Source organism: Planctomycetaceae bacterium (assembly GCA_041398785.1).
Lineage (GTDB): Bacteria > Planctomycetota > Planctomycetia > Planctomycetales > Planctomycetaceae > JAWKUA01.
In genome coordinates this window covers 1-115343 of record JAWKUA010000010.1, presented here as the reverse complement: position 1 = coordinate 115343, position 115343 = coordinate 1, and the positions used below count along the sequence as shown (strand labels likewise).

Below are 115343 nucleotides of genomic sequence, written 5' to 3'. Positions count from 1 at the left end.
GTTCGGGGGAACTCGGGACGTTTCGTGACGTTTCGTTCGGAACCGGTTTTCTTTCTGCGGCATGTCCTTCTTCGACAGGAAACAATGCAGACGATTGACGAAACAAGACTGCAGACAGACGTGCAGTATCGCTACGAGTATCTGGCGGAGTTCATCGGCTTTGGTCCCGATGACGTCGCGCTGATTCAGGGATTCGCTCCACACATCGGTCCGCGAATCGCTGAACTGGTCGAGTTGACGTACCAGAAGCTGCTGGCCTACGACGCGACCGCTCGGCATTTCGTCCCCCGACAGCACGGTTACGACGGTGAGGTGCCAACGAACCTTGCCGACGTCACTTCGGAGCATCCGCAGATCAAGTTTCGCATGGATCACCTGAATCGGTATTTCATGCAACTGATCGGCCGGTCGTATGACGCAAAAATGGTGCAGTACCTGGACATGGTCGGCAGGATCCACACGCCCAAAGCCGGCAGCAAGCTGATCGACGTTCCGCTGGTCCAGATGAACGCACTGATCGGCATGTTGTCCGACATCATCCTGAAGGTGATTGCCGAATCACCGCTGGACAGCGCTACGGCACTGAAGACGCAGCGAGCATTCAACAAGCTGCTGTGGATCCAGAATGACATGGTGACGCGGCATTACTGTTCATCGGAAACGACCAGCGGCTCACCGGAAACAACAAACGGCTCAGGATCGTGACAGGCACGTTCCTGAGCCGCTGAATTGGAATTCCGAAATTGGCGACGGCGGTCGGCCGGGGCAAGCCTGCCGATGATCCGTGTAGACGCGCGGTTTCGCGTTACTTCTTGTGTTCCTTGTGGCACGCCGCACAGGAAGCCGTGACAGTCTTGAATGCGGCGTTGGCGGCTTCCAGATCCTTTGCTTCCGCGGCAGCCAGCAGCGCGGCGCTGCCTTCTCGCAGAGTCGTGCCGGCAGCCATGGCCCAGACGGCATCCGGGCAGCGACCGTCGTCCATCAGCGTGTAGCTCATTTCACTCAGGCAGGCCGCATGGCAGGCCGCCGCATCCCACGCCTCATCGTCCTTCGGTCCTTCCTTCAGCATGGCACCCAAGTCGCCGCAGTGCGGCTTGACGACGCCGCGCATCAGGTACTTGGTGGAGGCCGGACGTGTCTTGCCCGACTTCACCTGAGCGAATGCGTCTGTCACGGACGAACTCACAAGCCCACAGATGATCACAGCAAACAACACGGCAACAGCAACTTTCACAGACTTCATGGCACCCTGCTTTCTGAAAAAAGGATCCGGGAAACACAACACGACGGCGTCATCCGCTTGCCGGTCGCTGAACGGTCGGCCTGATCTCACCGGGCCACGGCGAAACGCGCCGAAACTCCGTCCGCAGGGATCATGTCGACACCGGCGGTGCTGTCAAGCCGCCGACGCATCGAAATTCACCAGGACTTCTCATGCGATTTCCCTGCCTCTGACGCCGTTGACAGCCCCCGATCGCACCTGTATTCTGGAGTTCAATATCTTGATATGAAGATATCAGGTATCCCGCCTCAAGACTCTGAACTTCCTGCCTGCGTCTCCGCCTGAACGCCAACCTCGCCGCGTTGCCTGATCGCAATGGGACGTGACTCCTGTCAACGGAGGAACCGGAACATGTTTGTCATCGTGTTGTTTGGACTGATGATTGCGGTCCTTGCCGCCATTGCCGTGTTCATCCTGGTGTTTATCGAGGTTGCGGCAGCGGGGCCCGGTGGTCTGCCGACAACCGGTACCGGTCGTCGGTTCGAAGCTGCCACACGTGTTCAACACGGAAGCCTGCCGCAGGAGGCGCCGGTCGTGACCGCCGATACCGGAACGTCCTCCGGTACTTTTTCAAACGCCGCAGAAACGTCGGTGGTGCGGCGTCAGGTGGAAGACATCCGTGATTCCCTGCACGATTACCGCGCGTCCGCATTTCGGATGAATGCGGCGGTGCTGTTTTCCCGCGACGCGAGGCATCTGCGAATTCTGGCGGTGCTGATCGTTGCCGCGGGAGCCGGAGCACTGTTCGTTCGCAGTCAGATTGTTCCGCCGGCATTCGGGGAACGAGGTCCCTATCGCGCCGCGGCGCTGGAAGAGAATGCTGCGTTCCCCAGCGTGCTGCAGGCCGACGCGAAGTGTCTGAGCTGCCATGCCGAAGTGCAGGAGGAACGTGCCGAGTCGCCGCACCAGGCCGTTTTGTGCATGCACTGCCACGGCAACGGCCGGCAGCACATGGCGGACGCCGCTCTGGCTGCCGAAGACCCCGACCATGCCATTCCCCCGGCGGAAGAATGGGACGGCGATTTTCTCACGAAGGCCGACCTGTTTATCACGCACGATCGAGCCACGTGCCTGTCGTGTCATATGTCCGTCGTGGGAATGCCATCGAATTTCCGCAGCATCAATGTCGCCGAACATCTGGAAGAACAGGGCGCTGAAGACATCGAAAGCAGCAGTGTGTGTTTCGAATGCCACACCGGCCACAGTCCCGGATTCTAGTGCGTCTGGAAGCAAGCCATGAACACGTCTTTAAACATCCTGAATAACGGGCCGGGCGATTGCTCATCCGGCGACTGCGCGTCTCATCACGGCGCCTGCGGAGGCTGCGGATCGGGGCAGACCGACCAGTCGCGTCGCGATTTTCTGAAACGAGCATCCACGATTGCCTTTGGCACGTTTTCGCTGACACTGCTTCCGGTCGCCCCGGAAAGTTCCCGCGGCACGCAGGTCTCGACACTCGCCGGCGGAACAGCGAAGAAGCAGGACGATGTTCTGTTCGGTTTTCTGGTGGACACCGAAAAGTGCGTCGGAACGGGGAAATGTCTGACGGCATGCCGTGCTGAGAACAATGTGCCGGAAGGTTATTCGCGAACCTGGGTTGAGCGATACGTGCATTTCAAGGACGGTCGCGTGCAGGTGGACCTGGTGCCGGAAACGGGATACGCCGGGTCAGGCATTCCGGAAATCGATCCGGCGGAAGTCGATCGGGCCTACTTCACTCCGAAACTGTGCAATCAGTGCGAGGACGCTCCGTGTAATCAGGTCTGTCCGGTGCATGCTTCGCTTACGTCACCGGAAGGTGTGGAGCTGGTGGACGCCGATCGGTGCATCGGCTGCGCGTACTGCGTTCAGGCGTGTCCTTACGGCATGCGGTTCATCAATCCGGACACCGGGAACGCGGACAAATGCACCTGGTGCTACCACCGGATCAAGCGAAACGAACAGCCGGCATGTGTCGAAGCATGTCCCGTGGGGGCTCGCGTCTTCGGAAGGCTGGATGACCCGGAAAGCGAAATCAGCAAGAAGCTGCGTCAGATTCCGACACGCGTTCTGAAGGAACATCTCGGCACTCATCCGAAGCTGCACTATGTCGGTCTGTCCGAGGAGGTGGTGTGATGGAAGGTTCATCGTTCGTGTTTCCGAATGACCTGCATGTTCCCTGGAGCATCATGATTGTGCTGTACCCGTACATCACCGGTCTGGTGGCGGGAGCCTTTGTGGTGTCATCGCTGTACCACGTGTTTCATCAGCATGTCTTGAAGCCGGTTGCCCGGCTGGCGCTCGTTACCGCATTGTGTTTCTGCAGCTTCGCGACGCTGCCGCTGTTGCTGCACCTGCATCATCCCGAACGTGCGTTCAACATCATGATTACGCCCAGTGCGACATCGGCGATGTCGGGCTTCGGCATCATTTACAGCTTCTACATGCTGTTGCTGGTCGTCGAAGTGTGGCTCGTGTTTCGTCCGGACATCGTCGCACGGGCTCAGACCGCGACGGGTCTGTCCGGCGTGTTCTATCGCGTCCTGTCACTGGGTGACCGCGAGATGACTGTCGGTTCGCGGGCCACGGACGAATGGCTGATCCGGCTGCTGTCGATCATCGGAATCCCGGCGGCCTGCGTGCTGCATGGTTACGTGGGATTTCTGTTTGGTGCGGTCAAGGCGAATCCGTGGTGGTCGACGGCTCTGATGCCGGTCATCTTCCTGGCGTCGGCCGTCGTGTCCGGGATCGCCGCGCTGATCGTTCTGTATCTGCTTCTGTGCCGCTATCGCGGCCAGGCAACGGATGCCCGATGCGTTCAGGCGCTTGCTCGGTATCTGTGGATTTCGCTGATTGTTGCTGTGTCGCTGGAAATGCTGGAACTCATCCACATGGCCTACGAAGCCGGCGCTGAATGGTCAGTGCTGGCAGCGCTGCTGACGGAGCGTCTGGCGTTTTCCTATGGCGTCGTTCAGCTTCTGATCGGTTCCGTTGTTCCGTTCGTGCTGCTGGCGATCGCCATGAGATCAGCTTCAAAGCCAGGGTCCGCAGCGACACTCAGTGGCGTCGCGTCCGTCCTGGTTCTGGTGCAGGTCTTTGCGATGCGATGGAATGTCGTGGTCGGCGGGCAACTGTTTTCAAAGAGTTTTCGCGGGTTCGTTGAATTCCCGCTGCACATCGGCGGTCGGGAAGGGCTGCTGGCGGCTGCGGCCGTGCTGGTTGCTCCGGTTCTGGTGCTGTTTTTTGTCAGCCGACTGCTTCCATTGTGGCCATCCAGGGACGTTTCAGCGCCGCACGCGGGCTGATGTGCCGGCGATGTTTTCAACGCGAATCCTGCTGCGGCACCGGGCACGGCTGCGTGGCTTGCCATGCGGTGATCGCCGCAGCACAAACGTTGCGACTTCGGATTCACCGAGTCGTCTTTTCTGACCAACCGCGGATCAACACCTGTCGCATAGTCGGATTTGGACGGTGAAGCGGGCGTTCTCACGCGTCGCCTCGCAGTTCGTTGTCGACTGATGACTTGCGCCGGAGTGGCGTTCGCGGCCATCAAGGGGGTATTTCACTGTGAAGCAGTCATGTCTGATCCTGTTGTCAATGGCGATCATCGCCTGCACGTATCGCAGCGCGGATGCGATCAGTCCGTTTAAGAAGGAGTTCGAAACGAAGTATGTCAAGTCCAGTGACAGCGACGACTTCAAAGCGGAATTCAAAAAGGGAAGCTGCAATGTGTGCCACGTTAAGGGAAAGAAGAAGGACTGGCTCAACGCGTATGGCCTGCAATTGGCGAAGCGGATTCCCGGTGAGGCAAAGGAGCGTCTGGATGTCGCCAAAGCCAGCGGTGAGGACGCTTTGAAGGCCGAAAACGAGGCGCTGCTGGAAGAAGTGAAGAAGGCGTTTAAGGAAGTTGAATCTGTGAAGTCGCCCGGCGGCGAAACCTTCGGCGCGATGTTTAAGGACAACAGAATCCCTGACGCCGAAGGAGCCCGATCGCTGTACGACCCCGAAGATGAAGCGAAAGAAGAATCGGAAGAATCCGACACGCAGTAGTCAGCCCGCGCTGGCCCGTGTGAAGTCGCGGTACACGATCTGAGGAACGGCGGCCGACGAAACTGCGGCAGTGGTCGTGTCGACCCGGCAATCGGGACAGGTTCGTCCGGCACCGGAACAACCGCTATTTTCTGCGTCGAATCACTGTGCTGTCTGAATGGCAGCACAGTGTTGTCCGTTGTTTTCCAGCCAGACCTGGTGACCGGTGCGATTCCGAAAATCTTTTTGAAAGAAATTTGACTGCCAAAAACCCTGACCTAATTTTGCGGTGTGAGGTGAATCCCGGAGCCGGCCGAAAGGCAGTTGACCGGGACACCGAACGGTCACACAACGGCGGAAACGCCGCAGACTGTGGGTCCCCCCTGCGTAAGCGGGGATTTTGTTTGGGTTGGCAGGCGATGTCGCCTGTCGCAACGTTGTGTTCCCGGAGACGGGATAAAACCTGAGGGGTTTTTGAAATGACGAAGTTCGCAAACAGCATCAAGAAGTTCATGGTTTCTGAAGACGGCCCGACTGCAGTTGAATACGCTGTCATGATGGCTCTGATCATCGTGGTTTGCCTCGCTGCAATCACCACGATTGGCAAGAACGCCAACAGCAAGTTCCAGCAGGTTGGCAACTACCTGACATAGTTTCCCGCGCCTTGGGGCGCAGGGACTACGGCAGACCGCGAAGGAGTGCGGCTCGATCGCGGACGGCAACGTCGAGCTGTCGAGTCCTGCCGAACGGAAATCCAGAGAGGGCCTGAACCTTGCGGTTCAGGCCCTTTTTGCTGCGCGCAGGCATCTCCGTGCGACGGCGAATGGTTGCCGGTCGAAACGGTTTGGTCGACGGGGATTGTTCGTACGAATCTCCGGAGTTTCCGCAACGCGACGAAGGGGACCAATCGGCGCAGGGTGTGAGTCAGGTCTCAATCGATTCAATTTGCCGGAATTTCTTGACCGGCCAAAAGTGTGACCTAGGTTTCAGGAGAACCACTAACAAGAGGATCACGCACATGCTGCCCTATTGGATCGAAATCAGTCCGGCCGACCTGCTGCAGGGAACTGCGGTATTCGGGATGGCTGTGATCATCTTCAGCATCCGGCTGTTGCTGCCGACGGGCCGCGCGTAGTCGGAACAGGGATCCGTTCCAATCGCTGAGCAGCAACGGACAGCGTTCTGTTCAGTGCCCTTTGCATCGAACGCACGTACAGGTATTTCCCTCGCTTTTGACACAGGACTTGAGACATGGACTGGAACGATATTCTCCTCAGCAACTGGCCGGTCAAACTGGTCTCCGCAATTCTGATTCTGGCCGCCTGGATTGACGGCCGGCAGCTTCGGGTTCCCAACTGGATCACGTTTCCGATGGTCCTGTCCGGACTGGTGTACTGCTCGTGGGTCGATGGACTCAGCGGTGCGGGAGCCAGCGTAGCGGGAATCGCCATGGGACTGGCCTGCCTGCTGCCGCTGTATTCCGTCGGAGGCATGGGAGCCGGCGACGTCAAGCTGATGGCCGGCATCGGAGCCTGGCTGGGATGGCAGATCACGCTTGAAGCGTTTGTCGTATCGGCCATCGTCGGAGCAGTCATGGCAATTGTCATGGTGGCCGTGAAAGGCACCTGGCAAAAGCACTACGAAAATTTCCTGACCATCCTTTCAGAATGGATGGTGATTCGGAATCCCTACGAACTGTCACGGATTGCCGCTGAACGCAAGCCCCGGATGGCACTGCTGCCGTACGGCATTCCGATCTGCATCGGATCGATCGGCTACTTCATGTATGCCGGTCTGATGTAGGCAAACCATTAGTGAAACACACGGAGTGGCTGTTGGGTTTTCCGATCGGGAAGTCCCTGTCGACCTTGCGGCCACAATTTTACAGGACACTTTGAGTTTGGCATTCCTGCCAGCATTGCTTGAAGCGGAGATTCCGTCTCTGCCGATGACAATGCTGATGGGGCATGGCTCGATCGTGCGGCTTTTGACTGCACTGCGAACAATGCAGGAACGGGAGGCGATCCCGCGAATCCTGCCGCAGTTCAGACAACGGAGTGCGACAGGCCGGGAGTCTCATTACCTATGAAAAGTCAGACGTTGATTCTGCTTGTCGTTGCGGCAAGCTGTGGTTTAGTGGCGATGCTGGGTGTTCAGCGAGTGCTGAACAGGAATGACTCGGGGGCCGTTGAGACAGTGCAGGTGCTGGTGGCAGCAACGCCGCTGTCACCGGGCGAGGCTCTGAACGAACTGAATACTCAGTTCATCAAGGTTGACCAAAGTGTCTGCCCGCCAGGCGCGGTCACAAGTCTGGATCAGATCAGCGAACGAGCGCTGAAGGTTCCGGCTGTTCCCGGCGACTGGATTTTGCAGGAAAAACTTGGAAATCCCGGTGAACTTGGCGCTTCGACGCAAATTCCCCCGGGAATGCGTGTCACCACGATTCAGGTGGACGCAACCACCAGTCACAGCGGAATGCTGCGACCGGGAAATCGTGTGGACGTGCTGCTGACATGGCAGGACGTTGACGCAACGGGAAACCGACGGCAGAAGGTGAAACCTCTGCTGGAATACGTTGAAGTGTTTGCCGTGGACGACAAGGTCTACGGTATCAATAAGGATGGGGGCGGTGCCGCCAAGACGATTTCCGTCCTGGTGACGCCTGAGCAGGCTTCGTTACTGCAGCTTGCTCGAAAGAAGGGGGAATTGTCCACGACGCTGCGGTCGAACGGCGACCTGGACGAGACCAACGTTGCGGAACTCTCCGAAGAGAATCTGGGCACCATCAGTGCCGAAACGCAGCGGGACGTCTCTGTACTGAATGTCCGTGAGGAAGCAGGTCCGGCGTTTCGTCTGCCGGATTCTGATTCGCTTCTGAATCAGCTGCAGAACGAATGGTCGCCCGCAATCGATCCGGATACGGAGCAGCCGTTCGCTTCGGGACCGGTTCAGGTCGCTGAAGTGGTACCGCCCCGCACATGGAAAATTGCGATCTATGAAAATGGTTCGCTGCGAATGGAAGAGGTCAATCTGGATTCTGACGAACCGGTGACCACGACCGACGAAGAAGAAGCAGCCGACGACGTGTACGAATCGGAAACGGAAGAAGCCCCGGAGGCTGAAGCCGGTTCCATCTGGGATCTTGAAAAGAAGCTGGACGGAGCACTGGAAGTCGATCTTGAGAAAGCGGCATCCGGTCTTCTGGACCTGCTGAAATAGACGGAAGAAATCACACTCTGGTTCCACCTCCACGCTGTAACGGAAAAGGGATTTCCGTTCAGCGTGGCGGTTGTTACCGGGACTGTGAAATGTGGATCGACCGAGTTACCAGGGATCGCGCGGAGCGCGTAAGTTGAAGCGGTAATTCCCGATCAGTGTGATCGCGATCAGTACTTCAACATTTTCCGGAGTGCATGGATGCCAACCCTGAAACACACCATTGGCGTATTCGCCTCTGCGATTTTACTGCTGTTGTCGTCGACCGATTGCTCCGCGCAGGCGACCGGTACCAGTCCCGTGTACCAGTTGCAGCCGGGCGACAACCAGATCGCAATCTACGAGCGATTCACGACCATCATCCAGCACTCCGCGAATATCAAGAGTGTGCTGGACTTTGATGCCGACGTCATCAAGATCGACGTCGTCCAGGGAAATCCCCAACAGGTTCGCGTCTACGCCCTCGCGACCGGCGTCACGACCGTGACGATCATGGATGAATACGACCAGTACTACAAAGTCGAAGTCCTGGTTCGCGGTGACGTGCGGCACCTGGAATCCTACCTGAAGCGGCGCTATCCGAATGATGCCGTGCAGGTCGAGGAAATCAAAGGCGCGGTCTTGCTGAGCGGCTTTGTTACGCAGCCCGATCACATCAACGAAATCGTGGCCGTCGCCGAACAGTTCTATCCGTCCGTGCTGAACCACATGCGAATCGGCGGTGTTCAGCAGGTGATGCTGAAGTGCAAGGTGCTGGAAGTTCAGCGATCCAAGATCCGTCGCTTCGGATTCAACTTTGACATCCTGAAGGACAGCAGCTACCTGGTCAGCACTCCCGGTCCGATTACGCCGGTCACCGGCCTGAACGTTACCAGCGCCGGACCGACACTGACTCTGGGTGGACTCGCCGACCCGACCCTGAGCTTCGGTTTCATCAATGCCAACAGTATTTTTGAAGGCTACCTGAAGGCCCTTCGCGAAGAAGGTCTACTGAAGATTCACGCGACGCCGATGCTGGTGACTCATAACGGCCAGCCGGCTCACCTGCTGAACGGCGGCGAAACTCCCGTGATCGTCCCGGCCGGCCTGGGAACAACGGCGATTCAGTTCAAGGAATTCGGTGTCGTGCTGGACGCTGTGCCGCACATTCTGGGCAATGGCCGTGTTCGGCAGCAAATCGAAGCGACTGTCAGCGAACGAGACTTCTCCAACGCTGTGACGGTCAACGGCGTGACGGTACCGGCCTTCACGACACGCACAGTCAGCACTCAGGTCGAAATGAACTTCGGCGAAACGCTGGTCATCGCCGGTCTGATCTCGCAGCGTGAAGACGCGGCGACGTCCAAGATTCCATTCGTGGGTGAACTGCCGTGGATCGGTTCGGCCTTCAGCCGGAAGCAGTACACCGAATCTGAAACGGAACTGATTATTCTGGTGACTCCTGAGTACGTCGCTCCCATGTCACCGGAAGAAGTGCCGCCGTACGGTCCTGGTCAGTTCACTGACGCTCCGACGGATCACGAATTGTTCTTCCATAACATGATCGAACTTCCGAAGTACGGTGACGACTGCCAGGGCTGCATCAACTGTCTGCAGAACGGAAGCTGCCCGCAGCACCCCAATGGCTGCCGCCCGGGAGCAGCCGCTGACTGTGTCCAGAAGACACCGTCCGGTTCAACCTTGATCCAGCCGGCAGCCAACACCGCGGCCAGCGGTACACCATCGACTGTTCGCCCTTCGGTCATGACACCGGCCAGCTTCTCCGGCAGCCAGTCGCCGACAGCAGGTCGCCAGTCGGGACAAGCTCAGCAGGGATTCGGATCATCCGGGCTGATCTCGCCAGTGATGCGATAGTACCTGTTTTCCGGAAAGGAAGGCCGGCGGTTGCTCCGGGAGCCGCCAGCCGGATTCTGTCACATCCCGAACGCACTGCTTGCTGATCGAAACCAACATGAAAAGCGTGCTGCGAATTGCGACAGTCGACCCGCAGGAAGACACACGGAACTCCCTGAAGACTCTGCTGCTGGGAATCGACACCGTCTGGCTCGAAGCCGAATGCTCCCGGTACGAGTTCTTCATGGACGTGATCCAGCAGACGCAGCCGGATCTGGCGCTTGTCAATGTCGATTCGTCGCCTGAAAAGGCTGTTCAGCTGATCTCCGAAGTCACCAGCAAAGCGCCGCATTGTGCCGTGCTGGTAGTCAGCAGGTCGCAGGAAGGCAGTCTGATTCTGCAGGTCATCCGCGCGGGTGCCCGGGAGTTTCTGAACCTGCCGCTGCAACTGGATGACTTCATCGCCGCGCTGGACAGAATTCGCGGAACGATGGGTGGCGGATCGGGCGAAGGCGGCGGCCGCGCGGGTCAGATCATCACGGTCGCGGGAGTCGGCGGTGGCGTCGGAAGTTCGGCGCTGGCTGTCAACATGGCCGCATCGCTGGCTCAGGATCCCGCCGCGTCACCGGTCATCATTGACCTGGATCTGACGCTGGGCGACGTGGACGTCTGGCTGGACATTATCCCGGACTACACACTTCGCGACGTGTCCGAAAACATCGGCCGGCTGGACTATGGACTGCTGAAGCGGTCGCTGACTCGTCACGACTGCGGCGTGTTCCTGCTGCCCCGACCGGTTGAAGTGGAAACTCAGGACCTGATCCGCACCGACGATCTGCGCCGCATTCTGGCGCTGCTGAAGGCGACGTTTTCTCACCTGATTATCGATGTCAGCAAGTCCTTCGGTCCGCTGGATGTATCCGCGATGGAAGTCAGTGATCGAGTTCTGCTGGTGACACAGCTCGACCTGACGTGCCTGCGCAACGTCGTGCGGATCATGCAGTACCTGGATCAGTTCAACGGACTGGACAAGAAGATTGAAATCATCGTCAATCGCATGGGGCTGGAAGACAGCGATATCAGTCTGAACAAGGCTCTGGAAACCATTGGGCGCGAAGTGTTCTGGCAGCTGCCTAACGACTACGCCACGATGGTCGGATCAAGAAACGCGGGCGTGCCGCTGTGCCAGTTCGCTCCGAAATCGCGATTGACCCGCAGCATCAACGACCTGGTGAGGCGACTTGGGGCAGACGATGACGACGCCGTGCCCGAAGTGGAACCAACCGCACGGAAGAAGGGCGGACTGTTCGGTCTGTTCTCCGGCAACAAATAGACGGCAGCAAAATCGTGACGGACGCAGCTCCGTCACGGTTCCTCACCCGGATTGTGTTCCACCACCAGAACGTTGGACGCCAGCTGTTCTACGGTTCGCCCCTCCAGTCCCTGTTCATCGGACCGCTGCCGCTCCATGTCGTCCGGTCCGGTGTGCTTCGGCAGTCGGCCGACATGACAAACCGGTTCGCCGGGGCTGACGCAGGGCAAAGTGGCCATGCCGATGATGACTCCGTCAAACGGTGCAACCAGCAGATTCTGTTCGCGTCCCAGCAGGTTTGTGTTAGTCGCGATGGCCTGGCCTTCACGAATGACTTCGCCCGGCTTGACGTGAAACTGCAGGAAGCCGCTGTTTTCCGCGCGGACCCATCTGGCGTCGCGAATCACGACCTGCCGTTCCGGCGCCGTGGGGACATGTTCGATCATTTTCAGATGGCCGAGCACATTGTGAATGCCGCGCAGTGCGGTTTCGACAATGGTCGGCTCCACTTTCCAGACCTCACCGCCTTCCAGAATGATGGAAGGCACGCCGACCGCCGTACACTCCCGGCGAAACGCGCCCTTCGGCCCCTTGCTGTGGACGATGACTTCGCTGCCGAACGCGCGAGCGAGTTCGGCGACCTCCGGAAGATCCATGTTTCCCCGCACGTTCGGATAGTTGGTGCGGCGAACGGCCGCCGTGTGCAGGTCGATCCCGTAGTCGCAGCGGGAAACAATTTCGTCGAAGATCACGCGAGCCATCCGGCTGGCCAGGCTGCCTCGTGACGAGCCCGGAAAGCAGCGATTCAGGTCACGCCGGTCCGGCAGATAGCGGGTGTGGCGGTCGAACGACAGCACGTTCAGCACCGGCACCAGAATCACAGCGCCGCGAATCAGTTTCAGCGACTCGTCCTGAATGAGGCTGCGAATGGTTCCGGTGCCGTTGATTTCGTCGCCGTGAATGGCGGCGGTGACGAACACGACTGGACCGTCCTCGACCGCTCGCTGCACGTGAATCGGAATATGCACCGTCATTCCGGAATAACTTTCCGAAACATCAAGCTTGATGTCGCGAGTTTCTCCAGGCGGGATGATCGTGTCTCTCCAGACGCCGACGTGCCGCGACTTGATTCTCCTGTTCATCTTCAATCAGTCCGCTTCCGTGATTCCTGTGGATTCCAGTTGGCGAACTTTCGGTCGTCGCCGCTTGGCCGTTTTGGGCGGGACCATGCCGCGCATCGAATCGAGCCGGCCAAAACACAGCAGCCGGTCGCCGCCTTCCAGAGTGCGCGACAGCTTGGGATTCGGAATCACCGTACTTCCCCGGTACAGCGTCAGAATGTTGATGTCGCGGTCGCGCAGACCGGATTCGCCAATCGGTTTGCCGACGAATTCCGATCCTTCCGGCACGCGAATCTCCGCGACCCCGTAACCCCGGCTGACAGTCAGCCTCTGCCGAATGTCGATTTCCGGAAACTCAACCTGTGCGGCGATGTAATCAACAATCACGCCGGCGATATCAAGCTTCGTACACGTTTCAATACCTTCCAGGCCGGGCGACGAATTCACTTCCATAATCTGAGGCCCGTCGCTGCCTTCCAGCATGTCAACGCCGGCGACTCGCAGCCCCATGATCTGAGCGGCGCGGACGGCCGTGTCGCGATATTCGTCGCTGAGTTCGACGGGTTCCGTGCGACCTCCGCGATGGACGTTGCTGCGGAATTCCGATCCCTGAGCGACGCGTCGCATGGCTGCCACAACCTGATCGCCGACGACGAACGCTCGCACGTCGCGGCCCTTGCTTTCTTCGACAAACTTCTGAACCAGTACGTTCTGGCGAGTGGTCTGCAGCGTTTCGATGATGGCCTCCGCGATCTTGACCGAATCCGCCAGGATGACGCCCACACCCTGCGTTCCTTCCAGCAGCTTGATGATGACAGGAGCCCCGCCGATGCGTTCGATGGCTGGCAGTATGTCCTTGCGATCTCGCACGAACGTGGTCGTCGGCATCCCGAGTCCGTGACGGCTGAGAATCTGCAGGCTGCGCAGCTTGTCGCGGGAATTGGAAATGCCGGCGGACGAGTTCGCCGTGAACACATCCATCTGCTCGAACTGACGAACAACGGCCGTACCGAAATACGTGATCGACGCTCCGATCCGCGGGACGACGGCGTCATAGTCGGACAGGTGCTGCGATCGAAAGTAAAGATCCGGCTGGCCTTCTTCCAGATCGATGGAGAACTTCAGAGTGTCCAGCACGCGAGCTTCATGTCCGCGACTGATGGCCGCCTCACGCAGCCGCCTGGTGCTGTAACACTTCGAACTTCGCGACAGGATCGCCAGCTTCATAAAGTCCTCAACTCATCTTTGTTCGGTTGGGTCGGCCGCCGAGATACGACTTCCCGGGGTCCACGACAAAGCGAGACCGGACGGCCTCGCGCCCCAGCAACATCCGGAATCCCATCGCGTCGCGGTTGGCCAGCGTCAGTTCAATCGGCCAGCGGACACCGTTCCATTCCACTTCCGTCACAATCACCGGACGCATCGAAACATGCCCGCTGGAACTGCGGATCTGCCGGCACTCCAGCACTCGGCATTCGGCGACAATCGTTTCCCTGGTACTGCGCTGCAGCGGATGCACCTGAAAACTGACGTAGTCCTCACCGTCCCGCGTGAACAGACGAATGCGAAACGCGTGCAGACACGACGACCTGGCCCCGGTGTCGATCTTCGCCTTGATCCGGGAAATGCCCAGTTCCGGAAGAGAAAGCCATTCACGCCAGCCGATCACTGATTTTTCAGGTTTGGCTCGTGTCCTGGCCATAGGCGATGAAGTCAGAGAGTAATGACTGCTGCCGCCGATATTGCCCCGGCGCCACAGCGGAACTGCGGAACGAACCGCAGTCGAAGATCATAGCGCAAAGGGACAAAATGCGAAATCGCGAATTGCCCCATCGGAATCCAGAGTTCCTCGCAGCGGACGCATTCGGCCGCTGCCTGGCGCCAATGTCGCGAACCGGCCAGCCAGAGTGACAGCCGGCCTGAAACACAGCCGGCCTGAAACACAGCAGGCCAAAGACACAACCGGCCAGAGACGCAGCCGGCCGGGAAGACTCGGCACTGACGCGACCGAGTTGGATTTCCTCAACTGTGCAGAACACTGCTACGAGAGGATTTCCGTCACGACGCGGGCTTCGGTCACTCCCGTAAGTTTTTCCTTCAGCCCGTTGCGTTCCAGGAACAGTTCTTCGTGGTGAAGTCCCAGCAGATGCAGCATCGTCGCATGCCAGTCGGCGACGCTGACGCGATCATGCACCGCCGCGAAGCCGAGTTCGTCGGTTTCACCGTGCACAGTACCGGCCCGGACTCCGCCGCCGGCCATCCAGGTGCAGAGTGCGTTTTTGTTGTGGTCACGGCCGGCGTTGCGCACATCCTTGTCGGGCGGTAACTGAGCGATCGGAAGGCGTCCCATTTCGCCGCCCCACATCACCAGCGTCGAGTCCAGCAGTCCTCGCTGATGAAGATCTTCCAGCAGAGCGGCCACGGGCTGATCCGTCCGCCGGCAGGCACCCTGCAGTCCGGAGATGATTGCCGAGTGGTTGTCCCAGATCTGCCCGTTGATGAACAACTGCACGAAGCGAACTCCGCGTTCAATCAGTCGGCGAGCGATCAGGCAGCGCCGACCGTAGGATTCCGTTTCCGGCTGATCGATGCCGTACCGCCGCTGCGTGTCCGCCGTTTCCTGCGACAGATCCAGAGCGTCCGACGCCGCCACCTGCATTCTGGCGGCCAGAGCATACGTCGATATGCGCGCGTCGAGCTGCGGCCGATGAGGGCGTTTCTGTTCATGAATACGGTCAAGCCGCCGGATCAGGTCTCGTTCGAACCTTGATATGGACTCCGGCTGGTCGAAGTCCGCTTTCAGATTCAGCACCGGCGAACCTGTTGCCCGGAACCGGGTTCCCTGGTGAACAGCCGGAAGAAATCCCGACTGCCAGTTGTCGATTCCGTTCACCGGCAGACCGAGCGGATCGTCGAGCACAACATACGCCGGAAAGTTCTGATTCTCCGTTCCCAGCCCGTAAGACACCCACGCGCCCAGTGATGGATGTCCGAGGAACTCGCTGCCGGAATGAATTTTGTACAACGCCGGTTCGTGCGTCAGATTTGTCGTGTGCATCGAACGGATCATGGCCAGCTTGTCGACGTGCCTGGCCAGATGCGGCATCGCCTCGGACATCCACATGCCGCACTGTCCGTGCTGAGCGAACCGGAACGCGCTTTTCATCAGTGCGCCGGCCTGTTCGGGAAACTCAACTTCCCCGGCAATCTTCTTGAAGTGTTCCTGCCCGTGGTGCCGGTCCAGCATCGGCTTCGGATCGAACAGATCCATCTGGCTGGGCCCGCCATTCATGAACAAATGAATGACGGCATTCGCGGACGGCCTGCGCTGCGGCACCGGCCATTGTTCCGCGGCCGGCACGGAATCGGATGCGTAAACGTCGCGGCCCAGCAGCCACGTCAGCGCGGCTCCGTGCAGTCCGGTTCCGACCGAATCGAAAAAGCTGCGTCGGGAGATGCTCCGGGTTTCAATCGACATAGATGAACTCCGCCAGATTGAACATGGCGTGGCACCACGTGACCAGAGCCTGCTGGTCCGTGCCCTGCATTCCCACTTTGCTGTTGCTGCTTTCGGCCCATTGCGTGGTGAGCTGTTCCAGTGCCTCTGCCGCCGCAGTGACTTCTTCTTCGGACGGGTACCTGCTGAACGCTCGACGATAAGCAACGGAAATCTGAGCCGCCCGGTCGTCTCCCGCTTCGGACCGAATCCGTTCGGCGAAGTGGCTGGCCAGTTGATGAATCATCCGGTTGTTCAGCAGATGCAGAGCCTGCGGCGCGACCAGCGACTCGCCTCGCTGAATGCAGTTCGGCCCCATTTGCGGATAGTCAAAATTCTCCAGCAGCGTTGGAATCTGCGTCCTGCGCTGCAGAACGTAGATGCTGCGCCGCCAGCCGTTTTCGGATTCGCGCGAAGTGACCAGCCCGTCGGCGCGAAGGTCGACGGGATCGGCCGGGCCATACGGCGTGTCGTTCAGTTTTCCGGACACAAACAGCAGCGTGTCTCGCAGAACTTCCGCTTCCAGCCTCCGCAGCGGCGCGCGGGAATACAGCAGCCCGTCCGGGTCACGCTGCGGGGATTCTCCGGTGACGGCGGAACTCTGCCGATACGTGTTCGACGTCACGATCAGCCGGTGCATGGCCTTGATGCTGAAGTTCTGCCGCACGAATTCGGTGGCGAGCCAGTCCAGCAGTTCGGGATGTGTCGGTGCAGCTCCCGCTCTGCCGAAGTTGCCAGGAGTCGTCACGATTCCCTGACCGAAGTGATGCTGCCAGATGCGATTGACCATCACGCGAGCTGTCAGCGGATGATCCGGTCGTGTCAGCCAGCGAGCAAACGCCAGCCGCCGCCCGGTCGACCGGCCGTCATTCCACGGGGGCCGAATGTCAAGCGGTGCGTCGTCACGTGACAGTACGGCGGGAACTCCGGGTTCCACGGGATGACCGGGCGTCAGATAGTTTCCCCGCATCAGGATGTATGACGGAGACGGTTCGCCTCGCGACCACAGAGCGCGAATGCGCGGTTCCGGCATTCGCTGGCTTTCGAGCTGCGTGATCTGCTGTTCGAGCTTCTTTTTCTGTTCGTCGAGGTCGGTCGCCGCGAGTTCCTTGCGGACTGCGTCGACCTTTTGCGTGATCGCCGCTTCATGCTGTTCAAAGGCGCGCCGTTCCGCGGTGGTGACGTACGGCAGCGTGCGCGGTCCCTGCGACTTCAGCCAGTCGTGTTCGTCGTAAGCGTCCTTGAAAATGGCCGTCAGCCGATAGTAATCCCGCTGTGGAATCGGATCGAACTTATGCGAATGGCAGCGGGCGCACTTCAGCGTCAGTCCCATGACAGCCGTGCCCAGAATGTCCATTTCGTCGGCGATTACTTCCAGCCGGTCCGGAACGAAGTTCGTGATGTTCGCAAACGTCCGGTCCGGAGCCGTGCGCAGGAAACCCGTCGCGACAAGGTTGTCGCAGATTTCGTCATCGATGATTTCCGCGTGTTCGTAGTCGGCCAGTTCATCACCGGCGATCTGCTCAAGCAGAAACCGCGAATACGGCTTGTCGGAATTGAATGAACGGATCACGTAGTCTCGATAGCGGTACATGTGCGGCCGCACGCGATCTTCGTTCTGAGCACCTTCGGAATCCGCGTAGCCGGCGATATCCAGCCAGTGGCGAGCCCAGCGTTCGCCGTACTGACGCGAATCCAGCAGCCGATCGACCTGCTTCTCCCACGCCAGCGGATCGTGATCGTTTACGAACGCATCGATGTCTTCCGGCAGTGGAGGCAGTCCCGTCAGGTCGAAGGTCACCCGGCGCAGCAAAGTCGTGCGATCAGCGTTCGGTGACAGCGTCAGGCCGTGTTGCTGCAGCTTCTGCAAAACAAACGCATCAATCGGGTTGGCCACGCGATCGGATGAAGCGACGTCGGGCACAGCCGGTCGTTCGGGAGGCTGGAACGACCAGAAGTTGCGGTCTTCGTCGGAAACGGATGCTTCGTGCGCCCAGGCTTCGCGGTCGGCAGCCGGATCGGATTCCGGAAGTCCGCGTTCGATCCACTTCGCCAGTCGGGCCAGTTCCAGAGCTTCCATCGGCTTGACACTGACGGAAACCAGTTGTCGGCGCGGCGGCATATCTTCGGCCAGGATTCGCTTGACGATCAGGCTTTCCGACGGCTGCCCCGGCACCGCAGCGGGTCCGGATTTGCCGCCTTTCAGGATGGATTGTTTCGTTCTCAGATCCAGATCGGCTTCCCGACGTCGACCGCCGTGGCAGGCAACGCAGCGCAGATGCAGCAGTGGAACAATGTCGTGCTGCGTGATCGCCGGTTCGCTGACGCGGGCGTTTCGAAATGACGCACCATCCGAAATCCAGCGCCGAATGGACTCCAACTGCGACATGTCCAGCGGCTCGTGAGGCTCCGGCGGCATCCGGCCCGATTCAATCATTTGAAACAACAGACTGTCGTCCGGCAGTCCAGGCTGAATGATGTGACCGGAATCGCCGCCGTTCAGAATCCCCGCGGCGGAACTGAGATCGACACCGGCTTCCTTCGCGTCGGCGTTGTGACATTCGACGCAATGGCCGGCAATGACGGCCTGCGCTTCGTCTTCGAAAGCAATGCCCTTCGCTGCAATCCCGGCGGCGACCGGGGAAGTGTCAGCAGGCGGAGTCTGAGCGCACGCCGGAGTCCAGGAAACCGCCGACAGAAGTCCGACCACCGCCAGGCACGTCAGGCATTTGCGTCGATTTTTCGAATCTTGATGTTCTTCCAGCGGCATTTGGCGCCCTTTGGCCAGCCTGTTCCGCCATGAACCTGAACGGCAATGCTGCCTTCCGTGCCCAGATCCCGGCGAATTTGTTCTTTGGCCTTGTTGTAGCCTTCATTGGTGGAGGTCGCACCATCAAATTCGCAGACTTTGACGCCGTTGATCCACGTTGTGATTTTCGGATCCGCGCCGACGCAGCGAACTTTGGCGGTGTTCCAGTCGGTGACGTTCCACGCTTTGAGCCATTCGGCGGGCAGACACGATGAGACCGCTCCGACGTCCGACGCGGACACTTCCTTCGCGGTCTGCAGGCCGACAAGCTTATCACCGTCGTATTTGCCGTTGATGTCGAAGCACCGCGTGTTGAATCCTCCCACACCTTCGCCGTACAGATGGCCGACATTTCCATTGTCGTGGTAGTCAACCATCACCTGCAGACACTGCCCCTTGTCGTTGGCGCGCAGGAACAGCCCGGAACACACGCCCCAATCCGGCTTCATGTCGATCAGCAGTTCAAAGTCGCCGAACTTTTGATCGGTCAGCAGGATTCCTCCGTTGCCGGAACCCGGCGGATCCTGCTCACCGGCAATCACTCCGTCTTCGACGGCCCAGTGACCACCGGTTCCGTGGCCGATACGTTCGGGATTCCTGTGCCAACCGTTCAGCGTCCTGCCGTCGAACAGCGATACCCAGCCGTCGTCGTCCTGCGCGGTAATCGACGCGAAGACGCCCGGAGCCAGACGTCCCGCCAAAGTCAGCGCGGCCGCCGCGGTTCCGGTTGTTCGAATGAACTGACGTCGAGTTTTCTGAAGCTGTGACATCGAATCGCCTTTCGTGAAAATCAAAACCACGCGTCTGACGCCGGCCCGCGGGACATTCACCGTGCGCCGGCGCTGACGAACCGCCTTCTCGTGCAACGGGTCACAACACGGATCGCCCACATTCGACGCTTTGGTACTGTGAAATTTATCCGGCTTCGTTGACGGAATCCACTGCCCTGCAACCGCTCCCCGAACAGACACGTGCGGCCGTAAACCTGATGGATTGCCGGCATCCCCCGCGCATGCTGGCGGACTTCCGGACAGGCGGCGATACTCCGGCGATTCCGTGTTCCAGGTTGTCCGCCGCGGCCCTTCGTCCACAGCCAAAGTCAGCACTCCATGAAGCGACTCTTTGCCGAAGCCATTGGTACATTCATTCTGGTCTTCGCTGGTACCGGAGCCGTCGTCGCCAACGATTCGCACGGCGGCACGATCGGCCATCCGGGAGTCGCGCTGACGTTCGGACTGGCGGTGATGTCGGTGATCTATGCGATCGGAAAATTTTCCGGAGCACACATCAATCCGGCCGTGACGATCGCCTTTTGCGCGGCGGGACGGTTTGAAGGACGGAAGGTCGTTCCCTACGTCATCAGTCAGTGTGTCGGGGCGATCGCGGCGAGTGCCGTGCTGCGGTTCTTCTACCCGGAACACTCCACTCTGGGCAGCACCCTGCCGGCCAACGGCGTTTCCGAAATGCATGCGTTCGTCTTCGAAGTGCTGCTGACTCTGATCCTGATGTTCGTCGTGCTGAATGTGTCGACGGGCGCCAGTGAAGTCGGCGTCATGGCGGGAGCTGCCATCGGTTCGGTTGTCGCCTTTGAAGCGATGTTCGCCGGCCCGATCTGCGGAGCGTCCATGAACCCCGCTCGATCACTTGGCCCCGCACTGCTGAGCGGAAATGTCAGCACTCTGTGGATCTACCTGCTGGCCCCTGTTGTCGGAGCACAGCTGGCGATCCCCTGCTTTCGATGTACGCAGGACGAATGACGGCCGCCATTTCGGTTCCGGCAACCTGACGGAACCCGCAGTGGCGTTGAGTTCGAACGCCGCTTGCAGGACGCCGTCGACTCAATTGCGCGGTGGCAGTCTGCGCAAGGCGGGACGGATTCACCGTCTGTTTGGGCGTCGTCAGAACGCCTAACCCGGATTATTCACGCGGTCAGAATTTCCTGACGCAAGTCGTCTGGGAGACGGTGGTCATGTCGAGTCGGCGAAATACACACGGCACGATGGGACTCCGATCCCGTCGCTGCATTTCGACGTGATCGGAATCCAATCGTACAGCCCCGTGAATAATCCGAGCCAACAAACCCTCCGAAGCTTTCGCAGGTGTTGTCAGGGGTTCTTATGCTGGCCGCGGCGGACGCCGGTACTTTTCGCTCTACTTACTCCCACGAGCCCGAATGTCTCATGCTGCCCCGCTCGCGGTATAGATTGAAATTCCGCACCCGTTTGGACGGCGCGCGACGTCAGGCTGACAACGCCGGCGGTGACGTCGATCGGACGCTTCAGACCGTAACTGACGGCTGCGGTTTCGGTTGTGGCCGATCGGAGGAAATGGCACAGGCTTCGCGATGTCTGCGGTCCATGTGTCCTTTCAACAGTTCCCTTGTCGACACCGTCACGATGCACCGCTGATGAGTCTCGGCACTCTTAGAGAAAGCAGTCCCATGAACGTTCGAATCCTGTCTCTGACCGCAATGTTTCTTGCTGCCGTTTGTTCGACCACAATCGCAGCCGACCACAGTGCTTCCGCCAACGAAGAAGTTCGGTCCGCCGGCCTGTTTGATTCGTATCCGGCGAATCCGGGTTATGCACCGGTACGACCGCTGTTCGATCGACCGGCATACACCGGCTACACACCGGCGACTCCGGTTCGCCCCGCCACCGGCAACTGTACTGGCGGAGTCTGCCCCAACAACGGACGCAGCAACCTTAACGGCTACGGAAGCGCATTCCGACCTTTGTTCCCGACAACGTATCGCGACGACCGCAGTGCCTACGGCCGGACGGACCTGTTCGGTTCACCGGCACGCCCGGCCGGAAATTGCGTCGGCGGAAACTGTGCTACGGGTAGCTGTGCGAATGGACGTTGCGGCACAGGAAACTGTGTTAACGGAAGTTGTGCCGGCGGAGCCTGTTCGCACGGAAATCATGCCGCCTGCCGTGACGGAAGTTGTGGCGCCTGTGCAAACGGCAGGTGCCTGCAGACCGGCTACAGCTTCGGCAGCGTGAATGGAACGGCGTGCCCCAACGGTCGGTGTCCGCAGACCGGGCTTGTCCCGATCAGTGTCACCGGCGGTGACTGCCCGAACGGTAACTGCAATCTTCGAACCTACCAGCCGGTCCGACCAGCGATTCCCGCCACACTGGCTCCCATCGGTTTCGGACTGTTCGGCCGCTACTAAGCCGCTGAGTGGCAGCGGTTCCTCTTTCTGAACGGTCAACCGCTGAGTCTTCCGAAAGCACCTCCCACCGGATTGCCAAGACGGCGTCTGGTGCTTTTCAGTCGTCAGTCGTCAGTCGTCAGTCGTCAGTCGTCAGTCGTCAGTTTGAGATTTGAGATCTGAAATTTGAAATCTGTGATTTGAAATTTGAGATTTGAAATCTGTGATCTGTGACTTGAAATCTCAAATCCCAAACCCGAAATCTGACCTTTTCAATTCCCGGCCTGCCATTCGTCAATCCCGAACACCGTCAGCGAACGTGCTCCGTGAGCTCCGATGACCAGCGATTGTTCGATGTCCGCAGTCTTGGACGGCCCGGAAATAAACGCCGCAAACGCGTACCGGCCGACATCGATCTGACCGTACGCTTCGTGCATGTTGTGGACGATTTTCGAACCGGGAATCACGATCGCGATGTGCTGCGGAATGAAGTACAGCACTCGATGTCTGACGCCTTCATCGGTGACCCAGACGGCTCCGTTTTCCGCCACGCCGAAGTGGCCCGGCAGGATGGCGAAGTCGACGTTTTCCAGGTCGTGAGGATCGTCGACCGCTGCTTCCTCAAACGTCGAATCCCCCAGCCCGGCGATGGCCGAAAAGCGGACCTTCGCCGACTGCCAGACATCCAGCTTCCGCAATTCCGCATCGGCCTCGGCAACCGTTGCGACACGGACGAATCGTCCGCCGACGGACTTCAGCACGCTGGCAAAGTGATCCGCCGGGTCGTCAAAACTCTGCCACGGGCCCGCATCGGCAAGATCCGGCAGCGGTGACGCCTGAGGCAGCGCGGAACGCAGCTTACGAAAAATGGCGCCGCGTGACGCGTCGGCGGATGTGTCATTGTTCACGGATGCGGCACTTTCTGACGACGACAGATGGAAGGCCGTCAACATAGCAACTTGCCCGCGCGTCTTGAATGCGGCGGCAGCCTGTTTGACGTAAGCCAGTGCGAATTCATGCACGTCAGCGCCGCGGGACTTCTCACGCGCGGCTGGTGCATTCACGCGAGGCTGGTGCCTGATGTGGCGATGAACCTGTGGACTCTGTCCGCGAAATCATCGGAGCTGCTGTCGACGCAGTGTGCCTGTTCGAATGACGTCAGCGGCTCGGCGTCGGCCAACTGGGCTTCCAGCACCTGGACGTCCGCTTCCGACGCGTCATGCTGGTGATGTTGGCGATATTCGACTCGCTTTCGAAGTTCGTCAGCGTCGGCGTCGCAGCGAATGATCAGAAACGGGACGTTCAGCAGACCGGCCAGCCGAGCGAACTCTTCGCGCTGGTGGCGCTGCAGGAACGTGGCGTCGACAACGACGGGAAAGCCGGCGTCGATCACCGTTCGGGCAAGTTCGGCCAGACGGTCGTAGGTTTCGGCTCTGGCATCGGCGGAGTACATCGTCGCCTTCTGTTCGGCGCGGGAATGTTCTTCCAGGGCCATTCCGTGCAGACGTTTTCGTTCCGTGTCGGAGCGAACGCGAATCAGGCCGGATTCATCGATGAGCTTCTGAGTCACCGTTGTCTTGCCGCTGCCGGACGGTCCGCTGGTGATCATCAGCGCGAGCGGACGGTTCCGTGTGAAGCGGCGGGCGAGTTCCAGGTAGCCTCGACAGTCGTTCGAAAGATGTCGCTGGTCCGATTGAGTCAGGTCCGGCTGGTGGATTCGAATGGCGTCGATTTTCGCTCGCACGGTGGCACGGTAGGCCGCGTAGAACGGCAGCACTTTCAGGCCGGCGTAGTCGCCCGTTCGTTCCAGCCAGCGATTCAGAAAACGTGCGGCGATCTCCGGACAGCCGCGGTCTTCGAAATCCATCACAGCGAAGGCAATATCGCAGATGATGTCGATTCGACGGAGGTCATCGTTGAAATCGATCGCGTCGAAGACTGTGACGCGGTCGTCCTGCAGAAACATGTTCCCCAGGTGCAGATCGCCGTGGCATTCACGAATCATGCCGCTTTGCTTCCTGTCACTGAAGACCGGCAGAAGCTGACGGAATTCGTGTTCGGCATGATCTCGCAGAGTCTCCACCAGATCGTGAATGGACTGATCGGCGTGACACAGCAGTTCGAAGTTGTCACGAACCGGCTGCATGATCTGCCCCGGCCGGCCGTACCGCGACGTCGCATCCGCGACATGTGCAAGTTGATGAAAGTCCGCACACTGATCGGCAAGATTGTCAATGTGCGACGGCGAAAGTACGTGCAGCGGCAGGTGGCTGAGCAACTGTTGCTGGTCGAACTGCTTCATTTCCACGGCGTAGTCAATCACCGGACCATCGCCGCCGATCCGCGGTTGATCGATCGTTCCGGTCACAGGGACGACACCCAGATACAGATCCGGTGCCAGGCGGCGGTTCAGGCGGATTTCTTCCTCACAGAAATGCCGGCGACGCTCCAGCGTGGTGAAATCGACAAAGCCAAAGTCGACCGGTTTCTTAATTTTGTAGGCTCGCTGCCCCGTCAGCAGTACCCAGGAAATGTGAGTTTCTACAAGCTCGACGCGGTTGCACGGATACGGCAGCACTGCGGGGTTTGTCAGGCCGTCGATCAGTTGATTCTGAACGGTGCCCATGTCCGTGGCCTGGGAAAGTGGCGCCGATGAAGGCGCTGTTCGTGAAATGTGAATGTGGATGTACTATGGCTTGCCATTTGCTCCGCATTTGTCGTGCCGACGATTTCGGCTGCCATCTGTGCAGACAACTTTAGACAAGGCGCGGCTGATGACGATCGCCGAAACGAATATTTCCGACCTGCTCAGAAGTGTGCAATTTCTGGACGAATTGTCGCCGGGTGATCTGGCGAAGATCGCAGAAATCGCAGCGATCGAGAACCTGGCGAAGTCGACCGTCCTGTTTCAGGAAGGAACCGCATGCGAATCGCTGTACGTTGTCGCCGACGGAATGATTGGCCTGGACATGTGCATGCCGCGTCGGGGATGCATGAGAATGCTGACCGTCGGACCGGGCGAGATTGTCGGCTGGTCCGCGCTGCTGGCAGACGCTCGAATGACGGCTCGCGCTGTTGTCGTGGAAGATGTCATTCTGATTGCGTTTCCGGCCCGGCAGTTGCAGGAACTTTGTGACGCGGATCACGACATCGGCTACGTCGTGATGAAACAGGTCGCCATGGCCATGTCCCGTCGCCTGCTGGCAACTCGCCTGCAGCAGCTTGATCTGTTCATTGAAACCAGTTCCTAACGGGCGGTTCTTCGCGTCCTGACTCCGATTTTCCATGTCTGAACACGCTGTTGACACCGCCGACCGGTTTCTGCCGACCGAACACCTGCAGTCGCTGATTGCTGCGCTGGCTGACGATGGCTACCAGGTCATCGGGCCAAAGATCGACCAGAACGCAATCGTCTACGAGGAAATCTTTTCGGCCGACGATCTGCCGCGAGGCTGGACGGATCGGCAGGAACCCGGCAACTACCGGCTGGAACGAAGAAACGACGACGGATTCTTCGGCTACGTCGTCGGACCCCATTCGTGGAAACGGTTCCTGTTTCCGCCTCTGACAACCGTCGCCACCGCTGACCGCACGGAAAACGGCTGGACCCTGGCGACTCCCGACGAACCCCCGCCGAAGTTTGCGTTTCTTGGCGTGCGAGCCTGCGAGCTGGCGGCGATGAAGATTCAGGACCGCGTGTTCACGGGCGGTCCCTACGTCGATCCGATCTACCAGCGGCGCCGCGACGCCGCGTTCGTTGTCGCTGTCAACTGCACGATGGCCGCGTCGACGTGCTTCTGCACTTCGATGAACACGGGGCCTCGGTGCATTGACGGCTTCGATCTCGCGATGACGGAAATTTCCGGCGGGTTCGTTGTCGAAGCGGGCTCAGATCTCGGATCACAGTTGCTGGATCAGCTGCCCGTCGTACCCGTCGCGTCGGAGCAGACCTCGGCGGCAGAAACGGCTCGCGCGCAGGCCGTTGACCAGATTCAGAAGTCGCTGGACACCGACGGAATCCGCGACTTGCTGCTGAACAATCCGGAACATCCGCGATGGCAGGAAATCGCGACGCGGTGTCTTTCCTGCACGAACTGCACGATGGTCTGCCCGACGTGTTTCTGTTCAACCGTAACGGAAGTTTCCGACCTGACGGGAGACCACATCGACCGTCAGCGGCAGTGGGATTCGTGCTTCAACATCGATTTCAGCTACATGAACGGTGCCATCGTCCGCAACGACGTGCGCAGCCGGTTTCGGCAGTGGCTGACTCACAAGCTGGCATCGTGGCACGACCAGTTCGGCACGTCCGGCTGTGTCGGCTGCGGTCGCTGCATCACCTGGTGCCCGGTCGGCATCGATCTGACGGAAGAAATCGCGGCGATGCAGACAGTGCCGGATCGCACAGACGAATGCACAGCCCTGCCGGAAAGCGCGCCATGACGCACATTACCAACGCCGCGTCGGCAAACCCGTGGCTGGCTTCCCTGGTGCGAATTCGCCAGGTGGTTTCTGAAACGCCGGGAGTCGCCACGTACAGCCTGGTCTTCGACGACGAACACCGCGGGGCGGAGTATTCGTTTCGTCCGGGGCAGTTCAACATGCTGTATCTGCCGGGAGTCGGAGAGGTTGCGATTTCGATCAGCGGTGATCCGGCGGATCGGTCCGCGGTACCTCACACGATTCGCCAGGCCGGCAACGTGACTCGCGCACTGGCGTCGCTGAGTGACGGTGCCGGCATCGGTCTTCGCGGCCCGTTTGGTTCGAGCTGGCCGATGGAACAATGTCTCGGGAAGGATGTGATCGTGGTTGCCGGCGGTATCGGTCTGGCTCCGCTGCGTTCGGCGATTCTGGAGTTGCTCGCCGAACGAAGCCGGTTCGGCCGACTGTCGCTGCTGTATGGTGCTCGCATGCCGCAGGATCTGTTGTACGCCGGGGAATACGACGACTGGCGTTCGCGCGGGTTCGACGTTCACATTACCGTCGACCGCGGGCCGATCGGGTACAACGGGCATGTCGGTGTCGTCACGCAGTTGCTCGATCGATTGCCGCTGAATCGCCCTTCCGACACGCTGCTGCTGACATGCGGGCCGGAAGTCATGATGTGGTACACGATCCAGTCGGCCATTCGTCGCGGTTTGTCGTCCGATGCGATCTACGTGTCTCTGGAACGGAACATGAACTGTGCCGTCGGTCTGTGCGGGCATTGTCAGCTTGGTCCGGAGTTCCTGTGCAAGGACGGCCCGGTGTTTCCCTACGACCGTGTGGCTTCCATTCTAAAAGTGCATGACCTGTGAGCGTCGCCGGTCCGATCACTTCCCAAGCCGCGAACGGCAAGCCCCGGCTGGCCGTGTTCAAGTTCGCGTCGTGCGACGGCTGCCAGTTGTCGCTGCTGGACTGCGAAGACGAACTGCTGGCGATTGCCGGAGCCGTCGACATCGCTCATTTTCTGGAAGCGACCAGCCATGTGGAACCCGGACCGTACGATGTCGCACTGGTCGAAGGTTCGATCACCACCGAACACGATCGTCAGCGAATTCAGCACGTGCGCGAACAGTCCGAATTTCTGATCACCATCGGAGCCTGTGCGACGGCGGGCGGCATTCAGTCGCTGAAGAACTGGGCCGATCACAATGAGTTTCTGCGGTGCGTGTATGCTCGGCCGGAGTTCATTTCCACGCTGTCCACTTCAACGCCGATTTCCGATCACGTCAAAGTCGACTTCGAACTGCGCGGCTGTCCGATCAACCGTTATCAGCTTGTCGACGTTCTGACATCGCTGATCGCCGGCCGGAAACCGCGCACGCCGACTCACAGCGTCTGTCTGGACTGCAAACGCCGCGGAACCGTTTGCGTGGAAGTCGCACAGGGCATTCCATGTCTCGGCCCGGTGACTCAGGCGGGTTGCGGAGCCATCTGTCCGGCCTACGATCGGGGCTGCTACGGCTGCTTTGGCCCGGCCGCCCAGCCGAACTGCAACAGTCTGACCGGTCATTTTCAACGCGCCGGAACCGGCAGCCGACAATTGCTGCCTCTGCTGCGCAATTTCAACGCCGCGGCTCCGGAATTTCGTGACGCCGGCGAACGACTGGCCGCATCCGGTACTTCGTCGGCAGCGGACGCGTCGTCAGCAGGAGGCTCCGCATGACCGAATCCCGCACGATCAAAGTGGAAGCGCTGACACGCGTCGAAGGCGAAGGCGGTCTGCACATCACGCTGGACGGTGACACGATTCGTGACGTTCAGCTTGCGATCTACGAACCGCCGCGATTCTTCGAAGCGTTTCTGAGAGGACGCCCGCTGGAAGAAGTCCCGGACATCACCGCCAGAATCTGCGGCATCTGTCCGGTCGCCTATCAGATGAGCGCCGTGCATGCGCTTGAACGCGCGCTGGGTGTTGCGATCACTCCCGAAATTCGTCGGCTCCGACGACTCCTGTACTGTGGTGAATGGATCGAAAGCCACGCTTTGCACATGCATCTGCTGCATGCTCCGGATTTCTTCGGCGTCGACAGCGGTATCGACCTGGCCGCGAAGTTTCCGGATGAAGTCAACCGTGGTCTGAGGCTGAAGAAGCACGGCAATGACCTGCTGGAAGTGCTCGGCGGACGCGCGATTCATCCGATCAACGTTGCTGTCGGAGGATTCCACCGGGCTCCAAAGCGCGAGGAGCTGCAGCGTCTGATCCCTGATTTCGAATGGGGGCTGGACGCCGCGATTGCCGCGACAAGGTGGGTCGCGACGCTCGACTTCCCGGACTTTTCTCGCAACTACGACCTGGTCGCGCTGTCGCATCCGGATGAATATGCCATGAACGAAGGCCGCGTCGCGTCATCATCCGGCACGGCAATCGATGTCACCGACTACGAGCGCGAGTTCGAAGAGCGGCATATTCAACACAGCACGGCTCTGCATTCCGTGAGGCGCAATTCCGAAAACGGTAGATCGCCCACCAGCTACCACGTCGGCCCGCTGGCTCGCGTGGCCCTGAACTTCGACAGGCTCTCGGAATCGGCTCGCCGGACCGCGCAGGAAGTTGGGTTCGACGCGTCCTGCCGAAACCCGTTTCAGGCGATCATTGCTCGCGGCCTGGAAGTAATTCATGCCTACGAAGAAGCGCTTTCCATTCTGCGCGATTATCGACCGTGCCAGCCGCCGCGCATCAAGTACGAATACCGCGAATCCGAAGGCTGTGCCGCTACGGAAGCTCCCCGCGGGCTGATCTATCATCGTTACCGCGTTGACGGTGACGGCGCTGTGACGTTCGCGAAAATCGTCCCGCCGACATCGCAGAATCAGATGCAGATTGAGAACGACCTGCGTGGCTGGCTGCCGCGCATTCTGAATCCCGACGACCGACAGACGGCAATGGACTGCGAACGGCTGATCCGGTGCTACGATCCGTGCATCAGTTGCTCAACCCATTTTCTGACGCTGACAATTGACCGGGTCTCGCCATGACGACACGACCACGCATCCTGCTGGTGGGACTGGGCAGCGCTCACGGTGACGATCAGATCGGCTGGCTGATCGTGAATGCTGTGTCCGAAAGTCTGCGCGACAATCCTGACGTGATGGTTCGCAAGGCCGCACTGCCGCTGGATATCCTGGACTGGCTGGACGGCATTGGAATTCTGCACGTCTGTGATGCCAGCCGCGATGACTCACCGCCTGGCACGATTCATCGGCTGGAAGTCACGGACTGCGGTTCGCTTGACTCGGCGATTCTGCCGGAAATTCGACGCCTGCGGTGCGGCGGCAGCCATGACTACGGACTCGGTCCCGTGCTGGATCTTGCTGCGCGGCTGGGACGACTTCCTCAGCGGATTGTTGTGCATGCCGTCACTGGCCGCGAGTTTCATACACAGGACTGTTTGTCCGATGGACTGACGGATGTCCTGCCGAAGATTACGCAGTCCATTCTGAATGAATTGAATGATGCACGAAATGTCTCTGGTGCGATCGCTGCTGACGCAGGTTGAACAGCTGCGACTGCAGCACGGCGCGGCGACGGTGACTCGCATTGAAGTCGAGCTCGGCCCGCTTAGCGGCGTCGAACCATTGCTGGTCAGCGACGCCTTTGAACGGCTTGTTCCGGCAACGAACAGTCCCGGCGCGGAGCTGGCAATCCGGGAGGTGCCGCTTGGTGGAATCTGTCGTGACTGCGGGAATGACTTCGTCGTCGAGTCGTTTCGTTTCGAATGTCCCGGCTGCGGGTCGCGATCGGTTCAGGTGTCGCGGGGTGACGAATTCCGTCTGCTGAATGTGACCCTGGACGGTTCTTCGGACGCTAATCACGATCACGCTCGAAACGAAGTCGACGCGCCCGTAGCGAGCCAGGCGATTCAGTAAACCACATCACTGAGATCTTTCCAGGCAAGGTGTCATGATGCCCATAACCATCGACGTCAATCAGGATATTCAGGCCGAAAAAAAAAGGCGCGCGAGGGAACAGCGGGAACAGTTTTCCCGGAGTGGGACTCTGGTCATCAACCTGGTCTCATCGCCCGGAGCGGGCAAGACCAGCCTGCTGCAGGCGACCGCCAGGTACTGGAACGGATCACGCCGCATTGCTGTCCTGGTCGGCGATCTGGCAACGGATCGCGACGCTGAACGACTACGACCGTTTGTTCCCGTCGAACAACTGACAACCGGTGGAGCCTGCCACCTGGAACTTTCGCTGGTGCAGTTCGGACTGCAGCGACTGCCGCCGGATGACTTCGAATTTCTTTTCATCGAAAACGTTGGAAATCTGGTCTGCCCTGCGTCGCACGATCTTGGCGAACACATTCGCGTGGCCATGCTGAGCGTCACGGAAGGCGACGACAAACCCGGCAAGTACCCGAAGATGTTTCGCACCAGCGACGCTCTGGTCATCAGCAAGACGGACCTGCTGCCTCACGTGCCGTTTTGCGTCGAAGCCGCGGTGGAGGATGCTCGCCGAATTCAGCCGAACCTGTCGTCATTCAGCGTTTGCTCAGTGACGGGCGAAGGAATTTCTGACTGGTGCCGGTTTCTCGACGAACGCCGCCGCGCGATGCTGGCAGCAGCCATTGACACGCTTTGATTCATCCCCGATGCCGATTTCGCTCATCGACACGAATGAAAAACACGCCGCGCGGTTCCTGCTGCAGGGACACGTGCAGGGCATCGGTGTGCGCCCCGCGGTGGCTCGGCTGGCGGAGCGACTGGGGCTGAACGGGGCCGTCGCCAACAGCAGTCGCGGCGTCGAAATCATCGTCGAAGGCGAAGCTGCCCGCGTTGACGAGTTCGCCGAAGGACTGACCGGCGCGCTTCCCGAATGCGCGACGGTCAGCAACCTGTCGCGGTCCGGGATTCCGTTCCGCGGTGTCAGCGGTTTTCACATCGAACGTGCGGCCGCGGCCGATAAGCCAGGCACCGCTGTTCCGCGCGACCTGTGCGTCTGCGATGCGTGCCTGCGGGAAGTCGCGGAATCCGGCAATCGTCGGCACGGCTATGTTTTCACAAGCTGCACGAATTGCGGACCGCGGTATTCGATCATCCAGGCAATGCCGTATGAGCGTTCCGAAACGACGATGCATCATTTCACTTTGTGCGGACACTGCTGGAAGGAAGACGTCGATTCGACAGACCGTCGGTTTCATGCTCAGACGAACGCGTGTCCGAGTTGCGGCCCGAACGTCGTACTGACGGACTCCGGCGACGGATCACCTGCGCACGGCAACGATGCGATTGCCGCAGCCATCGGCCGCCTGCGACGCGGTGAGATTCTTGCCATCAAAGGAATTGGCGGATACCAGTTGCTTTGCGACGCCTCAAACGCTGCGGCAATTGTCCGATTGCGCGATGTCAAACGGCGACCGGCAAAACCGCTGGCCGTCATGCCGCACGCGTCGGACATTCACGGATTAACGAACGACGAATGCAGCGAGTTCGAAAGTTCACGCAACCCGATTGTGCTGGTGCGCGCGTCATGCGTTTCGGGCCTGGCGTCAAGTGTGTCACCCGGGCTGGACAGTGTCGGAATCCTGAACCCAACAACGCCTCTTCACTGGATGCTGTTGAACGGTTTCGGGCGTTCGCTGATCGTCACCAGCGGAAATTCAGACGGCGAGCCTCTGGCATTCGACAACACGAACGCCGACACGGCCCTGCGCGAAATCGCCGACAGCTTTCTTCACCACAATCGAACCATTGCCCGGCCGATCGACGACAGCGTCGTGCGCTGCATCGCCGGTCGATCCGTGACGATTCGCGCAGGTCGCGGCATTGCACCGTTGCCGCTGGACCTGCAAAGTGATCGACAGATTCTGGCACTCGGCGGACACCAGAAAGCTGCCGTCGCGCTGTGCAACGGGTCGCAGAGTATTCTCGGGCCGCACTTCGGAGACCTCGATTCGATCGCCACCAGAACGCGCTTTGTCGAACAAACTCAGTCACTGTTGAAGCTGTACGGTGTCGAACCGGAAGTCGTTGTCCATGACCTGCACCCGGAGTATTTCACGACTCGTGCTGCCGAGGAACAGCACGCGCCGACGATTGCCGTTCAGCATCATCACGCTCACGTTGTCGCCGGAATGCTGGAACACGGCTGGCTGGATCGAACGGTGCTGGGAATCGCGTTCGATGGAACCGGATTCGGCCCGGACGGTTCCATCTGGGGCGGTGAGTTTCTGCTGACGACTGCGGAATTCTTTTCGCGAGTCGCGTCGCTGCGGCCCTTCCCGCTGATCGGCGGTGAGCATGCCATTCGGGAACCCTGGCGAGTCGCCCTGGCGCTGCTGACGGAATCCATCGGCACTGCGAATGCCGTTCGCAGTCTTCGACAGTTTGTTGACCCGCACCGCCTGGAACCCCATCCGCCGGTGCAGACCACCAGGCACGCAGCGAAGTGCACCAGCATGGGCCGATTGTTCGACGGTGTCGCGGCCGTCGTTCTGAAGATCTCCGACTCGTCATTCGAAGGTCACGCGGCGATGCTGCTGGAAGCCGCCTGTGATCAATCAACAGATGGTGAGTATTCCTTCAGGCTTGATGACACCGGGGCGCATCTGCAGCTCGACTGGCGGCCGCTGATCGCGCAAGTTGTGTCCGACAATGCGTCCGGCGTACGTCCGGGTACAATGGCGATGAAGTTTCATCGAGCTGTCGCGTCGGGCGTTGCCGCTGTGGTGTCGCGTTTTCAGGATGTTCCCGTCATCGTCGGCGGTGGATGTTTCCAGAACAAGATTCTGACCGAACTGATTCATGAGCGTCTGGCGAGCCATCCGCTTCCGGTCGGCCTGCCGGGAAACATTCCTCCCAACGACGGAGGACTCGCGGCCGGTCAGTTGGCGGTTGCCGCCGCCCGGCTCAACGCTGCGACCGTCAACAGAAGGTCCGGCCCATGTGTTTAGGCGTTCCCGGCAGAGTCGCAAACTGGATTGACCACGACCCCGTCTTCGGCCGCGCGGAAATTGAATTTGAAGGAGTTCGCCGCGTTTGCCACATGGCATGCGTTCCGGACGCAAAGGTTGGCGAATACGTGGTGGTTCACGCGGGAATCGCCATCAGCCGAATTGATCCGGTCGAAGCTCAGCGCGTCCTGGAGGAACTCACGCAACTCGGTGTGACCGAGGACTTCGTGGGCGAGGCGTCATCATGAAGTTCGTTGACGAATTCCGCGACACGGCCGCCGCCCTGCCACTCGTGCGACAGATTCGGCGGATTGCGACACGACCGTGGGTGCTGATGGAAGTCTGCGGCGGGCAGACTCACAGCCTGTTGCGGCACGGCATCGAAGAAGAACTGCGGGACGTTGTCGAACTGATTCACGGCCCCGGTTGTCCGGTGTGTGTGACTCCGGCGGAAGACATCGATCTGGCGCAGCGGCTGGCGGTTCGGGAAGATGTCGTCATTGCCAGTTTCGGCGATATGCTGCGAGTTCCCGGCAGCCGGAGTTCGCTGCTTGACGTCCGGGCTTCCGGAGGCAACGTGCGCATCGTGTATTCTCCGCTGGACGCGGTGACGCTGGCTGAGCGAAATCCGGCGCAGCAGGTCGTCTTCTTCGGCGTGGGTTTTGAAACGACGGCTCCTGCCACAGCGCTTGCCGCGCTGCAGGCGCGGGAACTGGGATTAAAGAACTTCTCGCTGCTGGTGTCACACGTGCGAGTGCAGCCGGCGATGGAAGCGCTGGTGGAATCGCCTGGCAATCGAGTGCAGGGGTTTCTCGCCGCTGGCCACGTCTGCACGATCACGGGATTCCATTCGTACAACGACTTTGCGCATCGGTATCAGGTTCCCGTGGTTGTCACGGGGTTCGAACCGGTCGACTTACTCGAAGGCATCCGCGACTGCGTTCAGCAACTCGAATCCGGCCGCACGGAAGTGAGCAATCAGTATTCCCGCACCGTTCAGCGCGGTGGTAACGAGGTTGCTCAAAACGTGCTGGATCGCGTCTATCGGGTTTCCGACTGCCCGTGGCGAGGCTTTGGTGTGATTCGTCAAGGAGGATTGCGGCTGCGTCCCGAATTCGAAATGTTCGACGCACGATTACGATTCGCGGAGGAGACCGTCATGACAGATCTGCCGATCCTGGCCGATGATCGCTGCCCGGCGGCCGACGTTCTTTCGGGAAAGCTGAAACCGCCGGAATGCCCGCACTTCGGCACACGCTGTAGTCCGGATTCACCGCTTGGAGCGCCCATGGTGTCGTCGGAAGGAGCCTGTGCGGCGTACTTCCGCTACGGCATTGGCGCGGCGCCGCACGTTGAAAAGGTCGTCGTGTGACAGTTCCCGCCTGGCAACTGAACTGCCCCGCTGCCATCGACGGCAACAGTGACCGAATCACGCTGGCTCACGGTGAAGGAGCCCGGCTGACTCGCCGCCTGATCGATCGGCACATTCGACGGAGGTTTCGAAACGACAGCCTCGACTGTCTTCCGGACGCCGCTCACGTGACATCGCCGAGTGGCCGCATCGCTGTGACAACGGACAGCTTTGTGGTTTCGCCGCTGTTCTTTCCCGGTGGCGACATTGGTTCGCTGGCGGTTCATGGCACGGTCAATGATCTGGCGGTATCGGGAGCGCTCCCGAAATGGATCACGCTGTCGATGATTCTGGAAGAGGGACTTCCGATGGCGGTGCTGGAACGAATCCTTGACAGCGTCGCCGCCGCTGCGGGCGAATGTCGGGTAGACGTCGTCGCGGGAGACACCAAAGTCGTGCCTCGCGGAGCCGCTGACGGCATTTTTCTGACAACGACCGGGATCGGGGAACTTATCGACCCGGTTCCCATCGGCCCGTCGTCAATTCAGGAAGGAGATGTCGTTCTGGTGTCCGGCCCGATCGGTCGCCACGGCGTTTCTGTGCTGTGTGCTCGCGAAGAACTTTCGTTTTCGCCGCCGCCGGAATCCGATTCTGCGCCACTGACGGATGCTGTTGAACGGTTGAGAACTTCGGCCGGTTCCGGTGTGCGAACGATCCGCGATGCCACTCGCGGCGGCGTTTCCGCCGTTCTGCACGAATGGTCCGCGGCCTGTGGGCTGACGTTTCGCCTGAACGAAGCTCAGATCCCGGTGACGTCGGACGTTCGAGCCGTGTGTGAACTCCTGGGTCTGGACCCGCTGCACATCGCCTGCGAAGGCACGCTGGTCGCGGCTGTTGCACCCGAAGCTGCTACCGCTGCCGTCGAGTCGCTGCGAACGCTTTCCGTTTCGAAGGAAGCTGCGGTCGTTGGCACCGTCGGGCCGAAATCCATCTGTCCGGTGACCATCCAGCGTTCTCTGGGCCGCGAACAGCCGGTGGACGAACCTTCAGGATCACCGCTGCCTCGGATCTGCTAAACGGATGGCTCCTGAGTTTGCTGTCGTGTCGATGGTTCTTTCTGCGAACGTTGTCGCAGATTGCTTCGCGTCCAAACGCCGGCTGCGGGAACGGGAACCGAATGCCGTTTCGCGAGCTTCGGCCGCGGAATGTCTGTTCCGGCGACCCGACGGAACTTGCTGCTGATCCGCAGGCAAACGATGTTCCGATTCCCTGAGTCTCTGTTCCGCAATCCGCTTTTCCGTGACTCGCTTTCGGCGTACGCTTGTTGTGTGCGGCGCGGGGACGGCAGCTCCGGCGGGGGAATGTCGGGCACGAGTTCACAACCGCCCGTTTTTGCGATCGGCATCGGCGTTTTTCAGGGACAATTCACAGAGGGGCGGAAGAATTCGGACCGGAACCAAGGCCGGTTGATTCCTGTGCAGCAGTTTCACGCTGCAGCGGGAGCGAGACTCGGTTTCTTCCGGGCGGTCCATAATCTGTAACGCGCTGAAAACCGGCAAATCTCGGGCGGGGCATATCAGGGGCAGAGAGGTTATAGTCGGTCGGGGCGGGAATCCGAATTCAGGGAACGTATGCGTGGCGATTTGTATCGAAGGCCGGTCTCGAAGCGGCCGCCCGGCCTTTTGTCTTTCTGCCTGGATGCGGAACAGTGATTGAAGCGGTGAACAGGATTCAGGCTGTCAGTCGAATGAAGAAACAGCGTCTGAAGGCCCGTCAGAGAATCGGCAAATATCGCATCGAACGGCAGCTTGGTGCGGGAGCGTTTGCGTCCGTGTATCAGGCGATGGACACGATTCAGGGCTTTCGTGTGGCCCTGAAAATCCCCCACTCATCACTGGTCACTCAGCAGGTGCTTCAGGATTTTCGCAACGAAATCCGCACCACGGCACGGCTGGAACACCGCAATATTCTTTCGCTGCGGGACGCGAGTGTCATCGACGACCGGCTGGTGATGGTGTTTGCTCTGGGCCAGGAAACGCTCGACGAACGCCTGACACGGCGGATGTCACTGGAAACGGCGCTGGAAATCGCGGAGCAGATTCTGGAAGCAACCGCCTACGCTCATCATGAGAAAATCGTTCACTGCGATATTAAGCCGGAGAACGTGATTCTCTTCGAGGGCCTGCACATCCGGCTGGCGGACTTTGGAATCGCCAAGGTTTCTCAGAAAACTCTGCAGGGTTCCGGCACCGGCACCGTCGGCTACATGGCTCCTGAACAGGCGATGGGGCGACCGTCACCGCGGTCGGACGTGTTTTCGATCGGCCTGATCATTTATCGGATGGTCGCGGGACAGTGGCCGGAATGGCCGTTCAACTGGCCTCCGCCGGGTTATCAGCGTCTGCGGGGGCGCGTACATCCCGAGTTTGTCGCATTTCTGAAGCGAGCGATCGATCCTCGCCCGACACGGCGATTTCGCGACGCGGTCCAGATGCTGAGCGCGTTCCAGCGTCTGAAGGGCAAGACGCTCCGGCATGCGAAGTCGCGCAGAAAGAAAGCCGCGTCGTGACCGAAGCAGGCAGTCTGAATGCGGCAGAATCTGCGGCAGTCTTTCTGCGGACCGACATGCCGGAGGTCCAGGTCCTTCCGTTCGCGGGCGGTCAGCTTGCCGTCTACACGCACCGCAGCCCGCTGCGTGACACCGATAACGAAGATTCCGCGGGAATCGTGCCGCTGGGACCGGAGTCCGGTGTCGCCGTCGTGGCGGACGGAGTCGGCGGTTACCAGGGAGGGTCGGAAGCGTCGTCCATCGCTGTCCGGACGATTCAGCAGTGGCTGGGAACGCCCGACGACGAAGTTCAGCACCTTCGCGGAGCATTGATTGACGCGGTCGAAAATGCCAGCCGGCAGATTCAGCAACTCGGAACCGGCGCGGCAACGACTCTGGCGATGATCGACATGCAGGCCGGGGAATTTCGTCCGTATCACGTCGGCGATTCCATGATTCTGCTGTTCGGTCAGCGGGGACGCATCAAGTGGCAGTCCATTTCTCATTCTCCCGTCGGCTATGCCGTGGAAGCCGGTTATCTGGACGAAGAATCCGCCATGTCGCATCCGTCACGGCATCTCGTTTCGAATGTGGTGGGCCAGCCGGACATGCGGATTGAACTCGGTCCGACGCTGAAGATGGCTCCGAGAGACACGCTGGTCCTGTGCACTGACGGCCTGAGCGATAACGTGACGACCGAGGAAATCGTGCAGACGCTCCGATCCGGCCAGTTGCACGCCCGCGCGTCGGCTCTCGTCGCTCTGGCTCGACAGCGCATGCACCCGGACGGAGCGGCCACCGTCGGCCATTCCACCAAACCCGATGACCTGACGGTGATTGCCATCCGACGGAAATAGCCGCCGCGCCAGGTTGTCTGGCCTTTGCACAAACCTGACTGAGGCTTCAGTCCCGCGTGAATCGCGAAGCGTGGAACATCGGAGCAATCCGGCAATAGAGAAAATGCGACCTCGCTGCCGGCGCGTCCTGAAATGCCGCAGTTGCCAGCTTACAATCGGCGGCTGAATCGTGTTTCCGAATCGCCGACGTTCCACCGGTTGCTGATGTTTCCATGTCCGATCACCCCAACACGCAGGCTGCGGCGGATTTCGCCAGCCCGTCCGACGAATCGCTGGCGCGCCCGCCTGAAGACCTGCGACCTGAAGAATTGCCACCGGTTGAACCGCCGTCCGCCGGCTTTATCGTTCAGTTGTTCCTGATCCCGGCGCTGATTGTGGCTGCTGTCATCGGCGTCTGGGCGCTGTTCGGAAAGCTGGCTGATTCAAAAACGGACTGGAAACAGCTTGTTTCGGAACTCGGCAGCAGCAACGAACACCGGCGGCTGGCGAGCGGCTCTGGGGCTGGCTCAGAGTCTGCGAAATGAACAGGTCGATTCCGACGAATCGGGCGAACCCGGAATTCCGCTGTCGGACCGTCCGGAAGTCGTGGAAGCTTTGACGACGCTGTTGCGGGAGTCGCTCGCGTCGAACTCGACTCTGGAGGAAGATTTCAAGCATCAGGAATTTCTCGCCCGGACGATGGGATCTCTGAACGGCGACGAACTCGTAATGCCGGTCCTGGCGGAAGTCCTGAAAAAGAACTATCCGGAAACCCAGGGAGAAGGCGATCATCGCGCCGTTCACAAAAGCGCTCTGATGGCACTGGCGATGATCGCCGGGCGGAAGTTTGAGTCTCGATCGGGATCGCCCGCAGAAAAGCCCGACGAAGCCGCGACCGGTTCCTCGGCCGCGGGCACCATGCTGGAAACTCCCACGATCGACAACGCCGCCGTGGCCGAACAACTGCGGCTGGCGGCACAGGATTCGGATCCTTCCATTCGGCATCTTGCGGCGTATGTTCTGGGGCTCGTCAGCGGTCCCGACGCCATCAGGCAGCTTCGGGTCATGCTGCTGGACGGCGATCGAATGACGCAGGCGAACGCCGCGGTCGCTCTGGCCAGAAACGGACAACACGACGGCGTGGCTACGTTCTCGCGCCTGTTGGCGACGGCCGCGGAACCGATGGACCGTGCGGAATTTGCTGCACTGTCACCCGAAGATCAGCAGCGGGTTCTGGCGGAACAAAGCTTTGAAGAACCCATCATTCTTCGAAACACAATCCGCGCGGTGGGAAGTCTGTGGAATGATATTTCTGACGAAGATCGCGTGCAGCTAACGGCATCACTGCAGAAGCTTGCCGACAACCATTCCGCCGCGGATATCCGCCTGCAGGCTCGCAAGCTGCTGGATGAAGCGCCGTAGCAGTCGCAGCCATCCTGCAAAGACGGCTTTGCACGGCTGCCGTCACAGGCCGGACGGCACAGCAGCGGTGTCCATTCCGCCATCGCGCGAAACCGTGCTTCAGGCACACAGAAAGCAGATCATGGGAATTCCGCGAGTCGCAATTGTCGGGCGTCCGAACGTCGGCAAGAGTTCCCTGCTGAACTGGCTGTCGGGCAAGCTGATTTCCGTCGTCGATCCGACAGCGGGCGTCACGCGCGACCGCGTCACGTGGATCATGCACGAGCACGACCGGTATTTTGAATTGGTCGACACCGGTGGTATCGGAATCGTCGACAGCGACGATCTGTCCGAAGACATCGAACACCAGATTCAGGTGGGACTGGACGAATGCGATCTGCTGCTATTCGTCGTCGACGGCAAGGCGGGCATCACACCGCTGGACGAACATGTCGCCGAGCGGCTGCGCAAGTCCTCAAAGCCCACGCTGCTGGTTGTCAACAAGTGCGATTCGTCCCGACTGGACATCGAAGCGCCGTCGTTTCTGAAACTGGCGAGTGCTGCCCTGGTGATCACCAGCGTGACCGGAAACCGTAATCGTCCCGAACTGATCCGGGAGATCGTGGACCATCTGCCGCCCGCCGCCGACACCGAACAGCGCGAAGGTGCGGAACTGCTGGAACAGCCGGAAATGAAGCTGGCCATCGTCGGCCGCCGAAACGTCGGCAAGAGCACGTTCATCAACCAGCTTGCTCAGTCAGAACGGGTCATCGTCAGTGAGGTCGCCGGCACGACTCGCGACAGCATCGACATCCGCTTTGACGTGGACGGTCGAACGTTTGTGGCCATCGACACGCCGGGAGTCCGCAAGCGGAAAAGCCTGGCAAACAGCATCGAATTCTACGGCCTCGTCCGGGCTCAGCGCAGTATTCGCCGCGCGGATGTCGTGCTGATGTTCTTCGACGCCAGCGAGACGATTTCCCGCGTTGACAAGCAATTGGTGGAGGAAATCGCAAAGCACAACAAGCCGTGCGTGTTTGTCGTCAACAAGTGGGATCTGGCGGAACACGAGCAGATGACGATCGAAGCGTGGAGCGACTATCTGATCAAATCGTTCAGTTCGATGCGGCATGTTCCCATCGCGATTCTGACCGCCAAAGACGGACGCAATATCCGGCAATTGGTGAATCTGACGCAAAGCATCTTCAAACAGGCACACGCTCGCATCAGCACCGGGCGTCTGAACCGGGCGCTGAAGCTGGCCGTCAGCAGGAATCCTCCCCCGCAGCGAAAGAATCGTCGACCAAAGATCTACTACGGTACACAGGTTGCCACAAATCCGCCGACGATCGTCGTCAAATGCAACGATCCGAAACTGTTCGACGAAACCTGGAAGCGGTATCTGCTGGGATTCCTGCGTGAAATCTCACCGTTTCAGGAAGTCCCGATTCGAATGATCCTGCGTTCTCACCAGGATGACGAAGAAGGCGTCCGGCTGGAAGACCTGAACCGCCGCCGACGTTCTGCATCCGGCGACGAGTTGCCGGATGATGATGCCGACGACGATTTCGGCGACGAAGAATTCGAGAACGTCGGCCCTGTCGACGACTTTGCTGATTCACCCGCCGTCGACACCACCGTTCCGGAATTCCAGCCGCGGCCGAGCTCCGACGACGCCAATTGACGCGGATACGACCGGTCATCCGGCATGGGGCGTTATCCAAATCCGGTCCAGACCGCGAGCCGCCACTTCAATTCTCACACAGAGACACAAAGGCACAGTACAGTGCAGAGCTCTGTGTCTCCGTGCCTCTGTGTGAGATCCACGCCGCTGCTCAGCTGCGATTCGGGGCAGCGGCGGGGTCGGCTACGGCTTGCTTCGAAGCAGTCTTTGCCGCAGTTCCTCAACTGCTGTGGATGTCGGTCCGGTCGCCGGCGAATCATCGCGTGACACGATCGCATCCAGCAGCCGGTTCCACGAAGCGTTCGCCGCGGATTTGTCACCGGCGGCGAGTTCCAGGTCGCCTCGTTCCTTCAGGATTGCGGTCAGAAGATCGCTGCGGTTGACCAGCCTGGCGGCCGCCTCCGCGCGGTCCGCAAGGCGACGGCCACGGGCGGTCGACGAATCTTTTCGCAGCAGCGATCGGGCGGCGAGCCACAGCGAAATGTCTCCGTCGGCCGTCTCACGGACGGGTACGGTGCCGTCAACATACGACGTTAGCAAGTCGCCTGCTTCCGATTGCAGGCTGCCGTCATCAGTGGCTGTCCCCAGCAGAAACAGTGCTACGGAGGCAGACGGTCTGCCGTCGCCGGCTTTCTGCGATAACGCCAGCAGTCCTTCCTTTAGAGCCGCAACTTCGTCCGGTGGAGCCGACGCGGCGGCGGCGATCGCATTTTCGACAACGCTGACGAGCTTCATTTCCTCCACAGAATCGGAAGCCGCCGCGACGAAGAAACGGAAGCGGCAGCGATCGCTGCTTCCGTCCGGTTGTTCGACGAGTTCCTGAACGTTCCGCCGCAGGTTTGTCACCGTCGTCGCGGATTCCGCCAGACGCGTTGCTTCCTGAAGATCGCGATCCCTGTTTCCTCCTCCGCCGTTCCATCGCGTTGACGCAGCCAGCGTTTCCGACGTGATGCTCTTCAACAGTTGCACTGAATCCAGCGGGTACCGAAGTCGAGTCAAGACCCTGGCTGCGGCGAGACGATCGCTCACGAAATGAAACTCCGCGAACCCCGGTGCCCGACCTTTCGGGTATTCGGCGTCCAGCACCTGCTGCAGGATCAGCGCTCGCGCCTTTGACGGTTCGTTGTCTCGCTCCAGCAGTCGCGCAAGCCTTAGCGCCGGAGAATTCGCGAAGGCACTGACACGGCGGCCTGCCAGGGCCGAATCGTCCAAAGCGATCTGCAGCAGTTGTTTCACTTCTGCCGCCAGTTCCACGTCGTGACCTTCCAGCGCGCAGGCGATTACCCAGGCCGCGTCACCGGGAACCTGCGCCAGCGGCGATTGCATGTCCCGCAGTGCAGCGAGTCGTGTTTGCGCAGTTGCGACGTCGTTCTGCTGAGCATGCATCACGGCGGAAATCAGGTAGCCGCCGTACCACTGTGGAAGGCGGTTCAGTGTTTCGTCGACCTCAGACAAAAACTGCTTTCGCCGTTCGACGGTTCCAAGAGCGGCCAGCAGCCGGTGCAGAGTTCCCGTCACGCAGCCGTCATCGCGGTACGTCATCGGTCCGGCGATGCCTTCCCACGGCCTTGCATACGCATCCTGCTGCGACGACGGAATGACGCCGCGGCGAATGTAGTCCAGCATCACGGGAAGTTCCCAGATGCGTTCGTCGGTAACGTTGCTGAGCAGATTCTGGCGAATGGCGGGCAGCGATTCCCACGCCTTCTCAAACAATCGCAGCCCGGCGTCGCGGTGCGAACGGCTTCGCATCAACTGTTCCACCAGTTCCTGAACCGCGTGCGGATTTGCCGCCAGTTGCGAAAGATCCGAACCCGCCAGCGCGTCGGCAAGTTCATCCAGCCGATTGGAATTGTCGAACGTCCGGATCAGCCGGTAATAGTCGCGGGCGAAGAATGCCGCGTCCTGGCGAATCACCTTCAGGAATGTGTCGCACGCGTGATCGGTTTGGCCCTGCTGCTGAAGTCGCTCGGCCCGCTGAATCAGCTCCGCGGGACTGGTCGGCTGCAGACCGGTCAGCCGCTTCGTGATGGCATCCGCTTCCGCAGTCATCCCCGCGGCCAGACAGAATTCGGACAGCGCTTCGAGTTGCTCGGCATCGTCGGGCGTTTGTGCGACCTGCCGCCGCAGAGATTCGATCAGCGGCGTCAGTTGTCCCGCGTCCAGCAGAAGTCGGATTGCCGCGCCGCGCGCCTGACCGGATTCACTTCGGGGCGACGCACCCGGTGCGGTGTCTCGCAGGATCTGTCGAGCAGCCTGTTCGGCCAGGCGCGGCTGTTCCTGCACGGCATACTGCTGCATCTGTCGGTGAATTGTCGATATGTGGCGTTCCGCCGGCTGCCCGGACCGAATCGCGATGTCCGTAGCAAGGTCGTCCAGACCCAGAGTCTTCATTTGACGAATCAGCTTCTGCGACGACGGACCGTCAAGCTGCATGCCGGCAAGAATCTCGGCCGCGCGACGAGCACGATCAGTCAGCCCCACAGTTTGAGCAATCTCCAGCGCCAGCAGTTCGCGTTCGCGGATCACGTCACCGTCTTCACCACCGAGAGTCTCCAGCAACGCCAGTGCGTCGGCATGATTACCTTCGGCGAACAGAAATCGAACGAGCCAGAATCGAATGGCAGCATTGTTCGGCACGTATTCTGCGGCTCGCACAAAATGGACGGCCGTGAGCTGCGGATCGTTGTTGAACGCAGCCAATTGCGCCAGCGCCAGTTCCAGCACGATGTGATTGGCGATCTGTGCTCGATCCGAATGCTGAGTGTCGTCGCCGTCGATTGTCAGTTGCTCGAAAAACCCAATCAAGTCTTCGGTCCTGCCCGCTCGTTCGAATGCCACGTGGGCGCTTGCCAGAGCATTCACGACCGATGGTGAGAACCCGGTTTCGGCAATCAGAGGCTTTGTTTGCCGAGTGAACGACGATCCGTCTGCCGAATAGACCGTGACTGAGCCGGCACCCGCCTGCGCCGGAAACGCCGTAGTCCCTGACGTGAATCCGCCATAACTGTCCACGCAGGTCAGGAACCGTGACAGAACCTTCAGTGCAGAATCCGATTGTTCGTGAGCAACCTGCCATGCGATCAACCTCGCGACACTTTCCGAAACCTGATCGCTCGGAATCTGCTGACGCTCAATCGGCAGATGACCGACGCCATGGACTCCTAAAACCCCTTCCGTCCAATTCCTCGAAGCCAGCTTCGTCAGTTGCTGAACAACCGCCGCCGAATCATTCCGGCGCGCTGATACGATCAATGCCGTTTCCATATCGGCCGCCGACGCGCCAAATCCCGTCAGCGTGTCGTAAACCGCGTCGGCATCGCGGGTGCGTCCCGCCAGGTCCAGTTCGCGAATCACAGCGATCATGTCGTCGTGAGTGATCCAGTCCGGGTGAGAATCGTGCACAACGTTCCATGCCGCGAACAGATGGGTGGCTTGTTCAGAATTCAGCGGTTCGGGCGGTGTTGCCCGACTTGTTTGGCCGGCTGGCGACTGTTCTTCAAAGAATGCCTGTGAACGAATTTGTGTCAGGTACAGTAACTGAGCTTCCGGTTCAGTTCGCTGTCGCAGCAGTTCGATGGCGGGATGAGTTTCGCCCAGTGAACCCAGCCCGGCCGCGTGCAGTCCGTACAGCGCAAAGTACCAGTCCCAGGCGGGCCGTGCGTTCGTGTCGATCGATTGCTGCGCGCGGGCAGCGAGTGTTTCGAGAAACGAATCACCATCCCGGCGCTGGGCGACGACCGCTCGGGCGGCGATCGAAGCGATCCTTGCCGCTTCGAAGTCATCCGCCCCCAGATCGCGCATCCTGGAAGTTGGCGGCGCCTGGGTTTGACGAAGTCGCAGGATTCCAACGATCGCTTCAATCGCCGCGCGCCCGGATTGCAGAATCTCCGGCTGCGACGAATCACGGCTCGCGCCCGGGGATTCAACTGCTTCCGGTCCCGCCGCGATGATCTTGTCGAAATGCTGCGCCGCGGATTCGCGGTCGCCCTGTTTCCAATTGACAATCGCCAGCCGCAGTTGCCAGCGCCAATTGTCATTCGATTGCTGTTCACAAAGACTGCCGGCCGCGTGCAGGTTTTCGGCGTTGATGAACGTGTCGGCGACGGTCAACAAAGCCTGCTGAGAATTCTGCGAACCGTCCGGCAGACCAAGTACTGCGGCTTCGACTTCGCCGATTTCACCGGCGTTCTGCAGGAGTTTCGCCAGCCGCTGTTTCGCTTCCACCGACGGAGCGACGTCCACAATTCGCCGCTGGTAATCTGCTGCGGTTGAAAAATCACCGCGGCGATCGGCGATCGTTGCCAGACGCTCCAGAACGTCCGCATCGCGGGCGTCGCGCGCGAGTCCCTGCTTCAGCACTCGTTCCGCCGCCAGCAGATCTCCGGCGGATTCATAAGCGACCGAAGTCAGCAGCCCGATGTGCGGAGCGTCGTCACTTTCGCGTTCAAACCGCTCAAGTCGCGTGATGAACTGATCGAAGTTATCGGCTCGCAGATACAGTTCGGACATCAGCCGAACAATCTCAGTGCGGCGATCCGACGACGTCGTGCGCGGCAGTGTGTTCCAGAGAACCGCAACGGCATCGTCGGTCTGAAACTGATCTGCGAGTGCTCGCGCCAGTCGCAGTTGAGCATCAACATCCGTGGGATTCCCGCGTTCTGCGTTTCGAAGAGCTTCCAGGGCAGCCACGGGGTCGCCAAGCTGCGCGAACAGTTCGGCCACGAACTGCAGGTTTTCCACGTTCTGCGGAGACGCGTCGATCAATTCCTGAGCCGCCTTGCGGGACGCATCAGGATGCCCCAGGCGACGTTCCAGGTCGGCGATCTTCCGGAGAGCTTCGCTGTGGTATCGGCGATCGGTTTCCGCCAGCCGACGGTTCGCCGTGACGGCATCGGCCAATCGCCCGGTGTTTTCCAGCAGCCGTGATGCAAGTTGCCATGCCGCCGGAAGAGTCGCGTCACGTGAAAGCGCCTGCTCGACGGCGCGAACAGCGGACGTCAGATTTCCCGCGGCTTCATGATACGACGCCAGAGTCAGCCACGAATCGGCGGACGACTGCGGTTCCGCACGAAGCTGCGATTCCAGAATCGCAGCCTGCATGACCAGACCACCGGACTCCTGCAGAGTGCGGAGCCGCTCCTGCAGCAGTTGCCGGCGGTCTTCCGGTGACACGGCCTGAGTTTCCGCGAAGTCGAACTGCTGCAGTGAATCGCTCCAGTATCCCGACTCACGAAGCCACTTGCCAAACTGCAGCCGATCGAAGAATTCCAGATCCATCTCCGATGCTTCCGACATGCAGCGCAGAGCGTTCTGCATGTCGCCGAAGTTGCGAAAGACTTCAGCCGTACGGACCAGACTGGCGGCGTTTCGGCGGTCACCGGAGGAGATGCTGTTCCACGCGGCGATGGCTTCCTGATGCCGGTTCAGCGTGTGCAGATATTCGCCCAGAGCTTCGCGGTTCTGCGGATCGTCAGGGCTGAGAGTGACAGCCTGTTCGAACATTTCGATCGCTTCGTCGGTCATCGCAGCGCTGCGAAACAGCTCCGCGAGTCGTCGAACAGCGGCGACGTCGGCTGGGTCGGACCACAATAACTTTTTCCAGATGTTTGCGGCGTTGGTTCGCCGCGCGGGTTCATCCTGCGATGGATCCCGCAGCAACAGATGTCCGTGAGCTTCAATGTGGTCAGGGTTGCCTGGCGACAGCTTTTCGAGCTGTTGATATTGAGCGATCGCGGCGGCGAAATCATCCTGTCGGACAAGTTCCTGGATGAGCGCTTCACGCAGCTCGACGCTGGACGGAGCCAGCCGGATGGCGCGTTCGAACCATTCGCGGGATTCGGTCGTTTGACCGTTGAGCGACAGGAACCGACCGAGCCGAATCATGGCGTCCAGGTCATCCGGACGCTTCTCCAGTTGTCGCAGGTAGTACTGCGCGACGTCGGCATAGTCACCGGACTTCAGCAGCGCGACTTCAATGCGTCCCCGCACATCGCTGAACAGCCAGCTTTCGGGATTGACATCTTCCAGCAGCCGATCGAAGGCCTGAACGGCTTCGTGCGTGCGATCCAGGTCCAGCAGTTGTTCAGCAGCCCGGACAGCAAACTCGGCGCGTTTGGAACGATCTTTCGCCGCTCGCGCGAGCTTTTGAAACCGCTGCAGAGCGGCTTCGTGCTGACCGTTCTCCGCGAGAATCGAACCGACTCGTTCCAGGATGCGATCGTCTCCGGGGAAATCCGCTTCCAGCCGCTGCCAGACGTCGAGTGCCGCTCGCAGGTCGCCGGATTGCTGTAGAGTCGTCGCGAGAAGCTGGTGGACTTCCAGCGAATCCGCTCGCTGCGGTTTGCGTTCAACGGCACGTTTCAAAGCCCGGATTGCATCCTGAGTCGCGCCGCTCTGAAGCAGGGATTCGGCATGCAGCCAGCAGGCTACCGGATCTTCGGGCCGAGCTTTTTCAGCGACGGCGAACGCTGCGGAGGCTTCCGCGTGGTTTCCGCGGCGAGCCTCCACCAGTCCCAGAATCATCGCATTGCTGCCGTCTGCTGCATCCGCGACGACCGCGTCTGCCAGCGACGTGACGAAATCGTCCAGTGTGCGCTGTTCGGAATAGAACGCGTAGACTTTGTCGAATGCTGTTCCCTTCCGGGGATTCTTCTTCAGCAGGGACAAATACCGTTCAGTCAGTTTCGCGTCGCGGCTATTTTGATCCTGAACGAATGCGGTCGCCGGGCGGCAAGACGAACCTGCGCCGACGCTGAAGAGCACGCTGGTAAACATCGCGGCGGTGAATAAGCGGCGAAGATTCATAGGGCTGTCGGCTGATGAGCACATACCGTCGAAATTGCGAGCGACATTCACGCCTGGTGCCGGAACGGTACGGCAATGTCGGTCACGCTCGGTGCTGAATCCGTCAGGCGGGCAGGAACGGAGAACGACGCGCAATTTGAGCATGTCGATCCTGTGGTGACCATTGTTACCGACAGGAGTGCGGTGTTCCAATTCGGCGGCACAAAGGAACTCAGCCGTTGTCAAATTCCTGCAGTGCCGATTCCAGTCGCGGCAGCACGCCAAGCTGTTCCGCCCAGTGCCGCATATAGCGGCGATCGAGTTCCCCCTGCATAAACAGGACGTCCTGGACGTCGATCCTGTCGCGCGGCCGCCCGGACAAGACCTTGAGGACAATCAGATCTTCCGGGCTCACGAGCCAGACGTGGCCTGTGTCAATTACCTCGCGACAACGTCTTTTGATGACTTCCCTCAGGTAGGGTGATTCGGCCAGGAAAACGTCAACATCAACGCTCCTGTCTGCGATGGCCACTCCCAGCTTGACCAGCGGCATGCCCGAAACCTGGTCCACCCATCCGGCTCGATATGCCGCAGGAATTGTGTAGCCGAGATCCTCTGCGGCATCGAACAGAGACGGCAAATCATCACGCTCGACGGAGATCGTGAAGTCCACATCAAACGTGGCACGCGGCATGCCATGCGCACGGGCAGCCAGTCCTCCCATAATCGCGTATTGAATTGCGCGCGATTCGAAAAGGTCAACGAAATCCAGCACAGCCTGCGATAGCGGGCTCATCCTTGGAATCCGTCACGGGCGATGCCCGTCAGGATGCCTGCGTTTCGCAGATCATTTTCGCGTTTCAGGAGCTGAAAACGTCGCTCCACAACTTCCGGCCGACCCATCGCAAGGTACGGCAGGTTTTCGTCGATCATCCGAAGTGTCATCTGCAGTCGTTCTCCCGAAGTCATTTCGCGGTAGCGCTGCAGTGTCTGTTGGCTCAGCATCCGGGGACTCTCCTGGTAGCGGCGGTCAGCGATCGGTGGACCGCGAAATCTTACCAGTGCCAGCCATTCAGAGCATTACGGAGTTCCGGATTGCGCGGCGAATTGCACCCAGCTTTCCGAACTGATCTCCGCCGAACCTGTCGGAACAATCGTCGGCCGGGAGTCATACGAAGACAGCAGGCCCCGCATTCGAAGTCGAAATCCTGCACTATTCGCGAATCGGCGCGGCGGGTTTTCGCGAAACTCCGCAGGCTGAATGTTTGCCGCGGCGACAGACTGCACGCGGCGGTCGCGGACTCGCGTAACGAAGCAGCAGCGTCCGAGGCTGACGACATCACCGTCGAAGATTCGCGCTTTTCCTGCAGTCAGGCCGTTGACCAGCAGCCGCGGAGATTCTGAAAGGTCTTCGACCCAGCAGCCGGGCGTCGAACAGCCGAAGCGAAACCGCAGACCCCGCAGTTCGGCGTCGGGAATGACCCAGTGGCATGCGTCCGTTGTTCCGACGATTGCTCGCTGACCAACCTGCAGCACTCGGCAGGATCCCACCTGCGGTCCCCGAATCATTCTCAAGACAAGATTCATGATGGCACTCCCGCAATTCTGCGATCGTCCGTTTGTGGTTCGCGAAACGATCATCGCGAGCGGTGGAAACGGATCAGGAGGCACTTCCGTTGCAGTTCATTCCTGCTGTTCGATGCTACTTCCGGAAAGTCAGTTGTGCCGGATTCAACGCAATTCTTGCCTGCGCTTTTTCGCAGCGGTGGTCCAGACGTAACGATTGGGGAAAAACCCTCCGCGGGACTCTTCCGGCTGCGCGGACTTTTCGGACGCAGCGGTCCATCGCAGGACAGTCGAATTGCAGTGGGTCATGTCTTCGTTTGACACGAGTTCGACGCGCGAGGCGATGCGAAGCGGAAGTATTTGATGACGAATTCGCCGGCCGCAGGCAGACGGCTCAGGTCAACACGCCGGACACGACCGCCGTTGAGATTGCCGGCAGAAGTGTCGCGGCCTTTGGGAAGCCAGTGCAGGGCCGCAGTCGCTGGAAATCCGAACATCGGAGAGCGCCCGTCGAAACTGAGAACTCGTCAGCGGCACTCGATACCGGTCTTGAACGAATAGGCGGTTGTATTAGCTTCTGTGAGCAGTCAGCGCCGTGACTCGGTATGGAGCCGCCGCACGGTCGTTGTCCTGTTCATAATCAGTTTTGAGGACACAGCGAAATGACCGGGTACACAGTGCATACGGGAGCCAGCAAGAAATTCGTCGCGGGCTGGGATCGCGTTTTCGGAACCAACGATTCGACGTCGAAATCCGACGACGACAAGTCCGCTGGCGGCACGAAGAAAAAGACGGTTGTCGCGAAAGGTGCGACGACCAGCGGTAAGAAGAAGAAGAGCAAAAGCAAGTCTGGAAAGTAGCTCAACGAACGCAGACGCCGTGTCCGTGGCGCGGAACGGCAATGCTTCAGCGTCATCCGTTGCTCGGTTGTTCCGCTTCCGAAATCGTTTGTGCCGGCCGCGATCCCTCGTCGTCCACGTTTGCTGCGATCCCTTAAACATCAGAAAGCCGCTAAGTGACAACCCCATTCAACCTGTCGGATCATGGAATAACGGTCGCGGACGTACAGCGAAATCTGGATCCCGCAGCGCTTTACGAAGAGGCCATTCGATTCGGTTCGGGAACGAGCATTTCTGACACCGGCTGTTTGATCGCGTACTCCGGCGAAAAAACAGGACGTTCGCCGAAGGACAAACGCGTCGTCCGGCATCCGGAATCGGAACAAAACGTCTGGTGGGGACCGGTCAACTTCCCGCTGGACGAATTGACGTTTTCGATCAATCGCGAACGGGCGATCGACTATCTGAACACCAGACCGCGTTTGTATTGCGTTGACGCGTACGCCGGCTGGGACGAAGCAACGCGGCTGAAAGTCCGCGTGATCTGCGCGCGGCCCTACCATGCTCTGTTCATGCACAACATGCTGATCCGGCCGACCGACGATGAACTTGCGGAATACGCCGATCCGGACTTTGTGATTTTCAACGCCGGTGGATTTCCCGCCAACCGTTACACCACCGGCATGACATCGCGGACCAGCGTGGACCTGAACCTGGAAAGCCGCGAAGTTGTCATTCTGGGCACCGAGTACGCCGGCGAAATGAAGAAGGCCGTGTTCACGTACATGAACTACCTGCTTCCCAGCCGGGGAATTCTGTCGATGCACTGTTCGGCGACCAGCGACAAGCAGACCGGTCGTTCATCAGTGCTGTTCGGACTGTCTGGAACCGGCAAGACCACGCTCAGCGCAGACCCGAATCGCTATCTGATCGGCGATGACGAGCACGGCTGGTCCGACGACGGGATCTTCAACATCGAAGGCGGCTGTTATGCGAAGGCGGTCTACCTGACTCGCGAGTCCGAACCGGAAATCTTTGACGCGTTACGCTTCGGAGCCGTGCTGGAAAACGTGGTCTATGACAAGGGGCATCATCACGTCGATTTCGGGAACACCAGCATCACGCAGAACACGCGCGGAGCCTACCCGATTGAATTTATGGCCAACGCGAAGATTCCCTGCGTCGCCGACCATCCGTCCGATGTGATCTTTCTGACGTGCGACGCGTTCGGCGTGCTGCCGCCCGTCAGCCGCCTGACTCCGGAACAGGCGATGTACTATTTCATCAGCGGCTATACGGCCAAAGTCGCGGGAACGGAAGTGGGCATCGACGAACCACAGGCCACGTTTTCGCCGTGCTTCGGCGGACCGTTTCTTGTCTGGCATCCTGCTCGGTATGCGGACCTGCTGGCGGAGAAGATCCGGAAACATGACGCATCCGTTTGGCTGGTCAACACCGGCTGGTCCGGCGGAGCGTACGGTACCGGAAGTCGCATGCCGTTGCGGTTTACTCGGGCCATCATCGACGCTATCCACGACGGAAGCCTGCGAAGTGCTGCCGTCCTGAAGGACGAAACGTTTGGGTTCGACATCATCAGTTCGTGTGCCGGGATCCCGGACGAGATGCTGCAGCCGCGCCTGTCATGGCGCGATCAGGCAGCCTACGAAACCACGGCACGGCGGCTGGCGGCCGGATTCCGGGAGAATTTCGAGAAGTATTCAGCGGATTCGTCTCCGGAAATTCGCGCCGCCGGGCCACAGGGATGAGCGCATCCTCGCCGGGTGCGAGTCCTGATGAATTTGCGCCGCGGATGGTGAGACACCGTCCCGCCAGCGATCCGCAACGAATCGATGTTCGGCCTTTGAACCTGTGATCCGGTATCTGACCGCGGATCAGGCAGTGATTGCCGACGGCAAATTCCGCCAGCTTCCGAATCGCAGATCGAGCGAGAACTCCCGGCGCGCCGCCGGTGATTCCCGGAAGTCCGTGAAAATCACCATTCACGCCGTCGGCAGCTTGCCGATCGGGCGTGTTGGTCCGATTACAGCACTGGATCTTGTCGTTCCGGTACCGGACAGTGGGGATTCCATGCAGGCACCGGCGTCCGGTGGTCGACGAACGAAAGGCGGGTATGCGATTTTTGGCGCAGCCGGTCGGCGTCTGCGTGCGGGCGAATCGGACTTTGACGGTTGTGCAGGTCGCAGGGGTATGAGAATTCCCCGCTCTGTGACGAGGTACCTGACCGCATTCGAACGACCGGGTCGCCGATGCCGACAACCCGGATGTCGTCGCGGACAAAGAACTTGCATCGACCCTGCCGGAATCTAGAATCGAAGAGGCAACTGCATCTGGTAAAAGTTCCCGCTTTTCGCCAGTCAGTCGTTTACCAAATCCGGCGTCCCGGGCAGTGCCCGGAGTGTTGCGCCGCGGAATTGAAAATTCGCGAGAAGGAATGGAGCCCGCTCGAACATACCGCTCGGATGCCGCTGCACGCTTCCCACTGCTAAGACCGACTTTCCGACAGGAGTCTGCGACGAATGGCCAAGAAATATCTCAGTCTTGATGAAGCTGCGGAACGTATCGGCGCTACAAAGGAACGACTGCTTCGTCTGCGGGAGGAAGGTGAGATTCGCGGGTTTGCGGATCGCGGAAGCTGGAAGTTTCGTGAGCAGGATGTCGAGGAATTTGTTCGCAGCCAGCAGGCGGACTCGTCTCCTGATATTCCCATCATGTCAGCCGACAAGGATGAGGATTCGGTCCTGGACGACGAAGGCAAGGTTGACCTCAGCGCGTCCGACAGCGACGTGCGGCTGTTCTTTGACGAAACACTGTTTGATGATGAAGAGGAATCGAAAGCCTCTGACTCCGACAGTGACGTGCAATTGTCCGGCGATTCCGGTCCGAACCTGGAAGGTCGGGACACGATGGATTCTGGCAGTGTTCTGGAATCCGGCGGGGGCCGACAGTCTGATTCCGACAGCGACGTCAGCCTGGTCGGTGCGGGAACGGAAGCAGACTTCGACCTTCTGTCCGGCGATACGATTCCCGGTAAGGGAGGAATCAGGACAGACGCGGAAATCGATCTGGAGGAACTCACGGCCGGCGCGGACGATGACTCCGACAGCGATATTCTGCTGATGGACAGCGATTCGAAAACCAAAGGTTCCTCCGTCGATCTGTTCGCTGACCTTGGCCCGGACAGCGGAGAAATGCCGATTCCGGCGGATTCCAATCTGTCGCTCAGCGACAGCGACAGCGATGTGAAGCTGGATGTTGAGACCGAAGAAGACAGCGACAGCGATGTCCTGCTGACCGATTCTGACAGCGACGTGCGACTGTCGCCCGGATCGTCGCCGGATCTGCTGGGCGATCTGGGTTCGGACAGCGAAATCAATCTGGCGAAACCCGATTCCAATGTTCTGTCCGATGACAGCGACAGCGACGTCAAGCTTGGTGTCGATCGAACGGACAGTGACATTCGCCTGGTGGAAGCGGCCGAAGATGAAACTGCGGGAACGGACCCTGGCATCGCGCTGCCGGAAGACAGCGATCTGAAACTGATCGATTCCGGCAGGGACGAAGAAGACGACAGCGGCATCACGTTGTCATCAGTCGCCGCTTCCGGTGATTCCGACGACAGCGGCATTTCCCTGGAAATTGACGACAGCGGGATCAGCCTGGAAGCTGACGATTCCGGGATTTCGCTGGAAAGCCTGGACAGCGGGACGGGGTTCGCCGACGACAGCGGGATTACTCTGGACGCCGGCGATAGTGGAATTACCCTGGAAGCCGCCGACAGCGGAATTGCCCTGTTCGACGATGACAGCGGCTTGACGCTGGACGAAGCGGACATGGGCAGCACCATGCCGATGACTGCGGTGGCCGGTGCCGGAAAGGCGCTTGCGGATTCCCGCGGCGGCACGACCACACACATGGAAATTCCGCAGCCCGAAGGCGAAGACAGCGACTTCGAACTGGCCGGACTGGACCGCGACGACGATGACACGGGTACGGACACCAGTGTGCTGATGTTCGACGACGAGGGCACGGGATCGCACGAAGCCGCTGTCGAAGACGAATACGGCACCGACGAAGAGTTCGACGATGAGGACTTCGAAGAAGAACTCGACGACGTCTGGGACGCCGAAGATGAGGCGGATGAAGACTTCGAAGCCGGCGAAAGTCAGGTCGACGGCTTTGCGGCTCCGGCCGGAGCCCGCATGGTCACCGATGCTCCGTGGGGAACCGGATGGACGACGGCCGTGACCTTTGCCGCAGTCTTTTCCGCCATCAGCGCGTTTGTCGGTATCGAACTGGTTCGCACAATGTGGCTGTGGACGCAGCCCGGCAAGAGCGAATCCTGGCTGCTGAGCATTCTGGGCGGCCTGTTCTGATCCCGAAGCAGCCTGCTCTGCGGGCGGCGAGGTGTCGCCGCCCGCGCACGATGCGATTGGGGTGCCGTCAGTTGTCCCCGTCGGCGGCGGGCCACGCCAGCACCTGCCGATCCTGCAACAGGCGATTCCGAAATTCCTGGTAGTCAACGTCCTGAACAGACACGTTCTGGCGGATGGACTGCACGGCGGCCGTTGCGGCAGACTGGCCAAGCACCATAAACACCGGTTCCATCCGAATCGAACCAAACGCGATGTGCGACGCGCTGAGGCACACGGGCACCAGCAGGTTGCGGCATTCTGAAGGCTTTGGTACGAGCGCGCCGTAGTCGATCGGATATGGCGAAAAGCCGCCGACCTGCACATCACCTTCATTGCGAACGTCGCCATCCTCGTCGACGTACCGCTGCACGTTGTGCGAGTCCATCGTGTAAGCGGCCAGCGCCACCGGTTTCGCGGCGACCTGGGTCCCCTGGCAGTTATGCTGAGTCATCACATACTGACCCACCATGCGGCGGGCTTCGCGGATATACAACTGCTGTTGCCAGCCGTCAGGCCGTTCAAACTCATCCCGGCACGGTCCCCAACGGGAAACCTCACTGCGGACAAACTCCGGCGTGCGAGGATGGTTCGCCAGTGTCCACATTAGCGCCTGCTGGTAGTTCCGATACCGGGACACGATGCGTTTGCGTTCTTCGTAGGACGCTTCCGGGTAGGCGTCGCTTTCGCCGATAAAGTCGGTGCTGAATCCGTGGTTGTTGTTGACGTCCGTCTTGCGGTTGGGCATCGCGGCGTTGTGCCACGGAATTTCGTGGAAGCCGGCTTCAAAATTCCGGAACAGCAATTCGAACTGCCGTTCGTCGTAGTTGTCCGGCCTGACAAATGGCAGCCGATTGTCCGGGTGATCGGTCAGGCACATTCGAAAACAGTATGCCTGCACTCGACGATCCTCGGTCCCTTCGATCCCCGGGCCGTTGCCGTGGATTCCCGCGACCAGGCCGCTGGCCGGATCTCCGGGCGTCACATACGGATCGACGCCTTCCACGAATTGATGATGTACGGCACGCTGAGTCTGCACACCGTTCAGCGTTTCGTTGTAGGTCGCATTTGACTCCCGTCCGACGGTGTAGCTGACGCCGGCCGCGGCCATCAGGTCACCTTCGTAAGTGGCGTCGATGAAGACTCGACCGCGATACCGCTGACCGTTTTCCATCTGAATTGAGACAATGCGCCCGTCGTCGATTGTCACACCGCTGCCGTCGCGGGCAAGTCTGCTGTTGTAAACAACGGAGATCTCATGTTCAGACAGCAGACCGTGAAGGACCGTCAGCGCTGCCGACGGTTCGAACGTCCACATCGTATCTTCGTCGGATGACGTCCGGCTTTGGCCTTCGCTGCGATATTGCTCCGGCGTCTGCCACCTCCAGTTGGCCGGGTCCTGATAGTAGCGCCGAACTCGCTGGTAGAACTCACGCGATATCCCGCCGATGGCCGCTTTGTTGCCGATGTCCGTTTGTCCGAGTCCCCCTGTCGTCAGCCCGCCGACGCGACTGGTCGGTTCAATCACGATTACGCTGCCACCCATCCGCTTCACCTGTACGGCGGCTGCGATACCGGAAGCGGTGCCACCGTAAATGACGACGTCGTGAACCTCCTGTGCGGACGCAGATACGGACATGACCGACAGCACCAGAACGGCCAAAGAGCAACGAAAGATATCGGCAATCATCGAACCGGACCTTGCAGCAGATGCGCGGGAACGCAGACATGGTTCACTGACACTGGTCATCGCCGACGGATACTTCGTACGGCGACGAAGGCCAAGCAGAACCAACGGAGACTACCGCGTGCCCGGCGAGTTTCAATTCGCGCCTGCTGCGGCAGCGAGTTCAACGGCGGAAACCGGAAGCCACGGGCACGGCTCATGACCGTTGCCTGACTCCGTCAGGAGCGGGAAGCCGACCCGTTTGACAAACGAACATCATTCGCGCCGGATCGAAGCGGTGCGAGGTTCATCGCGAACGCTGCCGGTCGTTGGCGGTTCCGCGGTTACCGCCGTTTCGGTTCTGCGATCGAAGCGCAGCAGCGTCAGCAGGTTCAGCGGAAGACCCCGGTGGATTTCCTGAGCAGTGTCGATACCAGAAACCCTGTACCGGTCGCACAGTCCGGACCGTGAGTTCAGGGCATTGACCAGCGATCGCTGAGCATCGTCGGTCAGCGGCAATGGGACATCGATTGCTTCCACGCTTCGAATCGCCCGAAACACGACTCGACCATTCGGGTTGGCGTCCAGCCAGTCCGCCAGTTCATCAGCCGAGGTAACCTCAGCCAGCGGATGATGCAGACGTCCGAGAAAATGCAGACGACCCTGGTAACCGCCATACCATGCAACCGGAATATCCTGCTCCATCAGTTCGCGGACGTGATTCGCCATCGGTGTCAGATCGAAATGAACCCAGAATCGCGACGACAGTCCGGCGACCAATATCGCGAAGAATACCGCCGCGGACGCAGCGACTCGCCGGACGGCCGCAACCGTTGTCTGTTGATGCGAAAACAGCAGCACGGCTCCGCAGGCGCTGAATGGAATCACGATCCAGTTGGAAACGATGTGACTCAGATACAGTCCTTCCAGCGCCGGAACAAGATTCAGAACAAGCGGCACGATTCCGCACAATATGGTTCCGCCGGCGACGAGCGCAGATCCCGCCGCGTTATCAACGGGACGCTGGTGATTGCAGCGGCCATCAACAATGTCGCTCCCGGAATCGATGGCAGCAGGTAATGCGGCTGCTTCCCGCTGACCAGACTGAGAATCGCGAGAGTTCCCAGCCACCAGATCGCGCAGAAGACAGTCGCGGAAGAACGTCTCAGTTGCCGACAGCCGCTCCAGAAACTCGGCAGCAGCAGCCACGGCAGCAACGACGGAACCAGGACCGGCAGGTACCACCACCAGGCGTGCCGGTGAGCGAACGATTCCACCACGCGACCGGCGGTCTGTCCCCACAACAGTTCGTCGGCGTAGGCCGGACCACCGCGAACCGCCGATGGAATTGCCCACGCCAGAGCAATCAAGCCGCCCAGTACGATCGAAGCCGCGATCGCGACGCACCAGCGAAGTGAGCGGTGTCGCGCAGTGCTCGACCACAGGAAGGCAGACACCGCAACCGGAAGGACGTGGACAAGAACAACGGGGCCCTTGGAGAGAATTCCCAGGCCGATCCCTGCTCCCGTGAGCAGAACACCGGATACTGATTTTCCACCGTCAAGCCGCAGCACACCCAGAATCGCGATCTGTGCGAAGACGGTCAGCAGCGAATCGAACATGGTGGTTGGCGAATACACCATCCACAGCATCAGGGTGCATTGCAGCAGCGGCGCTACCGTTGCGATTTCCGGCCGATCCGGCCAGAGTCGCCGAGCGATGACGACTGTCAGCACCAGGCTGATCGCGGAGAACGCGGGAGCAACCAGGCGGCCCCAGAACTCCACAGGACCGGTGACACTCCAGACAAGGTTGATCAGCCAGAACAGCAGTGGAGGCTTGTGAGCGTACGTTTCGCCGTTCAGGTGAGACACCAGAAAATCGCCGCTGTCATGCATTTCCCATGCAACCGCCAGATAGCGTGTTTCGTCGACCGGAATCAGCGGACGAAACCAGACGGTGGTCAGCGACAGCAGCAGCATGCACGCCACGGACAGGCTGCTGTGCCGGAACAATTCGCCAGCCGTCTTCATGCCGCACCGCGACGCGACTGCGTCTGCTGTTCACTCGCCTGAGCGGCAAGCGGAAACCTGAGAGTTACCGGCGCGGCTTCGGCTTCGGAACGTTCCCGCTGCCGCGATCGCAGCACCAGATGAATGTTGCGCAGGTAGATAAAAAGGCCGGTGGACTGTCCGATGATAAACACCGGATCCGCGCGGTACAGCGCGTAGATGAACAGCACCATTCCTCCGGACACGCTCAGGTACCAGAACGCCATCGGAATGACGCTTTTCCCCTGACGTTCGCTGGAAAGCCACTGCACCAGAAACCGGGCCGTGAACAGACACTGTCCCGTCAGGCCGAACCCGATCCAGAAGTTTTCACTCGTCATCTCTCTGCGGATTCCCTTCCAGTTGCGGACGCCGTGTTCGAAGCATCAGCCATGATACTCCTGCCAGGTCGATGATCCCGGCGAACAGACGTCCCATTGTGCCGTAGTGCGAACTGCCCGACTGACGCGGACGATGGTTCACGGGAAACGAGATCACATCGCCGCCGACTCGCCGCATCAGAGCCGGCATGAATCGGTGCATGTGATCGAAGCGCGGAAACTTCAGAAACGCCTCCCTGGGGAACAATTTAATTCCGCAGCCACTGTCGGGAGTCTCATCCTTCAGCAGGAAGCTCCGGACACCGTTGGCCACGCGCGAGCAGAACAGCCGCCAGGCAGAGTCCTTCCGTTTCTGACGATGGCCAATCACCATAACGTTCGGTGTCGCTGAATTTCGTGCTGTTTCCATCATCTGGCAAAGATCTTTGGGATCGTTCTGCCCGTCTCCGTCCAGCGTTGCGATCCATGCCTTCGTGGCCGCGTCGATTCCGGTCATCAGGGATGTGCTTTGACCGCAACAGTTGCGGTGCCGGACAACGCGCAGAGTCGGCATTTGACGTGCAAGTTCACTCAGCCGCTGCAAAGTCTCATCGGAACTGCCATCGTCGACGACGATCAGTTCATAGGAGATCACACCATCCAATGCCCCGCTGACTTCGGCGATCAGGGGCGGGAGGTTTTCTGCTTCGTTATGTGCAGGTATGACGACGGAAAGCATGAACTGACACCGCAGGCAAGTTGAGCCGCCCGGGACTCCTTTCCGACCATCGGATCGAATGCGCACGGCAACTTTTTTCGGACATCCTGTGCAGGCAACCAGATTATGATTGGCTTCCAAAATTGCGTCAATTGACCTTTTTATCACTGAGAATTCGGCGTCTTACGCTGCGTCAACGAACCTGTTGCTGCGGGATTTTCGGCGTTTGCTGCGGACTTCAGGACGAGTGCAACGTCGCGTGGCAGACCGACAGGAGAAGCTGCCAGCTTTACAGACGCGGACACTGCGGAACGCCGACTGCCGCGGGAGCCTGGAGCTGATTTCGTGAATTTGCGATACTCGGCGTGTTGCAATAACGTCAGAACAGACGACCACCGCAGCGCGAACAGCTTGTCGAGCAGATTCGTCCGTGCAGGAATCCGCTTGTCGCCCGACGCGGGGATCAGCAGTGGCGAATTCGCTGAATCCGCATTCAGGCAATCTGACAGGCATCGTCACGCGGTGGGGCGTCACCGCAGCGGCCAGCGTGAACCGAAAATCTGATACACGTCCAGGCGACACAAAAATCCATTTCGTGAGATCAATCATGCGCGTATGTCCGATTTCCGTTTGCCGAATTGTGTTGCCCTGGTGTCTGCTCTGCACCGGAACCTGTGCCGGCGCAGGACAGCACGACGTCCGCGCACTGCTGACGAAGTATTGCCTTGGCTGTCACGGAGCGAACGACGGTGAAGCGGGCATCTCGCTGGTTTCGACAGACAGCATCCTTGCGGGGAGTGATGATGGCCCGATCCTGAACCGTGACGACCTGAAGAACAGTCGGCTGTTCAAGGTTCTGGCGACGGACGCCGACATCGCGATGCCTCCGGAAGGTGAAGAACAGCCCTCCGCCGACGAACGTGCGGCCCTGGAAAAGTGGGTGCTGTCAGGAGCCACGCTGGGTCCGGAATCACTGGCTCGGCCGGCCGTGCCGGATGTTGAACCGCGGCATTCGACCGCCGAACGACTGCTGTCCAGTCTGTTTCTGCCGGAGCGCAACGCCATGGCGGTCTCGGGAGTGCGGACGATATCGCTGCTTCATCATGACAGCGGCGAATCGATCTGGCAGGTGGATCCGAAGTCCGGATCGGTCGCTCAGTTGTCGTCGGCACACACTCATCCGTGGCTGGCTGCGGCGTGCGGGATTCCGGGTGTCGGAGGCATTGCGTTGATCCTGAACCAGTACGACGGCAGCATTCTGAAGCAGTTTGGCGGCCACTCCGACTCGGTTTATAGCGCAGTCCTGAATCACGACGACAGCGTGATCGCCACCGCCGGCTATGATCGAAAGATCCTGCTGCACAGCGTCGAAACCGGAGTTCTGCTGCGAACACTGGAAGGTCACAACGGCAGCGTCTTTGATCTGGCGTTCGATCCGACAGGAACCGTGCTGTGCAGCGCCAGCGCGGACGGAACTGTCAAGGTCTGGCGAACGTCAGATGGCGAACGACTGGATACGCTCAGCCAGCCCCAGGCGGAGCAATACGCCGTGCTGGTCAGTCCTGACGGCCGGCAGATCTATGCTGCCGGAGCAGACAATCGGATTCGCGTGTGGCAACTGATTTCGCTTCAGAAGCCGCAAATCAACCCGCTGCTGACGGCACGATTTGCTCACGAGCAGGCGATTACGACGCTGGCGATCTCTGTCGACGGATCACGGCTGGCCAGCGCTGCCGAGGACGGCACGCTTCGCGTCTGGACCACATCGCCGCTGACTCATCTGCAGGCGCTGCCGGTTCAAAGCAGCGTCGTGACGTCCGCCTGTTTTGTCAGCAACTTGGAACTTTTCGTCACGCGCATTGACGGAACGACGGGAAGCTTTTCACTTCCGGCGGAAGCGGCGGATTCTGCCGTTCCAGCGACAGCCGACGCACCGGCAGCGAGGTCGCCATCAACGTCGCCGGACGCAGCACCGTCGAGAATAGCCGAGTCTGAACCGAACCGCGCCGACCAGGCCCAGGTCGTTTCCATTCCCGTCACAGTGACGGGAACGATTGCTGCGCAGGACGGCGCTGCTCCCGCCGCAGCGGTTGACACGGACGACTTTCGATTTCACGCCGAGCGAGGAGAGACGCTGCTGATTGAAGTGAAGGCGGAACGAAACAAGTCACCGCTGGATTCCGCGATTGAAGTGCTGCACGCCGACGGACGTCGCGTTCTGCAGACGCGGTTGCAGGCCGTGCGAGATTCCTACTTCACGTTCCGAGGCAAGGATTCTGACACCAGCGACGATTTCCGGGTGTTCAACTGGCAGGAAATGGAACTCAACGAATACCTCTATGCCGATGGCGAAGTCGTGCGTTTGTGGCTGTACCCAAGAGGTCCGGATTCCGGGTTCAAGGTCTATCCGGGTGCCGGAAATCGGTACACGTATTTCGGCACAACGCCGACGGCGCACGCTCTGCAGGCACCGTGCTTCATCGTGGTGCCAAAGGATCCCGACGAACCGCTGATTGACAACGGCCTGCCCGTGTTTCCGGTTTACTTCGAAAACGATGACGACCCGCAGCGCGAATGGGGGCATGATTCCCGGCTGTTCTTTACGGCTCCGGACGCCGGCGATTACCTGGTGCGGCTGACCGACGCGCGAGGTTTTTCGGGGCCCGACTACGCGTACGAACTCACAATCCGGCACCCGTCGCCGGACTTTGAAGTCAGCGTCGGCGGGGGCAAGATTTCCGTCGCTGCCGGAACGGGCCAGGAAATGTCGTTTACCGCCCGCCGAATCGACGGCTTCGAAGGGCCGATTACCATCAGCGTCGACAATCTGCCCGAAGGATTTGAATCGTCAGGTCCGACCACCATACAGGCCGAACAGCGTCAGGCTCTGATGATCGTTTATGCGACAGAAGCCGCCGCAGAACCGACCACCGAACAACTTGCCGCGATCACGATTACCGCGACCGCGACCATCAACGGCCGGCAGGTAACACATCCGCTGACCGGCCTGGAGGAACTGAAGCTGCTGAAGGACCCGAAGATCCGAGTCCGAATTGTCGCAGCGGAGGCCGATCCGAACGGTCAGCCGGATCAGGCTGCCAGGCTGGTGATTCATCCGGGCGAGACAATTCCGGCCAGGCTGATCGTGCAGCGGAATGCTCACGACGGCATCGTTACGTTTGGAAACGAAGATTCCGGACGTAACCTGCCGCACGGTACCTTCGTCGACAACATCGGACTGAACGGACTTATGGTGCTGGAAGGTCAGACTGACCGCGAGTTCTTCATCACCGCCGCGGACTGGGTCCCCGGGACGTCGCGAACGTTCTTCCTGAAATCGAACGTCGACAACATCACGTCGCTTCCGGTGGTGCTGGAGGTCCGGCCGTGAGGGACTTCACGGGTCGCGACACAAATCCTTCCGATTCACTTCGCCTCAGCACACTGACGCTGATGGTCATTACAGCACGGCTTCGATGACTTCGCCCCGGCTGATCTGAATCGGGCGGGCGAACTGGTCGTGAATCTGCGTTTCCGGAACATATCCGAGACAGTGGAAGATCGTTGCTGCGATGTCGCGCGGTGTCACGATTCCGGAAACCGGGTAGGCGGCGTGAGCGTCCGATTCTCCATGGACAACGCCGCCTTTGATGCCGCCGCCGGCCAGTGCCAGTGAGAAACAGTTGCCCCAGTGGTCGCGACCCGCGTTGCCGTTGATTTTCGGAGTGTGCCCGAATTCTCCCAGCCACGCGACCAGTGTTTCGTCCAGCATTCCGCGCTGGTCGAGATCTTCCAGTAACGCGGAAAACGTCTGATCCATCATCGGCATCAGCGGATTCTTCAGGCTGGCACAGTGGTTCTTGTGAGTGTCCCAGGTGCCGTTGTTGTCGGCTCCGGCGACGCGAGTCCAGTTGACCTGCACCAGCGATGCTCCCGCTTCCACCAGCCGGCGAGACATCAGCACCGACTGGCCGAAGCGATTTCGTCCGTACCGATCGCGGACGTGTTCCGATTCGGCGGAAACGCTGAACGCGTCTCGAGCACCCTTTCCGGTGACCAGTGTGAACGCCTGCTGCGTCTGCTGAGTATAGCGGCGAATGCGAAGCGACGTTTCCAGGTGCTGCTGCCGGTGGTCAAGTTCACGCAGCAGGTCGCGGCGTACGTTCAGCCGCGTATCGTCGATGCCCGGAGCCAGCGAGATTTCCGGGATGCGAAAGTCCGCTTCCGACGGATCACAGTTCAGCAGCCAGGGGTCGAACTTCCGGCCCAGAAATCCGGCGTCCTGCCCCGGCCAGACGATTTCTCCGTCATTGGCAATGTGACGCGGCAGCGTGATGGCGGACGGCAGGCCATTGCGGTCCGGTCGCAGCGCGCGAACGATCGCTCCCCACGACGGCCACAGATTGGGAGCTTTGGCGGTGACGTTTTCGCTGCTCAGCGGTTCATGCGGCACACCGGTCAGCATCTGATATCCGCTGGACGAATGGGCCTGGTCCTTCGTCACGACCGCTCGCAGCACCGCCAGCTTGTCCGTGTGGCGGGACGTCAGCGGCATCAGTTCACCCACGCGAATTCCGGGCACAATCGAATCAATCGCGCCAAATTCGCCGCGGATGTTTTCAGGAGCGTCCGGTTTCGGATCCCAGGACTCATGCTGCGGCGGTCCGCCCAGCAGCCAGAACAAAATCACCGACTTCGCCTTGCCAAAGCTCGGCAGATGCGACGTTCCTGTGTTCGGCTGGTCAACGGCGCCAGCCGTCCGTTCGGACAGTAGTTGCGGCAGTGAGAGTCCCAGCGCCGACAGGCCGCCGACGCGAATCGCTTCGCGGCGTCGAAGACCGTCGCACATGCGAACTGAGCCGTCAGAAATACTCAGCATGGCAGTCCTTCCTCCGGCAAACGATAACGCAGAAGACAGTTGCCGTCGACATGTCAGACGGGATTTCAACGCACTTCCATCGTGTAGCGTTCACGGCATCCGGCGGACCAGCGGCCGGACGCTCGCTGTTCACCATTGCGACCGACGCGGCGGCCGGCCGGGCCGCAGAATTTTTCCCGACGGGAGGCGCAAACGAAATCAGGCCGGCTGAATGCCAGCCGGCCTGAATCGTATTGGGAATCTATGTAGAGCGAGAACACTTGAAGTTAGTGAGACTCCGGTTTCGGATTCTCCAGTTCTCGTTTGATGGCGTCGTAAACTTCCTGACGATGAACGGTCACGTCGCGGGGAGCGTCGATGCCGATGCGCACCTTGTCGCCGCGGACTTCGACGATCGTGATTCGGATCGAATCTCCGATGACAATGGTTTCATCGCGCTGACGCGAAAGTACTAACATGGAAGGCTCCTCCCTGTCCTCAGTCGGCGTTATCCGAGCGCCGCTGCAATTCTCAGGAGATGTCTGGAAAAAGGAATACGATCGATCCGAACCGTGGATTCAACGCGACCCGCACGATCGGGACGCCAGCGGCGATTCCGGGCGGGGAAGATAGTGTCATCCATCGGCCAAATCGGCTTTGCGAGGGAATCAAACTTCCCTGCTTGCGGATTCGCTTCGGAACACCGATCAACCTATTGATAGTACGGATTTTTCGGCTTCCGTGTGGGATGATTCGGAGCGTCAATGATCCGTGGCGGCTGGTGCTTCCACCGCGCTTGCGGCAGCATCTTCCGCTTCCGGGTGCCCCGCCCGCCAGAGCTCCCAGAACTCCGGAGCCGACGTCTTTCGCCACAGTGCCAAAGCGTTGCCGACGTGAGAGTAGTAGGTGAAGTTGCCGGCGATCTCGGACTGCGGCGTCTGCTGCATGTTGGCGATGATCCAGTCGGCGGCGGCGACGATGCGGTCGTGCGGCGGGTGAAGCTCCCGCGGAGCGATCGCCAGCCATTCCAGGTGGTGTCCGGTGGCAATAACCCGGCGATAGATCTTTTCCTCCGGATCTTCGTTGCTCATGGCCTCGTCGCCGTCCATCCAGTTTGGTGGCCAGGAACCGTTGGGGTACTGCGCCGCGATGATCAGATCGCGAACGTCGGTCAGAAATGCCATCGTTTCGGTTTCGACTTCGTCGGACAGGATCTCGTCGCCGAACTCCTTGTCCAGCCGCAGCAGCATCATCAGCGAAAACACGCGGTGAGTGCCCTGGCAGACTCCGTGACGCTTGTGGTTTCTCATCAGACGCCGGGCGATCAGGTCGAAGGAAATCTCCCGGCCCTGACCGTTATGCCAGGTCGCCGTGTGCTGAGGAATCAGGTACGAACCGAAGGCCATCGCCGACCATTCAGTTTCCCGTTCATCCAGACGAAAGTCCCGCAGCGCTTCGGACAGCACATTCTTCATTGTCAGCCGCCGGCCTGCCGTGAAAACGGGTGTCTCCAGGCTGACACCGGCTTCAGCCAGCGATGCCAGCATGTGGTCGTGATGCACCGACGTGCTGGAATCGACGCCCCACCGCACGAAGACGCCGTCATCGGTCGTTTCCAGAATCGGCTGGGAATCGGCGCCCCAGGAGGCCACGTATTGTCCGCTGTCCAGCAGATAGTCTCGCATCTGCGGACCGCTGATCAGAGCCGGATCGCTGAATTCAATCCGGTCCCCCCAGACTCGCAGCGCGTGTTCCACAAAATTTGGCCGCAGCTTGTTTCTGTCGAACCGAGGCAGAATCTTCTGCAGAACGGCAGCCAGTTCGTCGTCGGAGACAACCGTTGCGTCGTCATACAGCGGCATCGCTCGGACAGGTTCGACGTTGACGAGTTCGACGTCGGCAGTCGCTCGCTTTTGCTGAAGATCCGCCAGCAGCACCTGACGACGATGGTCCGGCAGAAGCAGCCACGCCGCGGAAAACGCGACGCTGAAGATTCCCTGCACCAGAAGTGCCGTTCGGACAGTGATCGAATTGGGACGAGACATGGTCGTTCGCTGTATCGAGTGATTTTGAATGATCGGATTTCGGCGGAAGAAACTGGCCCGCTGCGATTCTTCTGTATGACTGCAATCAACGCCGCATTGAAAAAAACCGGTCAGCCTGCTGTTCTCTCAACGCTATTGGATGAGCTGCTTTCGCTGCAGGACCACGGCCTGAGCGTCCTGGTAGAGTGTTTCCCAGTCGCCGCTGTCAGTTGCCAGTCGCATCAGGCGGTCGTTCCGGCCTCTTTCCGCGACGACAAGATTGATTCCATAGCGGTCCAGCAGACCGTTCCAGTCCGATGGCCCTGCCAGCAGCCGGATGTAGTCCGTCCAGATTTCTTCAGGGATCACATGCACGTGCAGGTTGACCATTGGACGAAGCTGGTGCGGGCCGAACTGCATCACGGCTCCCGCCCATTCCGCCGGCATGAAAGTGATTCCCGGAGGAAGCGTTTCCGCCGCGTTCAGAAACTCAATCGCGTTCAGCGGCGTCTGCCGCGACAGTGCACGATGCGGATCCGGAGCTTTCCCGTGAACGACCTGGACACCCAGCGTCGTCAGTGCAAAGAACACCCAGCACAGACCGGCGTTGACCACAGTCCATAGTCCCGTACGAACACGGGCTTCCGTCGGTCGCGGGCGATGTCGCAGCGATCGCCAGGCCGCGGCACCGTGACCGGCGATCGAAACCGCCATCACCGGAGCCCACCAGTTCACCATTCGCGACGACCACAGTGCCATGCCGCCCGTTACCAGCAGCAGCAGCGCCTCATCGGCTCGCACGTGCCGGGGACTGAGCTTCACCGCAAGGAACAGCAGACACACCATCACTGCCGCCGCCTGCCCCTGCTTCATGCGCAGAGTCATGGGATCCCATTCGAACATTGAGCGGATGTTGGGATGCGTACCGATCTTCAACACCGTGTCATACAGATCCAGCCCCCACGGATTGAGCAGCACGGCAACCGCGCACAACTGAGTCAGCAGCACCAGTCGCACAAATCGCCGGCTGCGAAGCGCGGCCGTGATCGACCGGGTTCGCATCAGCACGCTGATCGCATGTCCGACTCCTGTCGTGGCCATCACCAGCAGACCGACAGCGAATGATCCGTGGCAGTTGGCCCACACGGCAAACATCAGCGGAAGCAGAATCCACGCTGCTCTGCGACGGAAGCCGCCGCTCAGCAGTACAGAGATCAGGATGCAATACAGCAGCAATCCCGTCAATTGCGGACGCACGGCAAGGAACTGCTGCATGTTCATCCACAAAAACACGGCGGCTCCCAGCAGTCCGAACACAACCGATCCGCTGCGCCGCGTCGCCGCCCAGGAGACGGTTCCGATCGACAGGACGATCACCAGGCCGCAGGCGAATTGAATGCCGGCGATCCCCAGTCGTTCAAACAGGACGGCCATTCCCAACTGTGCCAACCAGGCCGTGTTGACCATTGGCATCCCGGACGCCAGTGGAAGCAGCGGTTCCGTGGAAGGCAGTGACCTGGCCCTCAGGATCCGTTCGCCGTAGTTGACGTGATCCCAGAGATCGGTATGCCACAGCGGCCGGTTGGCGAAGACCAGCAGCAGAGTTCCCAGAATCACCACATAGACCGCTGATACGGCGGGTGTCCGCAACCATGCCGGAGTCTTGTCTTCCAGCACTGATGCATCCGGCAGCGTATCTGCCTGCGGTTCGGGCAGTTCATTCTGCATTTGCCGCGTTTCGTTTTGGGGAGGATGTTCCAGAGTCGCCGACATCTTAGTTCTTCCGCAGTTCGCCGTCCGGAGGGAATTCGTCGTGTGGAGAAAAGACTACGTCACCAGTCTGACCGCCCGATCGCAATTCCGCCGCCTGCGACACAGCGGCGCGCCGTAAACGAGGCCGGACGTAGTCGGACGGAAAAAAGCGGCTATTCGGAATTTCACGTTTTTTGCAATTGAGAACGTCGTGCCGAAGGAATTCCGCGCGTCTTTCCATTCGCCGCGTATATTTGTGCATGAGTTTTGCAACATGGTTGCCCGCGAAATCTGAACCGCCGGTGGCAGGCGGTGTCCGAACCGAAGACAACTCGAATTCTTGACCTTCGACCGTATGGCCGTGACAATCGATGCCCGGTCGCTGCGATCGACGACACTCGTTACCAGACACATCCATCGTGACATTCCGTCGTGACATTTGACGCTTGCGTAACCGGCTGACACGGACGCGATTTGTTCCCGCGCGGCTTCCGGAAGAACCGCTCGGAATTCGTTGGAGCAGAACTCCGCGAACGCGACTCGTCTTTCCGACAGCTTTCAAGGCGAACCTCACCCGAATGGCAGAGGCCAACATTCGACTCCAGCATCCCGATGAGGCCCGCAGTCTGTTCGGTCCGCGGGATCAGCACCTGCGGCAATTGCGGGAAGCAACCGGAGCCAGCGTTGTGCTGCGAGGCAACGCGATTCGAATTCTGGGTGACGAAGCACAGGTCGACCATTGCCGCGAAGTTCTGCAGCAGTGGCAGACAATTCTTCTGCGCCACGACGAACTGCGTCCCAGCGACGTGCAACAAACTCTTAACCTGAATGTGGAGCCCGCAGCATTGGCAACTGAAACCCTTTACGGCAACGGCTGCGAGATCGACGCGGTCGATTCAGCACCACCGACATACAAATCAGAAAATCGCAATGGCCGCGGTGGCCGCGACAAGGTCGGAACGGTCAAGCCGAAAACAAAGGGACAGCAGAAGTATGTGGCCGCTATGCAGGACCATTCGCTGGTGTTCTGCGACGGCCCTGCCGGCTGCGGCAAGACCTACCTGGCGGTCGCCATGGCTCTGCAGGCTCTGCGGCAGGAGGAAGTCCGCAAGATCGTGCTTGTTCGCCCGGCCGTGGAAGCCGGAGAGAAACTCGGTTTCCTTCCCGGTGACATGATTGCGAAGGTGAATCCATTCCTGCGCCCGCTGCTGGACGCGATGAATGACATGCTGGAATTTGAACAGGTGCGTCGTTACATGAGCAACGACGTGATCGAGATTGCTCCGCTGGCCTTCATGCGCGGCCGGACACTGAACGATACATTCATGATTCTGGACGAGGGGCAAAATACGACAGTTACGCAGATGAAGATGTTTCTGACCAGGATGGGAATCAATTCACGGATCGTTGTCACCGGCGACGCGACTCAGAACGACCTTCCGCCGGGAGCCGCCAGCGGGCTGAATGACGGAATCAGGCGACTTTCGTCAATCGAGGGGGTTGCCATTGTGAAAATGACCGGACAGGATATCGTGCGTCACCGGCTGGTACGCGAAATCGTTTCGGCGTACGAAGCGGACAGCGCCGTCAGCGCGAGTCACTGACGGCAGCGGATCCGGCACCAGCCAGCGCGGCGGACGCGACTCCGTCGGCAGTTCCAGCATAATGTCATTCTTTGGGACACGTCGTTCCCGCCAGACTCGGGTCTATCGGCCCACGCAATCCGTCTGGGAAAAGATCAACGTCGCTCTGCAGGATTATCGAGTCCTGACCCAGTTGCTGCTGGGTCTGCTGGCCGTCCTGGCGCTGCTGCTGGCGACTCAGTCCTGGCGGTCACGATTCACGTATCGCATCGGTCAGTTCGTTTCCGACGGTGTGCTCGCCCGCGTTGCGTTCCGTGTGGAGAACGATCTGGAGACGCGCCGCGCCAAGGCGGAAGCCATGGAAGACTCGCCGCTGTTCTTCACGCAGCAAAACGATGTGCTGGACAGTCTGACGTCGACGTTTCGCAGCCAGTTGACCGATCTGGCGAACGCGGAATCCATCGCCAATCTGCCGGCCGGCGTCGCGGAAGGATTCGGGCTGAACCCGGCCGCCGATCCCGACGCGGAAAAGAAATTTTCCACACTAAAGAAGGTGCTGACGGAATCCGGAAATGCGGTCGGTGACCAGGTCGATCAGTTGTTCATTGAATTCGGACAGCTGATCGCCCCCACCCGACTGGCGGGACTGTTGGAAGCGTCCGCGTATCCTCAGTTGAACAACGCGGAACGCGCCATCACGCCGCAGCAGGCGATCCGCATCGTCAATTCCGAAGGCGAACTGAAACATTCGGGATCACTGGCCGACATTCTGCTGGCCGACCAGTTGCGCGATACCGGTCGGCTGGGCCGCGGCTGGGTGGAATTGCCGGTTCTGAAACCGCTTCGGCCGTTTGTGGAAACGTGGCTGCTGAAGAACTTCAAGGGGCAGGTCACGTACGACGCGGCCACTACCGAGACTCGCCGACAGCAGGCATTTGAAGACGTCGAGACCGTTTTCGATGCGTTTCCGGCCGGAACGGTGCTGGTGCCTCCGGAGTCCCGTATCGAAGCCGATCAGCAGCGGCGACTGCTGCAGCTGGAATACGAAGCCTATGAAGCGGGAGTCAGTCTGTCGGAGCGGCTGGTCAGAGTTGTCGCCGCATCGCTGATGCTGATATTGCTGGTAGTGTTGTTCGGGACCTACCTGAAACGGTCGTTTGAGGAGCTGCTGCGGGATTCCGTCCAACTGCTGTCGTTCATCCTGATCTGTGCGTTCGCCGTCGGCGTCGCCTGTCTGCTGAGCCGCGATCCGTGGCGTGCCGAGATCATTCCCATCATGGCCGCGGTGATGATCGTGGCCATTGTCTACGACCAGATGCTGGCGATTCTGACGGCCTTCATGCTGTGCGTGCTGGTGTCGATGTCAACAGTCGGGCAGCTCAGCCACTTCGTCGTGCTGATGATTATCTGCTTCGTCGCCGTGGCTCCGCTGCGGCGAGTTTCGTCGCGGTCCACGCTGATAAAGGCCGGATTCCTCATCGCTGCCGTCGCGTTTGTTTCCGTCTGGGGAATCAGCATCGTTGTGAATCCCGAGGCAGCCGGTATCTGGAATGATTCCGCGACAATTTCGGAAGGGCTGAAGTTTGCCGGCTGGTCACTCGTCTGCTGCTACCTGGTGACCGGAAGTCTGCCGTTTATCGAATCGGCGTTTGACATTGTCACTGACATCAGTCTGCTGGAACTGACGCTCGCATCGCATCCGCTGCTGCAGGAACTCGCCCGCCGGGCTCCCGGCACCTACAACCATTCCAGCAACGTCGCGGCAATTGGAGAAGCCGCAGCCGACGCCATCGGTGCCAATGGACTGCTGGTGCGAGTCGGAGCGCACTTCCATGACATCGGCAAGATGGTGAAGCCCGAATACTTCATCGAGAATATGATCGAAGGCCAGGAAAACCAGCACCGGAATCTCGCTCCCGCCATGAGTGCTCTGATCATCATCGGGCACGTCAAGGACGGATCGGAAATGGCCGAACAGCACAACCTGCCTCAGAAGCTGATCGACTTCATCGAACAGCATCACGGCACGACGCTGGTTCAGTATTTCTATCATGAGGCGACGATGCGGCTGGACCAGGATCATCGGACCGACGCCGAAGAATCGACGTTCCGCTATCCGGGCCCGCGGCCGCAGACTCGCGAAACCGGAGTCATGATGCTCGCCGACGCCGTCGAAAGCGCCAGCCGCAGTCTCAGCGAACCGACTCCCAAGCGGATTCAGTCGCTGGTCCGCGAAATCACGCTGAAACGGCTGCTGGACGGCCAGTTCGATGAATGCGGTCTGAAGATGAGCGAGCTGAGAATTGTTCAGGAATCTCTGGTGAAGAGCCTGCTGGCCATTCACCACGGTCGCATCAAATACCCCGATCAGAAGCCGGCGTGACGACTTACGAACTTGACATCTCTGTCTCACGAACCTCAGTTCCCGTGGATGTTCGGCAACTTCAACAGGATCTGGAACGCGCGCTGCATCAGGAACAGGTCGCTCGCGCGGTCCTGAGTGTGTCGATCGTCGATAACGCCGCGATCCATGAATTGAACCGCCGCCATCTTCAGCACGATTTTCCGACCGACGTCATCAGCTTCGCGCTGGACTGGTCGGCCGACGATCGTGATTCACCCGGAAACGGTCCCGCTGAACGGTCCGCCGGGGCTTCGATTGAAGGCGAAATCGTCGTCAGTGCCGAGTTCGCTGCGGAGTCCGCCGAACGATGCGGGTGGTCCGTGCAGAACGAGTTGACACTGTACGTCGTTCATGGAATGCTGCACCTCTGCGGATACGACGACCTGTCAGGCAGCGAAAAATCTGTGATGCGAGCACGCGAAATCTCGATCCTGACCGCTCTGGGACTGGAACCTCGCTACCCGGACGACCCTCGCCTTGCAATTCCGGGTGATGACGACGAACCTCCCGGACCGGCACCGGATTCCGCGTCACGCCAGGCAGCACCGGAGGTTCGCTTGTGAGCGGTCTGCTCGAAACGGCATTGATCGTCACTGTGGCCGCCGGAGCCCTGCTGATGGCTCTGGCCTGCTTCAGTCTCCGGGACTTCTCCCGCAGCCGCCTGGAAGAGATCTGTAAGGAACATGACCGGCTGGATCGCTTCGGTCATATCCTTCGCAACAGCGAACGAGCACTGCTGCTGATGGAACTGGTGCTGATGCTGGTCGTCATTGCCAGCTCATGGACGGCCGCCCGCAGCAGCGCTTTTGCCGGCTTCGAGTTTCCCTATTCCGCCGGCTGGCTGGCTGTCGCGGAATGGCTGATTCGCGTCGTGGGCATTCTGCTGATCGTGTCGCTGCTGTACATCGCGCTGCCCTGGACAGTCTCGCGCGTGCGCGGCGAATCACTGCTGTTCCACATCTGGCCGCCGATCAGCCTGCTGTGCCGCATGACCGGTCCGGTCTGGGTGATGGCGACTCGGCTGGACAGGCTGATTCATCGCGTCTTTGACGTTCCCGAACCCGATTCCGCGCCGGCCAGTATGCTGGCGGACGAATTGCTGTCCGTCGTCGACGAAAGCCAGCGGGAAGGCATCCTGCAGTTTCAGGCGTCGACGATGATTCATCGCGTGATGGACCTTTACGACGAAGACATCGCCGCCATCATGACGCCGCGAACCGACATCGTTGCCGTTAATGCGTCCACGAAAATCCGCGACGCCGTGCCGATCATTGTCGAACACGGCTATTCGCGCGTGCCCGTCATTCGCGACAACGTCGATGATGTTGTCGGCATTCTGTACGCCAGAGACCTGCTGGCATTTGCCATCAGCGACAACGCCGATGCGTCGGAACGCACGGTGGAAACCATCGTCCGCGACGCCTTCTACGCTCCGGAATCCCAGGGCATCGATGACCTGCTGGAAGCCATGCGGCAGAAGAAGGTTCACATGGCGATTGTTGTCGACGAATACAGCGGCGTTTCCGGGCTGGTGACGCTGGAAGATATTCTGGAAGAGATCGTCGGTGAGATTTCCGACGAGTACGACGAGGAAGAACAGCCGCTGGTCAAACGCCACAAGGACGGTCACACCGAAGTCGACGCGCGCTGTCCGATCGACGATCTGAATGAGGAATTCGATCTGAATCTGCCGGAAGACGAAGAGTTCGACACAGTCGGCGGATTTCTGCTGAGTTGCTTCGGCCGCATTCCCGAGTCCGGTGAGACTCACCAGTGGCAGAATCTGAAGCTGACCGTCCTGGAAGCGGACGAACGCCGCATTCTGCGAATTCGAATTGACGCCGAAGTGCAGCAGCCCGGCCAGGAAGTCGAACAGCTCTGACCCCGACGCTGACTGGTCGCTTTCGTGCGACCACAACGGCGCTGTTACGAAGCCGTGTTTCGTGCGTTTCTTGTCGCGAAGTGTTCCATCAGCTTCAGCGTTTCCGGGCTGACGTGATGTTCGATGCCTTCGGCGTCGACCGCGGCGGTCTCATCGCTGACTCCCAGAGCTTTCAGAAACGCGTAAACGACTTCATGCCGCTCTCTGGCGGCCGTCGCCATCCGACGGCCCTTGGCAGTCAGTTCCACGGGAGCGTACGGTTGCGTGCTGACAAGTCCATCACGCTCCAGCCTGGCGACAGCCCGATTCACCGTGACGTGGCTGACCGCGAATCTTCGAGCCAGATCCACCACGCGGCAGACGGCGTCGCCGGCGGTCATCTCGGCAATCGCTTCCACGTAGTCCTCGGCCAGTTCGGTGGAATGATCCTGGCGAGTTCGCTGGTGACTGCGTGTCGTGATTTTTCGGACGGACACGGCAAACTCTCCCGCTCAAAAGGGAAACTCTTCATCCAGCCGCGACGATGCCAGTTCGACCAGAAACTGCGACAGGCGTTCCACAATGACCGTCATCAGCCGCTCACCCTTGTCCGCCGTCGCGGGGTGAGGATTTCCGGAACCCGTGTTTGTGGTCAGCAGGTGCCATGGCCGCGTGATGCTGACCCAGCCGTTGTTGACCGCGCCGAATCGCGTCGGGTTGACCGTGCCGTCGTCGGCCTGCAGCGTACCATCCGCGTTGAACACGACCAGGTCGCGGAAATACGCCAGCGCCAGCGCCGTCTCCATTTCTCCCGCATGGTCGCCTGCGTCATCGAATATGTCTTTCTGAACATCAGCACTGATGCCCCGGAACCAGTCGCACAGAAACAACTGCACGGTCGTCTTGCCGTGTAATTCGCGCAGCAGCGGTTTGAATTCATTGCCGCCGTGACTGTTCAGAATCAGCAACTTGCGCACACCGTGATTTTCCAGCGAATCCACCAGGTCGCCAATTACCATCGCCAGCGTCGACGGATTGACGTTCATTGACAACCGGCACTTCGCCTGATTTGTTTCAGTGCCGTAAGGAATTGTCGGCAGCATGATGACTCGCGCGCCGGCGTTCCATGCAGCTTCGCAGGCCCGGGAACCAATCGCGTCAGCTTCGAAGGTATCCGTGCCGTACGGCAGGTGCAGGTTATGCGGCTCCGTGGCGCCCATCGGCAGGACGGCGACATCGTAATGGCAGTCGCGGACGTGCGAAAAATTCGTTTCGGCCAGTATCCAGGGACGCATGCAATCCGGTTCCTGCAAATCGTGTTTCTGATCTTGTTTCTGACGGTGTCGCTTCAAGCCAGGAAAGCAACAGGTTCGCTGTCCGACCCCTTCAACAAAGCGACATCGAAGGACCGCCGCGACTTGTCGCCGCTTCCAATATCTTTCGTCGCCGCATTCTCTTTTCACGCGACTGGCGATATCGGCAGAGCGAGCCCTGCAGTTGGCTAGGGTGACGGCAGATGTGAATTTACCAATGCAGAGAAATTGCTGGGACCTCCCGTGAAAAGAATCTGTCTTGTTGCGAATGCCGCCCTTCAATTCCAAAGGCTCGGAAGGGAACTCCCCTTGAGCGAAGCGAATCTGTTTGATCGCCTGCGCGGCGATCAAACTTCGACCCTCCCGTTGAAACGGGAGGGTATGTTCTCATCTGACAGATCACTAAAACGGCATTTCGTCGTCGTCGCTGTCGTGTTCGGTGTCGCCGAAATCCAGATTGTCATCGTCATCGTCGTCTTCAAAGTCCGGGTGCAGCGGATCGTCCGGGGAAAAGAAGAAGTCGCCCAGGCCCATCGGCACAATGTTTCCACCCAGCGACTGGTTCTTTCGTTCGGCCAGCGAATGCAGGTCTTCGGCATCTTCACCCAGACAGCGTTCCAGAGCTTCCCGCCAAAGATCATCGCGGGCGACGGGGTGTTCGGGATTCTGAGCCAGCCGCTTCAGCGCGTACCGCAGCACATTGATTCCGTCGCGAGTGCTGAAATCCAGATTCAGTGAATGCGACTCCTGCAGAAAATTCACAGTCAGGTTCAGCATCTGATCATCGGCGAACGGCAGGTGATACTGCAGGATGGCCATCTCGTCCGCGCGCGTGGGGTGGCCGAGCGTCAGAGTGGGCTGCAGCCGGCTGAGAATGTAGTCGGGAATTTCGAACGTAGACTCATCGTCGTTCATCGTCACGGCACAGCGAAAGTCGGCATGAGCATGAATGGTGACACCGGCGACGATCGATTCGACGTATCGCCGATGGTCCAGCAGCGGCGCCAGACTGGCCCACGACTTTTCATTCATGCGGTTGCCTTCGTCCAGAATGCAGATGCCGCCGCGGATCATCGCCGTCACCAGCGGCGATGCGTGGTACGCAATCTTTCCGCTTTCAGCCAGCACCGGCGTCACCAGCAGGTCTTCCGGCCGGGTGTCCGCCGTACACTGATAGATGTACAAGTCCTGGCCGCGCGTGCGTGCTCCGGAAATGGCCAGCGTCGTCTTTCCGATGCCCGGAGTCCCCAGCAGCCGCGGAGTCAGCGGCAGGTCCCGCGCGTCCACAACCAGCCAGCAGGCCAGCAACTGTTTCAGGATTTCTCCCTGACCGATCCATTCCCCCGGACTCTGGTCGGGCGCGGACAAGCTAAGCGAGATGCCGTCAAGTTTATGTTTTTCAGCCATCGTATTCTTGTGACACGGTTGTGTGGTGCGCAGGTGACGCGAATCACGGATCAGCGCCGAAGGCAGGCTGTCTGTCAACCATCTGTGACAGAATGTGTTTGGCAATTGTTGCCGCGGCATCACGCTGTTGAAGTCCGGCAGCCGCGGCTGCCATGCTGTCGCGCGTCTGCTCACTGCCGCAGACGCGACGCACGTGGCCTGCCAGAACGTCAACGGCGCCGCTGTCCGCTTCGTCGACAATCAGCGCCGCATCGCGGCTGACGCAGAAGACGGCGTTCTGTAACTGATGCCCGTCCGCCGCGTTTCTCAGCGGGATCAGGATCGACGCTCGGCCGACCGCGGAAATCTCCGCCAGCGAAACCGCTCCCGCTCGACTAATCACCAGCGACGCTGACTTCATCGCGGCACAGACATCGTCAATGAACGGAACCACCCGAACGTTGCCGCAGCATTCGGCGTACCGGGCTCTGACGCGATCAACGTCGTCCGCGCCGGTTTGATGCAGAATTTCCCAATCCGGCGGCAGTACACCGGGCAACCGAACTGCGTTCACAACAAGTTCATTCAGCCGCTGAGCACCCTGACTGCCGCCCAGCACCAGCAACAGCTTCTCGGCGCGATTCCCTGAACGATTGGCGGACGACCCGCGCACGTCGACGGCCGGAGGTCGTTCGGCGGAAACATCAATCGTCTGCTGAACGTGATCACCGGTTGACTGAAAGAAGCTGCGCCGAAGCGGTACAGCAGTCGTTATCAGCGGCGACACCCAGCGATCGACGAATCGCTGTTCCATGGGGAAGCCGGAAAACGTGACATCCGCGAAACGGCTCAGCATACGGTTCGCCCGACCGGGGATTGTATTCGTTTCCAGCAGAGCCACCGGCAGTCTGAACCGGCGGCTTGCGAGAATCGCCGGCACGGATGCGAAACCACCCAGCCCCAGAACGAAGCCGCATCCATGTTGCTCCAGCGATCTTCGGCACTGCCGGACCGATGCAGTCACGCCGCGCAGAAACCGCAGCGGACGTCGCTTCAGCGATGGTCCGGGCTGAATGGCCTGCCGCACGAGAATGACGCTCGCTGACTCATTCAGGCCGCTGGCGTCCAGGATCTGCTGATCGACGAGTCGCTCGCTGATGAAGAACAGCAGCTTCAGGTCCGGCCACAGCGTTCGCAGTTCTTCCGCGATCGCGATGGCCGGTGTGAGGTGCCCGCCGGAACCTCCGCCGGCAAACGCAACGCAGCGTTCACGCGCTGCGAGATTCGATTTTCTGGCGGGCATGCGTCAGGCGACCTTCCGGCGGCAATTTTTTTCATCCGGTAGCGAACAACCAGTGGTTCGAACCCGGATCATCGCTGACGGGTCCCTGAAAGGAAGCTCACGACCGACGGCGACGCGTTGTCAGGCGGGAAAAGGACCGCTCATTCAGCCCGTGATCGAAATCCGGGTTGTGCGCACCCGGTGCGGACCGGCCGCCGTCCAAGAGCGGAACGATGAACAAGAAACGGAAAACTCTTCCAGAAAATAAGACAATATGTCTAATATCTCGTATCAGTTCCCGAAAAGCGTCTGCCGGTCCGGCGAGGCCGCTGCAAAGCGGGGGCGGGAGCCTCGGCCGCTGCTGTTAACCGCGTTTTTTCTGTGAAGCGGGAGCCGCTCGCGGTTTTGTCAGGAGTTTGAAGGCATTCCGCGCACGTGACGGCGGGATGGGCCACAGGGAAATCGTGCGTGAGATTCTTGCCGTTTGTGCCGTGGTCGGACTGTCGGTGGCGCTGTCATCGGCCTTTGGACGCGCTGTCAACGTGACGTTGTCCGGAACGCCTCTGGCCGATGCATTTCCGAATCAGCCGGAATGGCTGAGTGAACTGCATGAAGACAGTGCTTTCACGGACGAAGACATTCAGCGGTACGCGGAACGCATACGTCCCGTGAAGCTGCGCGACCGCGCGGCAGTCGCGAGCGACACCGCTCCTGGCGTCCAGACTCCAGGCCGACATTCCGCGACGGATTCGCTGTCCATCGCATGGACGAGGGACTCGCGTCCGTGAGACACTGCTTATACCCCGAGCGGGGTCAATTGAGGTTTTCTGGCTCGCGGCGGAAGAGGTGCTGGATATATCAGTGTTCGCCGCGGCCAGTATAGATTCCCCGAGGCACCACTGATGCAGGTTCGGTGGCGGGGCGGCACGTCGTGTTTCGGCGGCAGGGCATTTCGCATCTGCCGAAAACCGGTCACGCCATCGTCTTCGTTTCGGAATCCTGGCAATCATGAAAAACACGGCGAATCACCGCGTCCGCTGCGACATCTGCGGCAAAGACGTTGCTCGATCATCAGCCATGCCGGCAGCCATCGTGCGGCCTGCGCTGGCGGACATCATTCGGCGAGACCACCCGGACTGGCCGGCGGACGGCAACATCTGTCTGACCGACCTGAATCGGTACCGCGGCATCTATGTGCAGGACGTGCTGGAAACCGAGCGAGGCGAACTGTCGGCGCTGGAACAGGACGTCGTAAGAAGTCTGCGGGATCACGAGCTGTTGTCTCAGAACATCAACCAGGAATTCGAGACGCAGACAACATTCGGCCAGAAGGTCGCCGATTCGGTCGCGAGCTTCGGCGGCAGTTGGTCATTCATCATTTCGTTCGGCGTCATTCTCGTTGTGTGGATCACGATCAACACGCATCTGGTGCTGTCGAAACCCTTCGACCCGTTTCCGTTTATCCTGCTGAACCTGGTGTTGTCGTGTTTGGCCGCCATGCAGGCTCCCGTGATCATGATGAGTCAGAATCGTCAGGAGGCGAAGGACCGGCTGCGTTCGGAGCACGACTATCGCGTCAACCTGAAAGCGGAACTGGAGATTCGCCAGTTGCATTCCAAGCTGGACCTGCTGCTCACGCACCAATGGCAGCGGTTGCTGGAAATTCAACAGGTACAGACAGACCTGCTGGAAGAAATGAGCGGCCGCAAACAGCGATGAGCTGCCGAACCGATCATAGGCACTGCGCTAGTACCGCTGGCTCCCGCGACGCCGCGTCACGCATTGCGGCACAAACGTGAGAACAAGATTAAAGCACGAGTCGCCTGTCCTGGATTCGGGCATTCGACGAGGGGAAACTTCGGAGGTGTACGGGTCGTTCAGGCTGGGCAGGATCTCCGGCCAGGCCGTGCCATCATGTTCTTCGATACGACCGTCCAGCGCGGAACAATTCGAATGACCGGTTGGACCGTGTCGATAGGAAGGGACGGTTATCACGCATGCCTGTGCCTGTGACAACGCGTCGAATGCAGGAAAGGAATCCTCATGGCACCCGGTCTTTTCACTCGCAAATTCAGCGGCCCGCGTCTCTCTTTCGTGTTCGCGGCTCTCATGGCCTTCTCACCACTGGCAGCGGCTGACGAACTGGATGGTTTGTTCGACGAAAGTCGCGAAGTTCCATTCATCCGGCCCATTGAATGGCTGGAAGAAGTGCCGCCGCCGGAAGTTGTCGGGTCGCCGGAAACTGACAAGTCAGAAGGCGAAGATCCGCTGGATGCCCGCTTCAAGGCGCTGGAGCATGAGCTGAGCGAACTGAAGAAGTCGCTCGAAAAGCCAAAGGCTTCTGAGCCGCCGGCTGTGGTTTACCCAACCGTCAAAGTCACCGGGTTCTTTCAGGCCGACGCCGGCTGGTTCCAGCAGGACGCCGCCAGTGTCGCCACTCTTGGCGATGTGCAGGACGATCGCGGGTTTCGGCGTGCTCGACTGGCTGCCGTCGGAAACGTCACGAAGGATGTCAGTTATCAGCTTGAAATGGACTTTGCTTTCAACGGTCGGCCGTCATTCATGGATGTCTGGCTGGACGTCGCCAAAGTGCCGACGTTCGGCAATGTTCGGATCGGACAGTGGCGGCAGCCGTTCGGCCTGGATGAACTGACCAGCGTCAAGGAACTCACGTTTCTGGAACGTCCGCTGATGTTTGCATTGGCACCGTTCCGGCAGATCGGTGTTGGTTTCCATGATACGTCGGCCGATCAAAGCGTGACGTGGGCAGCCTCCGTGTTTGGCACCGGCACCGATCCTTTCGGCAACAGCATCGGCGACCGCGGCTACGGCGGAGCGACTCGCGTGACCGCCATCCTTCTGGAAGAAACCAGCAGCGATTTTCTGATTCATGTCGGCGGCGGATACAGCTATATCGCGACTCCCGACAACAGGATTCAGTACCGCAACGTTCCGGAATACGGCGGACCGCTTGCTGTGCCGGGCTCCGTACCGTTTTTCGTCGATACGCTGCCCATCATTGCGGAAAACGCCAACCTGCTGAATGCGGAACTGGCCGGCACCTGGGGACCGTTCCACGGCCAGTCCGAACTGCGGTATTCGCTGGTGAACGCGAACGGCGCGGGAAACCTGCTGTTCCCTTCCTTCTATGCCCAGGCCGGCTGGATTCTGACGGGAGAACATCGCCCGTATAACAAGGCCAGCGCCGCTCTGGGACGCATCAAACCCAAAAACCCGATCGGTTCGAACTGCGGCTGCGGAGCCTGGGAAGTCGCGATGCGATACTCCTGGATCAATCTGAACGAAGGTGTCGTGACCGGCGGAGAACTTTCCAACGTCACATTCGGATTGAACTGGTATCTGAACGACTTCACGAAGCTGCAGTTCAACTACATCAACGCGGACCTGGTCCGGGCCCCCGTTGGCGACAGCGATACCAACATCTACGCCGTGCGGGCTCAGTTGGACTTTTGATTCCCCGTCGCGGGCACGGGCTGGAAAGTCGGTGCCGCCGGTGTGTGGCGGACCTGTCCGGCGGGAACGGATGTTCTAAAGATTCCGGTTGCAGGTGTTCGATGTTTCCCTGGAGGCAGACTCCCTGCGCCGGCGGATTCTGCCGGTTTGCCCGTCAGGTCTTCTTGTGGATAGTCGGATGTACCATCATCACTTCGGATTTCACGGCAAGCCGTTTCAGTCCGCGCCTCCGGAGCGGGCTTTTTTTCAGTCGGAGTCGCTGCGGCGGATCATTCCTGTCGTGCTGCATACTCTGCGATCGGATCTCGGCGCCGCAGTGCTGACCGGACCTGCCGGCATCGGCAAGACGTCGCTGCTGAAGTATTTGTCGCGGCGACTGCAGACGGACGGACAGGTCGTGCTGTTTTCCGCGGGAGCCGTCCGGACTTCCACCGCGATGCTGGGCCTGATGCTGCGCCGACTGCGAAGCAACCGGTCAGAAGGAAGCAATGTTCCGGCAATCGGGCGGGAATGCGGATCAGCCGAACACTGGCAGGTTATCGAACGCCTGTCCCAAACCGTCGATTTCTGGGGACCGATGATTGTCCTGTTCGACGACGCTCACCTGGCGAATCCGGAAATCTTCACAGAACTGCGTTCGCTGCTGGAAGAAGAAGTCGACGGCCGACGCGTGTGCCGTGTGCTGATCAGCGGTGCGCTCTCGCTGGAAGACGTCCTGGCGGCTCCCGCGATGACGGATTTCGTACAGAAGATTCGGTCGCATGTATTTCCGGAACCGCTGCTCGCCGGAGAAGCCGTTTCGTACCTGGCCGCGCATCTCAGCGCCGTTGGCGGCGACTGTGCGAACGTATTTCAGCCGCTGTCCGTTGAACGCATCGTCGCAGCCGCGGACGGCGTGCCTCAGTGCCTGAATCTGCTGGCCGACGAATCGCTGCTGGTCGCGTCGCAGACCGATGCACAGCTTGTGACGCCCGAACATGTCGACGAAGCCCTGCAGCGATTGCAGCACCTGCCGTATTCGTGGAACGTGTCCATGACCGGCACCGCGGATGATGAGTTCGACCGTATCGAACGTCACACAGCCGTCCACGGAACCTGCGCAGAAGCCGACGCGGTGACGAAAGGCAGCACATTCAGCTCAGACGGCGTCATTGAAATCGGTGCTCCCGCTGCTGACGCGAGTTCTGTCGCAGACGCTGCTTCTTCGGCAAGGTCCGTCATTGCCGAACACGGCGTGATTGAAATCGGCGCGGTACCGGCCGAAACCACCGTTGCCGCCGCCGACACCGACGAAGTTCCCGTCGAACCGGTCGACGAATTCGACGCGTCTGCGGCAGCCTGCGCTGCGGCTGATGACGACGCCCTGCCCTATTCGTTTCCCGACGATGAGCTCGCGGAGTTGTCGGATTCAGCAAGCGACACGGCAGACGACTTTGCAACAAGCGCCATCCCTGATGCCGATGACGCCGCTGTTGCCTCATCGGGCTCCATCCTGCGAATTGATGACTCCGATGAATTGGTGCCGGCGCCGGAGTTCGAGCACTTTCGTCCGTGGTCACCGCCCGGAGAATGGCGACAACCGGCCGCGACCACCGCTGCAGTGGCGTCACCGTCCGAGTCGTGGGTCCGGCTGCCAGGTGACGTCAGTCCCGTGCCCGTGTTCGACCGATACACCTGGCTGGAATATGGCCGCGACGTCCCGTTTGTCGACACGGTTGGCCGGCGGTATTTCGACGTTCCCGTGCTGACCGCCGAGTGGCCTCCGAACCTGATCGGTGTCGCGCCGTCAATCACGATTCCGGTCGAAGAACTTGATGAAAGCTTCGTGACGGTCCGTGAACTAAGCCATGTCTTCCGCGAAGAGATTCCCGAACCGCCATCCTCAGCGCAGATAACGACCGTCTGTGTCGATGCGGAATTCGACGCCTGCACTTCCAGCGTCGAAACCGTCGATGCAGCGATGACTCGCGATGACAAACACGCCGGCGATGATGTTTCGGAAGTGCTCTCCGTCGACGGCGACGAACTGTTTACCCTGGTGGAACCGGAGGAAGGTGTCAGCGATGAATTCGCACTGCCGGATCTGACCGACCTGACGGCACTCCACCCGCTGGAATTCGACGAGGTTGATGAGGATTCCCCGGAGGCAGAAATTGCGGCGAATCGGCAGTCAGTCGCCTTTGAAACTGCGGAAGCACCGACGACGCACGAACTCCAGGACACTGTCGCGCCAGAAGTTCCTTCGGTGCTCAGCGACGCGCCGATTGCGAATGCCGGAGATTCTGCTGCCGAGGATTGTCGAGGTTCGCTTCAGGAAACAGTGGCCGATTGCGGACCGGTCGAAACGCCATTTGAGGATGTGGAATCTCAGGTGGTCGCCTTTGAAGCGGCCTCTGACGTTCCGGTTGCGCCACAAGAAGCGACGGAAACAGTGGACGCTGTGGAAGCAGCAGCGGAAGCATCGGAAGCAGCAGACGTCGCGGCACTGAGCGATGACGTGTTCTCGTTTGAGGAAGCTCCCGCAACGGTGGAATGGCACGACGGCCAGTTGCTGTGCGATTCCGCGAAGAACGGAACTGCTGACGCCGATGAACCGGTCGCGGACGAGCCGGCACTTGAGGAAGTCGTGTCTCTGCCGATTGCCGAAATGGCGCCGGCCAGCCAGCCACCTTCTTCCGCGGACAGCGAAGAATCTGAACACGTTGCCGCTGCGTCGGTCGCTTCACCTGTCGTGCCGGCGCGTGTTGATTCCGGCCGGTTGTTCAGCCTGCCGCTACAGATTGCCGACGTGAATCTGTCACGCCGCGACGGCGCGTACGCGGACCTGCAGGAATCTCCCGTCACTGAGGCTCTGCTGCGGCTGCAGGAAACAGGCCGCGATCCTGAATCGGATTCCGAAGCCAACGGATCCCGACAGCGAATCGTCAGGGAGCCCGCCTTCTATGAGGAAGTGACGGTCGACCAGTCATGTCCGGACTCACAGGACGGTTGCGATGACGAACTCGCCGCAGTCGGTTCCGGCGGCAGGCTTTCGACCGAAGGCAAGCTGCGGTTCGACACGCTCTTCACCCGGCTGCGTCAGCGCCGCGGCCGCCAGTCGTAGAGCCATGTCCGTCGTATGCACGACGCGTGCTGCAGGCTGTGCCAGTGACGTTCGGCCCCGAAGACACTGGCACCGCCAGAGGTGACGCCCGACGCATCGATTCATTCCTGGCCCGGCAGTAGGTTCCTCCCGCGCAGCGAAACCCGCGTCAACCGGCAGTTTGTACCGGCGATCGAGTTCCCTGTTCCGGAATTGTGACTCTTCGCGGCGCGCGGGTGACAGGATGCAGTCTCGGCCGCGGCAACGCCGGTGAGTCGGGTGGAATCTGAATGGCTATGCGTGGATAATGCCTCCGTGCGGCGTTTTACAGCACAATGTCTTCGCTGCGTCGCCGGATTCGGTTGATTCGCGGCGGCAATTCCATCGTTCGTCAGAGCGAATTCAGCGAACATCTCCGAAACCCCGCGTGCCGGTTCGGACGCATTCACGGAAATCCGGTGGCCACATCGTGATGGGAAATCATCAAGGTAACGGAACTATGGGCTCACAATCAGCAGGGACCGCTGAACTGATCGGAAGCACTTTCGACGCACCCACTGACGGATCAAGTCTCTATCGATATCTGGGTGCTCATTTCTTCGACACGGGAGTTCGGTTTGCCGTGTGGGCTCCGAACGCCCGCGAAGTTTCCGTCATCAGTGATGGAAACGGCTGGACTCACAGCCGCGACTGGCTGGACGGCAGCGACAGCGGCGTCTGGACCGGTTTCGTTCCCGGAGCAATTCCCGGCACGCGATACAAGTATGCCGTCCGCGACCAGTCGGGGCATCTGCACGAAAAGGCGGATCCCTTTGCGTTCTATTCGGAACTGCGGCCCGGCACGGCGTCCGTCATCTGGAGTCTGCGGGACTTCGAATGGCACGATTCCGCCTGGATTCGCAGACGCGATCGAACCAACTGGCTGGAAGCTCCCGTATCGATCTATGAAGTCCATCCGGGTTCCTGGCGGCGACCAACCGACGGGCGGGAATTCTACAACTACCGGGATCTGGCCCACCAGTTGACGGAATACATCAGGGAAACCGGTTACACCCATGTGCAATTGATGCCGATCACCGAACATCCCTTCGACGGTTCCTGGGGATATCAGACGACCGGATATTTTGCTCCCACAAGTCGCTTTGGAAAACCGCACGACTTCCAGTACTTTGTGGACTATCTGCACCAGAACGATATCGGCGTCATCATTGACTGGGTGCCGGGGCACTTCCCCACAGATTCGCACGGCCTGGCCCGTTTTGACGGAACCTGCCTTTACGAACATCAGGATCCGCGTCTGGGATTTCATCCGGACTGGAATACTCTGATCTTCAACTACGGCCGGCGCGAAGTTTCAGAATTCCTGATGTCCAGCGCCCGGTTCTGGTGTGATGTCTACCACGTCGACGGCATTCGAGTGGATGCGGTCGCATCGATGCTGTACCTGGATTATTCGCGTGACTCCAACCAGTGGATCCCGAATCAGCACGGGGGCCGGGAAAACCTGGAAGCCATCCAGTTTCTGCGTGACGTCAACACCATGCTGCACGCTGAGTTCCCCGGCATCATGAGCATCGCGGAAGAATCCACTGCCTGGGGAGGCGTGTCGCGTCCGGTCTATACGGGCGGCCTGGGATTCACGATGAAGTGGGATATGGGCTGGATGAACGACACGCTGCGATTCATGCAGCGCGATCCTGTTCATCGGTCATGGCATCTGAATGACCTGACATTCCGCGGGATCTATGCCTTCAGCGAAAACTTCGTGCTGCCGCTGTCGCACGATGAAGTCGTTCACGGCAAGGGTTCTCTGCTGGATCAGATGCCCGGCGATCAGTGGCAGAAGTTTGCAAATCTTCGGCTGCTGTACGGCCTGCAGTATTCCACGCCGGGTAAGAAGCTGCAGTTTATGGGCAGCGAAATCGGCCAGTGGAACGAATGGAATCACGACGGCGAAATCGACTGGATTGTGCGACAGTTCGATACGCACGAAGGCATTCGCAAACTGATTTGTGACGTGAACCGGATCTACGAATCCGAACGCGCTTTGCATGAAACCGATGTGCGGCCGGAAGGCTTTCGGTGGGTTGTCGGAGACGACCACAGCAATGTCGTGGTCGCGTTCATCCGGCAGACCGTCGACAAGTCCGAACAGATTCTGGTGCTGGCCAATCTGACTCCGGCGCCCCGCGGACCGTATCGCGTGGGTGTGCCGAAAGCTGCCTTCTATCGCGAAATCTTCAACAGCGACGCGGACTGGTACGGCGGTTCCGGGATGGGCAACCAGGGTGGAGTTTACAGTTCAAAAGTTGCGTCCCACGGTTGCGAAGACAGCATCGACGTGACTCTGCCGCCGCTCGCCGTCGTCATGTTCAAAGCGGTGTCGCACGGACCGAACGAAGCGTCCGCGTCCCCCGACGCCGCAAAGCTCCGTGATCCCGCGCCGACTTCCTGATGCCGGTTGGATCTGCGTCAGTCAGCGCGCCATCGCGCTCGCCGCGACCGGCAACGCTGTGGAACCGCTCTCCTGCGAAGTCATATGCGTTATCCCCTCGCCCGCGAAGCGGGAGACGGAGATCATTCTGTGTCCAGCAGAAAAATCGGGGTAAGGGCCGGTCGCGAGCATCAAGCGAGCGTCGCCGGCGACTTCCCCGAGTCAAAGCGGTTGATCTCCGCTTCGACGGCGATTCTTTTGCCGCGCGTGTGGATGTTGAAATCGAACAGGAAGTCGCGAACAAAAAGTTGAGGCGACTTCAGTTTGACTGGGCTTCAAACAGTTCGCCGAAGAAAAGCTTCATGGCGGCCCATGACCGTTTGTCCGCGCGTTCGTTGTAAGCGGCTCCCCGCGAATTGTCGTTGCCCGCCATCGGTTGTGTGAATGAATGCACGGCTCCGGAATAAATGTCCATCTGCCAATCGACACCGGCGGCATTCAGTTCCGACTTGAACGCTTCGATATCGTTGGCCGGGACAAACGGGTCATCGGCTCCGTGACAGACCAGCACCTTCGCTTTGATATTGTTGCCGTCTTCCGGGCTTGGTGAATCCAGTCCTCCGTGGAAGCTCACGACGCCGGAAATGTCAGCGCCGCTGCGAGCCAGTTCCAGGACTCCCGTGCCGCCGAAGCAATATCCGATCGCGGCGATCTGCTGCTTCGCAACGCCCGCCTGCTTCCGCAACTGCTCGAGTCCCAGGTTTAGTCGTCGGCGGTAGAGCCCGCGATCCGACTTGTAGACTCCCGCGAGTTTGCCGGCTTCCTGAGGATTCGCGGGCCGGACTCCCTTGCCATAGACGTCCAGTGCAAACGCGACGTAGCCGAGTTCCGCCAGTTGCCGGCATCGGCTCTTTTCATAATCCGTCAGTCCCATCCACTGATGCACGACCAGAATTCCGGGACGATTCGCGCCGCTGACTGACGAGTCCCAGGCGACGAATCCTTCCAGAGTCACGTCGCCGTCGCGATATTCAACCGTGCGAGTCTGAATCGCCGCGGTTGCCTGACCGTAGCCTGATGCCACGAACACAAATGCCGGAAGCAGAATTGCCGAAAGACGTCTCATCGTTCTTTCCTTTGCGAGATGAACAAGCGCGTGACAGTGCGGATCGAAGGACTCTATCGTAAGACTTCGGCTGTGACCCGTCGACGGTCCCGGCATGAATCCCGCATGACTCGCTGTCGCGTTCCAGGGCTCCAGTCCTGGAACGAGGCAAGACGGCAGAACCCTGGGACGAGACAAGGTCAGCAACAAGGCCACGCGAATCCCGAACCAGTGGCGAACCGGCGGCGCGTCCGGCCGCGTGGACGGATGCGGCGTGAATGTGTAGTCTGACCGGCACTGAACGACACCCGCCAGCGAACTGCCAATCGGAGAAACTCGCGATGCTTCCTCACTTCCGTCATTGCCGAATTCCGCTTCTTCTGATCGCTTTCGGATACACCGCGGCGATGGCTCAGCAGCCGCAGTTTGATCTGGTGATTCGCAACGGCCGCATCGTTGACGGGACGGGTAATCCGTGGTTTTCCGCCGACGTCGGTATTCGGGGAACTCAGATTACCGCCGTCGGATTCATTCCGGAAAACAGCGGAGCGACGGAAATCGACGCGGCCGGACTGGTGGTGGCTCCCGGTTTCATCGACATGCATTCGCACTCTGATCGCACGCTGTTCCGCGACGGCGATGCTCAGTCGAAGATTCGGCAGGGAGTCACCACCGATGTGCTGGGTGAAGGATCCTCGGGCGGGCCGAACACCGGCAGGATGCCTCCCGACAAAGTCACGATCGGCGGCCGTGACGTCGAAGTCGAAACGCTTGGCGACTACTTCAAAGCGCTCGAAGAAGCGACGATGTCGATCAACGTGGCGTCGTATGTCGGCATCAACAATCTCTGGGAAAGCGTGATGGGTTACTCGTTTGAACGCCCGACTCCGGAGCAGTTCGAACAGATGAAGGAACTGCTGGCTCAGGCAATGCAGGACGGAGCTCTGGGGCTGTCGACTCAGGTGATGACGCCTCCCGGATCGCTGGCGACGACGGATGATCTGATCGAACTGGCAAAGGTCGCGAAGCAGTATGGCGGCATCTATTCCAGTCACATCCGCAACGAGGGACTGGGAGTCTTCGACGCGGTGGAAGAAGCCATCACCGTGGGTGAACGCGCGGAAATTCCGATCGACATCATTCACATCAAGATCGCCGACCAGGTCTACTGGGGACGCATGTCGGAAATCGTCTCGCGCATTGAGCAGGCTCGGCGCGACGGCATTCAGGTGCAGGCCAACGTGTACCCATACACGCGCGGCAACAACAATCTCAGCAGCATCATTCCCCCGTGGGCTCATGAAGGAGGAAACGAGAAGCTGCTGGAACGGCTGAAGGATCCCGCGATGCGGGAACGCCTGAAGAAGGATATCGAAGAAGGTCTGCCCGGCTGGTACAACCACTACACAGCCGTCGGGAAGGACTGGAGCCGGATGCTGATCAGCGCCAGCAATCTATACAAGGGGCTGACGATGGATCGAGTCATCGCGATGAAAAGCGAAGGCAGGCAGCCGGCACCCGACCCGCTGGACGTGCTGTTTGACCTGCTGATCGAACAGGATGGATCTGTCAGCACAGTGTATGCTCACCACACCGACGAAGACATGAATCTGGCGTTGTCTCAGCCGTGGTGTTCGGTCGGATCGGACGGGTCCGCTCTGGCGACGTCCGGGCCGCTGCGTGCCGGGAATCCTCATCCGCGAAACTTCGGAACGTTTCCGCGAGTCCTGGGAATCTATGTTCGCGAACAGGGTCTTCTGACGCTGGAAGACGCCATTCGCAAGATGACATCGCTGAATGCCGCGAAGGTTGGAATCTTCGACCGCGGGCTGATTCGTCCCGGCATGGCGGCGGACATCACGGTGTTCAATCCGGAAACCGTGCGGGACGAATCGACGTACAACGATCCGTTTCACTACAACGTCGGCATCGAGCACGTCATCGTGAATGGTCAGGTTGTGCTGAAAAACGGTGAACACACGGGAGCTCGACCCGGAAAAGTGCTGCGGCATGTGGCGGTGAAGCTTTAGCCATTGTCCATTCGTTTGCCACGATTGCCGGCCGGTGCTGTTTTGTTTGTCGCGAATGCTGCGGCATCAAGTTTTCGTCAGGACGGCAATTCCGTTTGAACCGCCGGCCAGCGACGTGACGACACTCCTTTCCGCGAATACCGACAGCTTATGAGCGACTCAACAACTCCGGACATCACCGAAGCGGACGTCCATTTTCGCGGCGGTGCCGTGGCCAGTGTGGTGCCGATGGCCGTCTTTCTGATCGCCACGATTGCATTGGTCGTCCACGGGGCACCTCATGTCGAAGGCATGATTCTGGCGGCGATGCTGGGGATTTCGTGCGGCATGTGCTTCGCGAAAAATCTGGCGGTCTACAGCGAGCAGTCGTTTGCCTTGATGGCCAATCGTGTCGCCACCGTGGCTGTTGTGTGCTGGCTGTGGGCGGGGGCGTTCTCTGGAATCATGGCCGATTCCGGAATGGTGCAAGCCATTGTCTGGATCGGTGAAAAGCTGAATTTAAGCGGCGGAATTCTGGTCGCCGCCGTTTTTGTTTCGGCGGCCCTGTTTGCAACGTCAGTCGGCACCGGTATGGGCACCATCGTCGGTTTTACCGCGGTGATGTATCCGGCCGGCGTGTTTCTGGGAGCCAACCCGGCGGCGCTGATCGGCGCCATCATCAGCGGAGCGGCGTTTGGTGACAACGTCGCTCCGATTTCGGACACCACGATCGTTTCGGCGGCGACTCAGGAAGCGGATGTTGGTGGAGTCGTCCGTTCCCGACTGAAATACGTATTGATCGCCGCTGCCGTCGCGACCGTGCTGTTCGCGGTGATCGGCGGTGGCGGAACGTCGCAATCCGCCGAAGTGTCACAGGAAATCCTGAAAAAGAACTCCGACCCGAAGGGACTGCCGATGCTGATTCCGTCGGTGGTTGTGTTCGTCATTGCCATCAGCGGCGGACATTTTCTGGGAGCGCTGACCGTTGGCATTTTTCTGGCAGCCGTCATTGGACCTATGACCGGCGTGTTTGAGTTCGAACGCATCTTTGCCATCAATTCCCAGGGCGAAGTCACCGGCAGCGCCGTCCGCGGCGCGATGAGCCTGGTGCCGACGGCCATTCTGACTCTGCTGCTGGTGACCGCGATCGGCCTGATGCGAGTCGGCGGGTTTCTGGACCTGTTGATGAAGAAGCTTCAGTCGCTGATCGCCGGTTCGCTGCGCAACGCGGAGCTGGCCATTCTGGCGCTGATTTCGTTCACGAATGTCTGCGTCTCCGTCAACACCGTGGCCATGATTACCGCGGGACCACTGGCCAACGTCATTCGCAAAAACGCCGGAATCCACCCGTATCGCAGCGCCAACCTGCTGGACACTGTGTCGTGTTCATTTCCGTATCTGCTGCCGTACGCAACGTCGGTCGTCGCGGCTGTGGCCATTCAGAAGCAGGTTACGGAACTGTATCCAGAGGTGCCGGTTGTCGAATGGTCCGAGTTTCTTCCGTACGCGTTTTACAACCACGCTCTGCTGCCGCTGATGGTGCTGTCGATTCTGACCGGGTTCGGACGCCGGGAAGGATAGCGGTCCGGGCACGCTTGAGCGCCGACGCGTTCCTCCGCACAATCCGCTCGCGACGGAACACGGGCTCACTTTCCGACCCGGTCAGTGCGCAGTCACGGAAGTAATTGACGATGAGCGATGAACCAAAGAATCAGATCCGGCAATTGACCAGAATTCAGCGCCGCGTGATCGGCGTGCTGATGGAAAAGGCCTTCACGACTCCGGAGCAGTACCCGCTGACTCTGAAAGCCACGACCACCGCGTGCAATCAAAAAAGTAATCGTGAGCCGGTGGTCAGTTACGACGAAGACCAGGTCCAGCAGGCTCTGGACGAACTTCGCGAAGACCTGCTGGTCGCCGAAGTGTTTACCGACGGAGGCCGGGCGCCGCGATATCGCCACTACATGCGGCACAAGTTTGATTTTTCGGAAGCGCAGTTCGCGATCATCGCGGAACTGCTGCTGCGAGGCCGGCAACAGCCCGGCGAACTTCGCACGCGAGCCAGCCGGATGGTGCGCATCGATTCCCAGGAAGCTCTTCGAGAAGAATTGAGCGGCCTGCTGAGTATGGGATATCTGCAGGCAAACGGCCCCCTGGAACGGCGCGGCGTCGAAGTTGACCACACATTCTATCTGCCGAAAGAAGGACAAACACTGGAACCCGCCGCGCTGGCCGATGACGTCGAAGAACCGCCCCGTTCTTCCGGAACCGAAACACCCCGTACCGCAACACAGGCGACCGCGCCGAACGTTGCTGCAGCATCGGATACATCGCTGGAACGACTCGAACACCAGATTCGGGTCCAGGAAGCGACGATTGAACGGCTGCAGGAGTCGATCCGCGGACTTGACGAACGACTCCAGCACCTCGAGCGCGACCTGGGAATCTGAACGCTCTGATTTCGCGCGGTCGGCCCTCTCCCGGGCATCGCTCCATCATGCGGTGTATGTTGCGACCATCGGGAGGGCGAGGCTCCCGCCGAGCCGCTGCCACCATCGGACGTCCTCTGGCACACGCGGCTCGGCAGGAGCCTCGCCCTCCCTGGACGCTGCGCGGGGAGAGGTGGTTGCGCGGCCGTCGCGGTTGGAACTCCATGCACCCCTCCCGGCCGAAGGCCAACAGGGAGGGGTCGAACGAGCGAAGCAAGTTCGGGGGAGGGACGTCCGCGTTGGCCGTGCTGGGTCGCCCGAACGCAGAACGCGCGATCGGCCCTCTCCCGGGCCTCGCTCCGCTCGCCCGACCTCTCCCTGCCGCTGCGCGGGGAGAGGTGGATGCGGCCGTCGGTAATGCGCGGTGCTGGTGCATGTGCACCCGGAAATGCGACCTCCTCGGGTACCACACCTTCGCAGAAGCTGTGCGGCGCAGACGTCGGAATGCGTTTTGGGACGTGCTGACTCCTTCATGCGGTGTATGTTGCAACCATCGGGAGGGCGAGGCTCCCGCCGAGCCGCTGCCACCACCGGACGTCCTCTGGCACACGCGGCTCGGCAGGAGCCTCGCCCTCCCTGACGCTGCGCGGGGAGAGGTGGTTGCGCGGCCGCGCGGTTGAAGGTGCAGATGCGCGGACGCCGGCGCCGTCAGCGCGGGTGTAGAAACTGCCGGCGTTCATGGCTCGGGAACTTCGCGGCATGGCATCGGGCGGGACGCTTGGAGTTTGCGGTCCGGACCGCAAGAATGGTCGGTTTCCCGATGACGATTCGCGGGTTGAGGACAGATGATTTCCGACGCTCACATGACGGCAGAAGAGTTTGCCGCCAGCAAACTGGATTTGCCGGAAGGCGGTCGCTGGCACGAGCTGCACGCCGGAAAGACGGTGCTGATGCAGGCGCCCGACGACATTCACGGCACGATCGTGCTGAATCTGTCGCGAGCGATGGCGGAATGGTTTCGTCGGCGCGCGGGGCAGGCCGTCGGCTATGCCTGTCATGAACTGGGAGTCCAGGTTGCCAGGGCACCGGACACGGTCTACTTTCCGGCGATCAGTTTTTTTGATTCCGGTACGCAGTTCGAACAGTCCGATCAGGTTGTCGCCAGTCGGGTGCCTCGGCTGGTGGTGGAAGTCGCTTCGGCCAATGATCGACGACAGGAACTGCGGACTCGCACACTGGCGTACATGAAGGCGGGAGTCGAAGTGATCTGGGTTCCGGATCCGTCCAAGCGGGAGATTCAGGTGATTCGCAAGGCATCGCATACTCTGGCACTCGGCCAGCGGCAGACCCTGAGCGGCAGCGATGTTTACCGGGATTCGAAGTTTCCGTCGCCGGAATCTTCGCTCAGCCGGAGTGGTGGCAGAACCATGCTTGAGAATCTGCCGCTGCAGTCCGTCAAACACAAGGCGCTGACGATTGAAGGCTATTCGCGCGCCGCGGTGCAGAGCTATTGGCGAATTCCCGAACTGAAGCTGGGGTTCGAACTGGGCGGCAGCCCATGGTCGTTCATGGGCACGCAAACCTTTTTCGTCTCGCACACTCATCTGGACCACCTGGCCGCTTTGCCGGTGTATGTCGCTCGCCGTCGCATGATGAAGATGGACCCGCCGACGATTTATCTGCCCGAGGAGGTCGTCGAAAACGTCACTCGCATGCTGAAGTCGTGGCAGCGGCTGGATCGAGGCCGCATGATCTGTCAACTGGTCGGCGTAAAAGACGGCGACCTGATCGAACTGTCGCGGGAACACAAAGTGCAGGTCTTCGCGACGAAGCACACCGTTCCGTCCGTCGGCTACATCGTCTACGACAGCCGAAAGAAGCTGAAACCTGAATTCCACGGCCTTGCGGGAGATCAGATCCGCGATTTGCGTCTGAGCGGCACTGACGTCACGGCGGAAACTCTGACGCCGCTGGTCTGCTTCACCGGCGACACCGCACCGGCAGGCCTGGACGCTCACCCGGACGTCTACAACTCCCAGATTCTGATTACCGAGATGACGTTCTTCCGCCCCGAGCACCGTAAGGAGAAGATCCACAAGTTTGGCCACATGCATCTGGATGATATCCTGGATCGAGCCGACAGGTTCCGAAACGAACTGATCATTCTCAGTCACCTGAGCACGCGGACTCACGAAGGACTGGCTCACAAGGCCAGGGAGCAGCGGCTGCCCGATCATCTGCGTGACCGAGTATTGTTGTGGACGTGAGAGACGACGTGACTTCCGTTCATGAAATCCGACTTGCCGGCCCCTGGGAATTCACTCGGGCCGAGTCCCCTGATTCGCCGCAGCGCTGCACGCTGCCGATTGCGGTGGACGAAGCGAGGCAGGCTCCGGGCGCCGTCACGCTGACTCGCCGCTTCCATCGCCCGACCGGACTGGATGCAGGTTCGCAGGTCCGGATCGCGGTCGACTTCCGCGGTGACACTCCGCTGGTGGCCGTCAACGGCGTCTTGCTGGACATGTGCGAATGCAGCGTTCCGGCGTCAGAAACACAGCAGGCGGAATTCAACATCACCGGCGCGCTAAGGGATTTCAATACACTGACGATCGACGTTCGCGGTCCTCAGATCAGCAACGTTCTGCTACGGATCATCCCATGAAGACAGTGCCGGCGCTTTTGTGTCTGACGATTTGGGTCCCGTGTGCCGTGGTGCACGGTGACGATGATGCAAACAACTCCGGCCGCGTCGAACATCTGGTCAGGCCCGACGACCCGCCTCAACAGATTCTCGATCACGCCGCGCCGGGAGATCGAATCATCTTTCTGCCCGGTCTTCACCAGCATCGCCTCGGCAAACACCGCGCGCTGCTGTATGTTGACAAGTCCGTGGAGATCGAACTTCAGGAAGGAGCCACGCTGAAACTGGCCGACGGAGAAACGTCTCAGGAAGCCGTTCCCGAGATTACGACCGACCACGGAGCACCGAAGAAGCTGGACGATCTGTCCGTCGGTGGCGACTACGACATTTCTCTCGCCAGCGGCGGTCATTCGAACGAAGTGTCTCCCGGCGTCACCGTCTTCACGATCGTCATCGACGGCGAAGGTCAGAATGGAAAGCCGGACACGTTCTCCTGGGGAGTCGGAAAGATCTTCGACAAGCGTGTCGAAGGCATGCCGATCACCGGCGACTGGCAGGAACTGACGGCCGGTGTTCAAATCCGATTCGAAAACCGGACCGGCCACAACCAGGGCAGCCTGTGGTTCATTTCGTATGACGGTCGCGAATCGTACGGCATCCGTATCGGCCACGGTTTGCAGCCCGATTACATCGAGAACGTCCGAATCGTCGGCAAAGGCACGATCGATCTGAACGCGTCAAACAACGTCCAGCCGAGCGGTCTGGTGAAGGACATCAACGCCTGCGTCCTGGTTCATGGCCGCGTGCGAAACGTGCTGATTCGGGATATCACCATGACCGACACGATGCGTTCCGTGATGCTGTATGGCGAACACACCGGCCGATTTCTCGCGGGCGGTGCCGTGACGGAAGGCGAATCGTTCGACGCGGAGAATATCGATATTTTCTACACGCGAACGATCAATCCGAACGGCAGCGGCTACTTGCTTGGCCATCCGTCTCACCGCGGCCACCTGCGCAATGTGCGCTGCAACCACAACTACATGGAAACCGCCACAACGTCGCTTGAACCAAACTTTCAGCTCGACGGTTACGAAGTCATCGGCAACGTGATCAAAAGCGGCGGGCAGGCAATTCACTGCTGGCGAATGTCATCCAACGGACTCGTCGCCGACAACCTCCGCATCCACGACAACACCGGAAAACCGGTCGTCGTCGCAAACGCTCCCGGCGGCTGGAAGGCTCCCGTCAACCTGGTGCAGCGAAACAACCGCAATCACCTCAGCGACCGGCTGAACGACCAGCCCGGCGAATCCGACGCCGGCACGTTTCGTCGACGGGAAGTGCGGTGAATCCCGCACGGCGCGCGGTTTCGTCGTGAATCATGCGTCCAGCCGGAAGCCGCGAGGAAGCAGATCGCTCAGCCGGGTGCATTCGGGCGGCGTGTCGGGGGCGCGGTTGATGTCGTCCATGATGACCACCATGCCGGCGTTGAATTCGTGCAGGAATTGTCGGCACGCTCCGCAGGGAACCGGACTGCCGTCGAGTGATACGCAGACGATATCGATGTTTCGATGACCGGCCGCAACGGCTGTGCAGGCGGCGACTCGCTCCGCACAGATCGTCATGCCGTACGACGAATTCTCCACGTTGCACCCGGTGAAGATTTCTCCATCAGTGGTTTGCACGGCGGCACCCACTGCGAACTTCGAGAACGGAGCGTACGCGCGACCGCGAGCCTTTCGCGACGCCGTCGATGAGTGACTGCCAGTTGTCGGGAAGCTTCACGGGGAGAGTTTCATCGGCGCGTTCTTTGTGGTGGCGTGTGAGTTGCTCGGGCAGCCGTTTCCGGGGTGCCAGGGCCGCAAGGGGATTCTATACTGGCCGCGGCCGACGCCGATCCGCTCTTCTTACTCCCGCGCCGAATGTCTCATTCTGCCCCGCTCGCGGTATAGCTGCGTTGCGATCCATTCTCGCGGGAACTGCAGCGTCTGTCTGGTGACCGTCATTCCCGCGCAGGCGGGAACCCTGCAACTGCACACCGGGTTCCCGCCTGCGCGCAGGAATGACGGGGCTATCACTGCTCTGAGGTGGCGGGGCAGGCATCTGTACAGGCTTTGCGCGCCCACCTTCGCGAGGGCAGGACTCTGCGCGGGAATGACCGGTGCTTTCGAGGCGGAACGAACGCAAGAACGCAAGAAACACGTTTAGACTCGGCCGGCGATCAGTGCCGGTGCCACAGCCGAGTCTGACAATTTAAACGCCGCTCGAACCGCGTTCAGGTGGCGACTCGCTTCGGGTGAAAACACTCGTGCCAACGGCTGGCCGCGTTCCACGACGTCATCGATTCTGACCAGCATCTCGATCCCCGTCGAGTGGTCAATCGTGTCACCGAGCTTCTGCCGGCCTCCGTTCATCGCGATGATCGCCATGCCGATCGCTTCCGTATCGATGGAAGCCACAACGCCCGACTCCGTCGCAGCGACGTCAATCGCAGGGGCGACCTGCAACCCTGCATTCGGATTGCCTCCCTGAGCAATCACCATCTGCTGATACTTTTCGAAGGCAGCTCCCGAATCCAGGTTGCGTGCGGCCACAGCGACGCCTTCGTCCGTCGAGCTGCACCGGCCGCAGGACACCAGGAGTTCCGCGGCAAGCTGCAGCGTCAGATCGCGCACGTCGGCCGGACCTTTGCCTTGCAGGACGTCAATCGATTCCAGAATTTCCACAGCGTTGCCGCACATGCGTCCCAGCGGCTGATTCATGTCTGTCAGCAGCGCTGTCGTTCGGACGTTCATCCGGCGCCCGGTGGCCGCTAGAGAACGCGCTAGGGCTATCGCGTCGTCGCGAGTTTTCATGAACGCTCCGGAACCGAACTTCACGTCCAGCACGAGCGCGTCGAGCGATTCGGCCAGCTTCTTGCTCATGATGCTGGCGGTGATGAGTGGAATGGATGGCACGGTGCCGGTGACATCACGAAGTGCGTACAGCTTTCGATCGGCCGGCGCGAGTTCCTTCGTGGTGCCAGTGATGACGCACCCGACGGTCTGAGTCCGCCGGGTGATTTCGTCCAGCGACAGATCCGTGCGGAAACCGGGGATGGCTTCCAGCTTGTCGAGCGTCCCGCCGGTCGCTCCCAGTCCCCGGCCGGAAAGCATCGGGACCTGTACTCCACACGCGGCCAGCAGCGGAGCAAGCACAATGGAGATCTTGTCGCCGACGCCGCCGGTGGAATGCTTATCGACGCGGGGAATGCCATCGTCGGGCCATGTCAGCCGGGTGCCGGAATTCAGCATCGCCAAGGTCAGCGCCGCGGTTTCCCGATCATTCATGCCCCGCAGCAGGACGGCCATCGCCAGGGCCGCCATCTGGTAGTCGGGAATGCGGTCTTCCGCGTAGCCGCGGATGAAGAACCCGATCTGGTCGTCAGTCAGTTCTTCGCCGTCGCGTTTGAGAGCGATGATGTGAGCTGGACTATGGTTCGGCACGGCTGCCTGCCTGCTGCGGAGGCTACTCCAGCTTTTCCAGGACCGTGTCGATCAGTTTGTAGGTCCTTGCTTCGTCGGCCGTCATGAAGTTATCGCGATCAGTATCGTCTTCGATCTTCTGCAGCGTCTGACCAGTGTGCTTCAGAAGGATTTCATTCATCCGCTGTTTGATTCGAAGCACTTCCTTTGCGTGAATTTCCAGTTCCGTGGCGGTGCCTTCCATTCCGGCCAGGGGCTGGTGGATCATGATGCGTGCGTTTGGCAAAGCGTGTCGTTTCCCCGGCGCGCCGGCTGTCAGCAGGATGGCTCCCATGCTGGCGGCCTGACCGATGCAGTATGTCGCGACGTCGCAACTGATGTACTGCATGGTGTCGTAAATCGCCATGCCCGCCGTGATCGAACCGCCGGGTGAGTTGATGTAGAGATGGATGTCGGACTTGGGATCATCGAACTGCAGGAACAGCAACTGAGCGACGATACTGTTGGCTACATCGTCGTTGACGCCGCTGCCCAGGATCACGATACGATCTTTCAGCAGGCGGCTGTAGATGTCCATCGCGCGCTCATCGCGCCCGTTCTTTTCGACGACGTAGGGTACCAGAACAGTCATATGGGAATCCTTCCGGATCTGATCGTAGAGGATCGGCGGCTGTGATTTGCGGTATTGTCCCGGAGGAGCCTATTTTTTTGCTTTGGCGGGCTTATCCAGCACTTCATCGACCAGGCCGTATTCCCTGGCCTGAGGTGCCGTGAGGTAACGGTCGCGCTGCGTGTCCGCAGCGATCCGCTCGACCGGCTGCCCGGTATGCCCGGCAAGGATCTGATTCAGCAGTTCGCGGGTTTCCAGAATATCCTTGGCCTGAATCTCGATGTCGGAAACCTGGCCGCCGACCTGACCGTGGGGCTGATGGATCATCATCTTGGAGTGCTTCAAAGCGAAGCGTTTGCCCTTGGCTCCGCCAGCCACCAGGATGGCTCCGCCGCTGGCCGACATGCCGACGCAGTAGGTCGCGACGTCGCATTCAATAAACTGCATGATGTCATAAATCGCCAGCGTGGCCGTGACCGAACCGCCGGGTGAATTCACATACAGATGAATATCCTGATGCCGGTTTTCGGACTGCAGAAACAACAACTTCATGACGACCAGGTTTGCGCTGCCGTCGTGAATCGGGCCGTCCAGAAAAATGATCCGGTTATCGAGCAGCAGGTCTCCCACGGTCATCTGCCGCTGAGCGGCATAGTCTCTTGCTGCCATGGGGACGTATTCGTTGCGTAGATCCATCATTTCCTCAATCGTCGGATTACAGCTTCCGTGTCAATCGGTGAGTTGAAACAATCGAGCCCCGGGAACCGTCACCATCGGGCCGGGTTCGGGAGCGTGCGTGCCGCCAGACACGTGCCGGCCGGCTGAGCGAACAGGGGGACAGCCCGGTCAGTCTTCCTCGTCAGCTTCACTGGCGCGGTCGTCCACCAGGGTTGCCGTCATGTTTCCGCAGATGGCAAACGCAACACTGGCAACGTCATTTTCCAGATACGGTTCGCGCTTGACGTCCTTAAACGACGTGTGCTGCAGAATGAAGTCCACGGCCTTGCGTTCTCGAAGCTGAGCTTCCAGGTTTTCGATCATCCCGGACTTCACCATCTTTGCCCGGATGCGGCGCACGGTATCGCCGCTTTGGAAGGCCATCATCGCCAGTTCGCGATCGATGTCTTCCTGTTCACATTCGATTTCTTCCTTCGTGGCGATGCGGTCGAGCACAAAGTGTTCTTTCAGAGCCTGCCGCGTATTGTCAATCGCGTTTTGACGAATCTGGTTTTCGCGAGCGGCGATTTGTTCGCGGGTGAATCCGGCCTGGGCCATTTCCAGAATTTCGCGGCGAAGAGCATTCTCCGTCTGCTGCTTCACGAGTGATTCCGGCAGATCCCACGTGGCGGAGTCCAGAATCTTTTCAAGAACCTGCTCCCGCGTTGCCTGGCGCTGTCGGAATTCGATCTGCCGTTCCAGAGAGGATCGCAGGTGTTCGTTCAGATCTTCTTCCGAATCGCAGTTCACGCGGTCCAGGAATTCCCGTTCCATTCGCGGCAGGACCTGTTCCTGCACGTTCAGTACGGAGAATTCCACGGCAACCTTCTCCCCGCGCATTTCCACGACCGGGGACTGCAGCGAAATCGTCACTTCGGCAGACCGATTATCGCCGGTGCCGGCACCTTCCATCAACTTGTCGAATCCTTCCAGCACCGCATCGTGAAACCGGAGCACCGGGTGCAACTGCAGCGACAGACCTTCGGACTCCCGAAGCGATTTTCCGTTGTGAGTGAACCGGACGTTGCATACGACAAAGTCGCCGGGTTCTGCGGGTCGCTGCACGGTGTTTCGTTCGGCGTAGGACGACAGAAACTCCTGCCGGAACGCATCGAACTCCTCGTCGGAAACGCCTCCGACGGGACGTGAGATCGTGAAGCTTTTGTAATCCGGTATTTCAAATTCCGGACGAACTTCAACGTCAAATTCGTAGCGAAAGTCGCCGGATTCCGGGATATCCAGGCTTTCGACATTGATATCCGGCTGGTTGATCGGATCGATGCTGTTGTCGTCGGAAAGTTGTTCCAGGCTTTGCAGCAGAACCTTCTGCTTGACCTGAGCCACAATTTCCTCCTTGAACCGCTTTTCCAGCAGTGACCTTGGCGCGCGTCCGACTCGAAAACCGGGCACACTGGCGGACTCCCCAAGTTCGGCCAGTGCCTCATCCCGCACAGCGGCGATATCCGCTTCCGGGATCGTCACAACGACGTGTTTCTTGCAGGGACCGACGCTTTGCACGTCCACCGTCAGATCCATGCGGTGCTTTTCTTTTTCGCTTTCCGCTTCGCTCGTGGCAATCTCGGATTCGTCCGTCATCACGTCTTCGCCTGCACTCACGTGGCACCTCCGGTTCGGCATCGCCCCAATCGGTCCAAAAAGACGAGATCGGGCCATAAAAAAAGAGCGGGTGAAGGGATTCGAACCCTCGACAACCACGTTGGCAACGTGGTGCTCTACCAACTGAGCTACACCCGCATCAGGATCGACCGAGCCGCATCGCGTCACCCGACCGTCAATCTGGTTTTTCGAACACCCGCCGTTTGGTCGACGACAGGACCGGGAATTATGCTCGAATCCGATTTTCCGTCAACCGACGACGCGACGAATTCAACGTCGCAGACTTTCGCAGTTCTTCCGTGCGGTCGGTATCGCGGGAACAAATCTTCCGTCGCGGAATTTGCCACGCGGCAGTCGTCCGCCGTTGACTTCCGGCATCATTTGTTGTCGGCGCGGCAACACAACGCAAGTCGCAGGTGTGACGCGACTTGCACGCTGCGTCGTGCTTCCGAAATTGCCGGTGTGGTATTCCGTCAACACCGTTCGCTTCCGGGTGTTCAGATTTCTGACACATCATGGGTGAGCGTAACTGCGTGCAACAGGAACGGTTGCGACGGAATCTTCGCCGGCATCAGAATCGGTCGCCGGCTTCGGCACACGGCGTGCATTTTGTCGGTCTCAATTCCGCTGAACAGACGCAGCTTCCTCAGGGCTGCCGCGACACTGACCCCGTCGCGACTGTTCGGCCGAAACACAGAACAGGGAACGGCGAACAGCATGCAGCCAGCCTGCAGTTGTTTACCGTTCCCTGTTTCGCTGTTGGCTGCCGCGAATACCGGTGAGGCGCCCTCTACGACCGATCGGTCGCGTCCTGGGCGGACACCTGGCGAGTCGCATCTTCCGCTTCCGCCGGGAGCCCGGCCGTTTCATTTGTGCGCAGCGAAATTCGCACGCCGTCGACTTCGACTTCCTGCATTTCGAACGTCACTCGTGATTCCGAAAACGCCGGCAGACGGTTCGTCAACACCGGCGGACGCAGCGAGTTGAGCGCTGGCGGCGCGCCGCGAGCGTCGACCGGATCCGCCTCCAGAGTCACGTGAATCGTGGGAGTTCCGGGGTAGTTGAGCGTCAGCCGCAGCGTTTCGTGTGCGCTGAGTTCCGCTTCTTCCGTCTGCACGGCGAAATCCGCCAGCACGGCATTCTGGGAAGGACGAAAGCCGATTGTGCGGAATGACGACGTGCCCATCCCCAGAAGCTGCGGGTTCGCGTCGTTAATCTTCCACCCGGGAGACGTCGCCAGCGTCAGTGTCTCACCACTTGAAGCCCGACTGACCGAAGCCGTCAGCGTCGACGCCAGATACGCCGTCATCGGCGACGGAATCTGATCCGACCCCAGTAACCTGGCACATAGCAGCAGACCTGGAATCGGAACATTGCGAACGATGCGCTCGTCATTCAGAAGTCCGGCCAGCTTTGCGGTTTCCTCGGCGTGAAAGTACAGGGAAACCAGAGCGATGCTGCTCTGAGATTCCTCCAGCCGCTCATCAAGATTGCACAGAATCAGATCTTCAGCGGCGATGTATTCTTCGTGCCGCCCCAGCACCCACGCGCACACCAGGTTGGATTCCCAGTTGCGAGTCGAGTAGTCCAGTCCGCGCATCGCAGTCGTTGCGGCTCGCGGGTCGTTGTGGATCTCCTGAATCAGTGCCATGTTCGCCATGCTGCTGGACAACATGTCATCCTGTCGGAAGTGACCCGTGCCGATGGCGCTAAGCCGTTCGTAGGTTCGCACGGCATCGTCAAGCTGACCGAGTTCCTGCTGAGTCTTCGCCAGGTAGTACCAGTACGGCGGATAGCACTCCATAAACCGTTCTGTGCGTTCCAGCATGCGGAGCCGGCGGGCCGCGTCACGTTCCTGCAGAACCCGGCCGAGCTGGTCAAGGTCCTGATCGCGGACCAGCCAGCGATCGGGGATATTATTCTTGCGAGACAACTTCCAGAAGCTGTCCAGAAACGTCGACGAACGTGACATCACGGCGGTGAACGTCCCCTTGTCGACTTTCCACAGGTCGGAGTCGCGGCGCATTTCCTGGTTGCGGTAGTCCCACCAGCTGTTGGCTCCGGTCTGGATGACATTGCCCACCTGTCCGGTCGCCACCTGGGCTCCGATGACAAAGAAGTCGGTTCCCAGCTTGCGATGCACTCCCGTGCGAAACTGTTCGTCAATTGCCCGACGCTCACGTTCGCTGATTTCGACCTGGCTGATTTCGTCCAGAATCGACTTGTACAGCGTGATCACTTCGGGATCTTCGATCTGATTCAGGTCCAGGTTGTTCAGGATCCGCTGTTGTTCCTCCACCAGGACTCGTTTTTCCGGACTGCGGCGAATCCGGTGCAGCGCCGCTCGGCAATAGTTCAGCGCCACCGCTGTTTGACGACGGACGGCTTCCTCGTGAGCGGCCTGTGAATTAGCGGCCTGCGGTTCTTCAGCGATCAGCACGGAATCCACGCTGAGTGTCAGCGCGGCCAACAGGGGCAGCAGCAGTTTTACGTTCATGGCAGTCTCTGATGACTTCAACGGATATCGCCTGACCGAAGCCCGTCACTGACGCCGAACGTCGTTGCTCGGAGGCTTCCGGTCATCTGCGATGAATCGTTTCAGTTGTCGAGAACAGATACGTCCATGATCTGCGCGGCGACACTCACGCCCCCATCCTTCCGTCTGCGGCGCACGGGACAAGCCTCAAAGTCGATCGAATCGCATGTCGACGGATTCCCGATCCGGAAATGCACGGCGGGAAGACCAGTAAACCGGCGCGATCTGCGGAAGACGCTGCGGTCCGGCAAGATCTGCCGACTCGCTTCCGAACTGCAATATTCTTCCAACAACCGGCGAAACACCGGCGTTGCCGTCCGCTAAACCCGGACCTTCATACAGGCAGAAACCATACCGGCAGAAACGCCGGGGCTCCGCGATGGGTCGTTGAGTCGCGTGGGTGCTTCCAGGGCAGATCAGCAGTCGTCCGGCGCTGCTTCCGCCTTCTACAGCATCGATTCCAGAAGCAGCCGCAGCTTGCGGAGTTCCAGCAGACGTTCTTCACCGGCGAGCGTTCGGGGTAGCAGATCGACACTCAAAGTGCGATCGTATTTTTCCTGACGAAGCAGAGAAGTGATGCGGTTGTAGTCGATTTCCCCCAGCCCGGCGGGCACCTGCAGTTCGGTGTGAGACGTGTCGCGAAGCTGGCAGTGCAGGACATGCGGGTAGACGACTTCGAAATCCACTTCGCCTCGCGGAGTACACGTGAAGTAAGTGGGGTCCAGCGTGATTCCCAGACCTTTCACGGACTGGCAGAGTTCCACGGCCGTATGCGGATCCTGAGTCAGCAGGCCCGTTCTTGTGAGGATCGAAAGGCGGACTCCCTCCTGGTGGCAGATTGCATTTCGTTCGCGCAGCCGGTCGATTTCCGTGTTAAACGGTGTTCCCAGCGGCGACGCTTCGATCGTCAACTGAGCCACGCGAAGCCTTCGAGCGAACTCCACAATCGCCGCGAATTCCGTCGGCTCAACTTCCTGCTCAAGAAAGATGGCCACAGGGCTCACACGGCTGGCCTCGCGAAATTGCGCTGCGGCGGCGTCAATGTCCTCAACAACTTCCGCGACCTTTAACTGGTCGAAGTCGTCATTGATCCAGAGTTCCACCTTGTCAAACCCAAGATCCTGCAACTGCATGCATGCCTGAGCGCTCGTGATGTCCCACAGGCTGCGAGTTGAACCGGCGATATGCACCGTACTGCTCCCTCAGAATTCGGTTTCCGCGTCGTCCCCTGACTCGGCTTGGGGACTGTAAGTGCTTGCTGCCGTGCGTGTTAGGACATGGGTGTCTCAAGTCACGCTAACCCGGCGTCAGAGGCAGACTCTATTTGTACGGCTGGAATTCCGCAAGTTCACTCAAACTTCCTGATTCCACATCTGTAGGAATTGCAGGGATTCTGCATGTTGGACCGGTTCTGCTGCCGATAACACCTTCATGCGTTCAGGCTTCGCGCCGGAATTCTTAACAGTGCGTTGAAATGCACAGGGCGTTGAAAACGGTGTCTGGAACTGTCCGACACCTGCGAATCTGGTGGCTTCAGAGTTCCAGAGACCGTTTTCAACCGCTGTTGAGGCTTTCGGCAGGACCCGATCGTTTGGGGAACACTTTCTTTCGTCAGCCATGACGCCAAATGTTCACGGCTGGCGGGATCTTCGCGGGGAAAGAAGGAGTTTTGTGATGCGGACACAAGCTTTCATGCTGCTGCTATCGGGGGCGATTGGCCTGACAATTTCGGGGTGCGCGTCGTCGCCGATCATGCGCGGACAAAGCCCGCAGGCCTGCTGGGACGGCGGGTCTTCTCACGGTGACTGCCCTATGTGCAACAGCGGTTATTCAGCTGGCTCGTGCCAGAGCGGTTCCTGCCGGGGCGGTGCCTGTCAGGGCAACTGCAATTTGCCGTTTCACCCCGTTCACCGAAATTCGTACACGTATTCCACTCCGGACGGCCTGATGTATCCCCCGGAAGAAGCCCCCGCCGCGATGTATCAGTATCCGTACTATACGTTTCGCGGGCCAACGGATTTCTTCATGAAGTAAGTCGTTCCAGCGGAATCCATTCCTCGCCGGCGTTCGCTCGTTCAATTCACGAGCGAACGCCTTTTCTTTGCGCCCGGAACTCCTGAATTCCTCAACTCACCGAAATTTCCTGAACTGCAGTCGGGCGTCTTCCGATCGACCGCTCGGTTTCACTTCGTGCATGATCGCAGTAGACTCACGACCGTCCGAGTGCCCCCGTAGGCGAGCACTCGTGCTGACGTCACGGAGCTTCCCGACGATCGCGGCACGCTGATCAGCCGCCGCCGCGTAAGGCAGGCTTTGTGCGGGATGATTCCGGGAAAGGATTCTGGTGACATGGATCGGCCTCTGCTCTCAACATCCCATCTGGCGAACGGACTTCGCCGGCTGGTCGCCGATATCGCGGCTCCCAACGGCCCGACAGGTTCGGGATTGTCGGACGTCATTTGCGCAGAATCCGACCTGATCAGCTTCGGCGATCAGCAGATTCGCTTCTGCGGAATTGACGTGTGCGAGCTGGCGAATGAGCACTCGTTCGAAAGCGTCATCTGGCTGCTGCTGAACGGTGACCTGCCGACTCTGGAAGAACTTTCCGACGCCTGCGCGGTCATGAGCGAATCGGCTGTCGTAGAGCCGACCGCCTCCGAAACGGTTGCCGGGCTGCCTCTGCGGACCCGGCCTCTGGACCTGCTGCCATTGTCGATTTCGCTGATTTCCTACTTCGATCCCACGCCGGCCGACCGGACCACCGGCGCGACTCATTCCCGAGTCTGGCGGGTTCTGGCTCAGTTGCCAGTGCTGTTTTCGGTGGCATTCGGCCAGCCGCTGGATGACGGGCGAGCCACCGATCCACAGGATGGCGGGGGATTGTCGTTCGCCGGTTCACTGCTGCAGGTGCTTCGCAGCGACCAGCGGCCACCGTCGCCGCGGGAAGAAGCGGCCATGAACGCCGTGCTGACCTGCCAGTGCCTGACCGAAATGCGTCCGGCATGCTTCGCGGCCCGAGTCGTCGGCAGCACCGTCAACGATGTCGTCTGTGCCCTGCGAGCCTCCGCGTCGTTGTTCGTGGCTCAGTTGCACAACGATCCGTACCAGTGGACCGCGGAGAAACTGAGTTCCTTTCCATCGCCGCAGCACGCTGAAGTCTGGTGGAAGAGCCGCAAGTCGCGAGGTATGCCGTTCGGATTCTCCGGCGCCAACGACGATCCCCGCCCGCGAATCCTGAAGGCTCACTGCCGCGAACTGCTGGGCTGTGCCACGCGAGTCCGGATGGAAGCGGCCGCAGCACGGCTGGAACGTCTGATGGAAAATGACCAGCAGCAGTATCCGACGATGGACTGGACCGCCGCCCGCTTGCTGGCGCTGCTCGATGTTCCACCGGAACGTATTTCTCTGGCAATCGGAATGGCCCGGCTGGCCGGCTGGGCGGCGCACGCAATTGAGCACCACGCGTCTGGCGTCAGCCTGCTTCCCAGCCTACGCTACGCCAGCGAATAAGCGGCCGCGGCAGGAGGCGAGAGGCCAGAGTCGAGACGCCATAGACAGGTGGCAGTAAGCAGCAGGCGAAAGACCGACCGACTGGCTGCCGCGGAAGTGCGACCATTTATTCATTCAAACCCTTAACTTTGAACACTGAGCATTGAACGCCGCCGCACCACACGCTTTCCAGCAGTGCATCCATCCCGCTTGCCTGGCCACCTACGACATCGGCCAGGTGCTGACGTCCTGTCCTGCCTGCGGAAGTCTGCTCGATGCTCGCTACGACTGGGACCGTATTCCCGTCCCCGCGTCGCTGTCGGAATTCCAAAGCCGCTGGTCGACGCGACTGAATCCGCTCGACTTCAGCGGCGTCTGGCGGTTTCGCGAACTGCTCGGCTTCGCACCCGAATCGCAGATCGTCACCATCGGCGAAGGGCAGACGATCCTGCAGCGAAACGACCGGCTGGGCTCAATCGTCGGCATGAACCCCGGAACGCTGTTCCTGCAGTACGAAGGCCTGAACCCGTCCGGCAGCTTCAAAGACAACGGTATGACCGCCGCGTCGACTCACGCACGCATGGTCGGAGCCAAGATGACGGCCTGTGCCTCCACAGGCAACACCAGTGCGTCGCTGGCGATCTATGCCGGAGTCTCCGGCCACTTTCAGTGCGTTGTCTTCGTCGGCAGCGGCAAGATCGCCTACGGCAAACTGTCGCAGGCGCTGGACTACGGAGCAAAGACGCTGCAGATCCGCGGCGACTTCGACGACGCTCTCGCGCGAGTCCGCGAGATCTGCGAAAAGCATCCCATCTATCTGTGCAACAGCGTCAATCCGTTCCGACTGGAAGGTCAGAAGACGATCATGCTGCGAGTCCTCGAAGGGCTCGGCTGGGAAGTCCCCGACTGGGTCATTGTCCCCGGCGGCAACCTTGGAAACTGCAGCGCCTTCGGAAAAGCGTTTCTGGAACTGAAGGAACTCGGCCTGATCGACCGCATTCCCCGCCTGGCGATCATCAATGCAGAAGGAGCCAGCACGCTGGACGAACTGGTCAACGACAGCGAACTGAACTGGAACGCCGGCCACGCCGACCGCGACATCATCGGCCAATTCTATGACACAATGGACGCCGAAGATCGCCGAGCCAGCACGCTGGCCACCGCCATCGAAATCAATCGCCCCGTCAATCTGGTCAAGGCACTGCGAGCCATCAGTGTCTGCGACGGCGTCGTTCGCAGTGCCAGCGATCAGGAAATCGTCGACGCCCGCGCTTTGATCGCCGCCAACGGCTTCGGCTGCGAACCAGCCAGCGGAGCCACCATCGCCGGACTCCGCAAACTCCGGGAGGACGGCACCATCGCCGCCAGTGATCGAGTCGCCTGTGTCCTGACCGGCCACCAGCTCAAAGACCCCGACCTGACCGTGGCCTATCACTCCAACAATCCGGACCTGCACGCAAGAAAACTGCACCCCGCCGGAGTCACCGTGACACCGTACGCCAACCCACCAGTCGTCGTCGACAACAACGAACCCGCCATCCTGGCCGCTCTGGGGCTGGAGTAGTCGATCGAGCCCTTGGGACTTTGCATCGCTTCCTGGTGCCACAGATGCGCACGGATGAACACAGATCAGGAAAGAGTCGAGTCCCGTGTCGCCCCGGTCATCTGCGGTTATCAGCGTGCATCTGTGGCCACCACTTCCAGCCCGTCCCGCTGCTGGATTGAGCGGATCTGACTGGCTTCGGGAATCCCAGGGTGCTCGGCCGCCGCGTGAGCCTGATGCAGCAGCTCCGCCGCCTCGTCCCGTTCGCCACGAGCCTGCAGCACGTCGGCGATCTGCCCCGGCGTGACCGCCGTCACGCGAAGTCAGTTAATTCGCCACGCGCTTGATTCCATTCTTCAGCAGTTCTTCGCCGAAGTTGATCAATAGTCCGAGGCGGCAACCGGTCAGCTTCAGGTACGTCAGCAACTGCTTTCCGTGGACCGGAAAGAGTTTTTCCACGGACTTCAATTCGACGATGAAACAGCCGTTGATGATGAGGTCGGCCCGAAATCCAACCTCAAACCGCACGCCTTCGAATTCAACAGGAACAGGATACTCGCGGCTCCACGCGATAGCCACGTTCTTTCAGTTTGTGTTCGAGCAGCACGGTGTAAACCGACTCAAGCAAGCCCGGCCCGAGTGCGATGTGCAGCTGCATCGCTGAATCCACGACGTCCGTGGCAATCCGCTCTAATTCATCGTTCATACGCTACTTCCTCGGAAAAGGATCTCACACGAAGGCACAAAGGCACGAAGATTTTTCTGACGGAAAGTCTGTCATTTCCGTCAGCCCTCCTTTGTGCCTTCGTGCCTTTGTGTGAGACCTCAGAACCCTTCCCGTTTCTGGATTTCGCGGATTCGTTCCGCTTCCGGAATGCCCATCTTCTCCGCCGCCGCGTGAGCCTGACGCAGCAGTTCCGCCGCCTCGTCCCGGTCGCCGGGGGCGTTTCGCTGAGCAGGTACGTCGCTATCCACCAGCGGCAGACCAGTAGATCACGCGTCGCGCCGAGCCGTTCGTAGACGGGCAGTTGTTCCTCGCGGCGGATGCGGAGGGCCTCCTCCAGCTCGCCCCGAGCCTGCAGCACGTCCGCGATCTTCCCCTGCGTGACCGCCTTCTCGCGGACGTCGCCGAGCCGCTCGTAGACGGGCAGTTCTTCCTCGCGGCGGATGCGGAGAGCCTCGTCCAGCTCGCCCCGAGCCTGCAGCACGTCCGCGATCATCCCCTGCGTGACCGCCTTCGAGCGGACGTCGCCGAGCCGCTCGAACACGGGCAGTTCTTCCTCGCGGCAGATGCGGAGGGCCTCGTCCAGCTCGCCCCGAGCCTGCAGCACGTCCGCGATCTTCCCCTGCGTGACCGCCTTCCGCGGACGTCGCCGAGCCGCTCGTAGACGGGCAGTTGTTCCTCGCGGCGGATGCGGAGGGCCTCGTCCAGCTCGCCCCGAGCCTGCAGCACGTCCGCGATCTGCCCCTGCGTGACCGCCTTCGAGCGGACGTCGCCGAGCCGCTCGTAGACGGGCAGTTCTTCCTCGCGGCGGATGCGGAGGGCCTCGTCCAGCTCGCCCCGAGCCTGCAGCACGTCCGCGATCTTCCCCTGCGTGACCGCCTTCGCGCGGACGTCGCCGAGCCGCTCGTAGACGGGCAGTTGTTCCTCGCGGCGGATGCGGAGTGCCTCGTCCAGCTCGCCCCGAGCCTGAAGCACGTCCGCGATCAGGCTGCAGGCGTACGCGCGGTTGCGAGCATCGTCAGATGGTACATTCGGCAGAACCTGGTCCCGCGCGATTTCCACACATTCCTGTAGCTGACCCAGTTGCTGGTGATGCGCAGCCAGTTCCAGCAACCAGCGGATGGCTGCGGGATCACGCGGGTGATCGGAGCGGCCGGAAAGAGCGGCCAGCAACTCGCGAAGTTGCTCCATTCGCTGCAGACGCTCGGACTGCGTAAGCCGCCAGACTTCCGGCGAGTGGTCGGACGTGCCAGTGCGATAATCCCGTGCCGTAGCGAGCGGCTTGAGAAACAAGAATGTCCCGCTGCGCCAGTCCAGAAAATCCGGAGCCTGCAAAGCCAGCGGCTGCAACAGGTATTCCGGAATCCAGAACACGACTGGAAACGGCACCTGAGCTCGCCATTCTTCGCGACGGTGATTCAATGCCTGCAGCTTCGCGTCCTGCGGACTCTCGGAACGAATCCCCGCCGCGAGTTCCGTCACAATGACTGCTGACACCGCCCGGTCGTTCGGAAGTGACGACTCAACGACCGGCAACACATCGTCACAATCGGTCGGGACGGACACTCGCAACGCCGGCTCCGCAAGAACGGCATCCAGTTGGTGGAGCAGCTCCCATTGTTGAACAGGTTCGTTGCAGACAACAATCAGCAGCGTGAAACCGTCAGCCCGCTGAATCGCTCGCGACAGTGCGAGAAACGTCTCGTCCGCGTTGTGCGGTTGGTGTGTCGCGTTGAACGGATCGATGGCAACTTCAAGCATCGCGATACCGTTCCAGTGTTCGGATTACGGGATTAACTTCGTACCAGGGGCGGCCGTTCTGGTACTCGAAGACGTGCAGAAAGTAGAGCATCTTCTGATGAATATCGTCGCGAGGGATCTCGTCCCGCGGCTCGTCAAATTTCCGCAGCGCGGTCCAGAAATCGTCGGGGATCTCACGCAGCAGGCTGTTGGCGTAGGTACGAACGGATTGCTGCGCTGCGTCCATCGTGATCGGCAGCTCGTCAAGCTGATTCGCGGCGGTTCGCAGCAGCATCAACAGGTGTCGGGGATGCCCGCCGCTCATCTTACACAGATACTGCCAAACCGCGTCGTCGGAAAAGACGTCCGTGATCGCAACATCGGTCGCCTTGCAGCGCAGATCAATCATCTCCCAGAGTTTTTGCATCCCCAGCGAATCAGGCGCGACGTTGGCCGTCCGGTCAGACCGCACTTTGATCATCGGGACAGGTGCATTGAACTCCCCAAACGCCTGCTCCAGCACCGTGCATTGCGGCGAGTAGTACAGCGAAATTGGCACGGTGTAGATGACGTTCGCCTCAACGCTTGCGAGCTGGGCGCTGCGGTGAATGAACAACCTGTCGTGCGAATTCAGACCGTCCGCAATTTCGCGGCGACTCATTTTTTCCAAGCCGTCCACAATCAGAACGAGACCGCCGCCGCCTGAATTCCTGATCGCAGCGCTCGCATCTCGTAGCAGTTCATTGAACGCGAAGAGCAATTCGGTCGCAACGTTTTCGATCGCTTCCCGAAGCTTCGCCCGTGCGTTCGGCTGGTTCCGCAGCTCCAGTGTCAGCACACCAAACGGAACATCGATATCCGCCTGTGTCAGTCTGACCTTGCTGCCGAACAGTTCGCGGCAGGAGTCCCAAAGGTTCTTCAGACGGATCGACGGTTCAGTGAAACCCGGAAGTTTGGCCGCCTTCAGAGTGCGCTGTGCCTCGGCCGCAATCAAAACCAGCAGATCCGGAAAGTCGAGATCGTTCGGATCCAGCTGCTTCGTCGTATCAACCCAGACGACGACAAAGCGTCCGCTGGAATCGGACTCCTTCTCAAGTCTGGCCTGCAGCCGTTTCAGAAGACTGCTCTTACCGATGCCAAGGTGCCCGGCAAACAGCAACCGCTCGGGTTTCTCGCCCGCTCTCCTCAACTGGCGTTCGATGACCCGGACCACGTCTGTGCCGCGTGCCTCAGAAAAATCGACAAACCTTTGATCGGTTGGAGACAGGGCTTCATTCGGGTCACAAATCTGTACGAATCGTGTGATTGGGTCAGGGTGAGGCATTTGAAACTGCTGGTCAGCGATCGAAAAGTTGGCCGGGATCGAATGCTATCTTAGCCTGATCGCGCCCGCGTAGAAACATGGAAAGATGTCGCAGAATCATTCCGTCAGCGGCCCCCTCACGCCTGGGTTCAATACGATCCGGGTCGCCATCATCCTGCCCGTGTCGGATAACCTGACTGCTGTCGTCGATCATCGGGGATTCCTTGCTCACACGGATTGGGAGGTGGAAAAGCCGTCGTTTCGACGAATCACACTCTCAGGTGTGCAGCGTCAGCGGCGTATGGCGCGAAATTCGGCGGATTTTTGAAAATCAACGCTTCGGCCGCGGCACATTTGCGGTCCTTCGGAAACTGCCGAGCTGCCAGGGGGCTGTCGATTAAGCGCTCTGGCGGTGCTTCTTTGTGCCGGCGACCGGCGGACAGGGCTGGGACTTTCTGCACGGAATTTGCTGAGCTTCCGGGCAGGAAATCGCGGTCATTCATTGTCGTTGCTAGCATGCGTCGAATTGCATTCTTCTCAACTGAAGGCATCTTCGTTCCATGCACTCACGCACCAGCCGCACTCCCCAGCAGCTTCGCAGTTATCGTTATCTGGGGCCGGATGACCTGCGTTCGTTTGGGCATCGATCCCGCCAGAAGCAATCCGGGTTTGATACTGAGGAATTCGCAGGTAAGCCGGTGATCGGCATCCTGAACACGTGGAACGACCTCATCAGTTGCCACGCTCACTTCCGCCAGCGAGCCGACGACATCAAACGCGGCGTGTGGCAGGCAGGCGGCTTTCCTGTCGAAGTGCCGGTGATGGGATTGTCTGAAACGTTCATGAAGCCGACGTCGATGTACTACCGCAACTTCCTGGCGATGGAAGCCGAGGAAGTTCTGCGCAAGCGGATCGTCAGCGCTGTGAGGGTGCGAATCTGATCGTGACTACCCCGAAGCACACCGCCTGCGCTGCGTGCTCGCGAACGGGCAGCTATTCATCGTGCTGCTCTTGCGGCTGATTACGGATCGATGTGACTTGGGAGACAGGCGTCAGGCCGCGCCGGAGGTGCCAATGGAGCGTTCCGCTCAGGAAACTTTGTAGAATCGCAGCTTCCCGACTACGATGTATGTCATTCGCGGATTGCTGCTTCACGGTCGGTCATGCTTCAGTTCAAAAGACCGTCATACAACGCACGTGCAGGCATGGCGGGGGTTATCGAAGATGACGTATCGTTATCGACATTCGGGCCTGGAGTGTGGACCAGTGTCGTTTCGGGAGCTGGTGCTGCTCGTCGCGGGCGGTGAGCTTGGTCCTGATGACAAAGTCCGAACGGATGAGGATCGCGACTGGAAGCACGCCATTGAAGTCCCTGGATTATTCCACATGGCGGGACTTGCGGACGTCGTTGAAGCATGGACGGCTGAACGGTCCGGCAGCCACCCGGATCGTGCGTGTCCCTCCGAAGTGCTCGACAGGTGGGCTGACAGTCGCGCGATGGAACCGGAGACAACTCGGCAACCGCATGTCCAGGCCTGCCCTCACGAACACGGTTCTGCAGAAAGCTTAACGGAATCAGATTCGGAATCCGACTCTACTGATCACCCGAAGCATCCGGATTCGATGGTCGCGGCAGTGGCAGCAGAAACGCTCGAAAGCATTGATCACAGGGTTTCGTCGAGGCTCCGCCGAACGAGATTTTTCGACTGGATTGAACGTGCTTTTTCCGGTGCGAACCAATGGCTGCTCCTCAGAATCCTTTCCGTCCTTCTTGCCGCGAATGTTGCCGCGTTCGGACTGTTGAAGTGGTCTGAGACGGAAGCTCAGCGTCATCCCGACGAAAGCCAGCTCACTTCCGGGATGCGAAACTTTCCTCTGTTCGGCAAGTGCTCGGCGGGACAGTTCTTCTTCCTTACCGTCAATTCCATGCTGCTTGCCGGAGCAGCAGGATTCGCCGCAGCCCGCGGCCTGGAAGCAATCGCAGATGACTAAAAGCACGAGAAGATCCGTTTCATCCTCTCGCTCCGTTTGCCGCAGACGAAAAACAACCCGCGGCGCGCCGTCATGGCCCTGCGAATCACCGGCATCGGATATCAAGCGTTCTGCCAGAGACGGATTTTCACTGACTGAAGTCCTCGTCGTCATTGCCGTC

At 59.9% G+C, this 115343-nt stretch carries 91 protein-coding genes, 1 tRNA gene and 1 pseudogene; 53 read left to right on the top strand and 40 right to left on the bottom strand.

Annotated features, from left to right (window positions below):
- The first annotated feature begins 24 nt into the window (after positions 1 to 24).
- Positions 25 to 705 carry a protoglobin family protein gene (locus R3C19_13545; protein ID MEZ6061363.1) on the top strand — a complete coding sequence of 227 codons (681 nt, stop codon included), beginning with the start codon at positions 25 to 27 and terminating at the stop codon, positions 703 to 705.
- A gap of 100 nt (positions 706 to 805) precedes the next feature.
- Here the strand turns inward: R3C19_13545 and R3C19_13540 are convergent, their stop codons facing one another.
- Positions 806 to 1243 carry a cytochrome c gene (locus tag R3C19_13540; protein ID MEZ6061362.1) on the bottom strand — a complete coding sequence of 146 codons (438 nt, stop codon included), beginning with the start codon at positions 1241 to 1243 and terminating at the stop codon, positions 806 to 808.
- Positions 1244 to 1633: 390 nt separating this feature from the next.
- Here R3C19_13540 and R3C19_13535 point away from each other — a divergent pair, with 390 nt between their 5' ends.
- The 9 genes from R3C19_13535 (at position 1634) to R3C19_13495 (ending at position 11672) form a co-directional block, all read left to right on the top strand.
- On the top strand, positions 1634 to 2500 hold the full coding sequence (locus R3C19_13535) for a hypothetical protein (protein ID MEZ6061361.1): 867 nt from the start codon (positions 1634 to 1636) through the stop codon (positions 2498 to 2500).
- A gap of 18 nt (positions 2501 to 2518) precedes the next feature.
- Positions 2519 to 3397, top strand: a complete 879-nt coding sequence (locus tag R3C19_13530) for a 4Fe-4S dicluster domain-containing protein (protein MEZ6061360.1) — start codon at positions 2519 to 2521, stop codon at positions 3395 to 3397.
- A complete protein-coding gene (nrfD, locus tag R3C19_13525) occupies positions 3397 to 4566 on the top strand; it encodes an NrfD/PsrC family molybdoenzyme membrane anchor subunit (GenBank protein MEZ6061359.1) in 1170 nt (389 codons plus the stop codon). The genes R3C19_13530 and nrfD overlap by 1 nt, the downstream gene beginning before the upstream one ends.
- Before the next feature lie 262 nt (positions 4567 to 4828).
- The gene (locus tag R3C19_13520; protein ID MEZ6061358.1) at positions 4829 to 5311 is read left to right on the top strand and encodes a hypothetical protein; all 483 of its coding nucleotides are present in this window, start codon (positions 4829 to 4831) and stop codon (positions 5309 to 5311) included.
- Positions 5312 to 5769: 458 nt separating this feature from the next.
- Positions 5770 to 5943 carry a Flp family type IVb pilin gene (locus tag R3C19_13515; GenBank protein ID MEZ6061357.1) on the top strand — a complete coding sequence of 58 codons (174 nt, stop codon included), beginning with the start codon at positions 5770 to 5772 and terminating at the stop codon, positions 5941 to 5943.
- A 598-nt stretch (positions 5944 to 6541) separates the two neighbouring features.
- Complete coding sequence (locus tag R3C19_13510; GenBank protein ID MEZ6061356.1) at positions 6542 to 7093, top strand: A24 family peptidase; 552 nt, start codon at positions 6542 to 6544, stop codon at positions 7091 to 7093.
- A gap of 282 nt (positions 7094 to 7375) precedes the next feature.
- A complete protein-coding gene (gene cpaB, locus R3C19_13505; protein MEZ6061355.1) occupies positions 7376 to 8509 on the top strand; it encodes a Flp pilus assembly protein CpaB in 1134 nt (377 codons plus the stop codon).
- Between the two features lie 198 nt (positions 8510 to 8707).
- Complete coding sequence (locus R3C19_13500) at positions 8708 to 10360, top strand: hypothetical protein (GenBank protein MEZ6061354.1); 1653 nt, start codon at positions 8708 to 8710, stop codon at positions 10358 to 10360.
- A 97-nt stretch (positions 10361 to 10457) separates the two neighbouring features.
- Positions 10458 to 11672, top strand: a complete 1215-nt coding sequence (locus tag R3C19_13495) for a pilus assembly protein CpaE (GenBank protein MEZ6061353.1) — start codon at positions 10458 to 10460, stop codon at positions 11670 to 11672.
- Between the two features lie 32 nt (positions 11673 to 11704).
- On the opposite strand, the gene R3C19_13490 is transcribed toward R3C19_13495, so the two are convergent.
- The 6 genes from R3C19_13490 to R3C19_13465 all read right to left on the bottom strand — a co-directional run bounded on the left by R3C19_13490 (position 11705) and on the right by R3C19_13465 (position 19847).
- A complete protein-coding gene (locus R3C19_13490; GenBank protein ID MEZ6061352.1) occupies positions 11705 to 12793 on the bottom strand; it encodes a succinylglutamate desuccinylase/aspartoacylase family protein in 1089 nt (362 codons plus the stop codon).
- Positions 12794 to 12799: 6 nt separating this feature from the next.
- A complete protein-coding gene (locus tag R3C19_13485; protein ID MEZ6061351.1) occupies positions 12800 to 13999 on the bottom strand; it encodes a RimK family alpha-L-glutamate ligase in 1200 nt (399 codons plus the stop codon).
- Between the two features lie 7 nt (positions 14000 to 14006).
- Positions 14007 to 14474, bottom strand: coding sequence for an ATP-dependent zinc protease (locus R3C19_13480; protein ID MEZ6061350.1), 468 nt, complete (start codon positions 14472 to 14474; stop codon positions 14007 to 14009).
- A gap of 339 nt (positions 14475 to 14813) precedes the next feature.
- A complete protein-coding gene (locus tag R3C19_13475; protein MEZ6061349.1) occupies positions 14814 to 16250 on the bottom strand; it encodes a DUF1501 domain-containing protein in 1437 nt (478 codons plus the stop codon).
- Entirely contained in the window at positions 16240 to 18978 is a 2739-nt protein-coding gene (locus tag R3C19_13470; GenBank protein MEZ6061348.1) for a PSD1 and planctomycete cytochrome C domain-containing protein, read from the bottom strand. Before R3C19_13470 ends, R3C19_13475 begins: the two co-directional genes overlap by 11 nt.
- 11 nt (positions 18979 to 18989) lie before the next feature.
- Positions 18990 to 19847 (bottom strand): DUF1080 domain-containing protein, encoded by an 858-nt coding sequence (locus R3C19_13465; GenBank protein MEZ6061347.1) that lies wholly within the window; start codon positions 19845 to 19847, stop codon positions 18990 to 18992.
- 222 nt (positions 19848 to 20069) lie between these two features.
- Between R3C19_13465 and R3C19_13460 the strand changes: the two genes are divergently transcribed.
- Together R3C19_13460 and R3C19_13455 are read left to right on the top strand one after the other, a co-directional pair.
- Positions 20070 to 20834 carry an MIP family channel protein gene (locus tag R3C19_13460; GenBank protein MEZ6061346.1) on the top strand — a complete coding sequence of 255 codons (765 nt, stop codon included), beginning with the start codon at positions 20070 to 20072 and terminating at the stop codon, positions 20832 to 20834.
- 683 nt (positions 20835 to 21517) lie between these two features.
- Positions 21518 to 22255 carry a hypothetical protein gene (locus R3C19_13455; GenBank protein ID MEZ6061345.1) on the top strand — a complete coding sequence of 246 codons (738 nt, stop codon included), beginning with the start codon at positions 21518 to 21520 and terminating at the stop codon, positions 22253 to 22255.
- Between the two features lie 251 nt (positions 22256 to 22506).
- Here the strand turns inward: R3C19_13455 and R3C19_13450 are convergent, their stop codons facing one another.
- Both R3C19_13450 and R3C19_13445 read right to left on the bottom strand, forming a co-directional pair.
- Positions 22507 to 23142 carry an LUD domain-containing protein gene (locus tag R3C19_13450; GenBank protein MEZ6061344.1) on the bottom strand — a complete coding sequence of 212 codons (636 nt, stop codon included), beginning with the start codon at positions 23140 to 23142 and terminating at the stop codon, positions 22507 to 22509.
- A gap of 152 nt (positions 23143 to 23294) precedes the next feature.
- On the bottom strand, positions 23295 to 24860 hold the full coding sequence (locus R3C19_13445; protein ID MEZ6061343.1) for an AAA family ATPase: 1566 nt from the start codon (positions 24858 to 24860) through the stop codon (positions 23295 to 23297).
- A gap of 148 nt (positions 24861 to 25008) precedes the next feature.
- Here R3C19_13445 and R3C19_13440 point away from each other — a divergent pair, with 148 nt between their 5' ends.
- The 17 genes from R3C19_13440 (at position 25009) to der (ending at position 41432) form a co-directional block, all read left to right on the top strand.
- A complete protein-coding gene (locus tag R3C19_13440) occupies positions 25009 to 25485 on the top strand; it encodes a Crp/Fnr family transcriptional regulator (GenBank protein MEZ6061342.1) in 477 nt (158 codons plus the stop codon).
- 34 nt (positions 25486 to 25519) lie between these two features.
- Entirely contained in the window at positions 25520 to 26677 is a 1158-nt protein-coding gene (locus tag R3C19_13435; GenBank protein MEZ6061341.1) for a 4Fe-4S dicluster domain-containing protein, read from the top strand.
- Positions 26674 to 27531, top strand: a complete 858-nt coding sequence (locus R3C19_13430; protein MEZ6061340.1) for an FAD/NAD(P)-binding protein — start codon at positions 26674 to 26676, stop codon at positions 27529 to 27531. Before R3C19_13435 ends, R3C19_13430 begins: the two co-directional genes overlap by 4 nt.
- Positions 27528 to 28382 carry an oxidoreductase gene (locus tag R3C19_13425; protein MEZ6061339.1) on the top strand — a complete coding sequence of 285 codons (855 nt, stop codon included), beginning with the start codon at positions 27528 to 27530 and terminating at the stop codon, positions 28380 to 28382. The genes R3C19_13430 and R3C19_13425 overlap by 4 nt, the downstream gene beginning before the upstream one ends.
- A complete protein-coding gene (locus R3C19_13420; GenBank protein MEZ6061338.1) occupies positions 28379 to 29695 on the top strand; it encodes a Ni/Fe hydrogenase subunit alpha in 1317 nt (438 codons plus the stop codon). Before R3C19_13425 ends, R3C19_13420 begins: the two co-directional genes overlap by 4 nt.
- Complete coding sequence (locus R3C19_13415; GenBank protein MEZ6061337.1) at positions 29692 to 30216, top strand: hydrogenase maturation protease; 525 nt, start codon at positions 29692 to 29694, stop codon at positions 30214 to 30216. The genes R3C19_13420 and R3C19_13415 overlap by 4 nt, the downstream gene beginning before the upstream one ends.
- Complete coding sequence (locus R3C19_13410) at positions 30182 to 30586, top strand: hydrogenase maturation nickel metallochaperone HypA (protein ID MEZ6061336.1); 405 nt, start codon at positions 30182 to 30184, stop codon at positions 30584 to 30586. Before R3C19_13415 ends, R3C19_13410 begins: the two co-directional genes overlap by 35 nt.
- A 34-nt stretch (positions 30587 to 30620) precedes the next feature.
- The gene (hypB, locus tag R3C19_13405; GenBank protein ID MEZ6061335.1) at positions 30621 to 31301 is read left to right on the top strand and encodes a hydrogenase nickel incorporation protein HypB; all 681 of its coding nucleotides are present in this window, start codon (positions 30621 to 30623) and stop codon (positions 31299 to 31301) included.
- A 10-nt stretch (positions 31302 to 31311) separates the two neighbouring features.
- The gene (gene hypF, locus R3C19_13400) at positions 31312 to 33612 is read left to right on the top strand and encodes a carbamoyltransferase HypF (protein ID MEZ6061334.1); all 2301 of its coding nucleotides are present in this window, start codon (positions 31312 to 31314) and stop codon (positions 33610 to 33612) included.
- On the top strand, positions 33603 to 33860 hold the full coding sequence (locus R3C19_13395) for a HypC/HybG/HupF family hydrogenase formation chaperone (protein MEZ6061333.1): 258 nt from the start codon (positions 33603 to 33605) through the stop codon (positions 33858 to 33860). Before hypF ends, R3C19_13395 begins: the two co-directional genes overlap by 10 nt.
- Entirely contained in the window at positions 33857 to 34984 is a 1128-nt protein-coding gene (hypD, locus tag R3C19_13390) for a hydrogenase formation protein HypD (GenBank protein ID MEZ6061332.1), read from the top strand. Before R3C19_13395 ends, hypD begins: the two co-directional genes overlap by 4 nt.
- Complete coding sequence (gene hypE, locus R3C19_13385; GenBank protein ID MEZ6061331.1) at positions 34981 to 36039, top strand: hydrogenase expression/formation protein HypE; 1059 nt, start codon at positions 34981 to 34983, stop codon at positions 36037 to 36039. Before hypD ends, hypE begins: the two co-directional genes overlap by 4 nt.
- Positions 36040 to 36710: 671 nt before the next feature.
- Positions 36711 to 37532: a serine/threonine-protein kinase gene (locus tag R3C19_13380; GenBank protein MEZ6061330.1), complete on the top strand. Its 822-nt coding sequence runs from the start codon at positions 36711 to 36713 to the stop codon at positions 37530 to 37532.
- Entirely contained in the window at positions 37529 to 38368 is an 840-nt protein-coding gene (locus R3C19_13375) for a protein phosphatase 2C domain-containing protein (GenBank protein ID MEZ6061329.1), read from the top strand. The genes R3C19_13380 and R3C19_13375 overlap by 4 nt, the downstream gene beginning before the upstream one ends.
- A 212-nt stretch (positions 38369 to 38580) precedes the next feature.
- Positions 38581 to 38892, top strand: coding sequence for a hypothetical protein (locus R3C19_13370; GenBank protein MEZ6061328.1), 312 nt, complete (start codon positions 38581 to 38583; stop codon positions 38890 to 38892).
- Positions 38813 to 39769, top strand: a complete 957-nt coding sequence (locus R3C19_13365) for a HEAT repeat domain-containing protein (protein ID MEZ6061327.1) — start codon at positions 38813 to 38815, stop codon at positions 39767 to 39769. The genes R3C19_13370 and R3C19_13365 overlap by 80 nt, the downstream gene beginning before the upstream one ends.
- Positions 39770 to 39836: 67 nt before the next feature.
- Positions 39837 to 41432 carry a ribosome biogenesis GTPase Der gene (gene der / locus R3C19_13360; protein MEZ6061326.1) on the top strand — a complete coding sequence of 532 codons (1596 nt, stop codon included), beginning with the start codon at positions 39837 to 39839 and terminating at the stop codon, positions 41430 to 41432.
- A gap of 183 nt (positions 41433 to 41615) precedes the next feature.
- Here the strand turns inward: der and R3C19_13355 are convergent, their stop codons facing one another.
- From R3C19_13355 to R3C19_13340, 4 genes are all read right to left on the bottom strand, one after another.
- On the bottom strand, positions 41616 to 48239 hold the full coding sequence (locus R3C19_13355) for a tetratricopeptide repeat protein (protein MEZ6061325.1): 6624 nt from the start codon (positions 48237 to 48239) through the stop codon (positions 41616 to 41618).
- 211 nt (positions 48240 to 48450) lie between these two features.
- Positions 48451 to 49014: a DUF6036 family nucleotidyltransferase gene (locus R3C19_13350; GenBank protein ID MEZ6061324.1), complete on the bottom strand. Its 564-nt coding sequence runs from the start codon at positions 49012 to 49014 to the stop codon at positions 48451 to 48453.
- Positions 49011 to 49223 carry a hypothetical protein gene (locus tag R3C19_13345; protein MEZ6061323.1) on the bottom strand — a complete coding sequence of 71 codons (213 nt, stop codon included), beginning with the start codon at positions 49221 to 49223 and terminating at the stop codon, positions 49011 to 49013. The genes R3C19_13350 and R3C19_13345 overlap by 4 nt, the downstream gene beginning before the upstream one ends.
- Before the next feature lie 75 nt (positions 49224 to 49298).
- Positions 49299 to 49805 (bottom strand): FHA domain-containing protein, encoded by a 507-nt coding sequence (locus R3C19_13340; GenBank protein ID MEZ6061322.1) that lies wholly within the window; start codon positions 49803 to 49805, stop codon positions 49299 to 49301.
- 641 nt (positions 49806 to 50446) lie between these two features.
- Here R3C19_13340 and R3C19_13335 point away from each other — a divergent pair.
- From R3C19_13335 to R3C19_13325, 3 genes are all read left to right on the top strand, one after another.
- Complete coding sequence (locus tag R3C19_13335; protein MEZ6061321.1) at positions 50447 to 50644, top strand: hypothetical protein; 198 nt, start codon at positions 50447 to 50449, stop codon at positions 50642 to 50644.
- A 155-nt stretch (positions 50645 to 50799) separates the two neighbouring features.
- Positions 50800 to 52389, top strand: coding sequence for a phosphoenolpyruvate carboxykinase (ATP) (pckA, locus tag R3C19_13330; GenBank protein ID MEZ6061320.1), 1590 nt, complete (start codon positions 50800 to 50802; stop codon positions 52387 to 52389).
- Between the two features lie 771 nt (positions 52390 to 53160).
- Positions 53161 to 55017, top strand: coding sequence for an excisionase family DNA-binding protein (locus R3C19_13325; protein MEZ6061319.1), 1857 nt, complete (start codon positions 53161 to 53163; stop codon positions 55015 to 55017).
- Positions 55018 to 55084: 67 nt separating this feature from the next.
- On the opposite strand, the gene R3C19_13320 is transcribed toward R3C19_13325, so the two are convergent.
- The 5 genes from R3C19_13320 to R3C19_13300 form a co-directional block, all read right to left on the bottom strand.
- Entirely contained in the window at positions 55085 to 56743 is a 1659-nt protein-coding gene (locus R3C19_13320; protein MEZ6061318.1) for an FAD-dependent oxidoreductase, read from the bottom strand.
- 252 nt (positions 56744 to 56995) lie between these two features.
- A complete protein-coding gene (locus R3C19_13315) occupies positions 56996 to 57679 on the bottom strand; it encodes a hypothetical protein (protein MEZ6061317.1) in 684 nt (227 codons plus the stop codon).
- Positions 57664 to 58752, bottom strand: coding sequence for a glycosyltransferase family 39 protein (locus tag R3C19_13310; GenBank protein MEZ6061316.1), 1089 nt, complete (start codon positions 58750 to 58752; stop codon positions 57664 to 57666). The genes R3C19_13315 and R3C19_13310 overlap by 16 nt, the downstream gene beginning before the upstream one ends.
- Entirely contained in the window at positions 58749 to 59111 is a 363-nt protein-coding gene (locus R3C19_13305) for a lipid-A-disaccharide synthase N-terminal domain-containing protein (GenBank protein MEZ6061315.1), read from the bottom strand. The genes R3C19_13310 and R3C19_13305 overlap by 4 nt, the downstream gene beginning before the upstream one ends.
- Complete coding sequence (locus R3C19_13300; GenBank protein ID MEZ6061314.1) at positions 59101 to 59829, bottom strand: glycosyltransferase family 2 protein; 729 nt, start codon at positions 59827 to 59829, stop codon at positions 59101 to 59103. The genes R3C19_13305 and R3C19_13300 overlap by 11 nt, the downstream gene beginning before the upstream one ends.
- 586 nt (positions 59830 to 60415) lie before the next feature.
- Between R3C19_13300 and R3C19_13295 the strand changes: the two genes are divergently transcribed.
- Positions 60416 to 63199: a c-type cytochrome domain-containing protein gene (locus R3C19_13295; protein ID MEZ6061313.1), complete on the top strand. Its 2784-nt coding sequence runs from the start codon at positions 60416 to 60418 to the stop codon at positions 63197 to 63199.
- Positions 63200 to 63268: 69 nt separating this feature from the next.
- Here the strand turns inward: R3C19_13295 and R3C19_13290 are convergent, their stop codons facing one another.
- From R3C19_13290 to R3C19_13275, 4 genes are all read right to left on the bottom strand, one after another.
- Positions 63269 to 64687 (bottom strand): DUF1501 domain-containing protein, encoded by a 1419-nt coding sequence (locus tag R3C19_13290; protein ID MEZ6061312.1) that lies wholly within the window; start codon positions 64685 to 64687, stop codon positions 63269 to 63271.
- A 266-nt stretch (positions 64688 to 64953) separates the two neighbouring features.
- A complete protein-coding gene (gene csrA / locus R3C19_13285; GenBank protein MEZ6061311.1) occupies positions 64954 to 65145 on the bottom strand; it encodes a carbon storage regulator CsrA in 192 nt (63 codons plus the stop codon).
- A gap of 282 nt (positions 65146 to 65427) precedes the next feature.
- Positions 65428 to 66711, bottom strand: coding sequence for a hypothetical protein (locus tag R3C19_13280; GenBank protein ID MEZ6061310.1), 1284 nt, complete (start codon positions 66709 to 66711; stop codon positions 65428 to 65430).
- 132 nt (positions 66712 to 66843) lie between these two features.
- The gene (locus R3C19_13275; protein MEZ6061309.1) at positions 66844 to 68463 is read right to left on the bottom strand and encodes a hypothetical protein; all 1620 of its coding nucleotides are present in this window, start codon (positions 68461 to 68463) and stop codon (positions 66844 to 66846) included.
- Between the two features lie 557 nt (positions 68464 to 69020).
- Here R3C19_13275 and R3C19_13270 point away from each other — a divergent pair.
- From R3C19_13270 to R3C19_13255, 4 genes are all read left to right on the top strand, one after another.
- The gene (locus R3C19_13270) at positions 69021 to 70046 is read left to right on the top strand and encodes a PhoH family protein (protein ID MEZ6061308.1); all 1026 of its coding nucleotides are present in this window, start codon (positions 69021 to 69023) and stop codon (positions 70044 to 70046) included.
- 61 nt (positions 70047 to 70107) lie between these two features.
- Positions 70108 to 72408, top strand: coding sequence for an HDIG domain-containing protein (locus tag R3C19_13265; GenBank protein MEZ6061307.1), 2301 nt, complete (start codon positions 70108 to 70110; stop codon positions 72406 to 72408).
- On the top strand, positions 72405 to 72992 hold the full coding sequence (gene ybeY, locus R3C19_13260) for an rRNA maturation RNase YbeY (GenBank protein MEZ6061306.1): 588 nt from the start codon (positions 72405 to 72407) through the stop codon (positions 72990 to 72992). The genes R3C19_13265 and ybeY overlap by 4 nt, the downstream gene beginning before the upstream one ends.
- On the top strand, positions 72989 to 74311 hold the full coding sequence (locus R3C19_13255) for a hemolysin family protein (GenBank protein MEZ6061305.1): 1323 nt from the start codon (positions 72989 to 72991) through the stop codon (positions 74309 to 74311). The genes ybeY and R3C19_13255 overlap by 4 nt, the downstream gene beginning before the upstream one ends.
- 44 nt (positions 74312 to 74355) lie before the next feature.
- On the opposite strand, the gene mntR is transcribed toward R3C19_13255, so the two are convergent.
- The 4 genes from mntR to R3C19_13235 all read right to left on the bottom strand — a co-directional run bounded on the left by mntR (position 74356) and on the right by R3C19_13235 (position 78292).
- A complete protein-coding gene (gene mntR / locus R3C19_13250; GenBank protein ID MEZ6061304.1) occupies positions 74356 to 74787 on the bottom strand; it encodes a manganese-binding transcriptional regulator MntR in 432 nt (143 codons plus the stop codon).
- 15 nt (positions 74788 to 74802) lie between these two features.
- A complete protein-coding gene (locus R3C19_13245) occupies positions 74803 to 75585 on the bottom strand; it encodes a creatininase family protein (protein ID MEZ6061303.1) in 783 nt (260 codons plus the stop codon).
- A 420-nt stretch (positions 75586 to 76005) separates the two neighbouring features.
- The gene (locus tag R3C19_13240; protein ID MEZ6061302.1) at positions 76006 to 77010 is read right to left on the bottom strand and encodes an AAA family ATPase; all 1005 of its coding nucleotides are present in this window, start codon (positions 77008 to 77010) and stop codon (positions 76006 to 76008) included.
- 43 nt (positions 77011 to 77053) lie between these two features.
- Positions 77054 to 78292, bottom strand: coding sequence for a UDP-N-acetylglucosamine--N-acetylmuramyl-(pentapeptide) pyrophosphoryl-undecaprenol N-acetylglucosamine transferase (locus R3C19_13235; protein MEZ6061301.1), 1239 nt, complete (start codon positions 78290 to 78292; stop codon positions 77054 to 77056).
- Positions 78293 to 78717: 425 nt separating this feature from the next.
- Here R3C19_13235 and R3C19_13230 point away from each other — a divergent pair, with 425 nt between their 5' ends.
- From R3C19_13230 to glgB, 5 genes are all read left to right on the top strand, one after another.
- Positions 78718 to 79059, top strand: coding sequence for a hypothetical protein (locus tag R3C19_13230; GenBank protein MEZ6061300.1), 342 nt, complete (start codon positions 78718 to 78720; stop codon positions 79057 to 79059).
- A gap of 220 nt (positions 79060 to 79279) precedes the next feature.
- Positions 79280 to 79990: a DUF1003 domain-containing protein gene (locus R3C19_13225; protein ID MEZ6061299.1), complete on the top strand. Its 711-nt coding sequence runs from the start codon at positions 79280 to 79282 to the stop codon at positions 79988 to 79990.
- A 324-nt stretch (positions 79991 to 80314) separates the two neighbouring features.
- Positions 80315 to 81745: a porin gene (locus tag R3C19_13220; GenBank protein ID MEZ6061298.1), complete on the top strand. Its 1431-nt coding sequence runs from the start codon at positions 80315 to 80317 to the stop codon at positions 81743 to 81745.
- A 178-nt stretch (positions 81746 to 81923) separates the two neighbouring features.
- The gene (locus R3C19_13215) at positions 81924 to 84848 is read left to right on the top strand and encodes an AAA family ATPase (protein ID MEZ6061297.1); all 2925 of its coding nucleotides are present in this window, start codon (positions 81924 to 81926) and stop codon (positions 84846 to 84848) included.
- 478 nt (positions 84849 to 85326) lie between these two features.
- Complete coding sequence (gene glgB / locus R3C19_13210; protein MEZ6061296.1) at positions 85327 to 87282, top strand: 1,4-alpha-glucan branching protein GlgB; 1956 nt, start codon at positions 85327 to 85329, stop codon at positions 87280 to 87282.
- A 298-nt stretch (positions 87283 to 87580) separates the two neighbouring features.
- Here glgB and R3C19_13205 read toward each other — a convergent pair whose 3' ends face one another.
- Positions 87581 to 88387 carry a dienelactone hydrolase family protein gene (locus R3C19_13205; protein ID MEZ6061295.1) on the bottom strand — a complete coding sequence of 269 codons (807 nt, stop codon included), beginning with the start codon at positions 88385 to 88387 and terminating at the stop codon, positions 87581 to 87583.
- A 320-nt stretch (positions 88388 to 88707) separates the two neighbouring features.
- Between R3C19_13205 and R3C19_13200 the strand changes: the two genes are divergently transcribed.
- The 6 genes from R3C19_13200 (at position 88708) to R3C19_13175 (ending at position 96797) form a co-directional block, all read left to right on the top strand.
- The gene (locus R3C19_13200) at positions 88708 to 90396 is read left to right on the top strand and encodes a D-aminoacylase (protein MEZ6061294.1); all 1689 of its coding nucleotides are present in this window, start codon (positions 88708 to 88710) and stop codon (positions 90394 to 90396) included.
- Positions 90397 to 90546: 150 nt separating this feature from the next.
- Positions 90547 to 91956 (top strand): Na+/H+ antiporter NhaC family protein, encoded by a 1410-nt coding sequence (locus tag R3C19_13195; GenBank protein ID MEZ6061293.1) that lies wholly within the window; start codon positions 90547 to 90549, stop codon positions 91954 to 91956.
- Between the two features lie 110 nt (positions 91957 to 92066).
- A complete protein-coding gene (locus tag R3C19_13190; GenBank protein MEZ6061292.1) occupies positions 92067 to 92825 on the top strand; it encodes a DUF480 domain-containing protein in 759 nt (252 codons plus the stop codon).
- Between the two features lie 824 nt (positions 92826 to 93649).
- Positions 93650 to 95071 (top strand): Uma2 family endonuclease, encoded by a 1422-nt coding sequence (locus R3C19_13185; protein MEZ6061291.1) that lies wholly within the window; start codon positions 93650 to 93652, stop codon positions 95069 to 95071.
- Positions 95072 to 95079: 8 nt separating this feature from the next.
- Positions 95080 to 95466, top strand: a complete 387-nt coding sequence (locus R3C19_13180) for a hypothetical protein (protein MEZ6061290.1) — start codon at positions 95080 to 95082, stop codon at positions 95464 to 95466.
- A complete protein-coding gene (locus R3C19_13175; protein ID MEZ6061289.1) occupies positions 95463 to 96797 on the top strand; it encodes a hypothetical protein in 1335 nt (444 codons plus the stop codon). The genes R3C19_13180 and R3C19_13175 overlap by 4 nt, the downstream gene beginning before the upstream one ends.
- A 30-nt stretch (positions 96798 to 96827) precedes the next feature.
- Here the strand turns inward: R3C19_13175 and cdd are convergent.
- The 8 genes and pseudogenes from cdd to R3C19_13135 all read right to left on the bottom strand — a co-directional run bounded on the left by cdd (position 96828) and on the right by R3C19_13135 (position 105582).
- A pseudogene (gene cdd / locus R3C19_13170) lies at positions 96828 to 97187 on the bottom strand (cytidine deaminase).
- A gap of 465 nt (positions 97188 to 97652) precedes the next feature.
- Positions 97653 to 98933 carry a thymidine phosphorylase gene (locus R3C19_13165; GenBank protein MEZ6061288.1) on the bottom strand — a complete coding sequence of 427 codons (1281 nt, stop codon included), beginning with the start codon at positions 98931 to 98933 and terminating at the stop codon, positions 97653 to 97655.
- 22 nt (positions 98934 to 98955) lie between these two features.
- Positions 98956 to 99543 (bottom strand): ATP-dependent Clp protease proteolytic subunit, encoded by a 588-nt coding sequence (locus tag R3C19_13160; protein MEZ6061287.1) that lies wholly within the window; start codon positions 99541 to 99543, stop codon positions 98956 to 98958.
- Positions 99544 to 99612: 69 nt separating this feature from the next.
- Positions 99613 to 100221, bottom strand: coding sequence for an ATP-dependent Clp protease proteolytic subunit (locus R3C19_13155; protein MEZ6061286.1), 609 nt, complete (start codon positions 100219 to 100221; stop codon positions 99613 to 99615).
- A gap of 147 nt (positions 100222 to 100368) precedes the next feature.
- Entirely contained in the window at positions 100369 to 101856 is a 1488-nt protein-coding gene (tig, locus tag R3C19_13150; protein ID MEZ6061285.1) for a trigger factor, read from the bottom strand.
- A gap of 65 nt (positions 101857 to 101921) precedes the next feature.
- Positions 101922 to 101994, bottom strand: a tRNA-Gly gene (locus tag R3C19_13145).
- Between the two features lie 652 nt (positions 101995 to 102646).
- The gene (locus R3C19_13140) at positions 102647 to 104353 is read right to left on the bottom strand and encodes a hypothetical protein (GenBank protein ID MEZ6061284.1); all 1707 of its coding nucleotides are present in this window, start codon (positions 104351 to 104353) and stop codon (positions 102647 to 102649) included.
- Positions 104354 to 104838: 485 nt separating this feature from the next.
- A complete protein-coding gene (locus R3C19_13135; protein MEZ6061283.1) occupies positions 104839 to 105582 on the bottom strand; it encodes a TIM barrel protein in 744 nt (247 codons plus the stop codon).
- Positions 105583 to 106066: 484 nt separating this feature from the next.
- On the opposite strand from R3C19_13135, the gene R3C19_13130 reads away from it, so the two are divergent.
- The 3 genes from R3C19_13130 (at position 106067) to thrC (ending at position 109445) form a co-directional block, all read left to right on the top strand.
- Positions 106067 to 106426 carry a hypothetical protein gene (locus tag R3C19_13130; GenBank protein MEZ6061282.1) on the top strand — a complete coding sequence of 120 codons (360 nt, stop codon included), beginning with the start codon at positions 106067 to 106069 and terminating at the stop codon, positions 106424 to 106426.
- Between the two features lie 315 nt (positions 106427 to 106741).
- Positions 106742 to 107902 carry a citrate/2-methylcitrate synthase gene (locus R3C19_13125; GenBank protein MEZ6061281.1) on the top strand — a complete coding sequence of 387 codons (1161 nt, stop codon included), beginning with the start codon at positions 106742 to 106744 and terminating at the stop codon, positions 107900 to 107902.
- A 142-nt stretch (positions 107903 to 108044) separates the two neighbouring features.
- Positions 108045 to 109445, top strand: a complete 1401-nt coding sequence (gene thrC, locus R3C19_13120) for a threonine synthase (GenBank protein ID MEZ6061280.1) — start codon at positions 108045 to 108047, stop codon at positions 109443 to 109445.
- A 110-nt stretch (positions 109446 to 109555) separates the two neighbouring features.
- Here thrC and R3C19_13115 read toward each other — a convergent pair whose 3' ends face one another.
- The 5 genes from R3C19_13115 to R3C19_13095 form a co-directional block, all read right to left on the bottom strand.
- Positions 109556 to 109741, bottom strand: a complete 186-nt coding sequence (locus R3C19_13115; GenBank protein MEZ6061279.1) for a hypothetical protein — start codon at positions 109739 to 109741, stop codon at positions 109556 to 109558.
- 10 nt (positions 109742 to 109751) lie between these two features.
- Entirely contained in the window at positions 109752 to 110003 is a 252-nt protein-coding gene (locus R3C19_13110; protein ID MEZ6061278.1) for a GxxExxY protein, read from the bottom strand.
- A 116-nt stretch (positions 110004 to 110119) separates the two neighbouring features.
- Positions 110120 to 110692, bottom strand: coding sequence for a tetratricopeptide repeat protein (locus tag R3C19_13105; GenBank protein MEZ6061277.1), 573 nt, complete (start codon positions 110690 to 110692; stop codon positions 110120 to 110122).
- Positions 110641 to 111909, bottom strand: a complete 1269-nt coding sequence (locus R3C19_13100) for a tetratricopeptide repeat protein (GenBank protein ID MEZ6061276.1) — start codon at positions 111907 to 111909, stop codon at positions 110641 to 110643. The genes R3C19_13105 and R3C19_13100 overlap by 52 nt, the downstream gene beginning before the upstream one ends.
- Positions 111902 to 113212, bottom strand: a complete 1311-nt coding sequence (locus R3C19_13095) for a hypothetical protein (GenBank protein ID MEZ6061275.1) — start codon at positions 113210 to 113212, stop codon at positions 111902 to 111904. The genes R3C19_13100 and R3C19_13095 overlap by 8 nt, the downstream gene beginning before the upstream one ends.
- A 539-nt stretch (positions 113213 to 113751) precedes the next feature.
- Between R3C19_13095 and R3C19_13090 the strand changes: the two genes are divergently transcribed.
- Positions 113752 to 114132, top strand: a complete 381-nt coding sequence (locus tag R3C19_13090; protein MEZ6061274.1) for a dihydroxy-acid dehydratase — start codon at positions 113752 to 113754, stop codon at positions 114130 to 114132.
- A 184-nt stretch (positions 114133 to 114316) separates the two neighbouring features.
- Positions 114317 to 115183 carry a DUF4339 domain-containing protein gene (locus tag R3C19_13085; GenBank protein MEZ6061273.1) on the top strand — a complete coding sequence of 289 codons (867 nt, stop codon included), beginning with the start codon at positions 114317 to 114319 and terminating at the stop codon, positions 115181 to 115183.
- Positions 115184 to 115343: the final 160 nt, after the last annotated feature.

Excerpts from the sequence above, each read along its gene's own strand:
- cpaB (MEZ6061355.1), top strand. The coding sequence starts at position 7,376 with ATGAAAAGTCAGACGTTGATTCTGCTTGTCGTTGCGGCAAGCTGTGGT.
- R3C19_13085 (MEZ6061273.1), top strand. The coding sequence starts at position 114,317 with ATGTATGTCATTCGCGGATTGCTGCTTCACGGTCGGTCATGCTTCAGT.
- R3C19_13515 (MEZ6061357.1), top strand. The coding sequence starts at position 5,770 with ATGACGAAGTTCGCAAACAGCATCAAGAAGTTCATGGTTTCTGAAGAC.
- R3C19_13305 (MEZ6061315.1), bottom strand. The coding sequence starts at position 59,111 with ATGACGAGTGAAAACTTCTGGATCGGGTTCGGCCTGACGGGACAGTGT.
- R3C19_13185 (MEZ6061291.1), top strand. The coding sequence starts at position 93,650 with ATGATTTCCGACGCTCACATGACGGCAGAAGAGTTTGCCGCCAGCAAA.
- R3C19_13445 (MEZ6061343.1), bottom strand. The coding sequence starts at position 24,860 with ATGGGCACCGTTCAGAATCAACTGATCGACGGCCTGACAAACCCCGCA.
- R3C19_13495 (MEZ6061353.1), top strand. The coding sequence starts at position 10,458 with ATGAAAAGCGTGCTGCGAATTGCGACAGTCGACCCGCAGGAAGACACA.
- R3C19_13160 (MEZ6061287.1), bottom strand. The coding sequence starts at position 99,543 with ATGACTGTTCTGGTACCCTACGTCGTCGAAAAGAACGGGCGCGATGAG.
- R3C19_13395 (MEZ6061333.1), top strand. The coding sequence starts at position 33,603 with ATGTGTTTAGGCGTTCCCGGCAGAGTCGCAAACTGGATTGACCACGAC.
- R3C19_13370 (MEZ6061328.1), top strand. The coding sequence starts at position 38,581 with ATGTCCGATCACCCCAACACGCAGGCTGCGGCGGATTTCGCCAGCCCG.
- R3C19_13125 (MEZ6061281.1), top strand. The coding sequence starts at position 106,742 with ATGGATCGGCCTCTGCTCTCAACATCCCATCTGGCGAACGGACTTCGC.
- R3C19_13280 (MEZ6061310.1), bottom strand. The coding sequence starts at position 66,711 with ATGTCTCGTCCCAATTCGATCACTGTCCGAACGGCACTTCTGGTGCAG.
- glgB (MEZ6061296.1), top strand. The coding sequence starts at position 85,327 with ATGGGCTCACAATCAGCAGGGACCGCTGAACTGATCGGAAGCACTTTC.
- R3C19_13480 (MEZ6061350.1), bottom strand. The coding sequence starts at position 14,474 with ATGGCCAGGACACGAGCCAAACCTGAAAAATCAGTGATCGGCTGGCGT.
- R3C19_13420 (MEZ6061338.1), top strand. The coding sequence starts at position 28,379 with ATGACCGAATCCCGCACGATCAAAGTGGAAGCGCTGACACGCGTCGAA.
- R3C19_13215 (MEZ6061297.1), top strand. The coding sequence starts at position 81,924 with ATGTACCATCATCACTTCGGATTTCACGGCAAGCCGTTTCAGTCCGCG.
- R3C19_13415 (MEZ6061337.1), top strand. The coding sequence starts at position 29,692 with ATGACGACACGACCACGCATCCTGCTGGTGGGACTGGGCAGCGCTCAC.
- R3C19_13430 (MEZ6061340.1), top strand. The coding sequence starts at position 26,674 with ATGACGCACATTACCAACGCCGCGTCGGCAAACCCGTGGCTGGCTTCC.
- R3C19_13270 (MEZ6061308.1), top strand. The coding sequence starts at position 69,021 with ATGGCAGAGGCCAACATTCGACTCCAGCATCCCGATGAGGCCCGCAGT.
- R3C19_13230 (MEZ6061300.1), top strand. The coding sequence starts at position 78,718 with ATGGGCCACAGGGAAATCGTGCGTGAGATTCTTGCCGTTTGTGCCGTG.
- R3C19_13095 (MEZ6061275.1), bottom strand. The coding sequence starts at position 113,212 with ATGCCTCACCCTGACCCAATCACACGATTCGTACAGATTTGTGACCCG.
- R3C19_13475 (MEZ6061349.1), bottom strand. The coding sequence starts at position 16,250 with ATGTCGATTGAAACCCGGAGCATCTCCCGACGCAGCTTTTTCGATTCG.
- R3C19_13465 (MEZ6061347.1), bottom strand. The coding sequence starts at position 19,847 with ATGTCACAGCTTCAGAAAACTCGACGTCAGTTCATTCGAACAACCGGA.
- R3C19_13310 (MEZ6061316.1), bottom strand. The coding sequence starts at position 58,752 with ATGAAGACGGCTGGCGAATTGTTCCGGCACAGCAGCCTGTCCGTGGCG.
- R3C19_13325 (MEZ6061319.1), top strand. The coding sequence starts at position 53,161 with ATGGCCAAGAAATATCTCAGTCTTGATGAAGCTGCGGAACGTATCGGC.
- R3C19_13320 (MEZ6061318.1), bottom strand. The coding sequence starts at position 56,743 with ATGATTGCCGATATCTTTCGTTGCTCTTTGGCCGTTCTGGTGCTGTCG.
- R3C19_13500 (MEZ6061354.1), top strand. The coding sequence starts at position 8,708 with ATGCCAACCCTGAAACACACCATTGGCGTATTCGCCTCTGCGATTTTA.
- R3C19_13455 (MEZ6061345.1), top strand. The coding sequence starts at position 21,518 with ATGAACGTTCGAATCCTGTCTCTGACCGCAATGTTTCTTGCTGCCGTT.
- R3C19_13195 (MEZ6061293.1), top strand. The coding sequence starts at position 90,547 with ATGAGCGACTCAACAACTCCGGACATCACCGAAGCGGACGTCCATTTT.
- R3C19_13340 (MEZ6061322.1), bottom strand. The coding sequence starts at position 49,805 with ATGAATCTTGTCTTGAGAATGATTCGGGGACCGCAGGTGGGATCCTGC.
- R3C19_13130 (MEZ6061282.1), top strand. The coding sequence starts at position 106,067 with ATGCGGACACAAGCTTTCATGCTGCTGCTATCGGGGGCGATTGGCCTG.
- hypD (MEZ6061332.1), top strand. The coding sequence starts at position 33,857 with ATGAAGTTCGTTGACGAATTCCGCGACACGGCCGCCGCCCTGCCACTC.
- R3C19_13100 (MEZ6061276.1), bottom strand. The coding sequence starts at position 111,909 with ATGCTTGAAGTTGCCATCGATCCGTTCAACGCGACACACCAACCGCAC.
- R3C19_13535 (MEZ6061361.1), top strand. The coding sequence starts at position 1,634 with ATGTTTGTCATCGTGTTGTTTGGACTGATGATTGCGGTCCTTGCCGCC.
- R3C19_13090 (MEZ6061274.1), top strand. The coding sequence starts at position 113,752 with ATGCACTCACGCACCAGCCGCACTCCCCAGCAGCTTCGCAGTTATCGT.
- hypB (MEZ6061335.1), top strand. The coding sequence starts at position 30,621 with ATGATGCCCATAACCATCGACGTCAATCAGGATATTCAGGCCGAAAAA.
- R3C19_13355 (MEZ6061325.1), bottom strand. The coding sequence starts at position 48,239 with ATGAATCTTCGCCGCTTATTCACCGCCGCGATGTTTACCAGCGTGCTC.
- R3C19_13295 (MEZ6061313.1), top strand. The coding sequence starts at position 60,416 with ATGCGCGTATGTCCGATTTCCGTTTGCCGAATTGTGTTGCCCTGGTGT.
- csrA (MEZ6061311.1), bottom strand. The coding sequence starts at position 65,145 with ATGTTAGTACTTTCGCGTCAGCGCGATGAAACCATTGTCATCGGAGAT.
- R3C19_13290 (MEZ6061312.1), bottom strand. The coding sequence starts at position 64,687 with ATGCTGAGTATTTCTGACGGCTCAGTTCGCATGTGCGACGGTCTTCGA.
- R3C19_13245 (MEZ6061303.1), bottom strand. The coding sequence starts at position 75,585 with ATGCGTCCCTGGATACTGGCCGAAACGAATTTTTCGCACGTCCGCGAC.
- R3C19_13410 (MEZ6061336.1), top strand. The coding sequence starts at position 30,182 with ATGTCTCTGGTGCGATCGCTGCTGACGCAGGTTGAACAGCTGCGACTG.
- R3C19_13205 (MEZ6061295.1), bottom strand. The coding sequence starts at position 88,387 with ATGAGACGTCTTTCGGCAATTCTGCTTCCGGCATTTGTGTTCGTGGCA.
- R3C19_13485 (MEZ6061351.1), bottom strand. The coding sequence starts at position 13,999 with ATGAAGCTGGCGATCCTGTCGCGAAGTTCGAAGTGTTACAGCACCAGG.
- R3C19_13440 (MEZ6061342.1), top strand. The coding sequence starts at position 25,009 with ATGACGATCGCCGAAACGAATATTTCCGACCTGCTCAGAAGTGTGCAA.
- R3C19_13240 (MEZ6061302.1), bottom strand. The coding sequence starts at position 77,010 with ATGGCTGAAAAACATAAACTTGACGGCATCTCGCTTAGCTTGTCCGCG.
- R3C19_13225 (MEZ6061299.1), top strand. The coding sequence starts at position 79,280 with ATGAAAAACACGGCGAATCACCGCGTCCGCTGCGACATCTGCGGCAAA.
- R3C19_13265 (MEZ6061307.1), top strand. The coding sequence starts at position 70,108 with ATGTCATTCTTTGGGACACGTCGTTCCCGCCAGACTCGGGTCTATCGG.
- R3C19_13435 (MEZ6061341.1), top strand. The coding sequence starts at position 25,520 with ATGTCTGAACACGCTGTTGACACCGCCGACCGGTTTCTGCCGACCGAA.
- R3C19_13235 (MEZ6061301.1), bottom strand. The coding sequence starts at position 78,292 with ATGCCCGCCAGAAAATCGAATCTCGCAGCGCGTGAACGCTGCGTTGCG.
- R3C19_13345 (MEZ6061323.1), bottom strand. The coding sequence starts at position 49,223 with ATGCTGAGCCAACAGACACTGCAGCGCTACCGCGAAATGACTTCGGGA.
- R3C19_13530 (MEZ6061360.1), top strand. The coding sequence starts at position 2,519 with ATGAACACGTCTTTAAACATCCTGAATAACGGGCCGGGCGATTGCTCA.
- R3C19_13175 (MEZ6061289.1), top strand. The coding sequence starts at position 95,463 with ATGAAGACAGTGCCGGCGCTTTTGTGTCTGACGATTTGGGTCCCGTGT.
- R3C19_13350 (MEZ6061324.1), bottom strand. The coding sequence starts at position 49,014 with ATGAGCCCGCTATCGCAGGCTGTGCTGGATTTCGTTGACCTTTTCGAA.
- R3C19_13220 (MEZ6061298.1), top strand. The coding sequence starts at position 80,315 with ATGGCACCCGGTCTTTTCACTCGCAAATTCAGCGGCCCGCGTCTCTCT.
- R3C19_13510 (MEZ6061356.1), top strand. The coding sequence starts at position 6,542 with ATGGACTGGAACGATATTCTCCTCAGCAACTGGCCGGTCAAACTGGTC.
- R3C19_13155 (MEZ6061286.1), bottom strand. The coding sequence starts at position 100,221 with ATGATGGATCTACGCAACGAATACGTCCCCATGGCAGCAAGAGACTAT.
- hypF (MEZ6061334.1), top strand. The coding sequence starts at position 31,312 with ATGCCGATTTCGCTCATCGACACGAATGAAAAACACGCCGCGCGGTTC.
- R3C19_13380 (MEZ6061330.1), top strand. The coding sequence starts at position 36,711 with ATGAAGAAACAGCGTCTGAAGGCCCGTCAGAGAATCGGCAAATATCGC.
- R3C19_13140 (MEZ6061284.1), bottom strand. The coding sequence starts at position 104,353 with ATGAACGTAAAACTGCTGCTGCCCCTGTTGGCCGCGCTGACACTCAGC.
- R3C19_13190 (MEZ6061292.1), top strand. The coding sequence starts at position 92,067 with ATGAGCGATGAACCAAAGAATCAGATCCGGCAATTGACCAGAATTCAG.
- R3C19_13300 (MEZ6061314.1), bottom strand. The coding sequence starts at position 59,829 with ATGCTTTCCGTCGTCATACCTGCACATAACGAAGCAGAAAACCTCCCG.
- nrfD (MEZ6061359.1), top strand. The coding sequence starts at position 3,397 with ATGGAAGGTTCATCGTTCGTGTTTCCGAATGACCTGCATGTTCCCTGG.
- R3C19_13335 (MEZ6061321.1), top strand. The coding sequence starts at position 50,447 with ATGACCGGGTACACAGTGCATACGGGAGCCAGCAAGAAATTCGTCGCG.
- R3C19_13540 (MEZ6061362.1), bottom strand. The coding sequence starts at position 1,243 with ATGAAGTCTGTGAAAGTTGCTGTTGCCGTGTTGTTTGCTGTGATCATC.
- R3C19_13275 (MEZ6061309.1), bottom strand. The coding sequence starts at position 68,463 with ATGTCGGCGACTCTGGAACATCCTCCCCAAAACGAAACGCGGCAAATG.
- R3C19_13490 (MEZ6061352.1), bottom strand. The coding sequence starts at position 12,793 with ATGAACAGGAGAATCAAGTCGCGGCACGTCGGCGTCTGGAGAGACACG.
- R3C19_13200 (MEZ6061294.1), top strand. The coding sequence starts at position 88,708 with ATGCTTCCTCACTTCCGTCATTGCCGAATTCCGCTTCTTCTGATCGCT.